Origin of the sequence: Flavivirga aquatica (genome assembly GCF_001747085.1) — a bacterium.
Lineage (GTDB): Bacteria > Bacteroidota > Bacteroidia > Flavobacteriales > Flavobacteriaceae > Algibacter_C > Algibacter_C aquatica.
Genome location: NZ_MDJD01000007.1, coordinates 1 through 115343, shown reverse-complemented (window position 1 = coordinate 115343; position 115343 = coordinate 1). Strand labels below are relative to the sequence as shown.

General features: G+C 30.6%; 87 protein-coding genes and 2 pseudogenes (1 of these 89 running past the window's edge). 67 read left to right on the top strand and 22 right to left on the bottom strand.

Annotated features, from left to right (window positions below; translation table 11 throughout):
- The 23 genes from queG to tsaB form a co-directional block, all read left to right on the top strand.
- Positions 1–645: the 3' portion of a tRNA epoxyqueuosine(34) reductase QueG gene (gene queG / locus A8C32_RS01270; protein WP_069828640.1), read on the top strand. It extends 285 nt beyond the left edge of the window; only the last 645 of its 930 coding nucleotides appear in the window; its start codon lies off the left edge, out of view; it ends in the stop codon at positions 643–645.
- Between the two features lie 54 nt (positions 646–699).
- Positions 700–2994: an NADP-dependent malic enzyme gene (locus A8C32_RS01265; protein WP_069828639.1), complete on the top strand. Its 2295-nt coding sequence runs from the start codon at positions 700–702 to the stop codon at positions 2992–2994.
- 133 nt (positions 2995–3127) lie between these two features.
- Positions 3128–3709, top strand: coding sequence for a Holliday junction branch migration protein RuvA (gene ruvA, locus A8C32_RS01260; protein ID WP_069828638.1), 582 nt, complete (start codon positions 3128–3130; stop codon positions 3707–3709).
- A 6-nt stretch (positions 3710–3715) separates the two neighbouring features.
- Entirely contained in the window at positions 3716–10933 is a 7218-nt protein-coding gene (sov, locus tag A8C32_RS01255; RefSeq protein WP_069828637.1) for a T9SS outer membrane translocon Sov/SprA, read from the top strand.
- Between the two features lie 124 nt (positions 10934–11057).
- On the top strand, positions 11058–11438 hold the full coding sequence (gene gcvH, locus A8C32_RS01250; protein WP_069828636.1) for a glycine cleavage system protein GcvH: 381 nt from the start codon (positions 11058–11060) through the stop codon (positions 11436–11438).
- Positions 11431–11808 carry a VanZ family protein gene (locus A8C32_RS01245; protein WP_083253202.1) on the top strand — a complete coding sequence of 126 codons (378 nt, stop codon included), beginning with the start codon at positions 11431–11433 and terminating at the stop codon, positions 11806–11808. Before gcvH ends, A8C32_RS01245 begins: the two co-directional genes overlap by 8 nt.
- 60 nt (positions 11809–11868) lie before the next feature.
- Positions 11869–12591, top strand: coding sequence for an energy transducer TonB (locus A8C32_RS01240; RefSeq protein WP_069828635.1), 723 nt, complete (start codon positions 11869–11871; stop codon positions 12589–12591).
- A gap of 137 nt (positions 12592–12728) precedes the next feature.
- Positions 12729–13523, top strand: a complete 795-nt coding sequence (locus A8C32_RS01235) for an energy transducer TonB (protein ID WP_069828634.1) — start codon at positions 12729–12731, stop codon at positions 13521–13523.
- A 183-nt stretch (positions 13524–13706) separates the two neighbouring features.
- A complete protein-coding gene (locus A8C32_RS01230; protein WP_069828633.1) occupies positions 13707–15806 on the top strand; it encodes a gliding motility protein RemB in 2100 nt (699 codons plus the stop codon).
- A gap of 300 nt (positions 15807–16106) precedes the next feature.
- Positions 16107–17000 carry a heme o synthase gene (gene cyoE, locus A8C32_RS01225; RefSeq protein WP_069828632.1) on the top strand — a complete coding sequence of 298 codons (894 nt, stop codon included), beginning with the start codon at positions 16107–16109 and terminating at the stop codon, positions 16998–17000.
- 2 nt (positions 17001–17002) lie between these two features.
- On the top strand, positions 17003–17584 hold the full coding sequence (locus A8C32_RS01220; protein WP_069828631.1) for a cytochrome c oxidase subunit 3: 582 nt from the start codon (positions 17003–17005) through the stop codon (positions 17582–17584).
- Between the two features lie 46 nt (positions 17585–17630).
- Positions 17631–18611, top strand: coding sequence for a cytochrome c oxidase subunit 3 (locus A8C32_RS01215; RefSeq protein ID WP_069828630.1), 981 nt, complete (start codon positions 17631–17633; stop codon positions 18609–18611).
- Between the two features lie 21 nt (positions 18612–18632).
- The gene (locus tag A8C32_RS01210; RefSeq protein ID WP_069828629.1) at positions 18633–19013 is read left to right on the top strand and encodes a cytochrome C oxidase subunit IV family protein; all 381 of its coding nucleotides are present in this window, start codon (positions 18633–18635) and stop codon (positions 19011–19013) included.
- A gap of 83 nt (positions 19014–19096) precedes the next feature.
- Complete coding sequence (locus A8C32_RS01205; RefSeq protein WP_069828628.1) at positions 19097–19813, top strand: hypothetical protein; 717 nt, start codon at positions 19097–19099, stop codon at positions 19811–19813.
- A gap of 4 nt (positions 19814–19817) precedes the next feature.
- On the top strand, positions 19818–20561 hold the full coding sequence (locus A8C32_RS01200) for an SCO family protein (protein ID WP_069828627.1): 744 nt from the start codon (positions 19818–19820) through the stop codon (positions 20559–20561).
- Entirely contained in the window at positions 20554–21090 is a 537-nt protein-coding gene (locus A8C32_RS01195; protein ID WP_069828626.1) for a DUF420 domain-containing protein, read from the top strand. Before A8C32_RS01200 ends, A8C32_RS01195 begins: the two co-directional genes overlap by 8 nt.
- A 32-nt stretch (positions 21091–21122) precedes the next feature.
- Positions 21123–21344: a hypothetical protein gene (locus A8C32_RS01190; protein WP_069828625.1), complete on the top strand. Its 222-nt coding sequence runs from the start codon at positions 21123–21125 to the stop codon at positions 21342–21344.
- A 77-nt stretch (positions 21345–21421) separates the two neighbouring features.
- The gene (locus A8C32_RS01185; RefSeq protein WP_069828624.1) at positions 21422–22123 is read left to right on the top strand and encodes an ABC transporter ATP-binding protein; all 702 of its coding nucleotides are present in this window, start codon (positions 21422–21424) and stop codon (positions 22121–22123) included.
- On the top strand, positions 22116–23345 hold the full coding sequence (locus tag A8C32_RS01180) for an ABC transporter permease (protein WP_069828623.1): 1230 nt from the start codon (positions 22116–22118) through the stop codon (positions 23343–23345). Before A8C32_RS01185 ends, A8C32_RS01180 begins: the two co-directional genes overlap by 8 nt.
- 2 nt (positions 23346–23347) lie before the next feature.
- Entirely contained in the window at positions 23348–24592 is a 1245-nt protein-coding gene (locus A8C32_RS01175; RefSeq protein WP_069828622.1) for an ABC transporter permease, read from the top strand.
- A gap of 78 nt (positions 24593–24670) precedes the next feature.
- Positions 24671–25804 carry an efflux RND transporter periplasmic adaptor subunit gene (locus A8C32_RS01170; RefSeq protein ID WP_069828621.1) on the top strand — a complete coding sequence of 378 codons (1134 nt, stop codon included), beginning with the start codon at positions 24671–24673 and terminating at the stop codon, positions 25802–25804.
- A gap of 2 nt (positions 25805–25806) precedes the next feature.
- Positions 25807–27135 carry a TolC family protein gene (locus A8C32_RS01165; protein ID WP_069828620.1) on the top strand — a complete coding sequence of 443 codons (1329 nt, stop codon included), beginning with the start codon at positions 25807–25809 and terminating at the stop codon, positions 27133–27135.
- Between the two features lie 186 nt (positions 27136–27321).
- Entirely contained in the window at positions 27322–28002 is a 681-nt protein-coding gene (tsaB, locus tag A8C32_RS01160) for a tRNA (adenosine(37)-N6)-threonylcarbamoyltransferase complex dimerization subunit type 1 TsaB (RefSeq protein ID WP_069828619.1), read from the top strand.
- Here the strand turns inward: tsaB and A8C32_RS01155 are convergent.
- From A8C32_RS01155 to A8C32_RS01140, 4 genes are all read right to left on the bottom strand, one after another.
- Positions 27999–28811, bottom strand: a complete 813-nt coding sequence (locus tag A8C32_RS01155; RefSeq protein WP_069828618.1) for a mechanosensitive ion channel family protein — start codon at positions 28809–28811, stop codon at positions 27999–28001. The two genes, tsaB and A8C32_RS01155, sit on opposite strands and share 4 nt — an antisense overlap.
- A gap of 43 nt (positions 28812–28854) precedes the next feature.
- Positions 28855–29214, bottom strand: a complete 360-nt coding sequence (locus A8C32_RS01150) for a DUF1304 domain-containing protein (protein WP_069828617.1) — start codon at positions 29212–29214, stop codon at positions 28855–28857.
- The gene (locus A8C32_RS01145) at positions 29207–31246 is read right to left on the bottom strand and encodes a thioredoxin domain-containing protein (protein ID WP_069828616.1); all 2040 of its coding nucleotides are present in this window, start codon (positions 31244–31246) and stop codon (positions 29207–29209) included. Before A8C32_RS01145 ends, A8C32_RS01150 begins: the two co-directional genes overlap by 8 nt.
- 171 nt (positions 31247–31417) lie before the next feature.
- Positions 31418–32323 carry a NifU family protein gene (locus A8C32_RS01140; RefSeq protein ID WP_069828615.1) on the bottom strand — a complete coding sequence of 302 codons (906 nt, stop codon included), beginning with the start codon at positions 32321–32323 and terminating at the stop codon, positions 31418–31420.
- 177 nt (positions 32324–32500) lie between these two features.
- Between A8C32_RS01140 and A8C32_RS01135 the strand changes: the two genes are divergently transcribed.
- Positions 32501–33505, top strand: a complete 1005-nt coding sequence (locus A8C32_RS01135; protein ID WP_069828614.1) for a PorP/SprF family type IX secretion system membrane protein — start codon at positions 32501–32503, stop codon at positions 33503–33505.
- 266 nt (positions 33506–33771) lie between these two features.
- Here A8C32_RS01135 and A8C32_RS01130 read toward each other — a convergent pair.
- Positions 33772–35221, bottom strand: a pseudogene (locus tag A8C32_RS01130) (IS1182 family transposase).
- Positions 35222–35530: 309 nt separating this feature from the next.
- Here A8C32_RS01130 and A8C32_RS01125 point away from each other — a divergent pair.
- Positions 35531–36667, top strand: coding sequence for an Ig-like domain-containing protein (locus A8C32_RS01125; protein ID WP_069828613.1), 1137 nt, complete (start codon positions 35531–35533; stop codon positions 36665–36667).
- A 59-nt stretch (positions 36668–36726) separates the two neighbouring features.
- Here the strand turns inward: A8C32_RS01125 and A8C32_RS01120 are convergent, their stop codons facing one another.
- A complete protein-coding gene (locus tag A8C32_RS01120; RefSeq protein ID WP_069828612.1) occupies positions 36727–37884 on the bottom strand; it encodes a vWA domain-containing protein in 1158 nt (385 codons plus the stop codon).
- A 206-nt stretch (positions 37885–38090) separates the two neighbouring features.
- Here A8C32_RS01120 and A8C32_RS01115 point away from each other — a divergent pair, with 206 nt between their 5' ends.
- From A8C32_RS01115 to A8C32_RS01105, 3 genes are read left to right on the top strand one after another with little or no spacing between them, the layout of a single operon-like run.
- Positions 38091–40277, top strand: a complete 2187-nt coding sequence (locus A8C32_RS01115) for a histidine kinase (protein WP_069828611.1) — start codon at positions 38091–38093, stop codon at positions 40275–40277.
- A gap of 56 nt (positions 40278–40333) precedes the next feature.
- On the top strand, positions 40334–41068 hold the full coding sequence (locus tag A8C32_RS01110) for a LytR/AlgR family response regulator transcription factor (RefSeq protein WP_069828610.1): 735 nt from the start codon (positions 40334–40336) through the stop codon (positions 41066–41068).
- A gap of 47 nt (positions 41069–41115) precedes the next feature.
- The gene (locus A8C32_RS01105) at positions 41116–41631 is read left to right on the top strand and encodes a gamma carbonic anhydrase family protein (protein ID WP_069828609.1); all 516 of its coding nucleotides are present in this window, start codon (positions 41116–41118) and stop codon (positions 41629–41631) included.
- Between the two features lie 47 nt (positions 41632–41678).
- Here A8C32_RS01105 and murI read toward each other — a convergent pair whose 3' ends face one another.
- The 8 genes from murI to A8C32_RS01065 form a co-directional block, all read right to left on the bottom strand.
- The gene (murI, locus tag A8C32_RS01100) at positions 41679–42458 is read right to left on the bottom strand and encodes a glutamate racemase (protein ID WP_069828608.1); all 780 of its coding nucleotides are present in this window, start codon (positions 42456–42458) and stop codon (positions 41679–41681) included.
- 70 nt (positions 42459–42528) lie between these two features.
- A complete protein-coding gene (locus tag A8C32_RS01095; RefSeq protein WP_069828607.1) occupies positions 42529–43029 on the bottom strand; it encodes an OmpH/Skp family outer membrane protein in 501 nt (166 codons plus the stop codon).
- Between the two features lie 30 nt (positions 43030–43059).
- Entirely contained in the window at positions 43060–44157 is a 1098-nt protein-coding gene (locus tag A8C32_RS01090; RefSeq protein ID WP_349267219.1) for an OmpH/Skp family outer membrane protein, read from the bottom strand.
- 172 nt (positions 44158–44329) lie between these two features.
- Complete coding sequence (locus A8C32_RS01085) at positions 44330–47005, bottom strand: BamA/OMP85 family outer membrane protein (RefSeq protein ID WP_083253201.1); 2676 nt, start codon at positions 47003–47005, stop codon at positions 44330–44332.
- Positions 46938–47678, bottom strand: coding sequence for an undecaprenyl pyrophosphate synthase (gene uppS / locus A8C32_RS01080; RefSeq protein ID WP_069828606.1), 741 nt, complete (start codon positions 47676–47678; stop codon positions 46938–46940). The genes A8C32_RS01085 and uppS overlap by 68 nt, the downstream gene beginning before the upstream one ends.
- A 1-nt stretch (position 47679) precedes the next feature.
- Positions 47680–48366 (bottom strand): type IX secretion system protein PorG, encoded by a 687-nt coding sequence (porG, locus tag A8C32_RS01075; RefSeq protein WP_069828605.1) that lies wholly within the window; start codon positions 48364–48366, stop codon positions 47680–47682.
- Positions 48367–48541: 175 nt separating this feature from the next.
- Positions 48542–49426, bottom strand: a complete 885-nt coding sequence (locus tag A8C32_RS01070; RefSeq protein ID WP_069828604.1) for an NAD kinase — start codon at positions 49424–49426, stop codon at positions 48542–48544.
- A 94-nt stretch (positions 49427–49520) separates the two neighbouring features.
- Positions 49521–50180: a CBS domain-containing protein gene (locus A8C32_RS01065; protein ID WP_069828603.1), complete on the bottom strand. Its 660-nt coding sequence runs from the start codon at positions 50178–50180 to the stop codon at positions 49521–49523.
- A 216-nt stretch (positions 50181–50396) separates the two neighbouring features.
- On the opposite strand from A8C32_RS01065, the gene A8C32_RS01060 reads away from it, so the two are divergent.
- The 7 genes from A8C32_RS01060 (at position 50397) to A8C32_RS01030 (ending at position 57352) form a co-directional block, all read left to right on the top strand.
- A complete protein-coding gene (locus A8C32_RS01060; protein ID WP_069828602.1) occupies positions 50397–51110 on the top strand; it encodes a pyridoxine 5'-phosphate synthase in 714 nt (237 codons plus the stop codon).
- A 64-nt stretch (positions 51111–51174) separates the two neighbouring features.
- Complete coding sequence (locus A8C32_RS01055) at positions 51175–51939, top strand: alpha/beta fold hydrolase (RefSeq protein ID WP_069828601.1); 765 nt, start codon at positions 51175–51177, stop codon at positions 51937–51939.
- Positions 51940–51972: 33 nt separating this feature from the next.
- Entirely contained in the window at positions 51973–52308 is a 336-nt protein-coding gene (locus A8C32_RS01050) for a phage holin family protein (RefSeq protein WP_069828600.1), read from the top strand.
- A gap of 224 nt (positions 52309–52532) precedes the next feature.
- Positions 52533–53861, top strand: a complete 1329-nt coding sequence (tig, locus tag A8C32_RS01045; RefSeq protein ID WP_069828599.1) for a trigger factor — start codon at positions 52533–52535, stop codon at positions 53859–53861.
- A 144-nt stretch (positions 53862–54005) separates the two neighbouring features.
- A complete protein-coding gene (clpP, locus tag A8C32_RS01040; protein WP_069828598.1) occupies positions 54006–54680 on the top strand; it encodes an ATP-dependent Clp endopeptidase proteolytic subunit ClpP in 675 nt (224 codons plus the stop codon).
- Positions 54681–54753: 73 nt separating this feature from the next.
- Entirely contained in the window at positions 54754–55986 is a 1233-nt protein-coding gene (clpX, locus tag A8C32_RS01035; protein WP_069828597.1) for an ATP-dependent Clp protease ATP-binding subunit ClpX, read from the top strand.
- Positions 55987–56443: 457 nt separating this feature from the next.
- Positions 56444–57352 (top strand): IS1595-like element ISAlg2 family transposase, encoded by a 909-nt coding sequence (locus A8C32_RS01030; protein ID WP_069828596.1) that lies wholly within the window; start codon positions 56444–56446, stop codon positions 57350–57352.
- 117 nt (positions 57353–57469) lie between these two features.
- Here A8C32_RS01030 and A8C32_RS01025 read toward each other — a convergent pair whose 3' ends face one another.
- Positions 57470–59056 carry an OmpA family protein gene (locus tag A8C32_RS01025; RefSeq protein WP_069828595.1) on the bottom strand — a complete coding sequence of 529 codons (1587 nt, stop codon included), beginning with the start codon at positions 59054–59056 and terminating at the stop codon, positions 57470–57472.
- 166 nt (positions 59057–59222) lie between these two features.
- On the bottom strand, positions 59223–60737 hold the full coding sequence (locus A8C32_RS01020) for a GH3 auxin-responsive promoter family protein (RefSeq protein WP_069828594.1): 1515 nt from the start codon (positions 60735–60737) through the stop codon (positions 59223–59225).
- Positions 60738–60779: 42 nt separating this feature from the next.
- Here A8C32_RS01020 and A8C32_RS01015 point away from each other — a divergent pair, with 42 nt between their 5' ends.
- Entirely contained in the window at positions 60780–61574 is a 795-nt protein-coding gene (locus A8C32_RS01015) for a DUF2797 domain-containing protein (RefSeq protein ID WP_069828593.1), read from the top strand.
- Positions 61575–61632: 58 nt separating this feature from the next.
- On the opposite strand, the gene rpsU is transcribed toward A8C32_RS01015, so the two are convergent.
- From rpsU to A8C32_RS00995, 4 genes are all read right to left on the bottom strand, one after another.
- Positions 61633–61827: a 30S ribosomal protein S21 gene (rpsU, locus tag A8C32_RS01010; protein ID WP_069828592.1), complete on the bottom strand. Its 195-nt coding sequence runs from the start codon at positions 61825–61827 to the stop codon at positions 61633–61635.
- Positions 61828–62049: 222 nt separating this feature from the next.
- Positions 62050–62673 carry a hypothetical protein gene (locus A8C32_RS01005; protein ID WP_069828591.1) on the bottom strand — a complete coding sequence of 208 codons (624 nt, stop codon included), beginning with the start codon at positions 62671–62673 and terminating at the stop codon, positions 62050–62052.
- Positions 62674–62735: 62 nt separating this feature from the next.
- Complete coding sequence (locus tag A8C32_RS01000) at positions 62736–65399, bottom strand: AsmA-like C-terminal region-containing protein (protein ID WP_069828590.1); 2664 nt, start codon at positions 65397–65399, stop codon at positions 62736–62738.
- A 111-nt stretch (positions 65400–65510) separates the two neighbouring features.
- Positions 65511–66215 carry a queuosine precursor transporter gene (locus tag A8C32_RS00995; RefSeq protein WP_069828589.1) on the bottom strand — a complete coding sequence of 235 codons (705 nt, stop codon included), beginning with the start codon at positions 66213–66215 and terminating at the stop codon, positions 65511–65513.
- A 108-nt stretch (positions 66216–66323) separates the two neighbouring features.
- On the opposite strand from A8C32_RS00995, the gene folK reads away from it, so the two are divergent.
- The 23 genes from folK to A8C32_RS00880 all read left to right on the top strand — a co-directional run bounded on the left by folK (position 66324) and on the right by A8C32_RS00880 (position 106836).
- Positions 66324–67454: a 2-amino-4-hydroxy-6-hydroxymethyldihydropteridine diphosphokinase gene (folK, locus tag A8C32_RS00990; protein WP_069829145.1), complete on the top strand. Its 1131-nt coding sequence runs from the start codon at positions 66324–66326 to the stop codon at positions 67452–67454.
- A gap of 202 nt (positions 67455–67656) precedes the next feature.
- Positions 67657–68382 carry a LytR/AlgR family response regulator transcription factor gene (locus A8C32_RS00985; protein ID WP_069828588.1) on the top strand — a complete coding sequence of 242 codons (726 nt, stop codon included), beginning with the start codon at positions 67657–67659 and terminating at the stop codon, positions 68380–68382.
- 341 nt (positions 68383–68723) lie between these two features.
- Positions 68724–69401, top strand: coding sequence for a response regulator (locus tag A8C32_RS00980; protein WP_069828587.1), 678 nt, complete (start codon positions 68724–68726; stop codon positions 69399–69401).
- 147 nt (positions 69402–69548) lie between these two features.
- The gene (locus A8C32_RS00975) at positions 69549–70889 is read left to right on the top strand and encodes a hypothetical protein (RefSeq protein ID WP_069828586.1); all 1341 of its coding nucleotides are present in this window, start codon (positions 69549–69551) and stop codon (positions 70887–70889) included.
- Positions 70867–71220, top strand: a complete 354-nt coding sequence (locus A8C32_RS00970) for a hypothetical protein (RefSeq protein WP_069828585.1) — start codon at positions 70867–70869, stop codon at positions 71218–71220. The genes A8C32_RS00975 and A8C32_RS00970 overlap by 23 nt, the downstream gene beginning before the upstream one ends.
- A complete protein-coding gene (locus A8C32_RS00965) occupies positions 71210–71725 on the top strand; it encodes a hypothetical protein (protein WP_069828584.1) in 516 nt (171 codons plus the stop codon). Before A8C32_RS00970 ends, A8C32_RS00965 begins: the two co-directional genes overlap by 11 nt.
- A 3-nt stretch (positions 71726–71728) precedes the next feature.
- Positions 71729–72853 (top strand): type II secretion system F family protein, encoded by a 1125-nt coding sequence (locus A8C32_RS00960; protein WP_069828583.1) that lies wholly within the window; start codon positions 71729–71731, stop codon positions 72851–72853.
- Positions 72854–72911: 58 nt separating this feature from the next.
- Positions 72912–73367, top strand: coding sequence for a type IV pilin protein (locus A8C32_RS00955; RefSeq protein WP_083253233.1), 456 nt, complete (start codon positions 72912–72914; stop codon positions 73365–73367).
- A gap of 4 nt (positions 73368–73371) precedes the next feature.
- Positions 73372–73851: a prepilin peptidase gene (locus A8C32_RS00950; protein WP_069828582.1), complete on the top strand. Its 480-nt coding sequence runs from the start codon at positions 73372–73374 to the stop codon at positions 73849–73851.
- Positions 73851–75260, top strand: coding sequence for a GspE/PulE family protein (locus A8C32_RS00945; RefSeq protein ID WP_069828581.1), 1410 nt, complete (start codon positions 73851–73853; stop codon positions 75258–75260). Before A8C32_RS00950 ends, A8C32_RS00945 begins: the two co-directional genes overlap by 1 nt.
- A 3-nt stretch (positions 75261–75263) precedes the next feature.
- Entirely contained in the window at positions 75264–77192 is a 1929-nt protein-coding gene (locus A8C32_RS00940) for a type II secretion system protein GspD (protein WP_069828580.1), read from the top strand.
- Positions 77193–78374: a PolC-type DNA polymerase III family protein gene (locus A8C32_RS00935; RefSeq protein ID WP_069828579.1), complete on the top strand. Its 1182-nt coding sequence runs from the start codon at positions 77193–77195 to the stop codon at positions 78372–78374.
- Position 78375: 1 nt separating this feature from the next.
- Positions 78376–78903, top strand: a complete 528-nt coding sequence (locus A8C32_RS00930; RefSeq protein WP_069828578.1) for a hypothetical protein — start codon at positions 78376–78378, stop codon at positions 78901–78903.
- Complete coding sequence (locus tag A8C32_RS00925) at positions 78887–79864, top strand: pilus assembly protein (protein WP_069828577.1); 978 nt, start codon at positions 78887–78889, stop codon at positions 79862–79864. The genes A8C32_RS00930 and A8C32_RS00925 overlap by 17 nt, the downstream gene beginning before the upstream one ends.
- A gap of 15 nt (positions 79865–79879) precedes the next feature.
- Positions 79880–80371, top strand: a complete 492-nt coding sequence (locus A8C32_RS00920) for a hypothetical protein (protein WP_123803292.1) — start codon at positions 79880–79882, stop codon at positions 80369–80371.
- Entirely contained in the window at positions 80364–80870 is a 507-nt protein-coding gene (locus tag A8C32_RS00915) for an OmpH/Skp family outer membrane protein (RefSeq protein ID WP_069828575.1), read from the top strand. Before A8C32_RS00920 ends, A8C32_RS00915 begins: the two co-directional genes overlap by 8 nt.
- Positions 80871–80962: 92 nt before the next feature.
- Positions 80963–81553, top strand: coding sequence for a hypothetical protein (locus tag A8C32_RS00910; protein WP_069828574.1), 591 nt, complete (start codon positions 80963–80965; stop codon positions 81551–81553).
- The gene (locus A8C32_RS00905) at positions 81550–83046 is read left to right on the top strand and encodes an autotransporter outer membrane beta-barrel domain-containing protein (RefSeq protein WP_069828573.1); all 1497 of its coding nucleotides are present in this window, start codon (positions 81550–81552) and stop codon (positions 83044–83046) included. Before A8C32_RS00910 ends, A8C32_RS00905 begins: the two co-directional genes overlap by 4 nt.
- Before the next feature lie 28 nt (positions 83047–83074).
- Entirely contained in the window at positions 83075–89398 is a 6324-nt protein-coding gene (locus A8C32_RS00900; RefSeq protein ID WP_069828572.1) for a thrombospondin type 3 repeat-containing protein, read from the top strand.
- Between the two features lie 26 nt (positions 89399–89424).
- On the top strand, positions 89425–95358 hold the full coding sequence (locus A8C32_RS00895; protein WP_083253200.1) for an Ig-like domain-containing protein: 5934 nt from the start codon (positions 89425–89427) through the stop codon (positions 95356–95358).
- Between the two features lie 14 nt (positions 95359–95372).
- Positions 95373–96098: a LolA3 family protein gene (locus tag A8C32_RS00890; RefSeq protein WP_123803290.1), complete on the top strand. Its 726-nt coding sequence runs from the start codon at positions 95373–95375 to the stop codon at positions 96096–96098.
- Positions 96099–96203: 105 nt separating this feature from the next.
- Entirely contained in the window at positions 96204–106493 is a 10290-nt protein-coding gene (locus A8C32_RS00885) for an RHS repeat-associated core domain-containing protein (protein ID WP_123803287.1), read from the top strand.
- A 7-nt stretch (positions 106494–106500) separates the two neighbouring features.
- On the top strand, positions 106501–106836 hold the full coding sequence (locus tag A8C32_RS00880; protein WP_069828568.1) for a hypothetical protein: 336 nt from the start codon (positions 106501–106503) through the stop codon (positions 106834–106836).
- Between the two features lie 265 nt (positions 106837–107101).
- On the opposite strand, the gene A8C32_RS00875 is transcribed toward A8C32_RS00880, so the two are convergent.
- A complete protein-coding gene (locus tag A8C32_RS00875; protein WP_069828567.1) occupies positions 107102–107437 on the bottom strand; it encodes a helix-turn-helix domain-containing protein in 336 nt (111 codons plus the stop codon).
- A 143-nt stretch (positions 107438–107580) separates the two neighbouring features.
- On the opposite strand from A8C32_RS00875, the gene A8C32_RS00870 reads away from it, so the two are divergent.
- From A8C32_RS00870 to A8C32_RS00845, 7 genes are all read left to right on the top strand, one after another.
- Positions 107581–109119, top strand: coding sequence for a hypothetical protein (locus tag A8C32_RS00870; protein ID WP_069828566.1), 1539 nt, complete (start codon positions 107581–107583; stop codon positions 109117–109119).
- A 90-nt stretch (positions 109120–109209) separates the two neighbouring features.
- The gene (locus tag A8C32_RS00865) at positions 109210–110217 is read left to right on the top strand and encodes a tyrosine-type recombinase/integrase (protein WP_069828565.1); all 1008 of its coding nucleotides are present in this window, start codon (positions 109210–109212) and stop codon (positions 110215–110217) included.
- The gene (locus A8C32_RS00860; RefSeq protein ID WP_083253199.1) at positions 110132–111013 is read left to right on the top strand and encodes a tyrosine-type recombinase/integrase; all 882 of its coding nucleotides are present in this window, start codon (positions 110132–110134) and stop codon (positions 111011–111013) included. Before A8C32_RS00865 ends, A8C32_RS00860 begins: the two co-directional genes overlap by 86 nt.
- Positions 111014–111213: 200 nt before the next feature.
- Positions 111214–111489 (top strand): hypothetical protein, encoded by a 276-nt coding sequence (locus tag A8C32_RS00855; RefSeq protein ID WP_069828563.1) that lies wholly within the window; start codon positions 111214–111216, stop codon positions 111487–111489.
- A 115-nt stretch (positions 111490–111604) separates the two neighbouring features.
- Positions 111605–111778 (top strand): hypothetical protein, encoded by a 174-nt coding sequence (locus A8C32_RS20470; protein ID WP_165605769.1) that lies wholly within the window; start codon positions 111605–111607, stop codon positions 111776–111778.
- On the top strand, positions 111765–112139 hold the full coding sequence (locus A8C32_RS00850) for a type II toxin-antitoxin system VapC family toxin (RefSeq protein WP_069828562.1): 375 nt from the start codon (positions 111765–111767) through the stop codon (positions 112137–112139). The genes A8C32_RS20470 and A8C32_RS00850 overlap by 14 nt, the downstream gene beginning before the upstream one ends.
- A gap of 1069 nt (positions 112140–113208) precedes the next feature.
- Complete coding sequence (locus A8C32_RS00845) at positions 113209–114237, top strand: hypothetical protein (RefSeq protein ID WP_123803285.1); 1029 nt, start codon at positions 113209–113211, stop codon at positions 114235–114237.
- Positions 114238–114667: 430 nt separating this feature from the next.
- Here A8C32_RS00845 and A8C32_RS00835 read toward each other — a convergent pair whose 3' ends face one another.
- Positions 114668–115015, bottom strand: coding sequence for a helix-turn-helix domain-containing protein (locus A8C32_RS00835; RefSeq protein WP_240491665.1), 348 nt, complete (start codon positions 115013–115015; stop codon positions 114668–114670).
- Between the two features lie 118 nt (positions 115016–115133).
- Here A8C32_RS00835 and A8C32_RS00830 point away from each other — a divergent pair.
- A pseudogene (locus A8C32_RS00830) lies at positions 115134–115343 on the top strand (hypothetical protein); the annotation flags it as partial.

The window sequence follows — 115343 nt, the reverse complement described above, 5'->3', positions numbered from 1 at the left end:
AGTAAATATGCCTATGGAAGAGATTATCATTTTGTAATAAAAGATAAGCTTAAATCTCTTTTAAATTTTATTCAAGAAGAAATAGGAGAAGTACATGGGCGTGCATTTGTAGATTCGGCACCAGTTTTAGATAAAGCTTGGGCTGCAAAAAGTGGACTGGGCTGGATAGGGAAGCATAGTAATTTGTTAACCCAGCAAGTAGGTTCATTTTATTTTATAGCAGAATTAATTGTCGATTTAGATTTAGAATATGATAGTGCAACGACAGATCATTGTGGTACATGTACAGCATGTATAGATGCATGTCCTACTCAAGCTATTGTTGAACCTTATGTGGTAGATGGGAGTAAATGCATTTCATATTTTACAATAGAATTAAAAGAAAATATCCCAACAGAATTTAAAGGAAAAATGGACGATTGGATGTTTGGATGTGATGTATGCCAAGATGTTTGCCCTTGGAACAGGTTCTCAAAAACACATAATGAACCCTTGTTTAATCCACATCCAGAATTGTTATCCATAACAAAAAAAGACTGGGAAGAAATTACCGAAGATACTTTTAGAAAAGTATTTAAAAATTCTGCAGTAAAACGTACAAAGTATTCAGGTTTAAAAAGAAATATCAATTTTTTAAAAGATTAGTTGTTTCCTTAATAGGATTATTATCTTTGCTAGCTTAGTTAATTATCTATCCTTATGAGCGAAGAAAGTAAACGAAGAGAGGCACTTGTCTATCACGCAAAACCAACTCCAGGAAAAATAGAAGTTGTTCCAACCAAAAAATATGTGAGTCAAAGAGATTTGTCTTTAGCTTATTCTCCCGGTGTAGCAGCACCTTGTTTAGAAATTGAAAAAGATAAAAATGCGGCCTATAAATACACAGCAAAAGGAAACTTAGTTGCTGTGATTTCTAATGGAACAGCTGTTTTAGGTTTAGGGAATATTGGTCCAGAAGCTTCAAAACCAGTTATGGAAGGAAAAGGGCTTCTGTTTAAAATCTTTGCAGATATTGATGTTTTCGATATAGAAGTAGATACTGAAAATATTGAAGAGTTTATTCAAACCGTAAAGATGATAGCACCAACTTTTGGAGGTATTAATCTTGAAGATATAAAAGCTCCTGAAGCTTTTGAAATAGAAAGGCGTCTTAAAGAAGAGTTGGATATCCCAGTAATGCATGATGACCAACATGGTACAGCTATTATTTCTGCTGCAGCATTAATAAATGCGGTAGAACTTGCCGATAAAAAGATAGAAGATGTAAAAATAGTAGTAAGTGGTGCAGGAGCTGCAGCTATTTCGTGTTCACGTTTATATCAAGCTTTTGGTGCAAACCGTGAAAATATGGTTATGCTCGATAGTAAAGGCGTTATAAGAAAAGATAGAAGTAATTTAACTCCAGAAAAAGCTGAATTTGCAACCCATAGAAAAATAGATACGCTTGATGAAGCCATGAAAGATGCCGATGTTTTTATTGGTTTATCAATGGCTAATATTGTTTCTCCAGAGATGTTATTAACTATGGCAAAAAATCCAATTGTTTTTGCAATGGCTAATCCAGACCCAGAAATTAAATACGATATTGCTATAGCGACTCGAAAGGATATTATTATGGCAACTGGCCGTAGCGATCATCCTAATCAAGTAAATAATGTACTAGGTTTTCCATTTATTTTTAGAGGCGCTTTAGATGTACGTGCATCAAAAATTAATGAAGCTATGAAAATGGCAGCAGTTAAAGCATTGGCAAAATTAGCTAAAGAACCAGTTCCAGAACAAGTAAATATAGCCTATGGAGAAACTCGATTAGCATTTGGTAAAAATTATATCATACCTAAGCCTTTCGATCCACGTTTAATAGCCGAGGTACCTCCAGCAGTAGCAAAAGCAGCTATGGAAAGTGGAGTTGCTAAAACTACTATTACAGATTGGGAAAAATATAAAGACACGTTGTTAGAACGATTAGGTTCAGATAATAAATTAGTAAGATTGTTACTTAATAGAGCTAAATTAAGCCCAAAGCGTGTCGTCTTTGCTGAAGCAGATCAATTAAATGTAATAAAAGCAGCTCAAATAGTTTATGAAGAAGGTGTTGCACATCCTATCCTTTTAGGAAGAAAAGAAACGATAGAAGCTCTTATGGCAGAAATTGAATTTGATGCAGATATTCTTATTATTGATCCTAAAACAGAAGAAGAAAACGACCGTAAAAATAAATATGCTAAAGTATATTGGGAGCAGCGTAAACGTAGGGGAGTAACTTATTATTCTGCACAAAGATTAATGAGAGAGCGAAATTATTTTGCTGCGATGATGGTTAATGAAGGGGATGCAGATGCTTTAATATCTGGCTATTCTCGTAATTACCCAACGGTAGTAAAACCTATGCTAGAACTTATAGGGATGATGCCAGGTGTTAGTAAGGTGGCAACAACCAATTTAATGATGACAAAAAGAGGTCCACTATTTTTAAGTGATACCTCAATAAATATAGACCCTAGCGCTCAAGATTTAGCAAAAATTACGCAAATGACTTCTAAAGTTATTCAAATGTTTGGTTTAGACCCCGTATTAGCAATGGTTTCATACTCTAATTTCGGGTCTTCAAGTAACGAGAAGGCATCAAAAATAAGAGAAGCTGTTTCTTATTTACATAGTAATTGTCCAGATATGAATGTAGATGGAGAGTTGCAAACAGATTTTGCTTTAAATGATGAGATGCTTAAAGAGAAGTTTCCTTTTTCTAAATTAGTAGGTAAAAAAGTAAATGCGCTTATTTTTCCAAATTTAGACTCAGCAAATATTACCTATAAATTATTAAAAGAATTGAATCAAGCAGACTCTATAGGACCAATTATGATGGGTATGAAAAAACCAGTACATATTTTACAGTTAGGAGCAAGTGTCGATGAAATTGTAAACATGGCAGCAATTGCTGTTATTGATGCACAGTATAAAGAAAAATGGGAACAAAAAAAGACTCAAAAGTAATTAATATTAGTTGTGTTTTTGAATTTGTATAAATGAGAATTAAATTTTTTATTCTAATTAATTCATAGCATAACAGGAATAAATCTAATGCGAATAATTTTATTACTTTTGGTTGGTTAACGAATAACAATTCATGATAACACATATTCAAGGAAAACTTACAGAAAAAAACCCGACACATGTTGTCATTGATTGTAATGGTGTAGGGTATATGTTAAATATTTCATTACATACATATTCTCAAATTCCAGAAGGAGAACATTTAAAGTTATACACTCATCTTCAGGTTAAAGAAGATTCTCATACACTTTATGGGTTTTCATCTTTAGCAGAACGTGAGATTTTTAGACTGTTAATATCTGTTAGTGGTATAGGGGCTAGTATTGCACGTACCATGTTATCTTCATTAACACCAAAACAAGTGCGAGAAGGTATTGCAACTAGCGATGTCGCTTTAATACAATCTATAAAAGGAATAGGAGCAAAAACAGCACAACGTGTTATTTTAGATTTAAAAGATAAAATCTTAAAGATTTATGATATTGACGAAGTTTCTGTTACAAAAGGCAATACCAATAAAGATGAAGCGTTATCAGCTTTAGAAGTGCTTGGTTTTGTGAAAAAACAAGCAGAGCGCGTTGTGGATAAAATTATGATAGCGCAACCAGATGCTAACGTAGAAACTATTATTAAACAGGCTTTAAAAAATTTATAATATATTTTGAATAGAAGAACTAACCTTAAGTTTTATAAATCGATTAAAAGATCCGCGTTATTAGTTTTCTTATTATTTTATTCTTTTGTAACATGGTCTCAAGAACCTGTTAAAGATTCTGTTAAAACAGGATATAATATAGGGAAGATAAAAACGCCTAACCCAAACAGTGTAGAGTCAAAGTATACTTACGACCCTATAACGAATCGATACATTTATACTGAAAAAATAGGAAGTTATAATATTAATTACCCCGTTATTTTATCACCTAAAGAATATTATGCTTTAGTAGCTAAAGAAAATTTAAGAGCTTATTATAAAGAAAAAATAGATGCTTTTGATGGGAAAAAAGAAGGTGCTGAAGATGGGCGAAAAAATCTATTGCCTGAGTTTTATGTGAAATCAGATTTTTTCGAAACAATTTTTGGAGGTAATACTATTGAAGTTGTTCCTCAAGGATCTGTAGAGATGGATTTAGGGATCTTGTTTTCAAAACAAGATAACCCTTCATTTTCTCCAAGAAACAGAAGTAGTTTTACTTTCGATTTTGACCAACGTATAAGTTTAAGTTTATTAGGTAAAGTTGGTACGAGATTACAAGTAACAGCAAATTATGATACGCAATCAACTTTCGATTTTCAAAACCTTATAAAATTAGAATATACACCAACAGAAGATGATATTATTCAAAAAATAGAAGTTGGTAATGTAAGCATGCCATTAAACAGTTCTTTAATTACAGGAGCACAAAGTTTATTTGGTGTAAAAGCACAATTACAGTTTGGTAAAACGACAGTTACTGGTGTGTTTTCAGAACAAAAATCGCAAGGAAATACAGTAGTAGCCCAAGGAGGTGGTACAGTTGAAGAATTTGAATTATTTGTTAGAGATTATGATGAAAATAGGCACTTCTTTTTAGCGCAGTATTTTAGAGATACTTATGATAAATCTTTAAGTAATTATCCTTTTATAGATAATGGAGGACTCCAAATAACAAGATTAGAAGTTTGGTTAACAAATAGAAGTAATAGAACCGAAAATGTAAGAAACGTAGTGGCTCTTCAGGATTTAGGGGAGAATCAAAAAATAGACTCTTCAGTTAATATTTTACCTGGAGCGGGTATTTTACCAGATAACTCGAATAATGCTTTTGACCCAACAAATATTGGTGGAGCTAATTCACAATTAAATGAAAGTATTAGAGATATTGCTACGGTACAATCTGGAATTTTAGTGCCAGATGTAAGGGAAGGTGTAGGTTATGCTAAGTTAGAAAACGCTAGAAAATTAACTAATGGACAAGAATATAATTTAAATACAGAATTGGGGTATATTTCTTTAAACCAACGTTTAAATAATGATGAGGTTTTAGCAGTAGCATTTCAATATACCATTGGAGGGCAAGTTTATCAGGTAGGTGAATTTGCAAATGATGGAGTAAATGCAACAGATATTGAAACTAATAGTTCAGGAGAAGTAACCTCTGTTGTAAATACCAACTTAGTATTAAAGTTGTTAAAAAGTAGTGTGACTAACGTAGATCAACCTGTTTGGGATTTAATGATGAAGAATATCTACGATACAGGAGCCTATAACTTAAGTCAAGACGATTTTAAATTAAATATATTTTATAATGAGGCATCACCTTTAAATTTTATAACTCCAGTTGGTGGAAGTTTCGATGTTGATATAAATGGGAATACAGTTACATCTAATACGGCAGAAGAAAACCTAATAGAGAATGTGCCTTTATTAAGAGTGTTTAATTTAGACAAGCTTAACTTTAATAATGATCCACAATCAAAAGGAGATGGTTTTTTTGATTTTGTTCCAGGTATAACGGTTATACCTCAAAATGGAAAAATAGTTTTTACTAGTGCAGAACCTTTTGGGGAATATTTATTTAATGTCTTAGGAAATGGAAATTATAATAATGAGGCAACCTATAATGCAGATCAAGAAAAGTATGTATACGATGTATTATACAAATCAACAAAAACAGCAGCTTTAGAAGAAGTTGAGAAAAATAAATTCAAATTAAAAGGACGTTATAAATCTTCAGGAAGTGACGGTATCCCTATAGGCGCTTTTAATGTACCAAGAGGATCGGTTAGAGTTACTGCGGGAGGTCGTCTTTTAGTAGAAGGTATCGATTATACAGTGAATTATCAACTAGGACGTGTTCAAATTTTAGATGAAGCACTAAAAGCTTCTAACACTCCTATTGAAATTTCTACAGAAAATAACGCCGTTTTTGGTCAGCAAACAAGACGATTTACAGGGTTAAACGTAGAACATAAGTTTAATGAGAATTTTGTTTTAGGAGGTACATTATTAAATCTTAACGAACGCCCAATTACCCAAAAAGCAAATTATGGAACAGAGCCAATAAACAATACTATTTTTGGTATAAATGGTAATTATTCTACTAAAGTACCCTTTTTAACACGATTAGTGAATAAGTTACCTAATATAGATACCGATGCAGAATCTAATTTATCACTTAGAGGGGAGTTTGCTTATTTGGCTCCAGGAGCACCAAAGGGAACGAATCTTAATGGTGAAGCGACATCGTACGTTGATGATTTTGAAGGTTCACAAAACTCTATAGATTTGAAATCGCAACAATCTTGGTTTTTATCTAGTAGACCTTTAGATTTGGGGAGAACCTATATAGAAGGAGCAGAAGACGCTAATGGTGTTCAAAATGGATATGATAGAGCCTTGTTAAACTGGTATAGTATAGATCCTATTTTTTATAGTAGTAGACGACCTAGTGAAATATCAGACGAAGATGTTTCAGGTTTATATACCAGCCGTGTATTTATTAATGAGCTTTTCCCAGATAGAGATTTAGTACAAGGGCAAAACTCAGTATTGTTTACATTAGATTTAGCATATTATCCAGAAGAGCGTGGTCCTTATAATTTTGAGTCATCATCTTCAGATGGTACTATAGATAACCCTCAAAATGCATGGGCAGGTATAACAAGACAATTAACATCTACAGATTTTGAACAACAAAATGTAGAATATATTGAATTTTGGTTGCAAGATCCTTTTCAAGAAAATGTTACTAATCCAGGTGGGAAGTTGGTTTTTAATCTTGGTAATATATCTGAAGATATAGTTAAAGATGGTAGAAAATTATATGAAAACGGACTACCAAAAGATGGTAATGTTAGTTTATTACAACCAACAGATTGGGGAACCGTTGTTCCGCAAAATCAATCTCTAATTTATGCGTTTGATACAGAAGGGCAAGAACGGACAAATCAAGATGTAGGATATGATGGGTATGATGATGCAGAAGAAGCCAATATTTTTGGATCAAATTTTGGAGATGATCCAGCAAATGATAATTATAGATATTTCTTAAATGCAGAAGGTGGTATTTTTGAGCGTTATAAAAAGTTTAATGGCGTAGAAGGGAATACTCCAGATACTTTTTCAGATACTAATAGAGCAGCAAATACACAACCAGACGCAGAAGATATTAATCGTGATAATACTATGAATACGATTGATAGTTATTTTGAATACGAATTAGATCTTAATAGACAAAATTTACCACAAACTACAACGGAATTTGAAAGTCTTTCCGATAATAATGTATTAAAAGAGTTTTTAAGAGATTATAAAGAAACACCAAGACAACTTCCTAATGGAGAAAGCAAAAATGTTAGATGGTATCAATTTAGAATTCCAGTACAAGGTAGTCATGTTAAACCTGTAGGAGGAATTAGTGATTTAAGATCCATTAGATTTACCAGAGTATATCTTAAAGATTTTACAGAAGCTACAGTATTTCGTTTTGGAACTTTAGATTTAGTTAGAAGTGATTGGAGGCGATACACACAAACTTTAGATAAAGAAACAGGAACAGCAGCAGAAGATCCAGATACAGATTTTTCTGTAGGTATTATTGGTACATTAGAGAATGAAGGAAGTTACCAGAGTCCTCCAGGAATAGATCCAGAAGAGTTATTTAATAATAATACAGTAGTAAGGCAAAACGAGCAATCGTTAGTAGTGAAGGTGTGTGATTTGGAATCTCAAGATTCTAGAGCTGTTTATAAAAACATCAATATAGATATGCGTCAATATAAACGTTTAAGAATGTTTATGCACGCAGAAGACAATAGTGATTCAGGAACAGGTGATCTTGAAAATGATGATTTAGTTGGGTTCATTAGAATGGGTAATGATTTGACTGAGAATTTCTATCAAATAGAAATCCCATTACGGGTTTCTACATCGACAACAAGAGAAGGGTTATGGTTACCAGAAAATGAAATAAATTTACCAATAGAGGTTTTAGGTAAAATTAAGGCTGAAGGTATTTCAGATATGACATTAGGGAATGAAGATCCTACATTTTATGATGTTGTAGATGACAATGTAACAAAAGTAAACGATCCATTTAGTGGTTATGTTTTGGGGCAACACCGTGTAGGTATAAAAGGTAATCCTAATTTTGGAGATATAAGAACGCTTATGGTTGGGGTTAAAAGTAGGTCTAGCGCAAACGATATTTGTGCCGAAGTTTGGTTTAATGAATTACGTTTATCAGATCTAGAGAATGAAGGAGGCTGGGCAGCTGTAGTAAGTCTGGATACTAATATTGCCGATTTTGCTACTATTAGTGCAACAGGTAGTAAAAGTACTTCTGGTTTTGGTGGTATCGAGCAAGGTCCTAGTGAGCGTAGTTTGGAAGATGTACAGCAGTATGATGTTGTTACTAATATTAATGTTGGACAATTACTACCAAAAAAATGGGGTATTCAAGTGCCGTTTAACTATGGACAAAGCGAAGAGCTTATTACACCTAAATACGATCAATCTTATAAAGATTTAACTTTAGATTCTAGATTAGAAGCAGCAGATAGCGAAGAAGAAAAAGAAAAAATAAAACAACGATCTGAAGATTATACAAAACGTCAAAGTATCAATTTTATAGGTGTTAGAAAAACGCGAACAACAGATGCTAAACCACGTTTTTATGATGTAGAAAATTTAACTTTAAATTACTCATATAATAAAGTTCAACATAGAGATTTCGAAATTGAAAATTCCGTAAATAAAACAGTGCGTGTTGGTGCTAATTATGCACATAATTTTAATCCAATTACAGTAGAACCGTTTAAGAATAATGATTCCTTATTTACAGGGAAATATTGGAAAATTTTAAAGGACTTTAATTTTAATTTATTACCATCTAGTTTTACAATTAATACAGATGTAAACAGACAGTTTAATAAGCAGAAATTTAGAGAAGTCGGTCTTAGTAATGACGATATATCTGTTGAAGAATTGTTTAGAAGAAATTACACATTCGATTTTCAATATAGTGTTAATTACAACCTAACAAATTCATTACAATTAAACTTTACAGCGGATAGAAATAATATAGTACGTAATTATTATAAGGATAACGATTTAATAAGAGGAGAGCAAGACGATACATTAGATGTTTGGGATGGCCTATTAGATGTTGGAGATCCTAACAGACAAAGTCAAGATTTAGGGATTACCTATCAATTACCAATAAATAAAATACCAACATTTAGCTTTTTAGATGCAACTTATCAATATACAGGTAATTTTCAATGGCAAAAAGGTTCCGATTTATATGGTGAAATAACAGAAGGAGACATTAATACAGTTCAGAATTCAAGTGTTCATAATATTAATACAACCTTAGATATGAAAAGGTTCTATAAATATATAGGTTTAGTTAAAAAACCAATAAGACGGGTGAGAAGTAGAAATACAGGAACTAAAAGCGGAACACCGCCGGGAGCAGAAAAAGATAAAGAAAAACAGCCTAAATCAAGAAGTAAATCTGTTACTAAATTATTAAATGCAGGTATTGATATTTTAACAAGTATTAAAAGAATTCAGTTTAACTATTCTGAAAACAATGGTACATTTTTACCAGGCTTTACACAAACACCTGGATTTGTAGGTACAGTAAAACCAACATTAGGTTTTACTCTAGGGAGCCAAAGTGATATTAGAGATTTAGTAGCAAGAAAAGGTTGGTTAACAGCTTTTGATGGATTTAATCAACAGTATACAACAACAAACACGAAACAGCTTGATATGTCTGCTAGTTTAGAGCCAGTAAAAGATTTAAAAATAGATATTGTTGGAAACAGAGCGTATAATGAAAATTTCACAGAGAATTTTAATGTAGAAAATGGTGTGTACAACCATCTTACCCCTAACACATTTGGAAACTTTAATATCTCTACTATTTTAATTAAAACAGCATTTAGCAAAAGTGATGAAGCCGTTTCTGAGCCTTTTGATGATTTTAGAACAAACAGATTGAAAATAGCCGATAGACTTGCTGAAAAATTTTACGGGAATACATCATATGGTAGAGATGCAGAAGGCTATCCATTAGGATTTGGTAAAAACAGTCAAAAGGTATTATTACCATCATTTTTAGCAGCCTATTCTGGGCAAGACGCTAATAAGGTTCAAACTAGAGCTTTTAGAGATGTACCAATTCCTAACTGGGATTTAAAGTATACGGGTTTTATGAAATTTAAATGGTTCAAAAAACGCTTTAAACGTTTTTCTGTAACACATGGATATCGTTCAACATATACTATTAATCAATTTAGTACAAACTTAGATTTTACTAGAGGAAATCCAAATATTGATATAGCTGATCAATCAGAAGCTGTAGATCAATCAGGGAATTTTAAAAATGAAAGATTACTTAGTAATATAAACTTAACAGAACAGTTTAGTCCCTTAGTTAGAGTAGACTTTGAAATGAAAAATTCAATTAAAATTCTTGCAGAAGTAAAAAAGGACAGATTATTATCGCTTAGTTTTGATAATAATTTAATGACAGAAGTTCAAGGTAATGAATATATAGTTGGATTAGGTTACAGGATTAAAGACTTACGTATACGTTCTAAGTTAGCAGGACCACAAAAACGTATTGTTAGTGATTTAAATATGAAAGCAGATGTCTCTGTAAGAAATAATAAAACAATTATTAGATACCTAGACTTGGAGAATAATCAAGTGACTTCGGGACAAACCATATGGGGAATAAAGTATTCCGCAGATTATGCATTTAGTAAAAACTTAACGGCGTTATTTTATTTTGATTATTCGTTTTCAGAATACGCTATTTCTACAGCATTTCCACAAACAACTATTAGATCTGGATTTACAATCAGATATAATTTTGGAAATTAATAGGTTAAACCAATAAAATTTCAAAATGATTTATAATAGTCATTTTGAAGTTTAACTAATATAGAGTTTGAATTTAAGATTTGAATAAATACATTTGCTTCATAAATAACTTTAAATTATTATAATGAATATTCCATCAGAATTAAAGTATACTAAAGACCACGAGTGGATTAAAGTAGATGGCGACGTTGCCACAATAGGTATTACAGATTTTGCACAAAGTGAATTAGGTGATATTGTATATGTAGAAGTTGAAACGGTTGATGAGACCCTAGAAGCTGAAGAAATTTTTGGAACAGTTGAAGCAGTTAAAACTGTATCAGATTTATTTTTACCATTATCTGGTGAGATTATAGAATTTAATGAAGCTTTAGAAGATGAACCAGAAAAAGTAAATACAGATCCTTATGGAGCTGGATGGATGATCAAGTTAAAATGTTCAGATCTTTCTCAAGTAGATGGACTAATGTCTGCAGATGATTATAAAACACTTATAGGTGCTTAAAAAGGTTACTCTTATAATAACTTTAGCATATTCAGTAGCTTTATCTACAGTTAGCTTAATTAGACTAAATAACCTTCCAGATGTAGGTGTTTCTTTTGGAGATAAAATATTTCATTTTTTAGCGTATTGTTTATTAACACTTCTTTGGTTTAGTGTGTTTCTGCTAGTCTTTAATTTAAAAAAAAAGAAAGCTATATACTTTGCTGTAATTTTTGCTATAGTATTTGGTATAGTTATTGAAGTACTACAAGATACTATGACAGAGTCAAGAGCCTTAGATGTTTATGATGTTGTAGCAAATACAATGGGAGCATTATTAGCATCGTTAGTACTTTGGTTTAAAAAGAAGTTGTATATTAAAAACTTCTAAACACTTGCTTTTTTGGCAAATAAATAGTTATTTTAGCAATCTTGATAAATGATTTAAATTATGGAACCTAAAAAAAATCCTAAAGCAAATGTTGGACGTAACAGTTCACTATATTTCGCAATTGGTTTAGCGTTAATGTTATTTTTAACAAACTTCGCTATCAATTATAAAACCTATGATAAAGCTGATATAGATATAGGTCAGTTACATATGGACGAGGAATTAGAAGAAGAAATTCCAATTACAGAGCAAATACAAACACCGCCACCGCCACCACCGCCACCACCAGCTGCGCCAGAAGTGATTGAGATTGTTGAGGATGAGGTTGAGATTGAAGAAACTGTTATAGAATCTTCTGAGGTTGATCAAGAAACTGAAATCGTAGAGGTTGAAGAAGTAGAGGTAGTAGAAGTGGAAGAAGATATAGATGTACCATTTTCAGTTATTGAAAACGTACCAGTTTTTCCAGGTTGCGAAAAAGGAAGTAATAATCAAAAAAGAGCATGTATGTCTAAAAAGATATCTGCTTTTGTAAATAAAAAGTTTAATACAGAGTTAGCTAGTGATTTAGGATTATCTGGAAGACAACGTATTAATGTTATATTTAAAATAGATAAAACAGGAAATATAACTGGTATTCGTGCTAGAGCTCCACACCCAGGATTAGAGAAAGAAGCTGCTCGTGTTATTGGATTGTTACCAAAAATGAAACCAGGAAAACAACGTGGGAAACCAGTAAATGTTCCATACTCGTTACCTATAATTTTTCAAGTACAAGATTAAATTATTCTTGAAATAAGGAAGCTTAGCACAGTCTAGGTCTTAATATAAAATCCCGTTACAAAATTTGTAACGGGATTTCTTTTTTGGTATGCTTATTGCAACTTTATCATAATATTAACATTTAAACTATAATAATTATGAGCAATTTAAAAAAAGCTCACGAACTCATTCGGCAAAATGAGCAAATCGTGAAAAAATCACAAAAGCATGATGCAAATTTACAAAAAAACTCAACCCTTTATTTTCAAATAGGACTAATTGTATGCTTGATGACCGTTTATGGCTTATTTGAGATGAAATTTGAGACAGCTATTACTCAAAAACTAGCATACGTTAATCCAGTTGAAGATCCAACAGAAGTTATTATTAGTAACATTAAAGTTTATGTAGAGCCTGTGAAAGAGGTTAAGCCTAAGCCTAAAAAAACAGTGACTATTACTGAAGATCCCGTAATTGTTGAGAACGAAGATCCTGAAAAAGAGGACGTGTTAGATACTCCAGATACAGAAGTTCCTCAAGAAAAACCTATTGCTATAAGCGATGTTAAGCTTGTAGATAAACCAGAAGAGGGAGGAAATGTATCGTTCATAGCAATACAAGATGCTCCAATTTATCCCGGTTGTGAAAAAGCAAAGAATAATAAAGAAAGAAAAAAATGCATGTCAAAAAAAATTGCAAAGCTGATTCAGAGAAGATTTGATGGTTCTGTAGCATCAGACTATGGTTTATCTGGAAGACAAAAAATAGATGTGCAGTTTACTATTGATAAAACAGGACATGTTACAGCTATAAAAACAAGAGCGCCACACCCTAAGTTAGAAGAGGAAGCTGTTAAAGTTATTAATGTTATCCCAGAAATGAAACCAGGCAGACAACATAATAAAAATGTGGGCGTTATTTATACATTACCAATAGTATTCGATGTGTTATAAAACATTACAATTTTAAGTTTTAAAGACCGCTATCTTTTATTAGATAGCGGTTTTTTATTAAAAAAGAGTGTTTAATTGGTGTTAGGGTTATAGTATAGAAATAGATTCAAATGTTTCTTGTAGATACAAAAACCTAAAAAAAATAGTATCTTTCGATCTTAAATTAACCCTCAACAAGAACCTATGAAGAAATTCATTGTACTTCTCTTATTTTTAGTTCAATACAATAGTTATTCTCAAAAAGATTTTTCGTTAGAAAAGCCACCAGTTTTTAGTAGTTGTAAAGGCGTAGTAATAGATTCTTTACAACAATGTTTTGATAGTAATATATTCATACATATTTATGAAAATTTTAAAGTTCCAGAACGTGTAGATAAAGAAAGTTATAAAGGAGAAGTTGTCGTTTTATTTGAAGTAGATACTATTGGAGCATTTAGAGTTATTTATACAGATGCTGTTTATAAAGAATTGAAAGATGAAGCATTACGAGTGTTTTCTATGTTACCAAGAATAGAACCAGCTACTTATAATGGTAGAAAAACATATAAACAATATGCTATTCCTATTAAAATCCCTTTGGTAAATCAAGCAATTACAACACGGGATTTAGGTAAAAAAAATAAACTATCTAGGTTAGAGGTAGAAGCTAAGGCTGAATTTGATAATGTAAATAAATCATTAAAGACATTTGATAATAAAAGATATAAAAGTCAATTAAATATTCAATTTACACATAGCGATTATTCTAGGTTTGATAAATCTATGAACCTTGTTGGAACAAATAGTCACACAGCTTCCAAACCATTAATGTATCAAGATGTTGCAAAGTATTACGATTTTAAAGAAGAAAAAGGAAAACTATTAAAGGAAACTGATACTTGGTTAGGAAAAAAACTTTGGAATGAACACTTAGTGCAATTACAAAGTGACAATTATTGGTTTACTGTAGACCCTATTTTAGATTTACAAGTAGGAAGAGATACAGAAGCAGATTTTAGCTCAACATTTAATAACACCAGAGGTTTTTTGGTTCAAGGTGGTTTAGGTGAAAAACTGAATTTTTATGCATCGGTTTTTGAAAGTCAAGGCCGTTTTGCAGAATATGTAAATGCATATGCAGAAAGTTTAAAGGCTTTTGGACCAGATCCAGCAATTATTCCTGGGCGTGGTATAGCAAAACGATTTAAAACAGATGCTTACGATTATCCTGCTGCAGAAGCATATTTATCTTATACGCCAGCTGATTTTTTAAATATTCAATTTGGGCATGGTAAAAATTTTATTGGAGATGGTTACCGTTCATTATTGTTAGGAGATGTAGCAAGCCCACATCCTTTTTTAAAGCTAAATACCAAGTTTTGGAAAATAAAATATACAAATACGTGGACTTGGTTAAAAGATGTTAGACCAGAAGTTACAGAAGATGGTGCATTTTTAACCAAATATATAGCAAACCATTATTTAAGTTGGAATGTTTCTAAACGTTTTAATTTGGGTTTATTTGAATCGGTGATTTGGACAAACTCAAATGATAGAGGTTTTGATATAAATTATTTAAACCCTATTATATTTTATAGAGCTATAGAATTTGAAACAGGTCAAGATGCAGGAAATGCTATTATTGGAGCTTCGGCAAAATATAAGTTAAACGACAATGTAAATATATATAGTCAGTTTATTTTAGATGAATTTTCTTTAAGCGATGTAAAAGCAGGAGAGAGAAGTTGGAAAAATAAATATGGATATCAATTAGGCGTTAAGTATTACGATGCTTTTAAAGTGAATAACTTATTACTTCAGTTTGAATATAACAGAGTACGTCCGTATACTTATTCGCATAATACGGTAGCTACAAATTATGGGCACAATAATCAATCTATGGCGCATTTATGGGGCGCAAATTTTAGTGAAGCCATTTTAATTGGCCGTTATCATTATAAACGTTGGTTTGCAGATGCTAAATTAATTTTTGGTGTTCAAGGTTTAGATATTAATGATGGTACCGATAATTTTAGTTACGGAGCAAATGTTTATAGAGATTATGATGATAGACCTTTTGATACAGGTGTAGAAATAGGACAAGGAATAAAAACAAAAACGTTTAATGGTAATCTACAAGTAGGTTATATTATTAATCCTGCCTCTAATTTAAAAGTATTTGCAGATATTACTGTTAGAGATTTTAATCCAGAATCTACTACGGCTTCAACTGTTAAAAGTAATACTGTTTGGTTTAATTTTGGAATTAGAACCGATTTGTTTAATTGGTATTTTGATTTTTAATTCATTTTCTTAAAGAAACTTATTTTTGTTTTAAGGCGGCTTTTTTTCTTTTAAAGGACTTGTTTATAGAGGATGAAGACAAGTTTTTAGGTTTGCTAGAATTTTTGCGTTAGGGATAGCAATGGAAATCCTTTTTGTGAGGTACGAGCAAAAAGATTGTAATGTATAGCCCGACCTTTAGGTAACGCCCAAAATAGGATTATTTTTACGTTATTAAATTTACCCATAAAAAGCATTGCTCAAAATGCTTTAATAGAGTATCTTTGCACTCGCTATAAAAAGCGCAAAGGATATATAATATTGAGTAATTCAAAATCTTCATTAGCAACACCTTCTGTAATTTCAGATTTTAAAGAAATTACAAAAATGCGATTAGCATTAAGTGTGGTGTTCTCTTCACTTGCAGGGTACTTGTTGGGTGTAGATACAATTGATTTAAAAACGCTTGTTTTATTAGCTTTTGGCGGCTATTTTATGGTAGGAGCATCAAATGCATTTAATCAAATTATTGAAAAAGATTTGGACGTGTTAATGAGCCGTACAAAAAATAGACCTATTCCTTCTGGGCGCATGTCTGTAAATACGGCATTTATTATAGCAACTACTTTTACCTTATTAGGGATTATTATATTATACAGCATTAACAAACAAACAGCTATGTTTGGTGCTATTTCTATTTTTTTATATGCTTGTATATACACGCCATTAAAAACAAAAACACCTTTGGCTGTTTTTGTTGGAGCGATACCTGGAGCTATTCCGTTTATGTTAGGTTGGGTTGCAGCTACAGACGATTTTGGTATAGAACCTGGAACTTTATTTGCATTACAATTTTTTTGGCAGTTTCCGCACTTTTGGGCTATTGGCTGGTTTTTGTTTGAAGACTATAAAAAAGGAGGGTTCTTTATGTTACCTACAGGGAAACAAGATAAAGGAACAGCTGTTCAAACTATTATGTATACCATATGGACGTTATTAGTATCAATAATTCCTGTGTTTGGTTTTACAGGTAAGTTACAATTATCTATAGTAGCAGCAGTTATCGTTTTAATATTTGGTTTAGGTATGCTGTATTATGCTATAAAACTATTTAAAGAAATGACCGAAAAAGTAGCAAAACAATTAATGCTAGCTAGTGTATCTTACATTACGTTAGTACAAATTGTGTATGTAATAGATAAATTTATAAGATAACGATGGATTTAACGCAAGGCACTAGAAAAGAAAAGAATAGCAGAGCAAAAAAAATGATGCTTTGGTTTGGTATTATATCACTTATTATGTCTTTTGCAGGATGGACAAGTGCATTTGTAGTAAGTAGTTCTAGACCAGATTGGTTAAAAGAATTTCAACTACCAAATGCTTTTTTAATTAGTACATTAACTATTTTATTAAGTAGTTTGTCTTTTATTTTAGCAAAAAAAACATTGAAAAAGGGTAATAATAAAGCGACCTTGTTGTGGTTATTTGTAACCTTAATTTTAGGTGTTACTTTTATTTTTAACCAATTTTCGGGTTTTCAACAAATAATAAACTTAGGTTATAATTTTACAGGACCAACAAGTAATGTGACGATGTCTTACATCTATTTAATAGCTGTGGTGCATATTTTACACGTTATTGTTGGATTAATTTGTTTGTTGGTAGTAATTTATAATCATTTTAAACAAAAATATAATCCAACAAAAATGCTTGGTTTTGAACTAGCAGCAACCTTTTGGCATTTTATAGATATACTCTGGGTGTATCTCTTTTTGTTTTTATATTTCGTTAGATAAATAAATTGATTATTTTTGTGCAACTTTTAAATAACAACCCTTATATATGAGTACAGCAGTTGTAAATACTGGAACAGAAGGTAAAACTTGGGGAGGCGGTAATGAGCCACTTAAAGCAAGCTACGGAAAAATGATGATGTGGTTTTTCATCGTTTCAGATGCATTAACATTTTCGGGCTTTTTAGCAGCCTATGGATTTTCAAGATTTAAATTTATTGATGCATGGCCAATTGCCGATGAAGTGTTTACTCACTTTCCATTTTTTCATGGCGTAGATGCACCAATGTACTATGTTGCATTTATGACATTTGTACTTATTATGTCGTCTGTAACTATGGTGTTAGCTGTTGATGCAGGACATCATTTAAATAAAAGTAAAGTTACAATTTATATGTTTTTAACCATTATTGGTGGTATAATATTTGTTGGATCTCAAGCTTGGGAATGGAACACATTTATTAAAGGAGACTATGGCGCTGTACAAACTAAAGGAGGAAACATATTACAGTTTGTGGATGCCGAAGGTCATCGTGTAGCTTTAAAAGATTTTGTTGTTGCAGGTCACAATGATAGAGCAAAGCATGAGAGTAAGAATGGATTATGGTTTGTAAATGAAGGTACTTTGCCAACTTATACGGTTCAAGAAGTTTTACATGGTTTAGAATCTCATGAAAATGTTTTGGTAAGAACACAAAAACTTACAGCAGAAGGAGAGAAAACTGTGTTAACAAGAGCTGAATCTTTAAAGCAAATAAAAGACAATGGAAAGTTAGTAGTAGAAGGTGCTAATTTACATGTAAACGAATATGGTTCACCTTTGTTTGCAGATTTCTTTTTCTTTATAACTGGATTTCACGGATTCCACGTATTTTCGGGAGTAGTTTTAAATATCATCATTTTCTTTAATGTGGTATTAGGAACTTACGAAAGACGTAAGAGTTACGAAATGGTAGAGAAAGTTGGTTTATACTGGCACTTTGTCGATTTAGTTTGGGTATTTGTATTTACATTCTTCTACCTAGTTTAATATTATATAATAGCATTTAAAATGGCACAAGAACATAAATTAGAAATATTTAGAGGTTTAGTTAAGTTTAAATCGAATACTCAAAAAATTTGGGGAGTTTTAATCTTTTTAACCATTGTAACTGTAATTGAAGTTGTATTGGGTATCTTTAAACCAGAGTCTTTAATGGGCTATGTTTTAGGTATGAAAGCATTAAACTGGATATTCATAATCTTAACAATAGTTAAAGCATATTACATTACTTGGGATTTTATGCACATGCGTGATGAAGCTAAGGGATTAAGACGTGCCGTAGTTTGGACTACTATTTTTCTTATTCTATATTTAGTATTCATCTTACTACAAGAAGGTGGGTATGTTTTTAGAGTATATGATCAAGGATATATAACAAGAGATTTTTAATTATTTTAGTTAAATAGAGATATAAGGGCGGTTTTTAAACCGCCTTTTTTTATTTTTGCAAAGTATTAAAAATACAGTTTTTAATGGATTATAAGAAAGTTAGTAGGTATATTGTTTTAGGGATTTTATTCTTTCTTCCCGTAACATTTTTATTGTTTTTATACCCAGCGACACATAACTATCAACCGCTTGATATTGTAAACGAGTCGGTTTTAGATCTAGATCAATTTTCTTCAAGGTCTAAAGAAAAAATAGTTTTAAAAGATCACATTACCGTTTTAGGTTTTTTAGGTAAGCATCCTATGGATAAAACCATAGCAGCATCTAATTTAAAAGAGTTGGTATATGATAAGTTTAAAGGTTTTAAGCGTTTTCAAATTGTTATAGTGATGCCTAAAGGCTCCGAAAAGTATGCTGAAGAACTAAGGCGTGAGATTAACTCTTATGAAGATTTAAGGTTTTTGCATTTTGTTTTTGGTGAGCCTAGTGATATACAACGTGTGTTTTTTAGTTTAAAAAGTAAAGTAGACCTTTTTGAAGATTTATCATCTAATCAAGTATTTTTAGTTGATAAAGATCTAAATCAAAGAGGAAGATTAGATGACAGAACAGATCGTGAGTTAGAGAAGAAGAAACCAGTTTATGGTTTGGCTTCTTATAATTGTATTGAAGTTGCTGAAATAAAGAACAAGATGAGTGACGATTTACGCATTCTATTTACCGAATATAGGCAAAAACGTAAAGGCGAATTTAATTCGGATACTAGGAGAGCAGATGATTTAAAAGCTGGTAATAACTAATAAAATGAAAAAGACTAATTATTCATATATAGGTATCTCATTTATCATTTTAGTTTTTGGTATAATTTTTATTCCGAAAATTATTGATAGAATTTCAAATAATGATATTATTAGAAATGAAAGTAGAAGTGATTATACAAACGAAGAGCAATCAAAATTATCTGATGTAGCGTTTATTGAAATTAATGGCGTACCTAAAAAGGTGCCTGCTTTTTCGTTTACTAATCAAGAAGGAAAAACAATTACAAATAAAGATTACGAAGGTAAGGTGTATGTTATAGAATTCTTTTTTACTACATGTCCAACGATTTGCCCTAGAATGAATGCAAATCTAATTCAAGTCCAAAATACATTTAAGGATTTTAACGATTTTGGTGTGGCATCTTTTACAATAAATCCAGATTATGATACCCCAGAAGTTCTTAAAAATTATGCTAAGCATTATGGTGTAACTAACCCGAATTGGCATTTAATGACAGGAGATAAAGATGGAATTTATAAACTTTCTAATGAAGGTTTTAATCTCTATACGGCTCAAGAAGAAGAAGTCGCTGGAGGCTTTGAGCATTCTGGAAATTTTGCCTTGATAGATAAAAATGGATTTATACGCTCTAGAAAGGATGATTTTGGAAACCCTATTATATATTATAGAGGAATTGTTTCGGAAACTGAAAAAGTAGATGAAGACGGGATAAAAGAAGAAATTAGTGCATTAAAAGAAGATATTAAAAAATTACTTAATGAGTAAGTCACAAGAAATTTTGGACGAAAAAAAATATAATAAATTAATAGTTATATTATCAATTTTAATACCTGTAGTAGTTGCTGCTTTATTTGGTGTGAAAATCCCAAATGTAGAGCCTTTAACGTTTTTGCCTCCAATTTATGCCTCAATAAATGCACTTACGGCATTGGTTTTAATCCTTGCATTTATAGCGATTAGAAATAAAAAAATTATACTGCATAAGCGTTTAATGACTTTTGCTATTATTCTATCGGTTGCCTTTTTGGGTATGTATGTTGCGTATCACATGACTAGTGATTCTACTAAGTTTGGAGGAGAGGGCACTATAAAATATGTTTACTATTTTATATTATTAACACATATATTATTATCAATTATAGTGATCCCGTTTGTATTAATTACTTATGTACGGGCGATTACGAATAATATTGAGAAGCATAAAAAAATAGCAAAAATTACATTTCCACTATGGTTATATGTTGCCATAACAGGTGTTGTTGTTTATGTTATGATTTCTCCATACTATGTTTAATATAATTTGAATGTAGTACAAGAATTTTTATAATGAAAAACAAAGTAATTTTATTTGTCTCTTTCTGTTTCTTTTTTCTAGAAACTAATGCGCAATGCGCTATGTGTCGAGCTGTTTTAGAAAGTGAAGAAGGACAAACCGCTGCAGAGGGCATTAATGATGGAATTGTTTACTTAATGGCTATACCATATATACTTGTTGGAGGTGTAGGTTATTTTATTTATAGGAAATACAATACTTCAAAGAAAAAATAAAAACTTTTGATTTTTTTTGTAACATTTTGTTGTGTTGATAGTCTTATTACTGAGCTTTATTAACCAACATAAGATAAATGTTAAAAATTCATCAGTTACAAAAATCCTATCCTATAGGAGATTCTAGTTTACATGTTTTAAAAGGCATAGACCTTAATGTTGAAGAAGGAGAGATGGTCGCTATTATGGGATCTTCTGGTTCTGGTAAATCTACATTACTTAATATTATTGGTATGCTAGATGAAGCTGATTCTGGCGAATACATTTTAGATGGATTGCCAATTAAAGATCTTACCGAAAAGAAGGCTGCTGTTTATAGAAATAAATTTTTAGGTTTCATTTTTCAATCTTTCAATCTTATAAATTATAAAAATGCTATCGAAAATGTTGCTTTGCCGCTTTATTACCAAGGGTTAAAGCGTAAAGAAAGGCAAGAACTAGCCATGTTTCATTTAGAAAAAGTGGGTTTAGCAAATTGGGCAAAGCATTTACCAAAGGAATTATCTGGAGGTCAAAAACAACGTGTTGCTATAGCTAGAGCATTGGCAGCAAACCCTAAATTACTATTGGCAGATGAGCCAACAGGAGCATTAGATACTAAAACATCTTATGAAATTATGGCATTTATTCAACAGTTAAATGATGAAGGTAAAACCATTTTAATGGTAACTCATGAAGAAGATATAGCAAATATGTGTAAGCGTATTGTACGCCTTCGAGATGGCGTTATTATGGAAGATAAAAAAGTGAACCAAGTTAGGGCAGAACAGTATGTTTGATTTAGATCTTTGGCGCGAAATATTTCAAAGTATTAATATGAATAGAACCAGAAGTCTATTATCTGGTTTTACCGTTGCATTTGCTATTCTTTTATTCACCATACTTTTTGGTATTGCTAATGGGTTACAAAATACATTTAAAGAAGCTTTTGTTGATGACGCTTCAAATTCAATTGTTGTAAATTCTGGAAGAACTACCAAGGCTAATAAAGGTCTTCAAGCTGGAAGAAAAATTCAATTTAAAAATGAAGATTTTAATTATATAAAAGAAGAATTTAAAGATAAAGTTGAATTTATTACTGCTAGAGTTTTTAAAAATGTTAAAGCTTCTTATAAGGGCGAGCAAAATAATTATGACTTAAGAGCAGTACACCCAGATCATCAATTTTTAGAAAAAACAAAAGTATACGAGGGACGATATATCAACCAAAACGACTTAAATAATAGAACAAAAGTTATTGTTATTGGTAAGTTAATAGAGGAAGATTTATTTTTAAAAACAAATGCATTAGGGAAATATATAAACCTTAATGGGATACAATATAAGGTGGTTGGTATATTCACAGATGATGGAGGTGATTATGAGGAACGTCAAATTTATATGCCTATAACCACGGCTCAACACTTGTATGGTAATAATGATTATATAGATCAAGTAAGATTAACATATAATCCAGAAATGAATTATGACCAAGCATTATCATTTAGTACGCTACTAACAAAAAAAATGAAGGATCGTTTTGATGTAGCTAGAAGTGACCAGAGAGCTATAAGAGTGCGTAACATGGCTGGAGACAGTAAAAAGATAAACCAAATGACTTTTGGTTTAAGTGTTATTATTTTAGTTATAGGCTTTGGAACATTAATAGCTGGCATTGTAGGTGTTAGTAATATTATGATTTTTATAGTAAAAGAACGAACAAAAGAAATTGGTATTCGTAAAGCATTAGGAGCCTCTCCAAGATCTATAGTTTCTATTATTTTAATAGAGTCTATACTTATTACAGCAATAGCAGGATATGTTGGGTTATTGTTAGGAATGGGTGTGTTAGAATTGGTTGGTCCAAGCCTTAAAACATATTTTATTAAAGACCCTGGTGTTAGTAATAGTTTAGTTATTGGGGCAACGGTAACGTTAATTACAGCCGGAGCTATTGCTGGTTATTTACCTGCAAAAAAGGCATCAAGAATTAAACCCATAGTAGCATTAAGAAACGATTAAATATGTTTAAATTTTTATTCGATAGAGACACGTGGCAAGAAGTTTATGATAGCTTTAGTAAAAACAAATTAAGATCTATCTTAACTATGGTAGGTGTTTGGTGGGGCATTTTATTATTGATAGGCTTATTAGGATCTGCAAGGGGATTAGAAAATTCATTCAATCGTTTATTTGGAAGTTTTGCTACAAACAGTGTATTTGTATGGGGGCAAAGTACAAGTAAGCCTTTTAAAGGATTTCAAGAGGGAAGACGGGTGAGGTTATCGCTAACTGATGCAAAAAAAATTGAAGAGAATGTTGAAGGTATTGAATTTGTTCTTCCAAGAAGTCAAAATCAAGCTTCGGTAGTTAGAGGTTTTTTGTCAGGGAGTTTTCAAATGGCTGGAGATTACCCATTACTAGATGAATTACAAAAGAAAAAATTAATACGTGGACGATTTATAAACCAAAATGATATTGATGATAACAAAAAAGTTGCTGTACTATCCGAGGACGTTTATAAGCAATTATTTGAAAAAGATGAAAACCCTATTGGAGAGTACATACAAGTTAATAAAATTAACTTTAAGGTCATTGGTATGTTTGAGAGTGGAAATGTTAATATGGGGCCTTCAACAGATATTCATATTCCATTTACAACGTTTCAACAAATATATAATAGAGGAGATAGAATAGGTTGGATGATGATTACTGGGAAACCAGAATATAATATCAAGCAAATTGAAGAAGATGCAAAGCTATTACTTAAAAATTTAAATAAAATTCACCCAAAAGATCAACGAGCCTTTGGTAGTTTTAATTTAGGCAAGGAGTTTTCCAAAGTTACTGGGTTTTTAACAGGAATGCAGTTTTTAACATGGTTTGTTGGGATTGCTACATTGATTGCAGGTGTTTTTGCTATTGGTAACATATTACTTATTACAGTAAAAGAACGTACTAAAGAAATTGGAGTACGTCGTGCTTTAGGAGCTACTCCTTATGAAATTAAGAGGCAAATAGTAGTAGAAGCTGTTTTTTTAACACTAGTAGCGGGAGTATTGGGAATTATATCTGGAGGCTGGATTTTAATAGCTTTAGATGCTGCTTTTGGACAAGGTGCAGATGCAGCTATTGTTAACGCGTCAGTATCTATAGGAGTTGTATTTATTGCATTATTAATATTAGTTGTTTTAGGAACTTTAATAGGTTTAATACCCGCGTTTAAAGCAACAAGTATAAAACCAATAGAAGCACTAAGAGAAGAATAAATAATCAAAAAAAGGAATCGTTTGTCTATATATTATAAATGTAATATTTGACGAAATAGAATTAATAAGAATAATCAAATGAATAAAACAGTAAAAATTATTTTAGCAATAGTTGTCGTCGTACTATTAGCAATCGTATTAAAGTATTTTAAAGATGCTAATTCAAAAGATGTTGTAGATTACAAAGTAGAAGAACCTTTTTATACATCTATAAATACTAAGGCAGTAGCAACTGGAAAATTAAATCCAGAAGAAGAGATCGAATTAAAACCACAAATTTCTGGAATCGTAAATAAAATTCTTGTTGAAGAAGGCGATGTTGTTAAAAAAGGGGATTTAATAGCTACTATTAGAGTCGTGCCTAATGAACAAAATTTGGTTGGTGCAAAAAGTAGGATAGCTTCTTCTAAACTTTCATATGATAATGCAAAAACGTTATATGATAGAAATAAATCACTTTTTGAAAAAGGTGTTATATCGCAACAGGATTTTGAAAATAGTGAACTGTCTTTTAATCAAGCAAGGGAGTCGTTAGCACAATCGAAAAACGATTATCAAATAATTAAACGCGGTTCTATTTCGGGAGGAAGTTCGGCAAACACAAACATTATAGCTCAAATACCAGGAACCATATTAGAAATTCCTGTACGTGAAGGAGATCAAGTCATACAAAGTAATAATTTTAATGCAGGTACTACTATAGCAACTATAGCAGATATGAGCTTGATGATTTTTGAAGGGAAGCTAGATGAGGCAGAAGTTGGTAAGGTTGAAGAAGGTAAAGATATTAAAGTTGTTTTAGGAGCTATTAACGATAAAGAATTTCCTGCAAAATTAACTTTTGTAGCACCAAAAGGTGTTGAAGAAAATGGAGCAGTACAATTTACTATAAAAGCTAATGTTACTATAGATTCCACTACACATGTAAGAGCAGGGTATAGCGCCAATGCAGAAATAGATATAGAGAATAAAGATAGTGTACTAGTTATAAAAGAAGGATTATTACAGTATAATAGAATTACAGAAAAGCCTTTTGTTGAAATATTAAAGAAAGATAACAAGTTCAAGAAAAAAAATGTAAAATTAGGACTGTCTGATGGTATCAATGTAGAAATAATAGATGGTGTTGAAGAAGGTGATAAAATTAAAGTATGGAATAAAGCTTCTAAAGATAACGAAGAAGAGGAAGCAAAAGATGGAAAGTCTAATTAATTATGAAAGATTTGAAAAATAGGTTATTAGTTTGTTTACTTTTTGTAGTAATATCGTCGTTTTCTCAACAAAAAAAATGGACGCTTCAAGAATGTGTATCACATGCTTTAGAATACAATATATCAGTAAAACAAGGAGAAAACACATTGCTTATAAATGAGCAAGATATTATAGCATCGAAAGGAGCGTTTTTACCATCTTTAACAGGTAATATGGGGCATAATTTATCGATTGGTAATAGGGAATTGTTTCCAGGGCAGTTTGTAGATAGAACAGGCAATAGCACTAGTGTTGGCATTGGTACTAATCAAACTATTTTTAACGGTTTCAGGTTAACTAATTTATATAAGCAGTCGAAATTAAATTTAGAGACTAATAAGTTAGAATTAAATAGAATTAAAGATGATATTTCGTTAAACGTTGTCAATGCTTATTTAAATGTATTATTTAATAAAGAACGTTTAGAGACTGCTAATGCGCAATATGAATTTAGTAATAAGCAATTAAATCAAGTTAAAAGTTTGGTTGATGCAGGTGTACAGCCTAAAGCTAATATTTATGATGCAGAAGCAACTTTAAGTAGAGATGCACAGCAGGTAACTCTTGCTGAAAACAATTTTAATTTATCACTGCTTTCTTTGTCACAGTTATTACAAGTACCTTTTAATGGGTTTGATGTTGAAATTATAAATATAGATAGTCCTTCGGAAGCTTTGTTGTACAAGGATATTTTTCCCATATTAAAATATGCTTTAGAAAATAGAAATGAAATAAAAGTAGCAGAAAAGAATATTGAAAACGCTGTATTAGGAACACAAATCTCTAAAAGTGGATTTTATCCAACAGTATCTGCGAGTTATAATTTTGGATCTAATGCATTTTATACAAATTTGTCTGATACCGAAGAGGCATTTTTTAATCAATTAAATGATCAAAAATCACACGGTATTGGTTTGAATATAAATATACCTATTTTTTCTAAATTTCAAAATAAAACTTCAGTTGCAAAATCTAAAATTAGAGAAGAAACTAGTAAACTTAATTTAGAGCAAGCTAAGTTAAATTTAGAATCTAATATTCAACGAGCTTATACAGATGCACAAGCAGCTTTTAAAGCTTATGATGCGGCAAAGAAATCATTAGAGTCTCAAACATTAGCTTTTAATAATTCAAAAGAACGTTATAATATTGGAAGTATGACTGCATTTGACTTAGAACAAGCAAGGGTGCAACTAATAAATGCGGAATCGTCTTTAATAAACGCCAAATATGATTTTGTTTTTAAAACAAAAGTTTTAGACTTCTACATGGGGAAATCTTTAGCGAATTAATTATTGGGTGTAGATTTATTAAGAACTTAGATTTCATAGATGTTTTTTTGGAATGAAGAACGCACTAGACTAACCAAGTTTTTAAAACTTGACAGGTCTGTGTCTAATACGATCTTATTCAAAACAATAAAAAGAGGAAATATCAAAACAAAGTGATAATTTTGCAGCCAATACTAAAAGGCTAATATGAGTTTATATATACTTAATATAGAAACGGCTACAACCAATTGTTCTGTATCACTTTCAAAAGACGGGAATACCATTGTTTTAAAGGAGGATAATGATAAAAGCTATTCACATGCAGAAAGGCTTCATGTTTATATAGATACTGTTTTAAAAGAAGCTAATATCACCTCAGCAGATATAAAAGCGATAGCTATTAGTAAAGGACCAGGATCTTATACTGGTTTACGTATTGGAGTTTCTGCAGCAAAAGGCCTATGCTTTGCCTTAGATAAACCGTTAATTTCAATTTCAACTTTAGAAGCTTTAGCTCATCAAGTTATTTGTGATGATGGTGTTATTGTTGCAATGTTGGACGCCAGACGCATGGAAGTTTATTCTGCTATTTTTGATTCTAATCATAATCAAATAAGAGAAACTCAGGCACAAATTTTAGAAGAAAATACGTTTAGTGATTATCTAGAACTAGGAAAGGTCTATTTTATAGGGAATGGTGTTGAGAAAACTAAAGATTTGATACAGCATCCTAACGCTATATTTATAGAAGATAAATTGCCTTCTGCCAACGAAATGGGCTTGTTAGCAAATAATAAGTATAAAAAAAGCGACACCGAAGATGTCGCTTATTTTGAGCCTTATTATTTAAAAGATTTTGTGGCTTTAAAGCCTAAGCCAAAATCTTAAGCTTTTTTCTGAATCTCAACTGCATGTGGGTAAGGAATTTCAATGCCAGCTGCATCAAGAGCTTCTTTAACATTTTCAGTAATATCGAAGTAAACATCCCAATAGTCATCCGAAGTAGACCATGGCCTTACTGCAAAGTTTATAGAACTGTCTGCTAATTCAGAAACATTTACTGTAGGAGCAGGGTCTTTTAAAACTTTAGGATGCGATGTTAAAACATTCATTAATACTTCTTTTGTTTTCTTAATATCAGAATCATACCCAACTCCGAAAGTTAAGTCTACACGACGTGTACCTTCTGTGGTATAGTTTATAATATTTCCGTTTGATAAAGAACCATTAGGAATGATGATTTCTCTATTAGATAATCCAGTTAATTTAGTTGTAAAAATTTCAATTTCTTTTACAACACCAAGTTCACCTTGAGCCTCAATTAAATCACCAATTTTAATAGGTTTAAAAATCATAAGTAAAACACCTCCAGCAAAGTTAGCTAACGATCCTTGTAATGCCATGCCTACAGCTAAACCAGCAGCAGCTAATATTGCAGCGAAAGATGTGGTTTCTATACCTACAGTACCAAGAATAACAACAATTAAAAGTATTTTTAAAGACCAATGTAATAAGTTTAATAAAAACTTTTTAAGACTAAGATCATAGTTTCCCTTATTCATGACTTTAGAAGCAGCTTTATTAATTAATTTAATGGACCAAGAGCCAATAATCCATATTACAATTGCTGTTAATACTTTTGGTCCGAAATCTATAATAAGTTCGTAACCTTTGTTAATCCATGTGTCTAAATTCATTTTTTAAGTTTGTTTTGAGTTATTAATTAGTATTTATGATACTCTATTTTGAAATAAAACTAACTATTATGGCAATTATCGCTGGAATTGATTGCACATAAAAGAGTTTAATTTTCTTTGTGGAATAAGACCCGTAAATACCGGCAATAGTCACACAAATAAGAAAAAAAAATGCAAAATTTGAGTTTTTTTGAATAACGGAAAATATTAAGCCTATAGCCAAAAAACCATTATATAGACCTTGGTTAGCAGCTAACACTTTGGTTTCCTGCGCAAACTGCTTAGATTTTAATCCAAATGTTTTTATGCCTTTAGGTTTTGTCCATAAAAACATTTCTAGAATTAAAAAATAGATGTGTTCAATTGCAACAAATATAATTAAACCGATAGCAAGATTATTCATTTTTTAATAGGTTAATGGCTAGGTTTACTTCTGAAACAGGAAGCTTACAAGCTTTATTTACGCATACATATATAAGTGTATTATTAGGGTTGTATCTATTTTTTAATAAAGGCATATTGTTTTCGGAGGTGCTTCCTGCTATTAGCTTATTAGGGATATAGATTTTATTTAAGTCACGTATTTTTTGCTTAGCATTTTTACCTACAATAGCAACTTCATAATATGGATTAGAGTAATTTAACATTAGATCTAACCAATTAGAATATCCAGATGGATATTCTAACATTTCTGGTTTTACATTATTAAGCATACTAATAGCTGTATTGCTGTAATGTTCGTTATCAAAATAATGAGCTAGTTTAAATAAATTTTTTGCCATAATTGAATTACTTGCAGGAATTACATTATCTCGATATTCAATACTTCTGGAAACTAAAGAAGCATCACTGTTTGATGTGAAAAAAAACATTTTACTGTTGGTGTCAAAAAAATGGTCGAAAGCATAATTTGCTAAATCTCTGGCAGAGGTAAGCCATTTTTCATCTAAAGTATTTTCATAAAGTGCTATAAAGGCCTCTATAGTTGTAGCATAATCTTCAAGATAACCATTAATAGAGCTTTTTCCATTTTTGTAATTATGGTTTAAGCCACCATCTGCTCTTAACTGATTGGTTAAAATGAAACTTGCGTTTTTTTCCGCGGAAGCGAGATAACTGTTGTCACCTAAAACTCTATAAGCATCTATATATCCTTTAAGCATAAGCGAATTCCATGAGGTTAGTGTCTTATCATCTAATCTTGGTTTGGATCTTTTATTACGTTCTTCTATGAGTGTTTTTTTCCATTCTTGTTTCTTTTTAGCTAAAGTTTCAGATGTTAGGTTATACTTTTTGATTATAGAATCATCATCATCTTTTCTAATTAATACATAGTTATTATGTTCCCATAAACCGTAATTATTCACATTGTAGTAATCTGCAAAAAGATTAAAGTCGTCTTTTAAAAGTAATTTTAATTGGTCTCGCTGCCAAACGTAAAAAGCACCTTCTTCAAGTTTGCCTTCTGCCGTATTACTATCGGCATCAAGTGATGAATAAAATGCGCCATTAGATGTTGTCATGTCTCGATTAACATAGGCTAATGTTTGAGTGATGATGTCTTTATATAATTTGTTCTTAGTGATAAGGTAAGCATCGGAATATAAACTGACTAGTTGACCATTGTCATAAAGCATTTTCTCAAAGTGAGGGACATGCCATTTAGTATCTACAGAGTATCTTGAAAAACCACCACCTACTTGGTCGAAAATACCTCCATACGCCATTTTTGTAAGTGTTAAGTTAACATAATCTTGTAGTTTCTTATTGTTTGTTTGATAGGCATATCGCAATAGGAAATGGTAATTATTAGGCATCATGAACTTTGGGGCTCTGTTCAGACCTCCTTGGTTATTATCAAATTGTTTAGCCCAATTTTTAATAGCATTATCTATATAATCTGTTTCGAAAACAGGAGCGTCTGTATTTAATTTTACAACATCTAAAGATTTAATACCTTGCTCTAATTTATCTGCATATTTATATAGTTTTTCTGGTTTTTCAACATACATTTTATAGATTTGCTCTAAAGCGCTCATCCATTGATCTTTTTTAAAGTAGGTGCCTCCCCAAACAGGTCTACCATCTGGTAGAGCTATAACATTCATTGGCCAACCACCACTACCAGTCATAAGTTGTATGGCGCTCATATAAACTTGATCTACATCTGGCCTTTCTTCTCTGTCAACTTTTATATTAACGAAATTTTTATTCATAACCTGAGCTACTAAGCTGTCTTCAAAACTCTCATGTTCCATGACATGGCACCAATGACAAGCCGCATAACCTACGCTTATAAGTATTAATTTATTTTCAGTTTTAGCTTTAGTTAATGTTTTTTCATTCCATGCTTGCCAGTTTACTGGGTTATGTGCATGTTGTAATAGGTAAGGACTGCTTTCATGAATAAGATCGTTTGTGTATTGATGTTTCATCGACTTTGAATTCTGACCTTTGCAGCTTATAATTAAAATGATAAATACTAATAGTTTTAGGTGCTTCATTTATCAAAGTTAACGAAATTTGAGCATAAAAAAAGCGTTCATTATTTTGAACGCTTTTAGAAGTTTATTTTCTGTATATGCTTTCCTGACTTTTATAAAAGCTTATCCATTTATAGCTTCTACCATTTCAACTTTACCAGGAAGCATTTCTTTAAGCATATTTTCAATACCACTTTTTAATGTGTAAGTTGAAGAAGGACAGCCACTACAAGCACCTTGAAGTAGAACACTTACGTTTTTTGTATCTGCATCGTAAGATATAAATTGGATATTTCCACCATCACTAGCTACAGCTGGTTTTACATATTCTTCAAGAATATTTATAATTTCTTTCGAAATGTCATCTAACTTGTCAAAATTACTATCTAATTGCTTTGTTGTTTTTTGAAGTGTTTCTGTAGCATTTGGTAATACGATTTCTTTACCTTCTTCGATATAAGTTCTTATAAATTCGCGTAATTCAATGGTAATGTCTTGCCATTCTGCCATATCATATTTAGTGATTGACACGTAATTTTCGTCTATAAAAACACTTTTTACAAACGGAAAATGAAACAATTCAGTTGCTAATGGAGAAAGTTTAGCATCGTCAATTGAAGTGAATTCAAAAAGAGCTGTTACAATTTTTTTATTGGCAACAAACTTCATAACCGAAGGGTTAGGGGTACTTTCTGCATAAACAGTTACTGGAACTTTTTTAGGAGTTTCGGCAGAAGCTTCTATAATGACGCCTCCATCATTTAAATAAGTTTCAATTTGTTGAGCAACTTCATCTTGTACATCTGTCCATTCAACAATATTATAGCGTTCTACAGCAATGAAGTTTCCAGAAATATATACCTTTTTTATAAAAGGCAAGTAAAATAATTGCTGAGCTAAAGGTGAAGTTTTGGCTTCATCTATATTATTAAATTCAAAACTTTGATGTTTGGTTATAAACTGATTTAATTCAAACTTTATTATGGAGTTATTGGTTGTTTCTTGTATCGAAACTGAGAAAGTATTCATTTTAGCTAAATTTTTGCTAAATTACTAAAAGATAACTACAGATATCCATATATTTGGCTTTTTGTTGCCTGTTTTAAAAGAATTAAAGATAGAATTGGATTTTACATTTTCTGTTGTTAATATTTTAACAATCAACATGTTTGTAGTTTAACCAAATCTACTTGACAATTAAATTTTATGAAATTAAAAAATATCATTTTAATAGCAATAACAGTATTGTTTACTCATGTTGCAACTTCACAGGAAGGAATACCTATTTATACAGATTATCTTACCGATAATTATTATTTAATTCACCCGTCTATGGCTGGTGTCGCTAATTGCTCTAAAGTTAGATTAACAGGAAGACAACAGTGGTTTGGACATGAAGATGCTCCTAAACTTTTAACGTTGAGTTTAAATGGTAGAATAGGAGATTCTCAATCTGGAATTGGAGGTATTATTTATACCGATAAAAATGGCTATCATTCACAAAGTGGTGCTTATGCAACCTATGCGCATCATTTATTGTTTTCAAGAAGTGAAGTCGATTTAAATATGCTTTCTTTTGGTTTAAGTGCAGGGTTTATTCAATATAGACTAGATGAAACATCATTCTTATTTGATGGTCCAGACCCTATAATTGATGGGATAGTACAAAATGAAACTAATTTTAATCTGGATTTTGGGTTTTCTTATCATTATCTAGATTTTTATGCTCATGCTACTGTAAAAAACTTATTAAACAATGATGGGGTTAATAAGGAGGTTGGACTTACTAGTAACTTAAGACGTTATTTGGTTTCTGTTGGTAACGTATTTAGTAAGTTTGGAAGTACATGGAGTTTTGAACCTTCTGTATTATTTCAATATAAGGACAGTACAAAAGAAGCTTTATTTGACTTTAATGCTAAAGTATATAAGAGAATGGAATTTGGTAAAATATGGGGAGGCTTATCTTATAGAAAAAGCTTAGATGGTGCTGATTTTATAACCGCTTCAGATGATGTAGAAAGTCAAAAACTTACACAAATAACACCTATTTTAGGGGTTAATTATAAAGACTTTTTGTTTGCTTATAATTATACTTATCAGGCAAATGAAGTGGTGTATACAAATGCAGGTTTTCATCAATTAACCTTAGGTTATAATTTTAGTTGTAAACGAGAGCGTTATGAGTGTAACTGTCCTGCTGTAAATTAAAAGTGATTTTTTGTAAAAAGGAATAGAGTGTAAATATATTCCATAATGCAATAATTAAATATAAAAAAAGACTATCTGAAATGAGGCTACTGAAAAAGTAATCGTATTTTGAAAACGCGAACTTCATTATAAGAGATTTCACGAATTAATTTTGTGAAATCTCTTTTTGATTTTAAGCTTTTTATGATTCAATTTGCACTTTTATACTCTCTATTTTGGCTCAAATAATGCTTATTGCTTCCTTGGTCTTAATTTCTTTATTTTGACTAGCTTAATTTTAAAATTCTTTTCAAATTCACAGCAAATATTGTTAAAGCACTCTGCATTTGCATATTTTCTATACCATAAGCTATAGCTCTTCCATAACCATGAGCGTTTTTTAATTCTCCTTTTTTGGCTTCGATTTTATAACGCTGTTTGTATTTCTCTTTAAAACGATCAGAAGTTTCAAACTCCATCTGTTCTTTATGGATGTCTGACTTTAAAGTAATGGAGTACGATTTTGTTTTTGCTCCTTCTTTATAACAGCCTTCCCTTAAAGGACAGGTCTTACATTTTTTAACATCAAAGTAATTAGGTAATAACTTGATTTGTGGCGACATTCTTTTTGCCTTGTTTCGCTTTTCTTATAGCTAAATGACCTGCTGGACAGACAAACATATCTGCATCTTTATTATAATCAAATTCATCTTCTTTTTTTCTAAAACCTTGGCAGATTGCTGGGTTTAACTTGGCTACAATTTTAATATCTTTTTCTTTGGCCAGTTCCAAATTCTTTTTGCCCGAATAGGCAGCATCCCCTATGACGGTGTCTACATCAATACCACGTTGTTCACTTTGTTCTATTAGCTCAGGTAAAATTGGACCATCTCCTTTTTCTCCTGAAGTAACAACGGCTCCTGTGATAATTCTCTCTTTAGTCATTGCCAAATGAGTTTTGTAACCAAAAAACGGGCTGTCCTGTGATTTGTGGCCAATCTTTGCATCCTTATCTTTTGAAACAACATCTTGAGCCGCGTGTTCAATATCATCAACAGATTCTTTAAGTAAGTTCAATTTTTCTTTTATTGCTGGAACTTCGCTAAGTGTAGGAGTGCCATCTAATAAGGTTCCTAATTCCTTGCAGTAATCCAGTTCTTTTTCTAAATCATTGCCCTGATTCTTGACCGGCATCTTACAGACCCAATCTTCTTGGTAAGCATAAACTGATTTGCGAAGTTGTTTTGAACGTTCCCGTAAAACGTCTATAGCTAAAATGGGGTTCGATTTTGATAAACTATGGGTAGCATCTACAATAATTGATCTGGATTTTATGATGCCTTGTTCAACAGCAATGCTAACTGTTCTATTGATAAGCATATCCAGCAAATTGGTGTCCTTTAAACGTTGCCTACGAAACTTTGTTAAAGTACTTGGGGCAATAACATCTTCTTCTGGTAACATCTCTAAAAAGTATTTGAAGGACATGTCATAGCGTGAACGCTCAACTACATCTGAAATGGTATAAATTACTTTTAGTAGCAAGTATTTAAATAAACGTATGGGACTTTCTGCTTTTCTGCCTTGAGTTTGAGAATATTTTGATTGAAGTTCTTAATAGATGAAATTAAAATCTATTAAATCATTGATACGCCTTAACAAATTAGTGTTAGGAACAATTAAATCATATAAAGAACTGTACTCGCTTAACCGAAGAGATTCCTGTTGAACTATCATGAATACAAAATACAAAATCGGTAAGTGTTTTCATATACTTACCGATTTTAATAATATTGTGCTACTTTTTCAGTGGCCTCTCTGAAAGGGTAGTCTTTTTTTGCAAAACTTAAACTCGTTACTTTTCTGTAGTTATTTTATTAGAATAAATTTAGAATTGAAGTATTTGATTTTTAGTAGTATAGTGGTTTTTTGTTTAATGAATTGTTAGTAGTTATTTGTTTTTATTAAATTGTGCGTAAATTTTTATTCAATAATTTATTTGTACGTAGAATTGTGTTAATTTAACAAAAAACAAATATTTTTTAAATGAAAACAATTAAAATCAAGTGCTTACTAGCATTTTTAATTATAGCCTGTTATGGTTATAGTAGTACAAAAACAAGCAAATTAATAAAGGACTTTTTTCCTAATTCGTCATTAACTATTTTTCAAGGTAGAGCTGTTGCCGATGTAGGCATTACATCTATTCCATCTACTATGATATTAGGAACTCCGTCTGCAAGAGGTAAAGTTACTTATGAAGTTATACCTAGTGATGCAACAGATAAAACGGTAAGTATTACGTCAAGTAATACTAGTGTAGCAACTGTTAATAAAAATGGTGTTATTAGAGCCAAATCTGTAGGTTCTACAGTTATTTTTGTAACCACTAATGATGGTGGGTTAGAGGTGAGAGCAACAATACATGTTCTTGCAGCTCCATCTACTTTTCAAGGTAGAGCTGTTGCCGATGTAGGCATTACATCTATTCCATCTACTATGATATTAGGAACTCCGTCTGCAAGAGGTAAAGTTACTTATGAAGTTATACCTAGTGATGCAACAGATAAAACGGTAAGTATTACATCTAGTAATTCTAATGTCGCAACGGTTAATCAAAATGGGTTGATTGTAGCTAAATCTGTTGGGAGTACAGAAATCTCTATAATAACTAATGATGGCGGATTAGAAGTAAGATCTACTATATATGTTCTAGCTGGAAATTCAAGTGGAGGAGGTGAAAATTGTTCTGCTTCAAAATGGGAAAATAATACAACCTATAAACAAAAAAAGGTAGTTTCGTTAAATGGAAAAATATGGAGATGGAAACCTAAAAAAGAAGGGAATTGTAAACCAGGTAACTGTAAAAAATGGAAAGACTTGGGTAATTGTTCTGCTAGAAATTCTAAGACAGAATTGAATTCAACTAGCCTTAATTTTTTAAGTACAGCTAAGGTTTCCCCTAACCCTCTTTCAAGTGGAAATGATTTAAATATTAGTCTTTCAGAAATCAAAAATGTTGTAAACATTACAATTATTGATCTAAATGGAAGAGTTGTTCTAGATGAAAAATTTAAGACTAATAATATTATTTTAAATACAACACATTTTAGTAAAGGCTTGTATTTAATGAGAATAGAAAATGGCAGCCAATTTTTAACAAAAAAATTGTTAGTACTTTAGTTAAAGCTTAATCGAAATAAAAAAGGCGTCAAAAATTATAATTTTTGACGCCTTTTTTATTAGTTCCAGGTATATTTTTTTCTTTTTGCTTGCTCTTTTATGGCTTTTGTCATAGCACCCTCTAAACCATTGTTTTTATCCTTTTTTTTGTTTGAGATAAATGTTTTACGTTTGTTATTTAATTCTTGAATCTTTTTTTGAATAGCTTCACGTTCTTTACTTTTTTTAATAACATAAGTTTTAATTTCAGCTTTGCTTTTTCCTTTTAATTCATCTGGTAAAGTATCATCTTTTATAGTTTCAATAGCTACTTCTTCTTGTTCGACAGCATCTACAAGATCCCATGTTTTATTTTTATATAAGTGAGAACTTTTACTTACTGTCCTACTAACAGCATTGGCTTTACTATAGCTTTGCGCTTTAGAGTCTTGCTCTGCTTGTAAAGCGATCTTTTCTTTTCCTTTTTTTCCATAGATTATATAGGTCTTGTTTAATTTTTGATTTAATATTAAAATGTCATCATCATAAGGAGATGGGATATGTACAGTAGCTTTATTTTGATTTATAGCCATATAATCACCATTTGTTAATTGTGCTCCATTTTTCCATGATGTTGAAATACCTTGGTTATAATCACCACAAAAAATAGTGTTTATTGTTACATCTTTTTCTTTAGCGTTTGTAGATGCATCTTTATAATTTATTTTACCCTGAGTAAAAGGTTCGTTTCCAGCAATAAAAATGAGCTTTAAATCATCAGGGTTCTTTCCCCAATTTAATTGATTTAATGATGTTTGAATAACGTGTCCACAATACTCTTCACCACCATTTGTTGTTAAAGAAAAAAGTTCTTTCGATATGTCGTCTAAATCGTCACTAAAGGCTAATACTTGCCTAATATAGCCTTCATTACTATTTAATCTATCATTACCATATTCGTATAATGCAATTTGTAAATTAGGTTTTACATTACCACATTTAGCATAAGACAGTTCATTAACAATATTCCAAAGTTGGGCTTTAGCTTGATCAATTAATCCATCCATACTATTACTGGTATCTAATAAGAGAGCCACTTTAATAAATTGTTTGTTGGATTCTGGGTAAGTTGTTTTAGTTTGATTATGTGCTATGTTTTGTTTCTTATTATTAGCATTACAAGATGTAAACCCAATTAGAGCTATACAGAATACAAGTATTTTAAAATATGTTTTCATGAGTTTTGTTTTTAATAATTACTGTAAATCTATAAGCAACTTATTTCTTAAAAAAAGGTGAATGAGTTAAATGAGCTTTTGATTGAGTAAACAGAACAGATGAGTGTTTAAGTGAGGCTTTTATATATATAAACTACTGGTTTTATAAAACCATCATTTTAATATACCAAGTAAAGTACGTAAGTTTATCTATTATAAAATAAAGCATGCAGACGATTATCAAATATATATGGTTTTTGTGTATCTCATTCAATATTACTTTTTTGTTTGGGCAAGACAATAATTCGGTTTCAAATCAAGGAACAACTTTTACAGTAAGAGGTTCTGTAGTAGAAAGTGATACAAATAAACCTATAGAAAATGTAAATATAGAAGTTAATGGAGGTGCTTATACTATAACAGATGCGTTTGGAGATTTTAGAATTGAGGCAAGGAAGGGAGATGAGCTAACTATACGACATAAAGATTTTGAAACTGTATTTTATATTATTCAAAACAATGAACGTATTAAAGTAGAGGTAGAACCTAACCTAGATAAAAAGGAGTCTAAATATTATAAATATAAAAAAAGATTAAGGTCTTCAAATATTGAATCATTCAAGTTTCTTATAGACTCTGCTGAAGCATATTTAAAAAAAGATGCCAAAAAAAGTATTCAATTCGCAGGAGAAGCACTTTCTAAGAGTAAATCTGTAAAGGAGAATAGTGAAGCTTATGAGGTTTTAGGTGATATCTATATGCATTGGAAACAATATGACTTGGCAGTTTCAAATTACAGAGTTAGTATACAAAATCTAGTCACTAGTTTTGTTAGATTAAAACTAGCAAAGGCTTACAAGCAAAATAAAAACTATCAAGAAAGTATTCAAACCTATAACAGTATTAATACAGAGAGTTTATCAAATTGGCAATTGGTAGAACTCTATGAAGGACTTGGAGACGTGTATCTTTTAACTAAAACTTATAACCTTTCAATTAATAGCTATGAAAAGGGATTAAAAGTAGCCCAAAAGCATATAATTACTCCCAAAATAACTGATTTAAATTCTAAAATAGCTCAGAGCTATAATAAAAAAGGGGAGCTTCAAAAGGCCAAAGTGTATTTTAATACATCTATGGGGTTGGCAAATTCGCAGAATAAAAAACGCGCCGTTGAGGAGAAAGTAAAAGTAGCCGATTTTCAAAATGAAATTAATAACTATTCCGATGAAATTGAATTAAGAAAACAAGCATTGAATACTATTAGTGAGATAGAAAACGATTCGGCTTTTGATAATGAAAGTGCTTTAACACCACAAAAGCAAAATTATAAAATAGGTAAAGCTTATGCCTCCCAAAGTGATTATAAAAATGCGATTCCTTACTTAGAAAGAAGCATAATTGAAGCTGATAGTAAAGAAGATTTAGTTGTGCAAAAAGATGCCACTAGGAAATTATCTGAAATATATAGAAACGCAGGGCAATTTGATAAAGCCTTATTAGCGTATCAAGATTATGTAGACTTAGTTGATAAGTTATACACTAAAAAAGAACAAGAAATCTCGCAAGCAGCAAGATTTAGTAAGGATATTGTAAATAAGCAAAATAGAATTTTAAGTTTAGAAGGAGATAGAGCTTTGTCTGAAAGTAAATATCAACTATCAAAGGAACAAACCAAACGTCAAAAACTTATTATTTATTCATTAATAGGCGGGCTTTTATTGTTGATCGTTACAGCGTTTTTAATGTATAAATATATTAAGCAGCAACGATTAGCAAATAATTTACTTGCGTTAAAAAGTTTAAGAAGTCAAATGAATCCGCATTTTATTTTTAATGCTTTAAATTCGGTAAATAGTTTTATAGCATTAAATGACGAGCGAACAGCAAATAAATATCTCACAGATTTTTCATTGTTAATGCGAGCTGTTTTAGAAAACAGTGAAGAAGACTTTATCTCGTTAGAAAAAGAAGTTAAACTTCTAGAATTATATACTAAATTAGAACATTTTAGATTTCAGGATAAGTTTGATTATAATATAACTGTAGATGAAAATATTAATGTACAAGATTTTGTAATACCACCTATGCTTTTACAGCCTTATATAGAAAACGCTGTATGGCACGGGTTGAGGTATAAGAAAACAAAAGGGCATTTAGAAATAGCTATTAAACAAACGAATACAGATGAAATTAATATTGTTATTTCGGATGATGGGATAGGTAGAGAAAAATCTAAAGCTTTAAAAACGGAGCATCAACAAAAACAAAATTCTAAAGGAATGGGAAATATTGAAAAGCGTGTTTCTATTTTAAATGAAATGTATAAAGATAAAGTAGACGTGTTTATTGATAATTTTCAAGACGAAGAAGATACAGGAACAAAAGTAATTGTAACGCTTAAAAGAGATTAAATAAATAGAGATAGAAGCCTATTAAGATTGTGCTTCTAACTTTTAATTTACAGGATATGAAATTGACTTCAATAATAGTAGAAGACGAAGAGAATAGTAGAGAAATACTTAAAAATTATCTTAAAAAGTATTGTCCAAATGTCACAGTTATAGGAGAGGCATCTAATATAGAAGATGCTTTAATACTTATACGAAATCATGATTTAGACTTAGTTTTTTTAGATGTAGAAATGCCTTATGGTAATGCTTTTGATTTATTAGATAAGGTAGGAGATGTTAATTTTGAAACCGTTTTTGTAACCGCCTATAATCATTATGCAGTGGAAGCCTTAAATGCACATGCATCTTATTATTTAATGAAACCAATTTCTATAGACGAGCTTATAAAAGCTGTAGATTATGTTACAGAAATAAGAACTAAAGAAGATGCGTTACAAGATCAGGTACTTATACCTAAAACTAATAGTGTTAATGGTAAAATAACCATACCGCAGTTAGAAGGCTTTGAAATTATTAACACAGCAGATATTCTATATTGCAAAGCAGACGATAATTATACAGAAATATATCTTAACGACAGTAAAAAGAAACTAGTAAGTAAGACACTTAAGCATTTTGAAGATATTTTAAAAGATTCATGTTTTGCCAGAGTTCATAAATCATATTTAGTTAATGTTAATGAAGTTGTTAAATATGTAAAAGGAAAAGGAGGAAGTGTTGTACTTAGTAATGGAGAAGAAGTTATGGTATCTGCATCAAAAAAATCACAATTATTATCGTACTTTAAATAGATAAAATAATAAATTTTCTTTTTTAGAAAATAAAAATATACTTAATTATGCCAATAATAAAACCAGTAAAAGGAAAGTTACCACAAATACCAGAAGATTGTTTTGTAGCAGAAAATGCTACCATAGTAGGAGATGTAAGTTTAGGTAGCCAATGTAGTATTTGGTTTAGCGCAGTAGTTAGGGGAGATGTTAATTATATAAAAATAGGTAATAAAGTTAACATACAAGATGGTGTTGTAATACACGGTACTTATAAAACAGGACCCACAACTATAGGTAATAATGTTTCTATAGGCCATAATGCATTGGTACATGGATGTACAATTCATGATAATGTTTTAGTAGGAATGGGAAGTATTATTATGGATGGATGTGTAGTAGAAAGTAATAGTATTGTTGCGGCAGGAGCTGTGGTAACTAAAAATACTAAAATAGAAACAGGAAGTGTTTATGCAGGTGTGCCTGCTAAAAAGGTTAAGGATATTAGTGAAGAGCTTATTTCTGGTCAAATAAATCGTATAGCAGATAATTATATTAAATATTCTGGCTGGTTTAAAGAATGATTATAGTTTCTTAAGAAGTTTCATTAGTAAGAGAAATAAGATATTAATTAAAAATCTAAATAACTAACATCAAATTTATAGTCTAAAAGGGCAGTCATAACTTTGGGATCTTGATTTGTATAGAGTTGACTTATGCTTGTTCTGTTTTTAGTATTAATTAAGTTATGTTTATTTAAAATAGCTTTTGTTTGTCGTGCTACAGCTTCGCCAGAATCTATAATTTTAACATGAGCAGGTAATAAATCAATTAGTAAAGGCATTAAATAAGGGTAGTGCGTGCAACCTAAAACTAAATAATCAATATTTGCGTCTATCATAGGTTTTAAATATACCTTTAGAAGGGACTTCATTTCGGTTGAATATAATTGACCACTTTCAATAAATTGAACAATACCTTCTCCAACTTGTTCAACAACGTTTACATGACTAGCAAATAATCCAGAGGTTTTAGAAAATAATTCACTACTTAATGTGCCTTTAGTCGCTAAAATACCAATGGCATTTGTTTTAGTTTGTAAAGCAGCAGGTTTTATGGCGGGTTCAATACCAATAAAAGGGACTTTATAAGTTTCTCTTAAATAATCTATAGCATTAGTCGTTGCTGTATTGCAGGCTACAATAATAATTTTAGAGCCTTTTTCTAGTAATAATTCTGTGTTTTTAATACTTAGGTTAATAATAGCTTCTTTGCCTTTAGGCCCATAAGGGGCGTTATTGCTATCGGCTAGGTATATGGTATCTTCATATGGTAAAAGCTCACAAACTTCTTTCCAAATAGAAGTGCCTCCAACTCCAGAATCAAAAATACCAATAGGTTGTTTATTCATAATGTAACAAAAATAAAAAAGCTGCCTTTTAAAAGACAGCTTTAAATATATTTTATTTAGATAATATAATTTATATACCTAATTGCTTTTTTACATCAGCTAAAATGTCTTTTCCTTCAGCTACAATTAAAGTAGCTCTATCTAAAACATATTGGAAACCTTGAGCTTTAGCTACATCGTTAATAGCTTTCATTGCTTTTTCTTGAATAGGCTTAAATAATTCAGCTTCTTTTTTTGCTAAATCTTTTTGAGCATCTGCTCTAAATTGTTGAATACGTTGTTGCTTTTCTTGTAATTCTAAACCTCTTTTTTGGTTTTCCTCATCTGTTTTAGTAGATGCTTCTGCATCATACTGTTTTGCTGTATTTTGGTATTCTGTAATAGATGCTTTAATATCTGTTTCATATGTTTTACCTAAAGTCTCAAGTTGAGTTTGTGCGGCTTTAGCTTCTGGCATTGCAGCTATTAATTCTTGAGTATTTATATGAGCAACTTTGCTTTGCGCTTGTGTAAAACTTACCGTCCCAATACATAATGCAGTTGCTAATAAAAGAGTTTTTAAGTGTTTCATCTTTAAATGGTATTAATGTGTTATAAATTATTAATTGTTTTTGTTTAAACTGTCTTTGGCTTTTTGTCTTTCTTCTAAAATTTTCTTTTTTCTAGCTTCTAAAGCCTTTTTTCTAGCTTCTCTTTCTTTTAATTTCTTTTGTTTGTTCTCTTCAATAAGTTGAGCTTGAGTTTTTCCATCCCCTTCTGTTTTTGTTTGTTCAGTTGGTTTGGATGTTGTTTCATCATCGCTTATAACAGGATGACTTGTGGTTTTATTTCTAGAATCTAGTTTTGCTTGTTTTGCTTTTTCTCTATCTTCTACTATTTTTTGACGTCTAGCTTCTGCTTCTTTTTTCTTTGCTTCACGAGCATTTAAAATTTCTTGCCTTCGTTTTTCAACAGCACTATCTCTTTTAGCCTTCTTTTCATCTAAAGCTTTTTGTCTAGATTCTAATTCTTCGTTAATTTCTGGAATTAACTCTTCTTTATTAGCAGCCTTTCGTTCTGCTTTTGATTTTGCTTGTTTACGTTTTGAAGTTCTAGTTATACTTCTTAATACTTGTTCACTTATATCAAATTGTTTTGCTGAAAACAACATTACAGCATCAGACGATTTATCAAAAATAAAATCATATTTCCTACCAGTAGCCATATCTTGAACTGCTGCAAAAATTTGATCTTGAATAGGCTGCATCAATTGTCTTTTTTGAATAAACAAATCACCATTAGGACCAAAACGTTTTTGTTGGTAATCTAGTATTTCCTTTTCTTCAAAGAAAATATCTTCTTCACGTTCATCTATAAGCTCTTTTGTTAAAAGTGCTTTTTCATTACTTAAATCTTTTCGTTTTTGCTCTATAGTCGCTAGTTTAGTATCAATTTCATTTTTCCATTTTTGAGCTTTCTTGTCTAATTGCAAAGTTGCTTCTTGATATTCAGGAACTTTTTCTAAAATATATTCAGTATCTATATAAGCAATTCTTACACCTCGCTGTGCATGTAAAGAAAGGCTTAGCATAAAAGCTAATATCAGTAAAAAAAGAACGTTGTTTTTCATGAGCTTAAAAATGCTTCTATTATTTGCCACATTTAACTCGCATATATTGTTTTGTTTAAACTTTGTTTTTTTTAATGATGCTCGTTTCATCTGTTTAATATTTTATAATTTATGGGTTTGTAAATTCTAAAACGACAGATGATTTTTCTGCCCTTTTAAATCTTGCTTTTCAAAATTAACGAATTTTAATCTGAAAAATTTCAATTCCCATGCAAATCATCAAAGTGTTATTAGAAAATATCGTGCCAAAATAATTTTATACTTAAAATTGTTGTCCAATAATGAAGTGAGTTTCCCAATTATTGCTGGATCCTGGCGTTCCTGGAATATCATCGAAACGATGTCCAAAATCGATCCCTAATAAACCAAAAGCAGGCATAAAAATACGAACACCTAAACCAGCAGAACGGTTTACATTAAATGGATTAAAGTCTTTAAAATTATTATATGAAGAACCACCTTCTAAAAAGCTTAATGCATAAATTTTAGCAGAAGCTTTTAGGGTTATTGGATAACGAAGTTCTAAAGAAAACTTATTGTAAATCGTTCCTCCATCGTTAGATGGTCTTCCAGTTTCATCTAATGGAGCAAGCGACTGATTTGGATATCCACGTAATTGAATAGATTCTCTGCCATCTAAACTATAATTACCTAAACCATCGCCACCAAGAAAGAAACGCTCAAAAGGGATAATACCTCTGTCGTTATTATATGCACCTAAAAAGCCAAATTCTACACTTGGTTTTAATACTAGGTTTTTAACTAACTGGGTATACCAATCACCTTTAAATTTTACTTTATAAAACTCTAACCATTTATAACGCTCTTGATCTATTTCCGAAATTCTTGCTCTAGCATCTGCGCTTTGATTTGGATCTGATAATAAGACTTGTTTTTCGTCACGTTCAGTTTTTAGAGTACTATAATCTACACCATTAAATAAAGAGTAAGGGATAGAAAATTTAGCACTAGCTGAAAAGCTAGAACCTCCAGTAGGGAAAATAGGGTCTACACTAGTATTGTTTCTGCTAAGACCAATGGTGTACGATAAATTGTTAGAATAACCATCTCCAAAGGTAAATAACCCAGTATTATAGTTGTTTAAATCATAACGTTGATAACTTACAGCTTGCGATAGTGTAAAGTAATCATCTGGAACAGATAAACGTTTTGCTAAACCAAATGTAATTCCTGTAATATTAAAGCTTTGGTTTTTATCAGCATTTCTTGTAGAAGGGTTAAATCTAAATTGTTTTGTATGAGATAATGATGTCGTAAACTGTACAGGACGTTTACCTCCTAACCAAGGTTCTGAAAATGAAAAACTATAGGTTTGATAAAAACGACTTGCTTGTAAACGCAATGCTAGTTTTTGACCATCACCAGAAGGAATTGGTTTGTATGCATCTTTTTTGAAAATATCTTTTATAGAAAAATTGTTGAACGATAATCCAAGAGTACCTATAAAACCACCGCCTCCGTAACCACCTTGTAGTTCAATTTGACTGGATCCTGTTTCTTTAACAGAATACTCCATGTCAATTGTACCTTCAACAGGATTTGGGTTATTAAAGTTTGGTGTGATTTCTTGTGCATCGAAAAACCCTAGTTGACCAAGTTCTCTAACAGTACGAACAACATTGGCCTTACTATATAATTGCCCAGGTCGTGTACGAATTTCTCTGTATATAACATGGTCATTTGTTTTATCGTTTCCAACAACAGATACATTATTAAAATAAGCAGGTTTCCCTTCAGAAATTCTTATTTCCATGTCGATAACATTATTATCTGCACTTACTTCAACAGCATTTATGCTAGAAAATAAATAGCCATGATTTTGATATTGATTTGTTATATCGAAAGCATCAGGTTTAGAATCGTCTGCAATTCGTTTTTGTAATAAAACGCCATTATATGTATCTCCTTTTTTGATACGTAATAATCTATTTAATTGAGCATCACTGTATACTGTATTCCCTATAAAAGTAATATCTCCAAAGGTGTATAATTCTCCCTCGTTTACATTTATTTGTAGGGATATAGTTTTGTTATTATTAATTATAATACTATCAGATAGTATTCTTGCATCTCTATATCCGTTTTCTTTATAAGTATTTATTATGTTTGATAAATCTGCTTGGTAAGCAGAATCAATAAATTTAGAACGTTTTAATATTCTAATACGGTTAATTTTTTTAGTGCTTTTCATGCTTTTTCTTAGCTTTTTATCACTTAAAACATTATTACCATTAAATACTATATCTTTAATTTTTACTTTTTCACCTTTATCTATATTAAGAACCATATTAACTCTAGCTGTTTGAATAGAGTCTTTAACATCTATGGTATTTATATGTATTTTAGAATTTAAGAAACCTTCTTTTTTGTATTTTCTTGTTAGGTAATTTTTTGTTGTAGTTATTAAGTTTTCAGTTACTTTAACCCCTTTATTTAACTTGTTCTCTTTAATTATTTTTTCAGTTTTGCTTTTTCTGACACCATTAATCTTTAGTTCATTAAGTTGAGGTAAATCTGATAGTCTAATTTGTAAAAATGCGACATCACCTTCTATTTTAGTAATATAAATTTCTATATCGCTAAATAACTTTGAACTCCATAATTTTTTTATAGCAGCACTAATATCTTCACCAGGAATGGTCATTTCTTTTCCTTTTCTTAAGCCAGAGTAGGTGATTATTGTTTGTTCGCTAAAACTCGTATTACCTAAAACAGTAATATCTCCTAGAGTATATTTTTTACCTGTATTGTATGGTAATTCTTGAGCTTGTATACTAAAAATGCTACTTGCAAATATTAGTATTGCTAAGCAGTGTTTTAAATATGTAGTTATAGGTAAAATGTTTATATTAACTAAGTTGTTCACTTGTTTTCCCAAATCGTCGTTCTCTTTTTTGATATTCAATAATAGCTTCATACAAATGTTGCTTTGTAAAGTCTGGCCACAGTACACTTGTGAAATATAATTCTGCATAGGCTATTTGCCATAATAAAAAGTTGCTTATGCGTTGTTCCCCACTTGTTCTTATAAGTAAATCTACATCTGGTAAATTTTGGGTGTAAAGATGCTCATTTATAATGGATTCATCAATGTTTTCGGGCGAAATTATACTATTTTTAACTTTAATACTAATTTCTTTAACAGTGTTTAGTATTTCTTCTCTAGAGCCGTAGCTTAAGGCTAAAGTTAAAGTCATTCTGCTGTTATGTTTTGTTTTATCTATAACTTCAGAAAGTTCTTTGTAGACTTTTTTTGGGAGTGAGCTTAAATTGCCAATAGCAGAAAGCTTTATATTGTTTTTTTGTAGGGTTTCGATTTCTTTTTTTAATGAAGAGATTAAAAGCTTCATTAAAGTTTGTACTTCTAATTTTGGTCTATTCCAATTTTCAGTAGAAAAAGCATAAAGTGTTAGGTTTTCTATTCCAAGTTCTGCGCAAGTTTCTACCGTTTGTCTTACAGATTTTGTACCATTTTCATGACCAAAAGCACGTAGCATACCTTTTTGTTTAGCCCAACGACCATTACCATCCATAATGATAGCAATATGTTTTGGTAATGATTTAGTATGTATACTTTCTTTTAAATCCATATTAATTTACACAATAGCACGGGTTTTTTCCAAAGGTATAAGTTAATGTAATACCTGAAAACACGTACCAATCGTTATTGTTTATGTTACCGAATCTTAATGATTGTTTCGATTTATCATTTGGAACACTTCCATCAATTTTATCTGAGAAAGTGTAACGAGCACCTACTTCAAGGCCTAAAACAAAACCTTCTGTAAAGTTTGTTTTAAAACCTAGTACCATAGGGATGCCTAAAGCCCAACTGGATGTGTTATCTATAATTTGTAGGCCATTAGAAAAATAATGATTGTCATGATGTGCTGCACTTATACCAGTAAATAAATAAGGTGTTGATACTCTTCTTCCTGAATGTAAATCAAAATCCATAAATGTGAATTCCATACCTAATGAAATTTCCATAATTTTACTTGTAAACTCATAGCCTCTTTGAATACGTCTAGGGTCATCAGAATCTATGTCAATGCCTTCTAATTCACTAAAAATTAAAGAAGCTCTATATGAATGTCTTTTACTTCTATTCCATTTGTAAATACCACCAATAGCCAATTGCTTGGGTGAAATGTAGTCTGTTGCACCAATATCTCCAATAAAATTACTGCCCCCAGCAAAAATCCCTACTTCGTTAATTTGGGCATAGCTAGAATGAACGCTTAAAATGGTTAAAATCAATATGGTTAAATGCCTCATAAATATTCAAAAGTTTGCAAATATAATAAATAAGATTAGCCTAGAGTAATTTAAGCTAAAGAACTGATCTAAACTTTTTGTCATTTGTTAAAAAAAGAATGTTTTCGATTCAAATCAAAAAAATAATAATAAATTTAGATATGAGTGTAAAACAGATTTTCTTTAAAATTATTGTCTAATTACGCTTGTCTTCTCCCCAAAGTAGTTTTTTTCTAAGCGTATCTAAAAAGCTTTCATCTAGTAAGTCTATCATTTTAATTTTGAAATTGGCCTTTTTAATTTTAATTAGCGTACCATTATCAAGAGTTGCAATTCTTGAGTCTAGAGATACTAAATGGTTTTCTTCACGACCATTAACTTTAAGTTGTATTTCGGTTGAGTCTGGTATTATTAATGGGCGGGCACTTAAATTATGAGGTGCTATAGGGGTTAAAACAAAACTATTAGTACCGGGTGTAATTACTGGGCCGCCACAGCTTAGTGAGTAGCCTGTAGATCCTGTTGGAGTAGAAACGATTAAGCCATCGCTCCAATAAGATGTTAAAAATTCACCATCTAAATAGGTTTCAACAGTGATCATGGAAGTGGTGTTTTTTCTGCTTACTGCTACTTCATTTAATGCGAAATTAAGAGAAGTAATATCATCATTTTTTGGTGTAGTTTCAATAGAAAGTAAACTGCGTTCTGATATTTTGTAGTGGCCATCAATAATATTTTGAATAGCTTGTTCTATAGCATTTACTTGTATGGTTGCTAAAAAACCAAGTCTTCCAGTGTTAACACCTATTATAGGAATATCAATATCTTTAACAAAAGTAATAGCTCGTAAAATAGTACCATCACCACCAACGCTTACAAGAAAATCAAAAGAAGTGTCTAATGTATTGAATGTCTTAAAAGAAGCATAATCTTTTATGTTTGGGGATTCATTTTTTATGAGGTTAAAAAACTCAGTTTCTATATAAGCATCAACATCTTTTTTTAGCAAATAATTAAATAGTGTCTCTACTGATACATTAGTGGCTTCATTATAAAACCGTCCAAAAATAGCAACTTTCATGTGTTTGTTTTTATTATTTTTTATAGGTCACATGGTGCATCCAAAATAATCATTTTCTTTATGAAACTAATTTTTATTATGGATGATTCATTGTTTACATGTTTAAATATCTCTTCAAATAATCTGAGCGGTGTTTCAAGTTTTCAATATAACCGTCTTCTTCATGTCCAGATATTATGTTGTAGTTATACCTACGAAATGTTTGTATAATTTCATTAAGACCAGTATTTCCTATTTTTAGAGTGATTTGAGCCAAGTCGGTATTCATTTTAGAAATAAATGCCCCTAAAAGTTTACCGTTGTTGGATTCTACTATTTGACTAATCTCACTAAAAGAATAATCATTAATACCTTTTTCGATAACTAAAATACCGCCTGTTTCAGAGAAAAAGGGAGATTCATTAAATAGGCTAATAATATCATTAAGTTCATAATAGCCTAAGTAAACGTTTTGTTCGTTTAAAACAGGCATAATATTAGTAGAGTTTATAGCAAATGCTTCAAGAACATCTAACCAAAGTGTTGCGTCTCTTACAAAAAAATCTTCAAGAGCGTATAGGTATTCGCTTAAAAGTTTGTTACTTTCAAAGCAATGAGCATCAGTTTCAGAAAAACACCCTAAATATATATTGTTATCATCTTTAACAGGAATATGTGAATAGGTTAGTTGATTAAACAGTAATTGTAGATCGCTTATATTACTATTATTGTTTAATGGTTCTATGTCGTTTATAATGTATTCTGATAGTTTCACAGTATTTCTATTTTTAATTCTGTAAGATATAATTCTTCTAAAATTATATCAAATGAGTGCTCTTAACTTATTTAATTCTACTTCTTAAATAGGAATGCAAATTAATCAAAAAAATAGTATATAAGCCTGTTCTACTTTGTATTTTTGTAGAACAAATTTGATCTTTTCTTTTTTAAGTGAATAAATTAAATTAGTTCTATTTTTTAAAATTGTGCTATGACAAAACTAAGTGTTAATATTAATAAGATTGCTACTTTAAGAAACTCAAGAGGTGGTGATGTGCCAAATGTAGTTGAATTTGCAAAAGATGTTCAGCGTTTTGGAGCAGAAGGAGTAACAATACATCCAAGACCAGATGAAAGACATATACGTTATCAAGATGCGCGTGATTTAAAATCGCAAGTTTATACAGAGTACAATATTGAAGGAAATCCTATTGACTCTTTTGTGAAATTAGTTTTAGAGGTTAAGCCAACGCAGGTTACATTAGTTCCAGATGCTATTGATGCTATAACTAGTAACGCAGGTTGGGATACTGTAAAACATAAAAGCTTTTTGATTGATGTTATTAAGGAATTTAAAAATAATGGTATAAGAACTTCTATTTTTGTAGATCCTGTTTTAAGTCAAATAGAAGGTGCAAAAGAAACTGGAACAGATAGAATTGAACTATATACCGAAACCTTTGCGCATCAATACGGTTTAGGTAATAAGGAGGCTGTAAGACCTTATATTGATAGTTCGGCATTAGCTAATAGTTTAGGTTTAGGAATTAATGCGGGGCATGATTTGTCATTAGATAATATACAGTTTTTTAAAGAAAATATTCCAGATTTATTAGAAGTGTCAATTGGACATGCTTTAATTTCTGAAAGTTTATATTTGGGAGTAGAGAATGTTATTCAAATGTATTTAAACAAGCTTAAGTAAAGGAAAATAGTTTACAATATTTTGTAAATAATTTTAATTGGTAAATAAAAAATAATAGTTCTTAATGTTATTACATTCAAATATAATTGGAGAAGGCTCCCCGTTTGTTATTCTTCATGGGTTTCTAGGTATGAGTGATAATTGGAAAACACTTGGACGTCAATTTAGTGAGCAAGGGAATCAGGTTCATTTAGTAGATCAGCGGAATCATGGTCGAAGCTTTCATGATAATGAGTTTAATTATGAGGTGCTTGTGAAAGATTTAAAGGCGTATTGTGATGCGCATAAATTGTTTGAAATTATATTGCTAGGACATTCTATGGGAGGGAAAACAGCGATGCTATTTGCTGCTGAGTATCCAGAAATAGTTTCAAAGTTAATGGTTGCAGATATTTCTCCTAGATTTTACCCTGTGCATCATGATAGTATTTTAGAAGGCTTGAGTGCTATGGATTTTGATGTTTTAAAAAGTAGAGGAGAAGCAGATAAGGTTTTAAGTGAATATGTTTCAGATTTTGGAACTCGTCAATTTTTGCTTAAAAATTTATATTGGGTTGAAAAAGGACAATTAGGTTTGCGAATTAATTTAAAAATATTAAAAGAAGAAGTTGCAGAAGTTGGAGAAGCTTTGCCTGCTCATGCCATGTTTAAAAAAGAGACTTTATTTTTAAGAGGAGATAGATCTGAGTATATTGGTATTGAAGATGAAGTATTAATATCAAATCATTTTCCAAAATCAGAAATTACCACTATAGCTAATTCTGGGCATTGGTTACATGCCGAGAACCCAAAAGATTTTTTTAAGGCAGTACTGCAGTTTATAAAATAGCTATATTTTGTATATTTAAGTAAAAATAAACAAATGAAACTCATTATAAAACTTTTATTAAATGCTTTTGCAGTAGTAGTTCTTTCAAAAGTATTATCAGGTGTTAATGTAGATAATTATACTACGGCTATTATTGTAGCTGTAGTATTATCGGTTTTAAACCTGTTGGTTAAGCCTATTTTAGTTGTTTTAACATTACCAATAACAATTCTAACATTTGGGGTGTTTTTGTTAATAATTAATGCGCTAATTGTTTTATTGGCAGATAAATTAATTGATGGCTTTTCGATAGGTAGTATATGGATCGCTTTATTATTTAGTATACTATTATTCTTCCTGCATTCGCTTTTGAAAGAAACTAAAAAATAGCTTAGAATAAACTTGTGTTTTATTCATAATAGAACCTAAATCATTCTAAATGTGAGTTACATGTGGTTATTGAAAATCAATAAAGGAAATCACGTAAAATCAAGCAATTAAAAACTTTGTTGGGATGCAAAAATGTATTATTTTTGCATCCCAATTTTGGTTACATAAATATTAGGTTTAAAAACCATTTGTTAAATGCCTGTAAAGGGTTTTATATCATTAAAATGAATATTACAAGAGAAAACGTTGATGCATTAAATGCTGTAGTAAAAGTAGATATCGCTAAAGAAGATTATAGTGATAAAGTAGAAAAGATCTTAATAGATTACCGTAAAACAGCAAATATTCCAGGTTTTAGAAAAGGACACGTACCAATGGGTATGGTTAAAAAGCAATATGGTAAAGCAGTGTTGGTAGATGAGGTTAATAAATTATTACAAGATGCTTTAAATAAGTATTTAACTGAAGAGAAGTTAGATGTTTTAGGTCAGCCTTTGCCAAAACCACAAGATGATATCGATTGGGATGCAGAAGGTTTTTCTTTTGAATTTGAATTAGGTTTAGCACCAGAATTTGAAGTTGAGTTAAAAAGTAAAGATACGATCACTCAATATAATATTATTGCGGATGATAAAATGATTGATGAACAAATTGAGCGTATTCAAAAGCAATATGGGAAATTAGTTCCTCAGGATGCTGTTGAAAAAGATAGCGAAATTACCGGAGCTTACAAGAATGAAGAAAAAGAAATTGATAATACAGTTACTTTAACTTTAGATAAGTTTAAAGGAGAGGCTACTGAAAAACAATTTATTGGAGCTAAGGTAGGTGATGTTGTTGTGTTAAAGACTAAAGGATTGTATGAAGATAATCATGATTTAATGCATGCCTTAAAATTAGGACATGATGATATACAAGATTTAGATATTGAAGTAAGCTTTACAATTACTGAGGTTAATAAACGTGAATTAGCAGATCTAGATCAAGAATTATTTGATAAGCTTTTTGGAGAGGGAGGAGTAACTTCTGTAACAGAATTAAAAGCTAAAATAAAAGAAGACGCAGAAAAGCAATTTGTACAACAAGCAGATCAAAAATTATTAAACGATATTACTGAGTATTTGGTTGAAAATACAAAGTTTGATTTACCAGCAGAATTTTTGACAAAATGGATGCAAACAGCAGGTGAGAAAGAAATAGATGCAGAACAAGCTAAGGAAGAATATAATAAGTCTGAAAAGAGTTTACGTTATCAGTTAATCGAGGGTAAATTAATTACAGAGAATAATGTTCAAGTAACGATGGACGACATCAAAGAACATGCGCGTGAGATGATTAAAGCTCAAATGGCACAGTTTGGTCAATTGAATCCTTCAGATGAAGAGCTAGACGGTATAGCAGCACGTGTATTATCAAACCAAGACGAGGCACGTCGTATTTCAGAGCAGTTAATAAGCCAAAAATTATTAGCGCTATATAAAGAAAAGGCAAACCTTAAGGTTAAAGAATTAAGCTATGAAAACTTTGTTAAAGAAGTTTATGGAGATAAATAAGTAAAGAATAAATGCTTATATTTAGGCGCTTAAATCTATTAGGTTTAAGCGCCTTTTTATTCAAAAGGAATTCTATAAATAGAAGCTTTTAATTTATCTTGATGATAATCAGGATTTTAATCAAAATAAAATACAAGACAGACTATGGATTACGCAAAGGAATTTGAGAAATTCGCGATAAAAGATCAAGGTATTAGTAGCACTTATTACAATAAAATAATAAGTAGCATGTACCCTACTAATTTAACACCAAACATTATTGAAGAGCGTCAAATGAATATTGCCATTTTTGATGTATTTTCACGTTTAATGATGGATCGAATCATTTTTTTAGGTACAGGAATTAATGATCAAGTGGCTAACATTATACAAGCTCAATTATTGTTTTTAGAGAGCACGGATGCTAATAAAGATATTCAAATTTATATTAATTCTCCTGGAGGGAGTGTTTATGCAGGTTTGGGTATTTATGATACGATGCAGTTTATAAAACCTGATGTAGCAACAATTTGTACAGGAATGGCAGCATCAATGGGAGCTGTGTTATTATGTGCTGGAACAAAAGGAAAGCGTAGTGGTTTAACACATTCACGTGTTATGATTCACCAACCATTAGGAGGTGCTCAAGGTCAAGCTAGTGATATTGAAATTACAGCAAGAGAGATCTTGATTTTAAAAGAAGAACTTTATAAAATAATTAGTAAGCATTCTGGTCAAGATTACGACAAAGTATATGAAGATAGTGATAGAGATTATTGGATGAAAGCCGATAAAGCTAAAGAATACGGTATGATTGATGAGATTTTATCTCGTAATTAAATAAAAAATTGTAATTTTAAAGAATTATTATAGAGGGTTTTGTGGTATTTCATTCCCTAAATAAATAAGATTAATGGCAAAAGAAGAATTGGAATGTTCGTTTTGTGGTAGAAAAAAGCCAGAAACTAACTTATTAATAGCAGGTTTAGATGCTCATATATGCGATAGATGTATAGAGCAAGCTCACGGTATTGTTCTTGAAGAGTCTAAGCAAAGTGATAGTAGTGATTTATCAGCAGAGTTAAAACTTCGCAAACCTCAACAAATTAAAGGGTTTCTTGATGAGTATATAATAGGGCAAGGCATGACTAAAAAAGTGATGTCTGTAGCTGTATATAATCATTATAAACGTTTATTACAGCCACCATCAAAAGATGATATTGAAATTCAAAAAAGTAATATCATTATGGTTGGTCAAACCGGGACAGGTAAAACCTTAATGGCAAAAACCATAGCTAAAATGTTAAATGTACCATTGGCTATTGTTGATGCTACTGTATTAACAGAGGCAGGTTATGTAGGTGAGGATGTAGAAAGTATTTTAACACGATTACTTCAAGCTGCCGATTATAACTTGGAAAAAGCAGAAAAAGGTATTGTTTTTATTGATGAAATAGATAAAATAGCGCGCAAAAGTGATAATCCTTCTATTACACGAGATGTGTCTGGTGAAGGAGTACAACAAGCCTTATTAAAGCTTTTAGAGGGTACTGTAGTTAATGTTCCGCCCAAAGGAGGACGTAAGCACCCAGATCAAAAGTTTATTGAAGTTAATACCGGAAATATTTTATTTATAGCAGGAGGTGCTTTTGATGGAATAGATCGTGTTATATCTAAACGTCTGAATATGCAAGCTGTTGGTTATAGTGCTTCTATGTCTGATGATGTTGTAGATCAAGATCATTTGTTGCAATATATTATTCCTAAAGATTTAAAAGATTTTGGTTTAATTCCAGAAATTATAGGACGTTTACCAGTCTTAACTTATATGGATCCTTTGGATGCCGATACTTTAAGAGCAATACTTACAGAGCCTAAGAACGCTATTATCAAACAGTACAAAAAGTTGTTTGAAATGGATGAAATTGATTTTGCTATAACTGATGGTGCTTTAAATTTTATTGTAAATAAAGCTATTGAATATAAATTAGGAGCAAGAGGGTTGCGCTCACTTTGTGAAGAGATACTAACAGATGCAATGTTTGAATTGCCTAGTAGTACAGAGAAGAAACTAAATGTAACTAAAGCTTATGCTGAGGAGAAATTAACTAAAACTACTCTAAAAAAACTAAAAGCTGTTTCTTAAATAAGAAAATAACAGACTGACTAGATAATAAATAAAACCACGCTATTAGTGTGGTTTTTTTATTGTATAAATATCTAGCCCTGAAATAAATAGCGTTACACTAAAAATATATTGTAATCGCTGAAACTGGAAAAGGGGTATTGAGCAAGATTATTAAACTTCTTTTAAAACAGGTATATTTAGAAGTAGAGTAGGGGAACTAAGAGCTAAGTTATCCCATACATATAGTAAAGTATTAATAGAGTGAAGAAAAATCCATTGAACATCTCTTTGATAGAGGATTACAATATTGTATAAATGAATTTCAAAAAAGAATGAATGAAATGCTGTTAAGTCTATTATCTATTGAAAAATATAATTCTTATCCAAATGACTAACAAAAACTTCTTAAAAGAATTGAATATCCGTAATTACTAATAATTGATTAAAAATGCTTATTTTGTTAAAAAAACAAGTCATGAATATTTTTAGTTTTACCGCCCATTTTGATAGTGAAGAAGCTTGTCGTACTCATTTTAAGCAAGAAAGAGATAAGATAGGAGTTAAATGCCAGCGTTGTGGTCATACTCATCACTATTGGATAAAGGCTGTTTGGAGCTATGAGTGCAAATCTTGTAGAGCCCGTACATCTTTGAGAAGTGGTACTATTATGCAAAATTCTAATCTATCTTTTATGATATGGTATAAGACAATGTTTTTGATGACTACTACCAAGAAAGGATTTTCTTCTAAAGAAATCCAGAAACAGCTTGGTTTAAAAAGGTATGAACCTGTCTGGGCGATGGTTCATAAACTTCGTAAAGCAATGGGTAACAGAGATGCCCGCTATACTTTAGAAGGTATGATTGAAATGGATGAAGGTTATTTTACGGTCGAATCTTCTGAAATAGAGCAACAAAAAGGAAAAAGAGGTCGTGGTGCAGTAGGAAAGCAAAACGTAATGATAATGGCAGAATCCACTCCCTTAGAAGACCCGAAAACCAACAAGAAGGATCGCCAATGTCGCTACTTTAAAGCCAAAGTGCTGACAGATCATAAGGCTGATGGTGTAAATGATACTGTTAAAGAGTCTTTAGACGAACAAAGCATTGTTTTTACTGATAAAAGTACTTCATATGTTGATATTGCTGATTTTGTAGAACTACATATTAGTGAAAAATCAGATAAACAAACTACTAAAGAGACCTTGAAATGGGTACATATTACCATAAGCAATGCCAAACGAAACTTACTTGGAAATTATCACAAAATTAAAGGCAAATACCTACAACTCTACCTAAACGAATTTGTTTACAAACTCAATCGAAGATATTTTGAGGAAAAACTATTCGATAGACTAGTAATAGCTGGAATTACTGGATTATGAGTAAAAACGGATATTCAAATAAAAGAATATATAATATAAAACTGAAAAACCTGAACAATAATATTATTGTTCAGGTTTAATAAATTTAATTTATATCGGTTATATTAGGTTTTTAAATTAATCTAAAATAACAAACTCAATGCGTCTATTGCTTTGCAAATCCTTTTTAGAGCATCTATTTTTACAATCTATTAAGGGTTTTGTTTCTCCAAAGCCTATAGCTTCTATACGGTCTTTATTAATACTATTATTAATGAAGTAATCCATAGCAGATGTAGCACGTTTTTTTGATAAATCTAAATTATATGAGTCACTACCAGTATTATCTGAATGGGCATTAATAGTTAATCTTGTCTCAGGGTATTCTTTAAGAATAGCAATAATTTTGTTTAATGAAATAAAGGACTCTTCTCTTATTTCCCATTTGTTAGAGTCGAAATGGATATTATCTAACTCTACTAATTCACTATTAAATTTAGCTATAATAGGTTCAACAGTTTTTATGGATAAATCTTTTGTATAAGTTGTTTTAATATCCTTGTTAGCTGTAAAGGCAAAAGAATTATCTTTAAATCCGTCTTTATAAGTCGTTATGTTATAAGATTCAAAAGGAATTACATCAAAACTATAAGCTCCATTTTCTCCCGTTTCTTGTTGGGCTATTTCGTTACCTTCATCATCCTTTAAAATAACTAGAGCATTGGGAATTGTAGTATTAGTTTCAATATCTAATATTTTTCCTTTAAGAGTTTGCGTGAAGTCTTTAATAGTAACTGCATAAACATCAAAATTACCAACACCTTGTTTATTTGAAGATAAATAAGCTCTATTCTCATTATTAGCCACAAAGTAAGCAATTTCATCATAGTCAGTGTTTACTGTATTTCCTAAATTTATAGGGGTTTTGTAACCTTTGTTAGAAATCTTACTTGAAAAAATATCAAAACCACCTATTGTATTATGTCCTTTTGAAGCAAAATATAAATGTTTATTATCACTTGATAGCGATGGGTATTTATCATCTAAAGAGGTGTTTATTGTATTTCCTAAGTTTTTAGGAGGACTTAATGTGCCGTCCGTGTCTATGTCTGAAACATATATATCGTAACCTCCAGTAGTGTCAGGTAGGTTTGCAGAAAAATACAATTTATCTCCTGTAGAGTTAACAAAAGGATTCTCTATAGAAACATTTTCTTTATTAATACTTAGCAGTTCTTCATTTATCCAATTTCCATGAGAATCTTCTTCTAAATCAGCCTTGTATAATTTATACTCCATTGAGTTTTCTCTGGAGCTTCTAGTATAATAAACTGTTTTTTGGTCAGGAGAGAAAGTTAATTGGTCCTCACTATCATTTGTGTTTAATATTCTAGAAAACAACAAAGGTAAGCTTAAAGAACCATCGTTGTCATTAATGTCTAAACAAAACAATTCTTTATACGCTTCATTTGTATTGGGGTCAATCTTAGCCATAGCACCTGGCTTTTTTGAACTTACCATTATGAATTTGTTTCTAAAAAAACCTGATCCAATTTCGGTGTATTTGGAATTTGCTCCAGCATCAGAAATTTGAAATCTAGACTCATTGGCATTTGTTGATGCTTTAGGAGATTGCGTAAAATTGTTAACTGTTATTAAATTTGAAGAATTTTGACTAACTACAATATTTGATACAAGAAAAACAATGAAATATAATTTTTTCATTTTTAATTAAGATATTAATTTTTTAATTTAAAATAGAGAGAACATTTGTAGTTTAATTATCAAATGTAGTATTTTGACTAGTATTTGATTTAATTTATAAGATGAAAGGTTATTTAATTCGTTGAAACGTTGTTTTTTGAGTCTATTTGGATTGGTAAGTGTCGTTTTACGAATTTAAGCGTAGTAAATCATCCATATAATTTCTAGTATTTGAAAGTCTAGGTATTTTATGCTGTCCACCTAATTTATTATTTTGTTTTAACCAATCATAAAACAAATGTTCACGAGCAATATTAATTTGAGGCTTATTAAGTGTGATATTATTATAGCGTTTAGCTTCGTAATCTGAATTTAATGATTTTAATGCATTGTCAAACAATTCATTAAAATAATCAAGATCTTTAGGGGGAGTTTTAAATTCAATAAGCCATTGATGAGCTCCTTTTTCTTTACCTTTCATAAAAATAGGAGCAGCTGTAAAATCTACAATTTCTGCTTTGGTACGTTTGCAAACCTTTTTTAATGCATCTTCGGCATTTTCAATAATAAGTTCTTCTCCAAAAACATTTATGTGGTGTTTTGTTCTGCCAGAAATTTTTATTCTATAGGGATTTAAAGATGTAAATCTAAGAGTATCACCAATTTTATAACGCCATAAACCTGCATTTGTAGTAATAATAACGGCGTAATTTTGATTCAATTTTACTTCACTTAATGGAATTGCTTTTTCTTCAGAAGTGGCATAAATATTCATGGGTATAAATTCATAAAAAATACCATAATCTAACATCAATAGTAATTCATTGGAATCATTTTGATCTTGGATAGCAAAGAATCCTTCAGAAGCATTATAAATTTCATAATACCTATAATCTTTTTTTGGTAATATTTTTTTATACTGATCTTTATACGGAACGAAACTTACACCTCCATGAAAATAGACTTCTAAATTAGGCCATATATCAAAAACACTATCTTTTCCTGTCGTTTCAATAACATTATTAAGTAAAACAAGCATCCATGAAGGTACACCGGCAAGGCTGGTAACATTTTCATTAATAGTTTCATTAACTATGGCTTGCATTTTATGTTCCCAATCGCTCATTAAGGAAACTCTATTGCTGGGAGTACTGCTAAATTCTGCCCAAAAAGGCATGTTATCTATTAAAATAGCAGATAAATCTCCGAATACAGTACCGTTTTCTTTGTATAATTCTTTACTTCCTCCTAATCTTAAGCTCTTGCCTGTGAATAGTTTAGAGTTTTCATTGTTATATAGGTACATGCAAAGCAAATCTTTACTAGCAGCATAATGACAATCTTCAAGTGATTGGGAGCTTACTGGAATAAATTTGCTTTTGGATCGAGTTGTTCCGCTAGATTTAGCAAACCACTTTATGGGAGTAGGCCAAAAAATATTACTTTCACCTCGTCTAGAACGTTCTATTGTGTCTTGCCAACCATCATAATTTTTAATAGGAATGCGTTCTGAAAATGTTTCATAATTATTTATAGAAACGAAGTCGTATTTCTTGCCAATCTCTGTGTCTTTTGCTATATCTATAAGGTTTAATAGTAATTCGTTTTGTACTTCATTTGGGTATTTTAAAAATAATTCTATTTGATGGAAACGTTTTTTTAAAAACCAAGAAGCAATCGAATTTACTATAGGTATTGGCATATTTATTTTATCTTTAAGATTTTAAAAATAATACTTTTTTTTATGACTTACCAAGGTGTTTTAACAAAAATGGACACAGAGTTTACTATTCCTATACAATACTATTTAGTGTTTGAAAATGATTTTTTGAATATGAATCAATTATTAAATAAAAATATTGATATTCATTTTGTTAAATACCAGTGTTTAAATTGTAGTTTAGATAAGCAAATTTATAGACAAGGGTTTTGTAAGAGCTGTTTTTTTGAAATACCTCAAGCTGCAGATTGGATTATGCGTCCTGAATTAAGTACAGCTCATTTGGATAAAGAAGATAGGGATTTAGAATATGAAAAGAAAGTACAACTCCAACCGCATATTGTTTATTTAGCAAATTCTAGCAACGTTAAAGTTGGTGTTACCAGAAAAAGTCAAGTACCTACACGTTGGATAGATCAAGGTGCTATTAAGGCTATTGAAATTGTAGAAGTACCTAATAGGTATTTAGCAGGTGTTACAGAGGTGGCTTTAAAAGATTATGTGGCAGATAAAACGAACTGGAGAACAATGCTTAAAAACGATTTTGTCGATGAAAATTTAGAAGAATGGCGAGAACGCTTAAAGCAATATATTCCAGAAGAAGCTGCTGCTTATTTTATTGAAAATAAAACAGAAACGAATTTAGAATTCCCAGTAAATAAATATCCAGAAAAGCCAAAGAGTTTAAATCTTACTAAAGCACAGCAATATTCGGGAAAATTAACAGGTATTAAAGGGCAATATCTCATTTTTGAAGATAATACTGTTTTTAATATTAGATCTAATGAAGGGCTTGTAGTTAATATAAAAATTCAATAAAAAAATCCCATTCACAATTTTGGGAATGGGACTTGGAATATTTTTTCAAAATTAAAGATTAAATTTCTTCGTTGTCTCTAATGTTTTGAATGTATTCTGCTTTTTGGATTTCACGACGTCTTTTAACAGAAGGTTTAGTGAAAAACTGACCTTCTCTTAGGTTTTGCATCACTTTAATGTTTCTGTGTTTTCGTTTGTAGCGTTTTAAGGCACGCTCTATATTCTCGCCATCTTTAACAATAATTTTTAACATGAATGTTTTTTAAGTGATTTATGTAAACTATAGGATTTTCCTAAAATATATTTAACAACTTGGTTGTTTTGCTTAAAAGCGTTAAATAGCAAACTTCATCCTTTAAAAAAGAATGTAATTCAAGATTTATTCGCAAAGGTAGGCTTTTGAATTTTATTTCTGATGATATGTCCATTCTATTTTGAAATAAAAAAAGCATTATTATGTTTTTAATTAAAGAAATTAAGTAATATAAATTTTTATAGCTTGAATAAAACTTATACTAATTAGTAAAACTCCTGTCACTTTGTTAATCATAAAAGCTATGTTTTGGACTTCATTCTTAATTAGAATACTAATTCTGCTATAAAAATAGAGTGTTAGTAATTTACCTAAATAGACGCCAAAGAAAAATAAAAATAATACAGAAAATGAAGACTGTAGAGACAGCACAATATCATTATTTTTTAATATGCCATAAGTGATAACCCAATAAATTAATACAGGAGGGTTTATTATGCCAAGTAAAAAACCTGTGACGTACTTTGATTGGATTAATTGTTTTTTTTCAGATTTGTCATTAGGGAATTTCTTGAAAAATAAAAAACCACCTACTATAAAAAAGACAAAGACTAATGTGATTTGAACCCAAAGGTTGTCGCTGAAAAATTCTTTAATAACTGTATTGCAGTGCAAGGCATAATAAGATAATATGACTTCTGCTATACCTGAAGCTATAGCAATTTTAAAGGCTTGTTTGGCATTTTGCTTTAAGGTAGTATTTATAACAGCTATATTAGAGGCTCCAAAAGGAAGCGCGCTAACAATAGCTGTTATAATACCAATTATTAAGTAAATTATAATCATTTACGTTTTGTTGAAAAACATGATAAAAACTTACAGAATAAAATTTTAAACACATGAAAATATCACTTACTGGCTTTTTTCTTTTTCCCAAATAAACCACCAAGAGCATCTTTAACGGTGTTTTTTTTGTTTGATGTAGAATCGGTTTTAGTTTTATTTCCCCCAATAATACTACCTAAAGCATCTTTTACAGCATTGTTTTGTTGTTTTGTAGAATCAGTTTTTGCTTTATTTCCTCCTATAACATTGCCAATTAAACTTTTTACTTCGTCTTTACCTTTGTTGAGAAGTTTTTGTTTTTCAATTTCAATAAGTTGCTTGGTTAGGTTTGAGACACCGCTTGTTAAGTCGGTTTTTACAGATGGGCTTGTGTAAGATCCTCCAATATTCGCTGTTACAGGAACTGTAATATCATCAACGTCTCTATCATTTATTTTACCAATAAGGCGGTTAACATCACTTCCTAAATATTTAGCAGGCACATTAAAAATGGCACTGTACTCTAAGGTTTGATCAAAACCATGAGCGCCAGAAACTGTAATGTCAATATCTTGGTACTTTAAATCAAAAGGTTTTACACTTACCTTGCCATCAGCAAAACTTAGTTTTGTTTTTAAATCTTTTAAATCTAATTTACTAAAATCTATAAAACTTAAAGCGCCTTCAAGTTTGCTAAAAAGTTCGCCTTCATTTTTATTAATATTAGTGGTTAATAATTCGGCTAAAGCTTTACCCGTAACAGTACCTAGATTAGGAGTGAATTCTTGATCTAAATCACCAGATAAATTAATGGTAGTATTTAGTTTTCCTTGAAGTAGTTTTGCAACTGGAGCTAGATTTCTAAGTAATTCTAAGCTTTTAAAAGATTTAGCAATGTCAAACCCATTAGCGCCAAGATCAAAGCCGAAAGTTGGTGTTTCATTTTTTGTAGAAACATTTCCATTAATAGACATTGCACCATCAAATATATTAGATGTCATGTTTTTAAGTGTAGCTTGTTGATCTTTAATTAAAAGAGCGCCTTTAACATTTTTCAAATTTAAATTGTCATAAACAACTGTTTTTGCGTCAGCGTTAATTGTACAATCTAAAAAAGCTGGAATTTTTAGTGATTCGTCATCGCTTGTGGTTTTGTTGTCTGTAGGAGCAGCTTCATCTTCAGTCATAAAATCACTCACTTTAAACAAGTTTGAATTCACATTAAAATTCCCTTGTAAGGTGTTGTCACTCAATAAAAAACCTAGTAGATTTTTTATAGAACCATTTGCGTTTAAATCACTATCTCCTGTTTTTGCTTTAAAATTGCTTAATGAAACTTTTTCTGGGCTAAATGTCATGTTTGCTTCAGAAATATGAATAGGGTTTACAATATCTTCCGAAGAAAATACAAAATCACTAATACTCGCAGAGCCGTTATTTTTAATGCGTTCGTAAGCATTCGTTTCAAGAGCATTCATGTCGAAAGCCGTGTTTAGTTTTGCTTTAAAAATACCAGTAAGCGTATTTTCTAATTCTAAAGGGTAAGCTTTGGTTATGTTTGCTAAATTTAAAGCGCCGTCAATATTAGCATTAACAAGCATATTTTTAGTTATGTTTTTTAAAGAGGTAGATGATTTGAAAACATCTTCATCAATTTTAAAATTAAGAGTATTTATATCAATATAAGTATCGTCAACGTTTCCTGTTGTATTTTTTATAGATGTATTTATTACAATACTTTCAACGCGTTTTGGTAAATCTGGATATTTAAAAGCGGCATTATTTGAGGTAAAGCTAATGTTTAATTTAGGAATAGTATTTTCTGAAATTAAACCTTTTGCAATACCTTTTATTTTAAAACCACCGGAGGTTTCAACACCGTCAATGTTTTTTGAATATGCTTCAGGAATCAGAGCAAGGAAATCTTTAAAAGTAGATCCAGGGTTTTCAAAGGTTATGTCAATCTCCTGCGCATCTTCTAATAGTTTTACATAACCATGAAATTCTAAAGGAAGTTGATTAATAACTGCTTTGTTGTCTTTAAATGTATATTTGCTGTTTTTTAAATCTAAATTAATTAGAGCGTCTAATTTAACAGGATTATTACTTAAATAATTAGTACTATCTAAACTAAAACTAATATTTGCTCTAGTTTTAGTATCAAGTTCTGATGTTTCAGTTGAAACTATGGCATTTCCTTCATGATTAAGTTCTGTAATATGTGCTATAGTTTTAGATGTTTCATCAATATAGGTAAGTGCACTATTGGTAATTTTGTAATCTTTTATATTTAATGAAAAAGCAGCAGATTCAGATTCGGTTTCAACAGGAGTATTCTCTGTTTCTTTAGAAATATCGTAATTAGCATTTCCAAATTTATCTGTTTTTAAAGTTAATAAAGCTTCGTTAACATAAATACTATTTATTACAATTGGATCTTCACTAGCCGTTTTTAATAGCTCTGTGATAGACATGGTGAAAGAGATATTTTTAATAGAAGCAAATGTTTCGTCTTTAAAAGGATCAAAATTAGTAATCACTAAATCGTTTACATTAACATGAGCTTGGGGGAAACTTTGTAAAAAACTTAAGTTAACATCACTAAATTCTACTTTAGCATTTAGGTTTTCGTTTATAACACGCTTAACCATATCTTTTATTTGTCCTTGAAAAATAAAAGGAATAGCAATTAAAAGAGCTATTATAATAAGTAATGTAATGCCTATAATTTTAAAAACTTTTTTCATTTGGGTATAATTGTTTTTCGCTTTCGCGGAATTTTATTATAAAATATATACGCAAAAATGATACTAAAAGACCAAAAATGCATTGTTTTAATGTTAATTTATATTGAGAATTTATAGTAAATCTATTTCTTCGTTAATTTTTAATTTGAAACGCTTACGGAATAAGTAAACACCTAAATATAAGAAAGGAGTGTCGATAAGGGCAATGAGTACTTTAAATAGAAAACCAGAAATTAGCAAGCCTAAGAATTTATCCCAAGCAATAATATCGAATAAACATAAAAGACCGACTACTGTAAATGTATCTACAAATTGCGATAAAAATGTTGAAAAATTATTACGTAACCATAAGTGTTTACCTTTGGTTAGGCGTTTCCAAAAATGGTAAATTTGAATATCTACAAATTGTGCAAATAAATATGCCATCATACTAGCAAAAACAGCAAGGACTGTGTTTCCAAATACAGTAGAAAACATGTTGTTGTCTACAGGCGACCAAGTGGTTGCAGAAACAGTATTAGAAGCATAGATAATTAAAAGTGAAAATAAAGAAGCAAAAATACCTGCTATAACCACTTCATTAGCGCGTTTTTTGCCATAAATTTCACTTATTAAATCGGTAATTAAAAAAGTAATTGGATAAGGAAGTATGCCTACAGAGATTTCAAAGAGTTTACTTCCAAAAATTTCAATATCAAAAGGATACCAATAGAAAAATTTCTGAAATATAAGGTTTGAAACCACTAATGAGGTAATAAATAAGGCTCCTAAAAGCATGTAAATACGTTGGGCAGCAAGTTTATCTTTTAAGTTCATTTATAAATGTGAATAAATACGTTCGGTAAATATAAAGGAATAAAAATTGTTTTAGTTATTTTGCCAATAACTCGTTTTTCTTTTTAATTGAAAATGAGTTTGAAATTTATGAAACAACCAACAACATTCCATATAGCATTAGGTAGTAATAAAGGTGATAAATTTAAGAACCTACAAGATGCCATTGATTTAATTTATGCTAGAATTGGAAATATTAGACTGATTTCTAAAGTGTACAAGTCACCTGCGTTTGGTTTCGAGAGTGATTATTTTTTTAATGCTTGTTTGATTTTAGAATCTTTATTAGATCCTGAAATAGTTTTGAAAGCATTATTAGTCATTGAGTCAGATTTAGGTAGAGAGCGTAAGCAAGGAGAAAGTTATGAAGCACGTATTATTGATTTAGATATTATTTTTGTTGAAAAAGAGATTATTGATACAGAAATATTGCAAGTGCCACATCCAGAAATGACTAAGCGTAAGTTTGTTTTACAACCTTTGAATGATATTGCATCAAAGTTTAATCATACAAAATTTAATAAGGAGGTATCTGTTTTATTAAAAGAATGTAATGATACTTCTGTTATTGAACCTATTAAAATCTGGTTAAAAAACCCAAGTAAAGCTTTTAATTTTTCAAAGTATAATTATATAGCAATTGAAGGAAATATAGGTGCTGGAAAAACTAGTTTGGCTACTAAAATAGCATACGATTTTAATGCAAGATCCATTTTAGAGCGTTTTGCAGATAATCCGTTTTTGCCAAAGTTTTATGATGATGCGCAACGTTATGCTTTTCCTTTAGAAATGTCTTTTCTTGCAGATCGTTATCAGCAAATTAGTGATGACCTATCTCAATTAGATTTATTTAAAGATTTTATTGTTAGTGATTACGATGTTTTTAAATCACTAATTTTTTCAAAAGTAACATTAGAAGGTGAAGAGTTTAAGCTTTACAGAAAGTTATTTTACTTAATGTATAAGGATATAGCAAAACCAGAATTGTATATTTATTTATACCAAAATACTAAACGATTACAGGAAAATATTAAAAAACGGGAACGGGATTATGAGCAAAATATCACAGATAGTTATTTAGAAAAAATAAACGCAGGATATTTGGAGTTCTTAAAAAATCAAACAGATATTAATGTGAAAATTATTGATATTTCTGAGAGGGATTTTGTGAAAAATAGAACGGATTATTTATGGGTTTTGGGAGAGATTTGTTTAGAGTAATTTAATTTTTGCAATGTTTTAACTTAAAAAAAAACAGTACTATTTTATGAGTCTGCAATAATTTTTTTTTAAAAAATACAATCTTATTTATGTAGTATAAAGAATCTATTTAATTATTAAAAATCCTTAGTTTTAGTAAGGAAAAGCCTTAGTTTAAATAGAAAATATATAAATAAATTAGCATTTTTATAAAACTAAAGAATTGAATAAATATCTAGTTATCGAAACTGAAGAGTACGTTATCAATAAAATAAAAAATGTATTTGACGATTTTCCAGAATATAGATGCATAGGGTATGCTCATGATTATAGTGAAAGTATGGATATTATTTTAAAGGAAATGCCTGATTTGATTTTCTTAAACATTGATACTATTATAGATAGACCGTTTAGTTTTGTTAATGAGGTTAAACAATACTTGAAAAAAGATTCTGAGTTTATAGCTATATCGTCATCTAAAGAGAAAACTTATGAAGCAATTAAAACTGGTTTTTTTGATTATCTGTTAAACCCCATAGCAGATTTAGAAATAAGAAAAGCCGCTTTAAAGTTTAAAAAAAAACATCCAATTAAAATAAATAAGACTATTTGTTTAAAATCATATAAAGATTATCAATATTTAAATACAGATGAGATTTTGTTTTTAAGAGCTGATAATAATACTACGGATTTTTACATGAATAATGGGGAGACGATAAGCGCTTTTAAGACATTAAAAACTTTTGAAAACTTACTTCCGAAAAACTTTTTAAGAATTCATAAAAGTTACATTGTAAACAAAAATCATGTAAGTAAAGTGAGTTATAGTACATTAAATTGCACGATTAAAAAGTCTTCTCAAAATGTTCCTTTTACTAAAACCTATATTAATAATGTAGAATATATGATTAGTACATTGTCTCAATCTCCTGCTTTAAGGTTAAATTAACTTCCCTCATAGAAAAAGGTGTTTCACTAGTAGATTCATGGCTTTCCCTAAAAGAAACTTAATAAGCTCAAGTTTTCAATTTCAATATTTTATGTTTGTGTAAGCGTAAGGCAGGATAAAATTATTAGATACTCAGTTTTTAATGAATAAAAAATGAGTAATAATATTACTTTAATTCTGTTTTTTTTATTACATAATTTGTAGTTTTTAAAAACAAAATAGAATGTATTTTTAGCAATAAAAGTAGTACTATCAAGTTAGTTTTATTGGTGGAATGTGTGAAAATTAGATTAGAACTAAATAATAGCAAAAGAGATTTTTTTAATTTAATATTTTAATTTATGCGTAATCCATATAGGGTTTTGTTAATTGATGATCATCCATTGATAATTGATGCTTATAAGCGAGCTTTAGAAGAGGTAGCTTTGAAAAACAATTTAAAAGAGTTTGTTGTTTTTACAGCTGATAGTTGTGAATCTGCAATTTTAAAAATTAATAAAAGGTCAAAAGAAGAGGTGTTTGATCTTGTTTTTTTAGATCTCAAATTAAAACCTTCAAAGAACAATAAAATTTTAAATGGTGAAGATTTAGGTGTTTTAATAAGAAAAAAATTGAAAGGGACTAAAATAATAGTATCTACTTCATTTAGTGATTCATATTTAGTGTCTTGTGTTTTTAAAAGTATAAACCCAGAGGCTTTTTTAATAAAAAGTGATTTAACAAAAGAGGTGTTAATTGAAGCTGTGAAAACAGTGGTTTTTGATCTTCCTTTTTATAGTAAGACCATTATAAATATATTTAGAAAGCAAGCAGCTAACGATTTTGTTATAGATAATATTGATAGGAAAATACTACATGAATTATCTAATGGTACAAAAATGAATGAATTACCTAAACTTTTACCATTATCAATTGCTGCGTTGGAACGTAGAAAACGAATTTTAAAAGATGTTTTTAACGTTGAAGGCAAAGGAGATCGAAGTTTATTATTATTAGCTCAAGAAAAAGGATTCATTTAATTTTATGAATGGATAAATATTTTTTAGTTAAAAATACAAACGAAAATTTCTATGTATAGGACTCCTCTTTTTTTTCATAAAAAATAATATTGTTAAGTAAGGAAATCCCTTTTTATTTTAAGGCTTAACCTTAATGATTGTAAAAATATGTCTATTACTTTTAGACATAAAAAATACGATAAAAATATACCCGATAGTGGTAAGTCAAAAAATAATAATAAACTGAAAAATAATAATAATTATATAGTAAAGACTAAGTGTAAATTAAAGGCAGCTTCTTTAATTAATGCCATTTTTATTTGCGTTATTATTTCTATTTTTTGTGGCTGTTTAATTTTAATATCGCATTATCAGAATATACTTAACAATAGTCTTTTTTTTAAAGAAGATTTAATTAGCAGAAATAGATCTTCTTTTAATTATTTTTTAAATAATAGTGAATCTATTAATTATAATGAGGTTAAAGAAATTGATGTTTTTGAAGACGGTATAATATCATATTTAGAAAAAAAGAATTGGGGTTTTTACGATATATTAATTTGTAAAACAATTTTTAAGAACGATACTATAAATAAAATAGCCTTAGTTGGAAATATTAAAAACGATGTTAATGATTTAGCTCTTTATGTTACAAATTATGATAAAACTTTAAAGTTGTCAGGGAATATAAGAATTTTGGGAGATCTTAAAATTCCTGATAGTAAAACAGAACAAGTATACATTAATGGGCAAAAAGGAAATACAATACAACTTAAAGGGAAACAATTAAAATCGAGTAAAAGACTTCCTAAAATAGAGAAGGACATTTATTTGGATATTTCAAATTTACCTCGTTTAAATCCAAATAATATTTATAAGAAACCTATAGTTGTTAATGAGTTTGATTCTCCTACTAAAGTAATTAATCTAGATAATATTTCTGTATTTAAGGATGTTACTTGTAAAGGGAATTTTGTTTTAAGTTCTTCAAATAAATTAGAAATAGATAGTTCTGCAAAGTTAAATGACGTTGTTGTAATAGCTCCTAGTGTTAGAGTGCGATCTGGTTTTAGAGGGAACATTCAAATTATAGCAAAAGAAGAAGTTTTTGTAGAAAATAATGTGTCTTTATTATATCCCTCGAGTATTTATATTAAGAATGATGTAGACAGTGTTTCTGTTAAAATTATGGCAAATAGTAAATTAGCAGGAGGTATTGTGATAGATGGGAATATGTATAATAGTTCACTAAAACGACAGCTTACCATTGATGAAAAAGCAATTATTATAGGTAATGTTTATTGTTATGGGCGAACACAATTAAAAGGAGATATTATTGGTAATATTTATACAGACCGTTTTTTTTTAGAAACAAATGCTTCTAACTACGAAAATGTTATTCTAAATGCTTCAATAGATAAGGAGGCTTTGTCTGAAATGTTTATAGAATTACCCTTATTTAATAACACAACTAATAAGAAAGAATATGCTGTTATTAAAGAGTTTTAAAATGTTAAAAGCATCGTCATTAGTAGAATCTGTAATGGCAATTTCAATTATATCTATTGCCGCTTTGGTTGCTTGTATGGTGTATTTAAATGTTGTTAAGCAGAATAAAACAGTTGATTATTATGAGGCAAAACATCATGTGAATATTTTGGTAGAAGAGATGGTAAAACAGCAAAATTATGATAATGATGTTTTTATACGAAAAAAATATGCTATTGAAAAAGAAGTAACAGTTAATAAAAAAGATCAAACAGTGTTTGTTGTGTTCACTATAAGAACAGGAGGTAAGAGTTATGTTATTAATAAGTTAATCCCTTATTATGAAAGTTGAAAAATTAAAAAGCTTTACCATATTAGAAACTCTGTTAAGTTTGATGCTTATGGGTATAGTTATAACTATTACTTATACTTTGTTTAATGTATTGGGAAAACAAATGTCTCTTTTTGAAAACGAAAACGCGAGTGAGTTGCAATACAATTTGTTTAATACAACTATTATAAATGATATTGAAAAAGCTAATGATTTTAATCTAGTTAATGACAATTTGGTTCTACAGTATTATGATAATTCAACTATAGAATATAAGGTTTTGGATAATAATATTTTAAGATATCATGCAATAAAAACGGATACTTTTAAAGTCAACATAATAAAACATAATTTTTTACAAGAAGACAATGCTAACCTTTTAGATAAGACATTCTTATTAACTTTAATATTATTGAATGATACTATAAATGCAACTTATTTTTTAAATAAAAATAAAGCTAGTGTTATAAACGACACGTATTTTGAAGGAGCTATAGAAAATAATCTTTTAAAAGAGGGAATATAATAAGTGAAGATTGATGCATCAACATATAATACAAAAGTAAAGAAAAGAGATTCGTCAAGTATGGATGTTAGTTTTTCTATGCCTAATCTAAAAAGGTTTTCTGATAAACAAAAAGAAGATTTTTATAGAGAGTTTTCTACATTGATTAAATCTGGGGTAGATTTTAATCAATCTTTAGAAATTTTAACTAGTCAACAAAAATCTAAATTTATAAAGTCTATTTATAAAACTATAAATGATGATGTGGTAAAAGGTAAGCCATTACATGAGGCAATACAGGGATATAAATACTTCTCACCATATGAATATTATAGTATAAAAATAGGAGAAGATACAAGACGATTACCTGAAATATTTGATCAATTACAAAAGTTTTTTTCCAGAAAAATTAAAATGAAAAGACAAGTTGTATCAGTTCTAGCATATCCAGTTTTTGTATTGTTTATCACCTTTGGAGTCCTTTATTTTATGCTTAATTATGTGGTTCCCATGTTTGCATCAGTATTTCAACAATTTGGAAAAGATCTGCCTGAGATTACGCAGTTTGTTGTAAATGTTTCTAATCATTTTAATAGCATTGTTTTAGTTGTGTTTGGTATTTTTTTAGCAGTATTTTTAGCAAATAAAATGCTCAAGGAAAATCCCATTTATAGAAGTACTACTTCTAAGATTCTATTAAGTATACCGTATTTTGGAACACTTGTTAAAAAGATTTATTTAGCACGATTTTGTCAATCTTTTAGCTTGTTATTATCTGCAAAAACACCATTAATTACAGCATTAGAATTAACGGAAAAAATGATTTCGTTTTACCCTTTGAAAACAGCAATTGTTGAAGCTAGAAAAGATATTCTTAAGGGAGAAACTTTGGCAAATAGTTTGAAAAAGCATGCGTTTTTTTTACCTAAAATAATTTCGTTAACAGCAATTGGAGAACAAATTAATGAACTAGATAATATGTATGACGGACTAGCAAATCAATATAATGAAGATATAGATCACTCAACTAAAATGATAGGAACCATTTTAGAGCCTATGATGATTGTTATAATAGGTACTATTGTCGGTTTTATTATGATAGCCATGTATTCGCCGATATTTAATTTAAGTAAGGTTATTGAAAATTAATAGAAGAGAAGATATATAAATGAAATATTCATCATTAAAAAATGATAAAATTAAAGATATGAAACGATTATTTAATTATAAAGATTTTAACAAGAGACTGTTAAAATTGAATAAAAAGAAGCACCAGTTAAAGGCATACTCCATGTCAGAAATATTAATAGTATTATGTATTATAGGGATATTAATTTATTTGGTTGTGCCTAATCAAACTTCAGTAGTAGCAAACGCGAGGTCTATTGAAGCTCAAAATATGTTAAGTATGATTCATGGTTTAGAAAAGAGTCATTTTTTTCGTCATGCAAAATACACAGCAGATTTTAATGAATTAGGTTTTGAACATGAATCTACTATAGATCAAGGCGGACAAGCAGTATATAAAATAGAAGTTATTAGTGCGTCACTTAACGCATTTAAAGCTACAGCAACAGCGCTTCAAGATTTTGATGGAGATGGTGTTTATAATACCTGGGAGATAGATCAAGACAGAATATTGAAAGAAATTGTAAAAGATTAATTTAATGTATAACACCATATACATATTTTTAATAGCAGTTTTACTTTTTATAGTATATCAAGATGTTACGCGTAGAAGAATCCATGTGGTACTGCCAGTATGTGTTTTTGGTTTATCCTTATTTGTTAACTATTCATCTAAAGAATTAACTTTTATTAATGTTGGTTATAATATTGGTTTTGTAATGGTTAACGTATTAGGACTTGTATTATATTATTCTATTAAATCAAAAAATCTTATAAATCCAGTTGATCGTTTCATTGGGCTAGGTGACATTGTGTTTTTTATAGCAATTACACCTTTATTCAATCTTAAAGAATTTATTCTGTTTTTTATTATAGGACTCTTTTTTTCTTTATTAGTTCATATTATAATGGTGTTATTTAAAAAAAGAAAAACAATACCATTAGCAGGCTATTTATCACTTTTTCTTATTGTAAATGTGGTTATAACTTATGTGTTTCAAATTAATATAACATTTTAATGAGCGTAGATAACCTTATGCATATTGAGCTATCTGTCGAAATACAACAATCTATTAGTTCGGATGTTGCAAATCATTTCTTAATTATCCCTAAGGATATAGCAGACCAAGAGAGTGTTTTTTTTATAGATGAAACAAAAACTTCAGAAATAAATAACATTAAAGAAGAGTTAAAACTCATTTTTAATAAAAGAATTATTTTAGAACCCATTGGTTCATCTGTTATTAAAAAGGCGCTGTCTATTTATTATAGAAAAAATGATGAAAAGCCAAGGCTGATTTCTTATGGTAATGATTTTCTAGAAGATTTAATATTTGAAGCAAAAAATATCAACGCAAGTGATATTCATATTGAGATTTATGAAGAAGACGTTAGGGTAAGATTACGTATAGATGGCCAGCTTATTGAAAAAAACCATATAAAAAGAGATAACTATTTAGAGTTGATTAATCAAATTAAGATCAAATCTAATTTAGATATCACCGAAAAGCGCTTACCTCAAGATGGTAGAATTGAATATGAAGATTTCGATATAAGAGTCTCCATTTTACCAACCCATCATGGAGAAAAAGTTGTGATGAGAATACTAGGTAGAGATGCTTCTCACTTAGATATTTATCAACTGGGTTTTGAAGAAGAAGATGTGTTGCTGTATTTAGAAGCAGTAAAAAAAACAAACGGTATTGTACTTATTAGCGGACCAACAGGATCAGGTAAAACAACAACTCTATATGCAACTTTAAAGCATCTAAATAAAATTAACAGAAATATTGTCACCGTAGAAGATCCTATAGAATATACCCTAAAAGGTGTTAACCAAGTACAATTAAAGGAAAATATAGGATTAACATTTACGTCGGCATTACGATCTTTTTTAAGGCAAGACCCAGATATAATTATGTTAGGTGAAATTAGAGATGTGCAAACAGCTCAAATGGCTATTAGAGCTTCTTTAACAGGGCATCTAGTATTATCAACAATACATACAAACTCATCAATAGGTACTATATCTAGATTAGTAGATATGGGGGTGCCCTCTTTTTTAATAGCCGAAACAATAAACATATCTGTAGCTCAAAGGTTAGTAAGAACACTTTGTAATACGTGTAAAAAAGAAGTTGATTTTAATAATGAAGATTTGCCCAGAACATTTAAGACTAGTATGTCTATAAAAAAGCATCACATAGCTGTGGGGTGTCATGATTGCTATCACACAGGATATAAAGGACGAAGAGCTATTTACGAAATATTACCTATTACTTATGAAGTGGCAGAGGCAATAAAAAAAAATACACTAGAGCGATCTGATGCTATAAAAGGTAAAAGACTTTCAGATAAGGCTTTTAATTTATTTACAAACGGATTAACCTCTTTAGATGAGGTATATCCTATACTTATTAATTCATAAAATATGCTATATAGAATTTTAACAATATTTATATGTTGCCTTCTTTTTAATGTCAGTTTTTCGCAAACAAATATTAAAGAGTTTACAGAAAAACTAGAAGAACTCTCAAAAACAAAGAAAGGTTTACAAGAGAATGTTAGAATTGATTTAAGCGGTTTAACGCTTTACGATTTTATTAATGCCCTAGCAGAAGAACACCAATTAAACGTAAGTGCAGACGCTAAATTAAACCAATTAGTTACAAGTAATTTTTATGATGTTAACGTAAAAGATGTATTTCTGTTTCTAATTAAAAAACATCAATTAGAAGTCGATGTGCTAAATAATATTTTGGTGTTTAATAAAAAGCCAGAAGTAGTTGTGATTGCAGAGCCTAAGCCATTAAAAAAAATAGATGTTTCATATAACAAACAAAATAAGTTTTTGTCAATTAAATTAAAGAATGATTCTTTACCACGAGTTGCACAAGCTATTACAGATGCTTCTAGTAAAAACATAGTATTAGCTCCAAATATTAAGGAACAAAAAGTGTCTGCCTATATTTTAAATAGACCTATTGATGAGGTGCTTAAAATGATGGCGAAATCTAATAGTTTAGTCTTAACAAAAGACGAAAATAACAACTATTATCTGGAAAAAGATATTATTGATCCAGAACCAGTTAAAGTGAATAGAACTACAATCTCTAATAGGAGAAGTAGATCGAGAAATGGTAAATCAACACAACAACAAGGAGGTGGTGGTTTTGAAATAGATACTAACCCTCAGGGATTTTTAAACATAAAAGCTTTTGAAGCTGATGCAGCCGAAATGATTATAGATGCAGCTGAAAAACTAAAGATCAACTTTTTTATGTATAACACACCAGAAGGTGTTTTAACAACTTTAGTAGCGAATGGTATTACGTTCGATAATTTATTAGACCATCTTTTTAAAGGAGAAAAATATACTTATAAGAAAGTAGATGATTTATATTTAATAGGAGAGCATGCTACAGAAGGATTAAGAAAAACAGAGTTAATACAATTAGAAAACAGAACAATAGAAACAGTTTTAAGCACAATGCCTAGTGCTTTAACAGGAAACCTTGAAATTAAAGAGTTTGTAGAACTCAATGGTTTTGTGGTTTCTGGATCGAGAAATCATATTCAAGAATTTAAAGATTATATCTATGAAATAGACCGTGTAGTACCTGTTATTCAAATAGAAGTTATTATTGTGCAATATCAAAAAGCATATGAAATTCAAACAGGAATGCAAGCTGGAATTGATGATACACAAAGAACAACTTCTGGTGTGCTTTTTCCAACAAACGATACTAATCTTAATGCAACATCTGTTAATAGTTTAATAGATGCTTTCAATGGTTTAGGTATTGTAAATTTGGGTAAAGTCACAGAGAAATTTTATTTAAACTTAAAAGCTTTAGAAAATAATTCCCTTATTAAGTTATCATCAACCCCAAAGCTAGTTACTTTAAATGGTCATGAAGCCTCTTCATCTATAGGAGAAACTAATTATTACTTTGAGCAAAATAATAGATTAATTAATTCTGGAGTTAATAATAATATTCTTCAATCTGGAACTTGGAAATCTACAGAAGCTAATTTGAGTATAAATATAAAGCCTTTTGTTTCTAAAGATGAAAATGTAACACTTACCATTGGTGTAGAAAAAAGTTCATTTTTAGGAAGGGCAGGAGAAAATGCGCCACCAGGGAAATCAACTCAGCAATTTGAATCTATGATTAGTGTTAAAAATAATGAGATGATTCTATTAGGAGGGTTAGATGAATTAGAAAATGAAAACTCAGGAACAGGAACGCCATTATTATCAAGAATACCTATTATTAAATGGTTATTTAGTGGTAGAACAAAACGAAAAGAGAAATCAAAGCTTCATATTTTTATTAAACCTACAGTAACATATTAAATGATAGCTAAGTTAAAAAACATATTAAATAATAAAAGATACTATGTGTTAAGTATATCTATTATAGATGGTATACCAGAGTATTATTTAATAAATGTATTCTTTGAAAATAATGAGTTAAAAATTGAAGCTAGGCATAGGTCGAATGAGATTGATGACGCTTTTAAAGAATATTTAAAAAAAGATTACCCTTTAATTTTACATATTGAAGGCGATAATATAATAAACAAGAGTCTTGAAAATAAAACAGGATATAGAAAAAGCTTAATATTTAAGGCAGATTTAGATGATTTTTATTTTTATGAATATAAGCAAGACAATACCGTATTTGTATCAGTAGTCAGAAAAGAGGCTATTAATAATTTTATTAAAGAAATAAACGATTTAAACTTGTATGTAATAGGTCTTTCTTTTGGGCCATTTGTGATGGCTAGTTTGCTTCCTATTGTTAAAAATTATTCAACTATATCATCTCCAAATTATACGATTCATATTAATGAGAAAGGAATTAATGATTTTAAAAAAGAGAGTAATTTAAATGAAGATTATATTATTAATGAAGATAGGTTTAATCAAAATGAGATACCGCTTATAGCATCTTTTTTTAATTATAAATTTCCTAATGATACTATTGAATTCGATACAACTTTTTTAAAAGACAATGCTAATGAATTTAAGTTTAAAAAATGGTTTAAAATCGCAGGCGTATTTTCTCTTCTATTTTTTTTAATAGCACTTTTTACAAGTCATTTATTGCATAGTTCTTATTTAAATACTTTAAGCGAAAAAGAATCGGTATATGCGTTATCTCAAAAAACAGCAAAAGAGATTGATAAACTAAAACAAGAAAAAGCTTTGAAAGAGAAAATATTACGAACAAGTAATATTAATAATAAGAGTTTTATCGCAAAATATATAGTAGATATAGGAAATTCTGTTTTTCCAGAAATTACATTAAAAACAATAAATGTGATTCCTAGATTAAGAAAAATTGAACGAGATAAAAAAATAGATTTTCATTTTAATGTGATCAATATTAAAGGTGAAGTTAGAAATGATGACGTGTTTAATGTCTGGATAAAAAAAATTAAGACACTTAAATGGATAGAAAAATTAGATATCGTTGATTATTCACAAGAAAGTAAAAGAATAAATACATTCATTATAAAAATAACAATTTAAAGTGTTTAAAGATTTAACATATAAACGTAAGTTTTTTTTAGCTATTATAGGGTTTGTATTGCTTTTTTTAGCATCATATAAAAAGACATTTAAACATACATGGGTTGCTAAAAACCAACTTAAACATGTCGAGAAAAAACTAGCAAGTACAAATAATTCTTTTGATAGTTTGTATGTTTTAAAAGAAGAGATTAAGAGTTTAGATAATTTAATAGGAGGTCATTCTTTAAATCCAATTCTTGTTCAGCAAAAAATACTTGATTTTATTTCTAGAACAGACCCAAAAGTAAATATTGTGGCTATTGAAAATGTTCATTTATTTAAAACTAAAGAGTTTTTAATTTATTCTAATCAAATAGAGTTAGAAGGAGACTATGAAAAACTACTTAAGCTACTTTATGAAACGGAAAAATATTTTAATGATTCTAGAGTGGTAAGCTCAGAGTTTTATTCAAAAAAAAATTATACCACAAAAAAACAAAATCTTTTTTTAAAAATAATATTGCAGAATTATGAAAAAGCAAAATAATATAGTTTTAATATTCCTCTTTCTTTTTTTGTCATTAGGATGTGATGATATTTTAGAGGAAGATATTACAGATAATGTAATGCAGATTACAGTACCTTTAGAAGGCGCAAAACTTATAGGCAATAGTGTTCAGTTTTCATGGGAATATATTGATGGCGCTAAAGATTATAGGGTTCAAGTTACCAACAGTAACCAAATAAATGTAGTTGATTCTTTAGTAAAAGCAAATTCGTTTACATATACTCTAGATTCTGGGACTTATCAATGGCGTATAAGAGGAGAAAATTTCGCATATAAAACAGCTTATATTTTTCCAGTGAATTTTTCAATTGAAGAATCTGATGATTTATCGAACCAAATAGTCGATTTAGAATTTCCTACTGATAATTTTTATGAAAATGAACCTAGTAAGGGTGTTGTCTTTTCATGGAAAAAACTAGGGAAAGCAGATTTCTATAATTTTATCTTGATTAAGAAGTTAAATGGAGAAACAATAGCTCATGAAGCTCCAAATATTACAGCTACAAGGGTTACTGTAGACGATTCTGATATAGATGAAGATGCAGAGTATATATGGAAGGTGATGGCAATTAATACTTTAGATGATGGGACTGTATCAGAAACCGAATTTTCCGAACAATCCCTTTTTGTAGACACTGTAGCTCCAAATCAACCAATCCTATCATCACCAGTAGATTTAGATGAGATTGCACCTTCTGTAGTCACATTTAATTGGCAAAATGGCACTGATACAGGAAATGTTAAGTCGCCGATTACAAGTTTCATAGAAATTTTTAAAGATATAGATTTTACTATAGAGGAATTCTCTAGTAATACCTCGAGTAATTCTATTCAGTATGAATTCAAAACAGTAGGCACATATTATTGGCGTGTAACGGCTAAAGATGTTGCAAAAAATATAAGTGACCATAGTATAGTTAGATCTATAATTGTTAAATAATAAAGCGAATTGAGTTTGAACAAAAGGTATTTAAATAGTATTTTAATAATTCTTCTTATTGTTATTTGGAGTTCAGTGATTTATAAATATTTCGGTAAATCGGCAGATTCAAAAGATAATAGAAAAAAAGAGATGTCCAGTATAGATTATAAGCCTAAATATAAACTTACTAAAGATACGTTTATGCTTGAAATAATAAACAAAAACCCTTTTAAAGCCTCAAAAGAGACTAGAAAGGTGGTTGCAACAAATAAAATAAAATCATCAAGAAAAAACAAAATAAAACCTAAAGTTAGAAATGTGGTTTGGCCAAAAATAAGTTATCATGGCTTTGTTAAAGGCTATAATAAGACAACACGACTTATTTTGCTAAAAATAGATAAGAAACTCTATAGAAAAAGAGAGAAAGATAAAGCAGGAGATATAACCTTAATAAAAGCGTATAATGATTCTTTAATAGTAGCATTTAATAATATAAACAAAACAATAAAAAAATTCCATGAATAATCTTAACCGTCTTACCATTATTAATACTGTTTTAATACTAACCATTATTGTGATAGCTTTAGTAAGTTATTTGCGATTCAACAATAAAGAAGAGATTGTTTATGTCAATAATGTAAGATTATTTAATGGTTTTAATATGACCAAGGATATTAAAACTACAGAAGAAACCAAGATTAATAAGCAAGCAAAAGAATTAGACCTTTTGTATGTAAAACTTAAGTCTTTAACCGAAGAAGAACAATCGTTAAATAAAAATTTACAACAACAAATAGCTTATAAAAGTAAAGCACTACAAGAACTTCAAGATAATTATACCCATAATTTGAGTCAAAATGTGTGGAAAAGGCTTAACGATTACATTAAAGAGTATGCAAAAACTAGAAGTTTTAAAATTATAGTAGGCACTAGTGGTAATGGTAATGTTATGTTTGCAGAAGAATCTATAGATATTACAAATGAAATCTTAGAATTTTCAAATAAAAAATACGAAGGAAATTAAAGGTTTTTCCCTAACAATAATATGGTAAATCCCTTAAGGAGATTTAAAAGCTTTCAATAATTTTATTGAAAGTTTTAACCTATTTATGTTAGATGAAATACCTTAATCAGTTAATCTTTTTTGTTTTTTTAATAGCCACATTATTAGTGTCTTGTGGTGATTCTAAGAAGTCTGGTGTTAAACAAGAATACAAATACTTTAGTTTAAAACAACAAGGCTGGAAGTCTAAACGTGTCAACCAATTTGTTAATAATATAAACTATACAGCTACAGAGGTTCCTTTGCAGTACTATCTTTTAAAAAGTACTAAAGGAAATTATAAAACAGTAGATTCATTATATAAAATAAGTTCAAAAGAGCGTATTATAGAAGTTGAATTTCAGCACGTAAAGCAAACAGATCTTTTACTGAGCGAATACACCAATAAATCTTATGACGATGCTGTAAAATATATGGCATTTACTATAGAAAAAGATTTTACTGTAGTCACATCTTCAAATGATACCATTTCATGCTCGGGAGTAAATTTCGAGCGTAATTTTAAAGTAGCACCATTTAAGCGAGTGCTATTATATTTCAATAATATTAACCATAAGGATAATATAAAACTTATATACCAAGACCAATTATTTGGTAATGGTATAATTAAATTCAATTTCAACGAAACACCTTTAAAATTATGAATTATTTGCAACAATTAGTGATCTGCAGTCTAGGTCTATTTTTCTCATTAAATACAATAGGACAGACAACTCAAAAAGGAACTACTTATTTAGGTGAAAATGCGGGTATACAAGGCTTTGATAATGTTTTTTTAGGAAAGAATAGTGGAGCGATAACTGCTCAAAAAAACAATGTATTTATAGGTGGTAATAGTGGCGCATCTAATGTCGGTGGAGAAGGAAATGTTTTTGTTGGTCAGTCAAGTGGAGAAGAATTTAGTGGAGGCGGATATAATACTTTTTTAGGACATAGGAGTGGCTCTAAAGTATCAGGAACGTATGAGAATACTTTTCTAGGATCAAGAAGTGGTTACAATAATAAAGGTAAGGAAGGTATTCTAATCGGAGTAGATAGTGGTAGTAATGGCTCAGGAATTAATAATATATTAATTGGTAGTGGTACTGGAAGGAACTCTACTGGTAATTCAAATATATTTATAGGTAAGTGGAGTGGAAGTCAATCATCTGGAAGTCGAAATCTTTTTATGGGAGTAAGAGCTGGTATGCAGAATAAGACTGGTACACAGAATATTTTTATAGGATATGAAGCAGGGGAGCAAAGTGAAGGAGGTACACGAAATACATTTATAGGAAATTACAGCGGTAAAAATAATACAGCAGGAATAGAAAATATATTTTTAGGAGATAACACAGGTTTTGCTAATACTACAGGAAGACAAAATTCATTTATAGGGTTTAATAGTGGTCGATCAAATACATCTGGTAGTGGAAATGTGTTTTTAGGGCTATCTACAGGAAGATATAATGTTAATGGGAGTCAAAATGTATTTTTAGGAAATGGAAGTGGAGCTAGTAATGTTGATGGTAATGGTAATGTCTTTTTAGGATTCCTTTCTGGACAAAGAAACGCAGATGGGCGTGGTAATGTGTTTTTAGGAAGAGGAAGTGGAACTAGTAATGTTAGTGGGAGTAATAATGTGTTTTTAGGAAAAAATTCAGGAGCTAATGAAACAGGTGATAATAAGTTATATATATCAAATTCAAACACCAATACACCTTTAATTTATGGTGATTTTGAAAATGGGCAATTAGGTGTAAATACTAATCAATTTCCTGATGGTTATACTTTTGCAGTTGGAGGAAAAATGACAACAGAAGAGGTTAAAGTATGGGTAAGAAACCCTGATGGAACATGGCCAGATTATGTGTTCAAAGAAGATTACAGCTTACCATCTTTAAAAGTTGTAGATAATTATATTAAAGCTAACGGACACTTACCAAATATTCCTTCAGCTAAAGAGGTAGAAGAAAATGGTATTCTATTGGGTAATATGAATGCTAAACTTCTAGAAAAAATAGAAGAGTTAACACTTTATACGATTCAGCAGCAGAAAAAACTAGATGAGTTAGAAACTTTAAAAAATAAGAATAAAGTATTAGAAACTCGCTTGAATAAGTTAGAAGCATTGTTACTAGAAAATATCCAACAATAAACAAATTTAATCATTTACCAAAGTCATTATGATTCACAGTATTCGAAAAAGTAAGTTTTCCAAAATTATAGCCAGTTATTTAGCAATACAGTTGTTAATTACTACTGTACAGCCTTCTAATTTGTTTGCTTTAACAGGAGGGGCTGCTCAACCTGAATTTAATTCATTTACACCTATTGGCACATCCGATATGGTAGATTTAGCATCAGGAGATTTTAACTATAATATCCCAATTATGGATGTTGGAGGTTACCCTTTAAACTTAGCTTATAATTCAGGTGTTACTATGGATCAAGAAGCCTCTTGGGTTGGTTTAGGATGGAACCTTAATGTCGGGCAAATAAACCGTCAAGTACGAGGTATTCCAGATGATTTTAAAGGGGACGTTATAGAAACAGAACAAAATATTAGAAATAATGTTACTGTTAATGTTGACGCTAAATTTGACGCTCAAGTTTTTGGAATAGAATTACCAGATCAAACTGGTTTGAAGTTTGGTGTAAATTTACTTTATAATAATTATACAGGGATTTCTTTTAGTCCATCATTAGGGCTGTCTTTTTCCTTAGCAAAAAGCTCTTCAGCAAGAATGAGTCTTAATGTTTCGGGCTCAGCTACAGAAGGAGCAACAGTTTCTCCTGGTATTAGTTTAAAAGGTAAATTAGGAGAAGTACAAGAAAGCGCAATTACAGGGGAGTTAAATGCAGGGATTTCATATAATTCAGCAAGAGGATTATCATCGTTTAATTTATCGTCAAGTATAGAAAGTGGAGGGGAGGAACATAAATTTGAAAGAGATGGAAAAGAAACGTCGACTAAAGTAGGAGCGTCAAGTATTGGCGGGTCAGGTAGTGTGTCTTTTGCAAATACAACTATGACTCCAAGAAAACGTACGGCTTACACCAATTTTACAGGAACATTAGCTTTATCTCTAGGTCCAGATGTTTGGGGATTAGATGGAGAGGTAGAAGTATCGGCTTCAGCTTCAGTGCAAAAAATTAAAGACCCGTTTAAAGAAGATAAAGCCTTTGGTTACGAATTTACAGGATATGCAACGTCAAGCGATTTATTAGATTATAATAGAGAAAATGATGGTATTATTAGTAAAAATACATTAGCTCTTCCAGTAACTAATTATACTTACGATTTGTATTCGGTTAAAGCACAAGGTAGTGGAGGGATGTTTAGACCTTTTAGAAGTCAAGTTGGTCAAATAAATGATGAGTATGTAAAAGATCGTAGTGATAGTTTTAGCGCAGGAATAGAGGTTGAAGGCGGATCAGGATTTCATGGAGGCTATAATTTTACTGTAGCACCATCAAAAAGTCATACAGGTATATGGAATACAAATGCTACAAGTCATTTTAAACAAGATAAAGAAGAAATAAAGTCTAAAGATTATGAACCTGTTTATTTTAAATATATAGGAGAAAATAGAATAGATAAGGACAGTGATTTATTTTTGAATAAGCTTGGAGGTTATAATGCTATCGCTTTAGATATTGATGGAGAGGGGTTTGGTAAAGAAGCTAGCAATCTGTTTGTTAAAAAGGTGTATAGAACAGTACTTGGTGAGAATAATGAACCTATAGAGACTTCATACAATAAGAAATTAGAAAATTTTAGAGGAAAATTTAAACGAACCAAACGAGATGTACGAAACCAAAGTATACAAAAAATTAATAGGAAAGAGTTAGGTGATTATTACAATCAAGAGTATTTAGAGCCTTGGTTAGATAGAAATACTATTGGAAAAGACCACCATACTGCAGAAATAAGAATGCTTCAAGGGGATGGGTCTCATTATATTTTTGGAGAACCAGCATATAACATAGAAAAGCAAGAGGTTACTTTTGCAACCGATAGTAATAACGGTAATTGTGCGACAGGAGAAGTGATATACGCAGGGAAAGAGAATTCACGTAACAACTCTAGTGGTCGAGATAACTTTTTTAACAAAGTAAAAACTCCAGAATATGTACATACCTATTTATTGTCTTCAGTACTGTCCTCAGATTATGAAGATTTAACAGGCAATGGACCATCAGATGACGATTTAGGAGCCTATACGCGTTTTGAATACCAGCAGTTCGATAGTGCTTATAATTGGCGTGTACCTTATGGTAAAAATAGTGCTTCTTATAATGAAGGTTTAAACACAGATCGAGGAGATCAAAAAGGTAATTATGTTTTTGGTAAAAAGGAACTTAAATATATAAAAAAGATAGAGACCAAAACGCACGTGGCTTTATTTGAGTTATCTAAAAGAAAAGATGCGCGAGGCGTTGCAGGAGTAGATGGAGGAAAGCCATCTAGTGGTAATTATATGTATAAATTAGATAAGGTGAGTTTGTACTCAAAACCAGAATATGAGGTATATAAAGATATTTTAGAAGATAATGATAAAACAAACGATCCTAAACCAGAGCAATTAACAGCAATTAAAACAGCACACTTTGTGTATGATTATTCGCAATGTAAAAACGTTGAGAATAACCATGGAGGTATTAAAGATGAAAATGAATTGCTTGATGAAACAACAGGTAATTTAGGCAAAGGGAAGTTAACATTAAAAAAAGTGTATTTCACCTATAGAGATTCTAAAATGGGTAAATATAATCCCTACGAATTTCATTATGATGGATTCAATCCTAGTTATCATTTAAAAGCTTATGATGTTTGGGGTAATTATAAACCAATCGTAGAAGATGCAATTACTGTTACAAATAAAACAGATGTGAGCATTTCTATAGAAGAGAATGATTTAGGTAACCTAGACTATTGTGGTACGAATGATAAAATTACGGCTCCAGAATTTGCCTTTGTACAACAAGAAAACAGGTTGTTACAAGACGAATTTGCTTCAGCTTGGTCTTTAACATCTATCGATTTACCATCTGGAGGACGCATTGATCTGGAGTATGAAAGTGACGACTATCAAAATGTACAGGATCGTGCAGCTATGCAAATGTTTAAGGTATTAGGAGCTGGTAGAGATAGTACGCCTTCTGGAAGGAATGAATTATATGAACCTAATAGAACAGACAAAGATGCGAGGTTTCTTTATGTAAAAATCCCTGAAACAGATAGGATATCGTCTAATAAGTTTAAGGAGAGGTATTTAAGGGGGCAAGAAGGAAAGCCTATATACTTTCGGTTTTTAATGAATATGACCAAAAGAGGAGAGAAAAGCCTAAATAGTAAAGATTATGATTATGTAACGGGATATTTTGAATTAACAGGAGAAGATATAGAAGTTACAAAAATGGGAAGTGATATTGTTGCGTCTATCCCAATGGTCTTAAAAGATATGGAGGGTGGAATTGGAGGAAATCAAAATATCAATCCAATTAATAAAGCGGGATTAAATTTTGCTAGAAATTACTTAAATGCACAGTCTTTAGGACTTAATGCAGATTATAGAACAGAAAACATTAAAACCATCGCAAAAAATGTTTTGTCAAGTTTCGCTTCGCTAAACGATATACTTAGAGGGCCTAATGCAAAATTGAGAAGTTTTGAATACACATGTGCACGTAAGTTTAAACCTGAAAAATCTTGGATTCGTTTAACGAATCCAAATAATTATAAATTAGGTGGTGGTGTAAGAGTAAAATCTCTTGCTATGCACGATCAATGGGATGAGATGGTAGGAGCGTCTGGAAATACTCACTATAGGATGAAGTACGGACAAATATATGATTATACGTTATCTAAAGAAGAAGGAAGTAGTGGTGTTGCTACATTTGAACCAAATGGGAGTAAAGAAAATCCATTTGTAGAGCCATTTTATAATATAGGAGAACGTTTAATAGCACCTAGAGAAGTAAGTTATATAGAAAAACCTTTTGGAGCGTCTTTCTTTCCTTCACCAACAGTGACCTATAGTAAAGTAACGGTGTCTAATCTTAAAAGAGACGGTATTACTAAACACGCTACAGGTAAAGTCGTATCAGAATATTATACGTCTAAAGATTTTCCCACTCAAGTAGATCATACTGTTATAGACGGCCCAGGTAATTTTGCTACAAATGAAAATGATGTACTTGGGAGTTTAATAAAAGGGATTATTGGAATTCCAATACGTAGTAAAACAGAGATGACTCTATCTCAAGGCTTTGTTGTACATACCAACGACATGAATGGTAAAATGAAAAAGCAAAGTGTATTTGCAGAAGACGCAGAGTTAGATGAACCTTTATCATATGTAGAAAACATATATAGTACGGTAGCAGGAAGTCCAAATAAGTTAGATAATAAGGTTACTGTTATAGATAAAACAGGTAAAATAATGACCAAGCAAACTGTGGCAGTAGATTATGATGTGGTTACAGATTTTAGAGAAAGTTATTCTAAATCTGATACTAAGGGGTTAAAAGGGAACCTAGTAGCCATACCTATTCCTCCTATTGTTCTGACAGTTCCTACGATTTTCAATACGGATATAAGTATTGAAAACACAGCACACAGTGCTATTACAACTAAGGTCATTCATACAACAGCTATAATGAAAGAGAAAATAGCTAGTGATCTTGGAGCTACAGTAAGAACAACAAACGAAGCATGGGATGCACAAACAGGTCAAGTATTATTAACTAAAACAGTAAACGAATATGATGACCAGTATTATAATTTGAATTTTCCAGCCTATTGGGCATATGATAATATGGGGGCAGCTACTAAAAATATTGGTATTACGGGTGTTTTAAAACAAGGAGCTAATGGCTATTATACGTATACAGATGGTAAAGCAGGAGACTATTTTGCATTAGGCGATGAAATTATAGGGAAATATAAAGATAAATCAGAAAAACTATGGGTCGTAGGTTTTAACGATGAACATACAGCTTTGTTACTAATGAATCGGTTTGGTCAAGTCGTTAATAAATCAGCATCCGATATAGATAATGCATTAGAAATTGAAGGAGATATACGCTTTAAGATTATAAGATCTGGCTATAGAAATCAGCAATCAGCAAATATGGCTTCAATAACCATGATGAAAAATCCTATTAAAAATGGTGAAGATTATGTATCTAATATAGATACAAGTAGTTTTACGCAAAATGAGAGTACAGTACAAGATTTACGAATAGTGAATGCAAGTGCTGTAGGCTACACAGATTTTTGGAATTGCCAATGTGAACGTGGGTTACCAAGTTTGCCATTTGTAACACCAACGTCTAGCGACTTGGCTAATTTACCTATAGAAGACTTTAAATTTAATCCTTATTTATTCAATACATACGGCGAGTGGAGAGCAGAGAAATCGTATGCTTATTTAACAGAACGTACAAAGGTTACTCAAGGCGTAAGTAATAAAGTAAATAATAGAAAAGAAGGTTATTTCAAAGATTTTACTCCTTATTATATAACAGAAGATAAGAAGTGGAAAGAAAATGAAACCACTACAAATAAATGGACAAATGCAAGTGAAGTGACACAATATAGTCCATATGGAGCAGAAGTAGAAAATCAAGATGCATTAGGTCGATATTCATCAGCTCAGTATGGGTATAATATGACATTGCCTACAGCAGTCTCGTCTAATAGTCGTTATAGATATATGGGAGCTGATAACTTTGAAGACTACAATTATTCATCTTCTGTAGACTTGAAATATTTCGATTATGTAAAAGGAGAAGGTGTTCCGGAAGAACATTTTAGTTTCAAAAAAGCAGCAAATGATGATGGTGCAGAAACAGGAGTAATTATTAGTGATGATTTTTCGCACACAGGAATGAATAGTTTATTAATCCCTAAAAGAGATGATGCTATTTTTAGAAGACCTTTAAAAGGAGAGTTGCCAAAAAATCTTGATTATGATGGAGATACCGTGCCTGATATCGAAGATAATTGTCCTTATACAGAAAATCGCAACCAAAGAGATTATGATGGTGATGGTATAGGAAACGTTTGTGACGATGATGTAATACCTAGGATATCTTCAATAGATACAAAACGTCAAGAAACATATAGAATAAAAAGATCATTTTTTACTATAGAAGGAAAGCCAAATGATGTCGTAAGATATAGAACATCTATATCTAGAAGTTTACGTAGAGGGCAGTTACTTTTCGTTAATGGTAAAGATGTAGGGGATAACGAAATAGGAGAAATTACACTTGATGTAACAGGTAAAGCTAGGGTAGAGTTTATGGTGAAAGCAAACCGACCTAAAAAGAAAAAACAAAGAGGAAGAGCTTTAGGGCATTTTGTTATTTTGAATAAAAATTCAGATATCCCTGTATTTGGTGTTGAAATACGTTTATGTCCAGTAGCATATAAGGACAAAAGAAGTGGTAATGGGGATAAAGGTGAAGCTTCGTGGAACTGTGATACAACAAATTAATATAAATCTAAAAGTTAAAAAAATAGATGAAAAAGTTAAACACTAATAACGTATTAAAAACACTAAAGTTTTTAATACTAGTGCTCATTTTTTGCAGTTCGTTTATAGTTAAGGGGCAAGTGCCCCAAGAGGAGCGTCAAGCATTAATAGATTTGTATAATGCAACAAAAGGAGATAAATGGAACAATACAATTGAAGGAGATAAGCCTTGGTTAATTAATGAAACTAGTTCTCTTGTGAGCGATTGGTATGGCGTAACCGTAGTTGATGGGAAAGTAATAGAAGTAAATTTAAATAATAATATCTTAGAGGGAGAGATTCAATCTTCTATAAATAATTTATTACACCTTACGGTATTAAATTTAGGAGACAATCAGTTAAGTGGAAGTATACCTTCGTCTATAGGAGGTTTACATATGCTTATCACTTTAATATTAGAAAACAACAAATTAACAGAAGAATTACCCGTTGCTTTAGGTAGTTTAGCAAACTTAGTAACATTAAAGTTAGGAGGTAATAATCTAAAGAAAGAAATCCCTATTTCATTTTGTAACTTACTTAATTTACAAGAACTTGACTTATCAAACAATCAAATAACAGGTAAATTAATTCCAGAATTTGCTTTTCTTAAGAGTTTAGTACGATTAGATGTTCGTAATAATCAATTAGAGGGAATGATACCTCAGGGATTACAAACTTTATCCAACTTAGAGTTTGTGGGATTGAGTGATAATAGCTTTAAAGGAAAATTACCTTTGGGTTTTCGTAGTTTAAGTAATTTACAAGAATTATTATTTGAAAATAATCAATTTATCTTTTCAGATTTTGAAGACTTACATAAAGATTTTAAAGCTAAACTAACAAATTATGTATATGTACCACAAGCAAATGTAGATGAGATTGAAAGTAAAAGCGTTACTGTAAGGAGCAGTATTATCCTATCTACTAAATTGTCAAGTGATAATAATACTTATGTGTGGTATAAAGATGGCGAGCGTATACCAAGTACAGGGAATGAAATTGTAATAAACGAAGCTGAAGTAGAAGATGCTGGTGAATATTATTTTGGAGCAATTAATAGTACAATAGAAAATTTAGAATTAATTAGAAATAAAATTACGTTAATAGTTAAAGAGAACTGTAGTGTGCCATCATCGCAACGACAAGCATTATTTGATCTTTTTAATGCAACAGGAGGTAAGAATTGGATTAATTATAAAGATGGAAATCAAGCTTGGGATATTTCTAATCCCGACTCTAAAGTCTGCGATTGGTATGGAGTAACGGTAGAAGATGAAAAAATCACAGGGCTTAATTTATCAGGAAATAACTTAGAAGGTATGTTACCAGATACGCTTGGTGACTTAGTTAATTTGGAAACATTAAATGTAAGCAATAATAAAATAATTGGTGATGTTCCAACTTCTATTTCGCAAATTCCTGTATTAGCGACACTAAATATAGAAAATAACCAGTTGGTTTTTAGAAACATTGAAACTGATTTTACAACTTATACTAATCTTACAAATTTCACTTATACTCCACAAGATCTAGTTGATGTAGAAGAGGTTATGGTGGTGGAGCCAACTAAAAGTATCACATTAAAAAATAATGTATTAACAAGTGAAAATAATAGATACCAATGGCTTAAAAATGGATTACCTATAGATGGGGCAAACGACGAAGAGTATATAATAACCAATGCTAATGCAGCAAAAGATGCAGGTATGTATAGTTTTGTGGCTACAAATACAATAGTAGATAATTTAGAGATTAAGCGTAGGATTATTAAAGTTGAGGTAAAGGATTCTAGCTCGGTTGATTGTAAGGTTTCGTTAGAAGAAAAACAAGCTTTAATAGATTTGTATATTGCTACAGGTGGACCTGAATGGACAAATAACACGAATTGGTTAACAGATAAACCAGTATGTGAATGGTTTGGGGTACATGTTGAAAATAACCAAATAAAGGAGCTTAGTCTTGTTAATAATAATTTAGTAGGTTCAATCCCTAAACAAATAGAAAATTTAAAGTATGTTACTATATTAAGTCTTGTTTTTAATAAAGATTTGATTGGACCAATACCTCCTGAATTAGAAAAATTGCAGTTTTTAAATGAATTAAATTTAAGTAATAATGCATTAACAGGAAGTATTCCTAGTTTTACATCAAGTTCTATTTCAACTTTGTTCTTTCATAATAATAAATTATCAGGTACAATTCCTGATTTAACTGGGCTAGAAAATTTAGAAGAATTAGAGATTCAAGAGAATGCTTTTATTTTTAAAGATTTAGAAAATAAGCTTTCAGGTTATCCAGACGGAGTATTTCTGTATACTCCTCAAGATAAAGTAGATAAAGAAGAGACTAGAATAGTACGTATTGAAGGTTCTATTGTTTTGACAAGTAGTGTGTTAATGAGTGATAATAATCGTTATCAATGGTACAAAAAAGTTAATGACGTTTACGAAATAATAGTGGGGGCTACTAATAAAGACTATACTATTAATAATGTGGTTGCAGAAGACGCAGGAGAGTATATTTTTAAAGCAACTAATGAAACAATAGATAATCTTGAGCTAGAACGTAATCCAATAACTTTGCAAATAGTAGCAGCAGATGCTTGTGATGTATCAGAAACTGAACGAGAAGCATTAGTAAAACTTTATCAAGCAACAGATGGCGCAAATTGGACTAATACAAAAGCAAATAATCAACCTTGGTTAATTAACGATCCAGACTCTAAAGTTTGCGATTGGTATGGAGTTACTGTAGGTTCGGAAGTTATAGTTACAGAAGTTAGTTTATCCAATAATAATTTGAGAGGAGAAATACCAGATCAGCTAGAACAATTAATAAACTTAACGACATTAAATCTAGAAGAAAACCTATTAACAGGAGCTTACCCTCTTGCAGTAAATGAGTTAATAGCTTTAGAAGTTTTAAACTTGAGCAAGAATACTTATGTAGGTGAAATATCAGAGAATATAGGAGCTTTAATAAATTTGAAAACTTTAGATTTAGGAGACAATAGATTTGCAGGAGCAATACCAAATAGTATAGGGAACTTAACAGATTTAGTAAATTTAGATCTTAGTGCAAATAAATTACAAGAAACTATACCTAGTAATTTGTGGAGTTTATACAATTTAAAAACGATTAAGTTACAAGAAAACCGATTAACAGGTGGGATCTCTTCAGATATTGGTAATCTTCCACTATTAGAAGTATTTTGGTGCTCTAATAATAATTTTAGTGGAGCAATTCCTCAAACTATTAGATTGGATAATACACCTAATTTATATAGTATTCATTTAGATCATAATTATTTTTCAGGAGATTTACCACAGTTAATTCCTAATTTGTCTTTGCCTAATACCAGTGTTCAAATTAATAATAATGCATTTATATTTAATGATTTTGAGTTAGAGTTTCCAGCTTATAAAACACAATTAGATAATTTTACATATATACCACAAGATTTTGTAGATCAAAACGAAATTAGGTATATAGAATTAGGGGAGCCTACAATACTAACAAGTATGGAATTAGTTAGTGATAATAATGAGTACAAGTGGTATAAAAGTAGTCCGGGTGGCATCTTCGAAATTATACCCGATGCTACAAGTAAAGATTATACCCTAACCATAACTGATGCTGTAGATTTTGGTAGCCAATACCGTTTTATTGCCACAAATACTGTAGTAGATTCATTAAAGTTAACTCGAAGAACGATTACTATATTAGAGTATAAAGATACAGATGGAGATGGTACTCCAGATCATATAGATAAAGATGATGATGATGATGGCTGCCTTGATATTCTAGAGATAGAAAATGGATCAGATCCTTTAGATCCTAATGATAACAATTGTCCCACAGATCCAGATGGAGAAGTTTCAAACCCAGAAGACTACACGTTCTGTGAATCGTTAGCAACAATCTCTATAGGTAATCTCGCAGTACCTAATGGCGGGCGTGTTGCGCTGTGGTTTGATAACGAAGCAGACACAACCCCAATTCCAGAAGAAGAAGAACTTTTTAAATCTCAAATATTATGGGCAGAGGTTGACGGTGTTCCTCAAAAAGTGGCAGTGCCTTTAAAAATAAATGAAGGCGCTCCAGGTATTTTTGAAACCGTTAATGAAGATGGTGTTATAATAGATGAAAGCTTTCAAGCGTTTCCAACAAAAGCTCATGCCACTATTGGAGATTTAAAAATTACCCCATCTGTAGGTATTACTTGGTATGCATCACCTACATCCACAACAGTATTATCTAATGATATGTTGTTAGAAGACGGAAAATCGTATTATGCATCATTAAATGGGCACCCTTGTAGGTTTGAAGTAGAAGTATTTATAGGGATTAAAGATGTTTTTGCAGATGGTATTCAATACTTCTGTGCTTCCAATTCTCCAACATTACAATCTGTAGATGTTGTAAAAACATATCTTGATGGCGAGATAAGATGGTATAATGCAGAAACAGGAGGAGGCGCTTTACCAGAAACTACAGTTTTGGTAAATGGTACAACATATTATGTTACCGAGTTTTATGAAGGAGATGAGAGTGAGTTAAGAATGCCAGTAGAGGTTGTAGTATACGATATTCAATTTTCTGAATATTTAAAAAAAGATCAATACATTTTTGCAAAAGATGGAGTAATACCAACAATAGCAAATTTAATAGCACAAGATGATACTATAAAATGGTATGCAGCACCAGAAGGGGGAACACCTTACGCACCTACAACTTCATTAATTAGTGGACACACCTATTATGCAGCTCAAGTAAATAGTAAAGAAACTTGTGAGAGTGATACAAGATTAGCAGTAAGGGTATATGTGAAAAACGAAGAACCTCCAATATTAGTAGGCTGCGAAAAGTTTAAGCCACAGCCTGGAGATCGTTATGTAGTTAGTGGATGGGTAAGAGAACAAGGTATTAGTGAGGATTTTAGAGAAACTAGAAACTTTATAGCAGATAAACCAAGTAGCGATCGTTTGTTAGAGTTATTAAACCATCTCGTAAAAGATTTTGTCCTTAATGAAGAACCAAGGAAAGCTATTCGGTTTGTTGAGGAAAATTACATTCCAGATATCGAAAATAAAGTATATGATGCTATTTTACCTTATGTAATAGATGGGCCAACAGATAACTTAGCCATATATAATTTTAAATATGTTACCGAGGGTAGAAGTGAGTACGGTTATAAACGAACTATAGGTTTTCAGTTCTCATTTTCACCAGAAGCAAAAGGAGATGATTTTGATTTTAAATATGTAACGCCTGCTTACGAGGGAGGAGTTAATCCCCAACGTTACCCAATATTTAATAATCCTTCATTAAAAATAGAGTTTACAGGTTTCGTTGCTAACGGTAATACATTAGAAGTAGTATCTAAGTTTAGTATAGATACCAAAGCAGGTGATGGATTATTAAATAATAACAAACCTGATTACAAAACAGTATTTAATAATATTGCATTAACTCACGATTTTATTACTTACAAATCAGATCCAGATTATCAAGTTCAAAATTACATGAATAGCTTGATTGAAGTAGTCTATGAGAATGAAGAAGGAGAAGTACTAGATTTAGATACACAATACAAGGTGGCTTTCAAACCTAAAGGAGCTATTATTGATGGTTGGCAGAGAATTTCTACAGATTTTTTCGTACCAAGTGAGGCTGCATTTATGAACATAGTTTTAAAAAATACTTCTGGAGAAGATATCAATTCATATTTTGATGATATACGTATGCATCCGTTTAAAAGTAATATAAAAACATTTGTATACGATCCTAAAACACAAAGACTTCAATCTGAACTGGATGAAAATAACTATGCAACGTTTTATGAATATGATAAAGAGGGAGGATTAGTGCGTGTAAAGAAAGAAACAGAAAGAGGTATTTATACCATTCAAGAAACAAGATCAAATAATTCCAAATAAAAATATAGGTAAAGATGAATAATTCAATAGGAATTAAAGTGTTCATGGTAATTTTTTTCTTAGGTAATACGGTTTTAGCATATTCTCAAAAAGAAACAGCAACTTCATTATTAAAGAAAATAAGTAAGTACTACCAAAATACAGAAGCGTATCAGATTAATATGGAGTACAAAATGTATAAAGGGTTAACAGGTAACGAAGTCACAGAATCTTATACAGGGCATTTAATAAAAAAGAAGAATATATATCAATTAAAAATAGCTAATAACGAAATGTTAACTATTAATAATAAACAAATGGCTATCGACCATGGTCAAAAAATTGCTGTTTATAGATCCAGCAACCAAGCTTCTAACGCTACTTTAATAGACGTTGCTGGGTTTTTAGAATACTATGATGGACTATCTGTAGATAAGGTAAATGGACTTATAAAATGTGTGTTAATTGCTAAAAATAAAAAACAATCGGTGCCATATGCTAAAATAGCCTTGTTTATCAACCCTAATAATTATAGTGTAGAAAAACAAGAAATGTATTTTGCTTCGCAGCTTCCATTTATTTTAGAAAATGGAGATTATATAAGTGATTTTGGTAGATTAAGTATAGAAATGAAAGAAGTAGATAATCTACTTACAGATGCTGTTTTAAGTTTTAATAATTATTTTAATGAAAGTGATGATGGTGAAATAGTGTTAGCTAATAGATATAAGGATTATCAATTTATTGATGAGAGAAATTAATAAAAATTTAACCACATTAAAAACACTAAGAAATAAACTAAAAATCATGACAAAAGCTATGTCATAGCAACATGATTTTTACTTGATCTTTAAAAACATAAATAAATGAAAAACACCATTTTGTTTAATCGAATTTTATTACTAGTAATGTTTTTATGTTCTGTGAGTTATGCACAGAATACCAAAGAATTTGATGCTTTAAAAATAGATAACGCATTGTTAGATGATGATGTTAGCTTAGATTATAAGGTAGTTGATGCAAATAGCTTAGATATTAGCTATGTAAACCCTATGACTTATATAGCGTTAAGTTTAAAACAACAAACAACGCCATCTCCAATTTGGTATACCTTTTTATTAACTTTAGAGGTTACGCCTGCTTTGAAAGACGATACATTTGATACAGCAAATAAATATCAAATAGATTTAGAAGTCGAGTATAATAACTTTAATGCTGGAGGTTATTTTGCAGATATAAGCAAACACGTTATCAATAAAAAGTATGGCGCAAGTATTAAGGTTTTAGAAAGTAGATATAAAAACTTAAATAATAACAATACATCAGAGGTTGTAAATGGATCTACACCAGATGATGTCCTATTAACAATTGGTTTTGATGCTAAACGTTACGACCGTTTAGATCCACTAGTAACACCATCATTACAAATATTAGCAATAAATAGTCAAAATGAATTACCAATAAAATGGGGAGCTATTACTGGAGCAAAACATTATGATTTAGAATGGGCATGGGTGGATAGCTATGCAGACAATCCAAATATAGATTTAGAAGCTAATCAAATTAACTTTTCTACTAGAGCTTTTGAGTTAAATAACACACGCATTCAAACGACTAATACCGAGTACACAGTGCCTTTAATATATGCTAAAGGTTATCTTGTTTTTAGAGTAAGAGCTGTAGGGTATTATTTAGATAATTTAGATAAGTATCTGTTTGGGAGATGGAGTACAGGGCATACAAAAAAACAAACAATAGCAGATTGGGGAGCCGCCGTTTTTAAAATATTGGAAACAAAAGAACATCAGATAAATAAAAACTGGCAATTTCAAGCAAGCTATGCCGAAGAAGGCAAGAAAAAAGAAGTAGTAAGTTATTTTGACGGAACATTAAGAAACCGTCAAACCGTTACTAAAATTAATAGTGACAATAATGCTATTGTAGGAGAGGTTATTTATGATGCTCAAGGACGACCAGCGATTGAGGTTTTACCTGTACCAACAAACGAAAACGAAATTAAATTTTATAAAGACTTTAATAAGAGTACGCTCAAGGATGTCGATAATCAAATCAAACCTTATACTTATACCGCTTTCGATTTAGATACCCAAAATGAATTAGACACACCTTCAAATGATAAGTTGATGGACAGTGCCTTTGGAGCAGCTAAATATTACTCATCTAATAATGATATTAATGATGCATTTAAGGAACGTATAGCTAATGCAGAACAATATCCGTTTTCACAAATAGAATATACTCCAGATAATACAGGTAGAATAAGACGTAAAAGTGGTGTAGGTAAAAAACACCAATTAGGAGGAGAACATGACATGGAATACTATTATGGTACTCCAGAGCAAAAAGAGCTAAACCGCTTGTTTGGATATAGTGTTGGAAATGCAAAGCATTATAAAAAGAATTTAGTTCTCGATCCTAATCGTCAAGCCAGTATAAGTTATATAGACCCACAAGGAAGAACAATAGCAACTGCATTATCTGGACATGCACCATCAAACGTATTGGCGCTTGAAAATGAAATTGATGCAGAAGGCATACTTCATAAAAGAATAACTACAGATCTTTTAAATAAAAATGCACAATTAGATTCAGATACTACTTTCGATTTAAATATTGCAGGAGCTACAGGTTATTACAGTACGTTAATAGATGAGCTTACCTATGCAAACTCAAAAATATCAGCGTTTAATGAGTCTAGAGAGTTTAAATATACATTAACAAATAATACTCCTTATTTTAAATTTGGGTGCGTAATAGAAGATATTTTTCCATTATTGTACGATTTACAAATAGATGTATTAGATAAAAATTCAAAATCATTATTAGATACGCCAATACAGGAAACTGTAAACTTAAGTGAACTAGATAATAATCTATTTGAAATAAAAGATCTGATAGTTTCAGTCCCAAGAGGCTCTTATAGAATTACAAAAAAACTAGTCGTTAATAAAGATGCTTTAGATGATTATGCAAACATGTATGTAGAATTATTAACAGATGAAGAGAAAGGTGGGGATTGTTATATACCAAAATCGGAAGTCAATTTTCTTCCACCAATAGAGTTCGATGGCTGTTTTGAAACATGTGCAGACTGTGAAAAAGCATTGCTTAAAGGCCTAAGTGAAGAAGAAGCAATAAATAATTATGCAGATAAGAAAGTCGCTAATTACGATTATACAGCGTTATCATATTTAGATACAGACGATTTAGAAATTGAAAAAGATAAATTATGGGAAGCTTTTGCCAATCAGTTTAAAGGGTATATAAAAGCATGTAATGAGCCTTGCCTCAGTCGAGAAGGGGAAACTGTAGATGGGTCAAACGCTATATCTTGTCAAGTGTTAGAAGAACAGTTACTTAACGATATGAAGCCCTTTGGGCAATATGGAGATAAGAGTTTTGTGCTAAAACAACAGGCTGCAACTAATAATGAGTTTGTAGAAGAAAACATTAGCCAAAGCAATGGAGCTCTTAGTATTTTTAATGAAAATAATGAGTTATTCAGTACAAAAAAAATTAAAGATAGGCATGACAGTTGGAGAAACCCAAGTCATCCAGGTAAAGATAGCAGACCAAGTGTTGCCAGAAAACATTTTAAAGATGGGCATTATTATAATGTAGATGGTACCATTAGTTATGTTCGTGTAAAAGAAATACAAACCATTACTAAAGACCCCGATACAGATGAAGATATTGTTGAAATTAGTTATAATCCAGAAATATTAAATGGAGTAGAAATTATTTCTACAGATGAAGAAAATACTGGAGAGTATTTTGTAGAACCTCAATACCTAGCTCATGTTTCAGATTTTTTAAGTGCAGATATATGGCAAGATAACTGGGCATATTCATTATTATATTACCATCCAGAATACACCTATCTAGAATATGCAAAAAAGGTTTGTGCAAACATAAGTACAGTAAACGGTAATCGTAATATGAATTCAGATGGATACGATATCTATTTACAAGGCATAGAAACATATGAAGATGCTAAAAAGGGCCCTTTATTAGGGTTAACCACTATAGCAGATTCAGATCCTTATTTTAAAGGAACCTTCGCTGGGTTTTCAGCTTCCATGAGAAAAGCTGTTATTAAAGAAGCTCTAGAATCTAATTTTGATGGGTCAGAAAGATCTATGATGAATTATACTTTGGCACTCAATATTTGTAATAGTTTAATGAATTGTACAGAAGTAGAAGGTATAAATTCAAAAACGTCAATACTAGGCTTAATTGATAGTCAACTACCAGACGATCAAGAACGATTCTGGAAGAGTTATAGAAGTAATTATTTTGCAATAAAGCAGCGTGTTCAAACCGTTTTTGCTAATATATATGCATATAACAGAGGAGATTATAATGGTGCTATTGGTAAAGAACCAGCACCGATATCATTAATTTCAATAATTTCAGATTATAATGATAATAATGTAGATGCTATTGAAGCATTAATACAAAGTACAAATAACCTTGATGATGAATCCATTGCCAGTCAATACAAAAATAAAACCAAAAGATTTGTACCTGTAGATCATAGTTATAACTCTGGAGCAGCCCCAAAAGATGTACTTGCAGATTTAAAGGCATTTACAGATAGAGAGTATTATATAGGAACGGGAGTATGCCCACTAGGTAGAGATTTAGAATTATACCTTGGCGATTATTTTAAAAACCCAGAAAGAGTTCTTAGAAGAACAGGTTACGATAGTCAATATATGTCTATATCTTTATTTGAAGATTTAGGAGGAACGTTTCCTAGTGAAGGTATCGATATTCTTCCAGAGCCTAATGGAAGAGATCTTACTATTACTCTTGAAGACAATGAAACAGGAGAAAAAATAGGAGAACACCCCGTTACTATTAGTTTACCAGTAAACATGCCTATTGAATATGGTACAGCTAATTGGGATACTTATGGAGAAAATAACTGGGTTATTACAAAAATTAGTAATTTCTTTTTTGATAATAATATAGGATATAATGCAGAAGAAAAGCTATTCAGTTTTAAAGTATTAGCAAGAATTCAAAAGAGTAGTGCAGATATTAATGATTATAAAGAAATTATACTTGATGGTACAACACAGGCAAGAGTGGGTAAATGTAGTTTATCTATAGCTAATGGTATAGGGCAGTTTTTAGTAGACACAGGGTCTACCAGTGCAGAAGATGCTTGTACTACGCCTAAAGACTTTCAAAATGCTATTTTACGTCTTATGTATACCTTAGAGCGTAACGAACAAATTAACCAAGAAGTTAATTTGAATGACATAACAGCTTATAATCAAGATTTCCTATTAGGATATTTTGGAGAAACGAACCTTATATGGAAACCTAATGGAAGTACTTACACCATAGAAGGAACTTCAGGGATTTTATTTTCATTAGAGCTAGAAGAACCTATCAATCCTGCAAATATTAGATACATTACCGCATTTAGTTTAGATTATGAGTTTGATGAAAAAGGATATGTTTTAGCACATAATGCAAGTATAGCATATAGAAGAATGAGCAGACCTAGGAGTAGTCGTAGATCTATAGAAGGAGTACTAACTAATGGTGGCGAAGGGTTAATAAACCTACTTTGCTGTGGAGATATTAACGATTCTTATAAGCCTGATAATTTTGAATGTGCAGAAAAAAAGGTGTCGTGTTCTGGTTACGAAGAAAAAGAGAAATTATTTGAGCAGTATTTTCTAGATATTTTTAATTATGGGATAACTAATGGTACAGAAGATTTAATAGAACTGGACGATCAATTAAGGCAGCAATTTGTAGCAGAATTTTATATTGTTAATAAGTTGAAAAAAGGGTTAGCTGGATGTATAGATGAAGATGACTTGAGTTTTGGTATAGATACTAGTATCGCATATCTTAAATTCTCTAATGGAAATCCGAGTGAATATATAGAGCCTAGCTTTAAAATATTATTTCCATCAACAGATTCTGGAAATACTAATTTGTATGGATTTTTATTTAATTTAAGAATTGACAGACAGGAATTTAGTTGGTCTGATATAGACGAGATGTTGTGTTCAGATTATGTTAGCGGTAATGATGCAGGAAGTGGTATAGTTTTTAATTATAGGATTAATAATGGCGATAAGGTTTTAGGACGTATTTCGACTCACGTAACTGTAGCAGATCAAATAGGGAGTCACTCTCCAGAAGATTATTCATGTTTTTTATATGCATGTGATTTATTTGTGGAGCCAGATATTTGTGAAATAAATAATACAGATCCAGAATTTAGCACATTCGAAACTACATTTTCATCTCTTGTATCTAGAATTGTAGATGAAGTCGTTATATTAGGGCAAGACGCTATACCAGCAGATACAAATGGATTTGCTTCCTATAATCTAGATATTGCTAGTTATCCAGAGCTTCAATCATTTATAAATAGTGGATATCCATTAAAACAAAACTTTGAGTATGCTGCATATACTTATAAAGGTTTAGATGTAATACATTCATTCGATTTTTCTAATATATACTGTAAAGTAGAATTCTTCTTTGAACGATTATCTACTATATCTGTTTATTTCAATGACCATTATAGCCTTGAGATAGGTTTAGCATCAATTCAGGGTGAGGATATTGAAACAAGAAATTTATTAGGTGCTAATGATTTTAAAATTAAAATATTAAGAGAAAAACCAGTTCATAGTGCTTTTCCTTATAAGAGTCGTCTTAATTATAAAATAACAAGAAAGACATTTGGGTCAAACATTGAAACTGTCAATATCGATGGACACTCTTCTGATGAATTACGCTTTATAAGTACAGTACACCCAGATGATATAATTGATAATGGAGGTATTAGGCCGTGTGTGTTTTTTAATGCATCAACTATTTCAGAAGAGTCACAGCATACGCTTAACATAGTAAGAGAGGAAAATAGTGTCTTGGTTCTAAGAAGTCTTGCAGCAATACCATCAGAAGAATGCGATGAAAACATCTGTGTGCCAAAGCGTCCAGTACCTATAAGTTGTACCGAGAAATACCCAAAATATGAGGCATTAATGACTCAGGTTGGTGTAGAAGCCATTAGCGAGCTAGCTTTCTGTGAAGATTATTTAGCATATTTAGTGGATGATTATGAATATTATCTAGAGAAGTCTAAAGTATTAACTAGTACAGAAGATCCTAAAGCGCTAGACTTAAATTATATGTCTATACAACGTTTTGGAGCAACAGCATATAATTATGGCTATTCAAAAATAAGAGCGATTATAGATTTATATGTAAAACATGTAGAAGACTATAAAGATAACGCCAAAACATGGGCTGCATTTACAGCAGATTACTTAATAGAATACCCAGAATGTGTACCTAGTGCATTCCCTGTATCATTTAACGTAGAGATAGACCAACCTATAAGCGATTGCGAACAGTTTAAAGAAAGTGTTAAAGAAGCCTATTTAAATGATAACTATGATGCTTTTATTAACACTAAAAAACAACAATTTATAGAGGCTTATTTAAATAAAGCCGTAGGTAGTGCTGTGGAGACTTTTGGTATGAAATATGAAGATAAAGAATACCAGTACACATTATATTATTACGATCAAGCAGGTAACTTATTGCAAACTGTACCACCAGAAGGAGTAGATCGATTTACCGATGATGAATTAGACTCTGGACTTCATGAACAAATAAATGCCCATAGAGCAGCAAAGAACGATCCTCTAGAAAACGCAGCATTATTGCCAGATCATAATTTAATTACAGAGTACCGTTATAATTCTTTAAATCAATTAGTATGGCAAAAAACACCAGATGGAGGTGTTACGCGTTTTGCATATGATGAATTAGGTAGAATAATAGCTTCACAAAATGCAAAACAAGAGGAAGAAAATACATTTAGCTATACAGCATACGATGAATTGGGAAGAATAATAGAAGCTGGAGAGTTACAGCCTAAAGAAGCATTAGTTATAGATGATACTAAAGGTAAATTAAATTATGTAGGGGCAGAAGAAACCCCTGTATCTACAAAATATAAAGATAGGTATCCATATAATGTATCCAATGTTCAAGTAGAAGTAACAAAAACGGCGTATAGTAATGTTACGTATCGTAGGATAGATTTTTCTGAAGAAATTCAAGCTTTATCAGGACCAGATCCAAAAGAGCTATTTGAAACAGTAACCTTGGCAGAAGAGTATACAGATAATACTAGAAATAGAGTAAGTGCGGTGTATTATTTTGATAGTTACGATATTGATAAAGATATTACTAATTATGATAATGCAATTTTTTATCATTATGACATACATGGTAACGTATCAGAAATAGCACAACATAATAAGGTGCTTGCTCAAGATATTACAAATTCTAATTCGGGTATTAAACGCGTAGTATATAATTACGACCTTATTAGTGGTAATGTAAATAGAGTAACCTATCAAAATGGAAGAGCAGATCAATTTATTCATAGTTACGAGTACGATGCCGATAATAGAATAGTAAATGTAAAAACATCTGGAGATGGCATGAATTGGGAAGAAGATGCGACCTATCAATATTTTTCTCACGGGCCACTAGCTAGAACCGAATTAGGCGATAAAAAAGTGCAAGGCTTAGATTACGCCTATACCTTACAAGGTTGGTTAAAAGGTGTAAATGCAGATCAACTAGTGACAGAAAACGATTTAGGTAAAGATGGTACTACAGGTTCAAATGTTGCTAAAGATGCTATGGGTTTTGCATTAAGTTATTATGATAACGATTATACCCCAATAGGGGATACAGGAAGTATAAATGCATTTTTAAGCGATTCCAATGGACCTCAAAATATAGAAAACCTATATAACGGAAATATCAAGCAAATGACATCCGATATGTTAGATCTTAATGGGGTTGCTATAGGTGCGCAACGTAATCATTATCAATACGATCAGTTAAACCGTATTAAAGAAATGCAAGGGTATAATGCAGCTGGGAATAAAAATTATAGTAGTACATATGCTTATGATAAAAATGGAAACTTGGAACATCTAACTAGAGAAGGTATAGATGAGAGTGGAAAGGCATTAGCTATGGATAATTTTAATTATAAATACCATATAGAAAAAAATCAAGAAAACAAAGATGTTAAAATAAATAATAGACTGTTAGCTGTACAAGAAGTTAATAATAGCCTTGATGCTAACTTTAGTAGTGATATAGATTTTGGACAAATTTTAGGAACTAAAAACGCTGTATCTGGAGAATACGAAAATGCCAATTACCAATATGATGCTATTGGACAGTTAATAAGCGATGCTCAAGAAGGTATTACAAATATAAAGTGGCGTGTAGATGGTAAAGTAGCTAGTATTACAAAGGCTAATAACACCGAAATACATTTTAAATACGATGGTTTAGGTAACCGTATAGCAAAAACAGTTTTACCAAAAAATAAAACAACAGTATATACAAGGGATGCGCAAGGTAATGTGTTAGCGGTTTATGAAACTAATTCGTCTAGTACCACAACGATAGGTGATGATAAAGAGGTAACTCTTAAAGAGCATCATATTTATGGTAGTTCAAGATTAGGTATAGAACGAAAAAGTATAGGTTTATCAAAAGATGGACAGTCTCTTGAAGTACAAGAGAATTTAGTTTTGGGTAGCGATAATATAACAACAACAGAGTTATATCAGGCAATAAACAGTATTAATGTAGCAGGAAATAGTAATTCTTTTATTGTAGATGTTACAGGAAATATTACTATGGAAGCTGGTAACGAAATTATATTAAAACCAGGTTTTACATCATTAACAGGGAGTAATTTTTCTGCGAGTATAGAAAATATCGCTCCAACACTTCCAGAAGGTACGTTTGTTAGAACAGTAGGGGATAAGCGTTATGAGTTAAGTAACCACCTAGGAAATGTGTTAAGTGTTGTAAGTGATCGTAAATTAGTAAAAAAGAGTATCTTTACGCCAGACGTTCTTACATATAATGATTACTATCCTTTTGGCCAACTTTTACCTAATAGGCATGATGAAACGCATCGCTACCGTTATGGCTTCCAAGGACAGGAGAAAGATGATGAAGTTAAGGGCGAAGGGAATAGTTATGATTACGGAGCAAGATTCCATGACCCAAGAGTTGGTAGATGGTTGAGTTTAGACGCAGTTAGTAAATCTTATCAAGGTAATTATAATTTTGCTAGCAATAGTCCTATAATGCTTATAGATAAAGGAGGTGATGATGATTACTATTATGACGCCATAACCAATAGTATTTATGTTATCAGAAATGGAGCTCCACATAGATTCTTTTTTACTGAACATATATTTAATGAGAGTGAAAATGGTCTTCAAGTAGGTCAACCTGTTGTGGTACAACGTCCTATACATGATAGAAAAGTAAAAGAGCTATTCTATAATCATAATAATGTATTTCGTGATGCTTTAAAACATGCTCCAAGAGATGATTATGGTAGAATTTATAATGCTTATAGGAATTTAGGTAATGAGGAAGCAGCTAAAGGAGCGGCAATACTCGCATCACCTCTTCTTCTAATTGTGGGTATGGAAGTGATAGCTTCAGAAGCAGCAACCACTTTTCTTATAAATGAAGCTAAAGATGAGCTTTTATCGCAAGCAACAGGTGGGGCAACCGATTATATAGACCTCACAAAGATGACATATAAGGGTCTCAAAAATCTTGGTGAGTTTGCTTTTAAAAGAGGGAATAAATCTTTTTCATATGATGAATTAAAAGATATGTCTGAAAATCAGTTAGATTTCTCTACAGGGCCTGATGAAGCTGTATTCTGGTCAGGGAATAGAATGTTTGATGCCCAGTCATGGGCAAAAGCGAATGAGAAGCTGACGTTAGAATTAACACCAGGTGGAAGGTTTTTAGATAATTTACAATTATTTGGTAAAGAATCTCCTTTATCGGGTAGTGAAGCAGCAGAAATTTGGGATATAGCTTCAGATAAATTTTCTAAAGGAGCTTCTGGAAATTTAAATGTATTTTCAACTGGTGCTAATAGATTTGGTCAATGGGGAGAACGTACTTGGTGGAGATTAGAAAAGCCTAATTTAATGCTTAATGTTGATGTTAAGACCATTTTTAGACGTAAAATGAATGGTGATTTGTCTAAAAATGGGCACATAATAAAAGAATAATTTAACTATGAAATACAGTAAGACTGACTTAAATATTATTAATACCTATAGAGATAATAGTGACCTCATATATGAATTTAGAAATGAAAACGATTATATAGGAATGTTATTGATTGAAAGGGGAGAAAGGTTGTTTTTTCAATTTAATAATAAAGCGTTACTATGTAATACTAGTCCAAGAAATTGTAAAATATTAATAGATAGTATTAATTTATGGGATAATGGTGAAATTATTAATGAAGAAGAGAGAATTTCAGTTTTTCTAATAATTAAAGAATATTATAAACTTTCTTATAAAGATGATTTAATAGCCGTTAACCTTAAGGGAGAGATAATAAATTAAAACTATAATATATTTCCGTGCAATCTCTACGAACCTTTTACAAAAAGTTGTTCCATAAATGGAATGGTGTTGTAAATGAAGGTTTTAAGAAACGTTCATTGAGATTAAAATTTTAAGGTTTATTCCCCCCGCTCGGTGACCACGTGTCCCCCCCGCTAGGGTAACACGTGTCGCTACTGCCAAGTTGTACTTGGTAGCGTTTTGAGTAAGTATAAGAGTAAAGAAAATAGAAAGCTTTTACAGAGATGTAGAGGCTTTTTTAGTATTAAGAAAACGCCTGTTTAGTTTTAAAGTTCTGTATGACATTATCAATAAGAAAAAAGAGTTTACTTTTGGTATCCTCGTCAAGTTGTTCGATATCCTCAATACGTTTTAAGACCTCTTTATCATAATTAGATAAAGAACCCTCTCCAATTAAATAATCGACAGATACATCAAATATATTAGCGATTTTAAGAAGAATATCAATAGATGGCGTATTGGTATTACGCTCATAGTTACCAATCATGACACGAGAAGATTGTATTTGTTTGGCTAAATCCTCTTGCGACCAACTTTTTGCTTTACGCAATTCCATTATTTTGCTTCCAATGTTTAACATGTCTATCTAAAGAATAGTGTTTATAGCTATTTAAGGCAAATATAGTAATAGTTTTTTATCAAAAGAAAGGTTTGTTTGTTGTTTGAATGAAATAGATATCATACATTTGCCATATATGTTTATCATTAAAATATTTTTCAACAATGTTAGATACTTCCAATCCCAATAATTATTGTTACAAAACCAAATCCATAGAATTACACATTTTAGGAGGTCTACAGTTGAACAAGTTGGAAAGTTTACGAGTAACATTAAGCATAGAGAAACTAACCAAAACTAAAGCGGTATTAAATATATTAAGACAAAGCATCGATCTATACAACGACAACCAAACAGAAAAGTTAGTACGCAAATGTGCAGAACGCTTAGAAATAGGAACAAGTGTTATTAGAAAAACATTGCAGGAACTAACCAAAGAACTAGAGAATTATCGTTTTTTACTAAGCTCAAAACAGGCCGAATTACAAAAAGCATTTATTAAGACGCTCACAGCAAAAGAAGAAAAAGAAGCCATCCAATTTTTGCAAAGCAAAAACCTATTAGAAAAGACAAACGAATTAATCGGTAAATCTGGAGTAATAGGAGAAGTGGATAATAGAATTTTAATGTACTTAATATTTACATCAAGAAAAACAAAGAACCCTTTGCATTGTATAAGTTTAGGAAGCTCAGGCGTTGGAAAAACACATTTACAATCTAAAGTAGCAGAACTCATACCCGAAGAAGATAAAGTAGAAATCACAGTTTTATCAGCAAATGCCTTTTATTACTTCAACCGTACAGAACTACAACACAAGTTAATATTAATAGAAGATCTGGACGGCGCAGAATCTGTACTCTATCCACTTCGAGAATTACAATCCAAAAAACGCATAACAAAAACGGTCGTTCATAAAGACCGAAAAGGGAATACCAAAACGATACACTTAACCGTAGAAGGTCCTGTAAGCGTTGCAGGTTGCACGACACAAGAAAGTATTTACGAAGATAATAGCAATCGTTCCTTTTTATTATACATCGACGAAAGCGAAGAACAAGATCAACGCATCATGCAATACCAGCGTTTTTTAAGCGCAGGAAAACTAAATGAGCAAGAGCAAATAGAAGCCAAAAATATATTACAAAATGTTCAGAGGATATTAAAACCAATAAAAGTAATCAATCCCTATGCAGAATATTTAGAGTTACCACAATCCGTATTTAAACCCCGAAGAACCAACAGTCATTATTTACAATTTATAGAAGCCATTACATTTTATAAACAGTGGCAGCGCCACAGGCACTATGACGAGCAAACAGGAGAAGAATATATAGAAACTACAATTGAAGATATCCAAGAAGCTAACGAACTAATTACAGAAGTTTTATTAAGAAAAAGTGATACGATTACAGGAGCTTGCCGAAACCATTTAGAAAGTCTTAAAGATTACCTAAAAGTAAATAATCAAACCACATTTACAAATGCAGAAATACGCAGAAACCTACGAGTAAAAGAAACCACATTACGGAGATACAACAAACAATTATTAGTAGAAGATTATATAAAAAAGATTAAAGGAAAGAAAGGACAGCTTTATCATTACGAAATAGTTGATGTTGATGAGTATACCAACTTAAAAGAGCAGATAGATAAAGCATTACAAGATTGTCTTGCAAATATTAACCTCGCCAGTTCGTCATAGGTTCGCTACTACCAAAATGGCGAAGTTAAAATAAACAAAACCAGTTAGTTAAGATCACTTCGCTATATAAACCCAAAAAACACCCGCAGAATGAAAAATTTAAACTTAAATAACCCTAGTTATAAAGAATTATTAATCGACTTTAAAACGTGGTTAGATATTTTAGGTTATTCAGAAAACACGGTTTATTTACTACCTATTCACTTACGAGAGTTTTTTAATTACTTAGAAAATAAAAACATAAATCAAATCAATCATATACAAACCCAGCATGTAACAGATTATTACAATCACTTAAAATCCCGACCCAACCAAAGACGAGCAGGCGGAATAAGCAAAGGACATTTAAATAAACACCAACAAGCACTTTATAAGTTTAGAGAATACTTAAAACAACACAATCACAAAGGCATTAATATTCATTTAAAACGAGAAGAAAGAAATGAGAAGGATAGCTTAAATGTGCTAACACAAGAAGAAATTAAGCAGCTTTTTGAAGCCACAAGTTATAGTCATGGAGATGATAAAATAAGACATCGAGACAAAGCTATTTTAGTATGCGGTTATAGTTGTGGATTGCGAAGAAATGAACTAGTACATTTAAATATAAGTGACATCCTTTTTGATAAACAACGTTTATTTGTTAGAAAAGGCAAGAATTATAAAGAACGCTTTGTACCACTTAATAATCACAGCTTAAAAATCCTCGAAACCTATATTTACGATTGGCGCACAGAATTTTATAAAAACAAAGAAACCGAAGCCTTATTTATTAATTACAGAGGAGGAAGATTATTAGGAATGAGTTTTTCTAATCGACTAAAAGCTATTATAAAAGCAACAGAGAATCCAAATCTACAAGAACGGAATATTACACTTCACAGCTTGCGACATAGCATTGCAACCCATTTACTGGAACAAGGTGCAGACATAGAGCAAATCAGTAAATTTTTAGGACATAGCAGTTTAGAATCCACACAAATATACATTCACTTTTTAGAACTCACAGGCGATGAATACATACGAACATTACTTAGAGAAAAATGGTTACAACGACAAGAGTATCCGAACCTATCAAAGAAGCGTAACAAGGTTTAACGATTGGTGCGAAAGCTATGGAACACATGCAGAAACCATAGATTACAAAACGTTTTTGCAATACATAGCGTATTTACGAGCATCACAGCTAAAACCAAGAACCCTGCAAACCTATATAGGTAATCTAAAAATCTATTTTAATTACCTCACAGAAGAAAACCACAGAGAAAAGAACGATATAAAAGACCTGAATATAAAAGGAGTAAAACGTCATATTATACACAACATTTTAGAGTTCGAGGAACTGGAAGATTTATATTATAGTTATCCAATCAATAAAGGCAAGGAAATAGCAAGAAAGCGAAATAAAATCATCATTGGACTGCTCGTTTATCAAGGTTTAAATACAAGGGATTTACAATTATTGGAAGTGGAAAACATACAGCTTTACAAAGGTAAAATCACAGTTCCAGGAACAAGAAAAAGTAACACAAGGGATATTGAACTCAAACCGTTCCAACTCATGGAATTTATGGAATACATTAACGAAGTTAGGCCAAGGATTTTAAAAGAAACCAATAAAGTAACCGAACAATTATTACTACCAATAGGAAGGAGTTACAAGCTTCATAATACGATACATAAATTAGCTAAAGAACTAAAGGAAATCAATAACAGTTTTACCGATGTAAAACAAATAAGAACAAGTGTTATCATCCACTGGCTCAAACAAAACGGACTGCGAAAAGCCCAATATCTGACAGGACATAAATATATAAGTTCAACCGAACGCTACCAACAAGACGATTTAGAAAGTCTGCATGAAACCATAAACAACTTCCACCCCTTACGATAAAAAAATATGAGAGATGAAAATAAAGAATAACAGTCCATAGAAATATAAAAGATAATATTACTTTTATTCCTTAAACATTACCACTATTAAGTTACAATTAAAGTTACGCCCTGTATGGCTTGAGTTAGGAAACAATCTCAGTGCACGGTAATGTGCATAGGAAGCCTAAGCAGGGTTTTTAATCCTAAAACATTACCAAAATGACACCACATGAATTTAAGACAAGGTATCTACATACCTTGCAAACAGACCCCAAAACAAAACAGAATTATATAAAACTACCTATTACTGATTTAAGTGAACTTATCTATATGCAAGAATCATTATTAGAAAACATAGTGCTGTTAACCCAATTAGAAAAAAGACATTATAAAAGTGAACAGCTGCAAAGTGCTATTTATTGGCTGTGTAAAATACTTTTAATCAGTTACCCAAATACAGAACTTGATGGGCTATCAGAATGGTTAAAACCTTGATGAAAAGTAAACTTGGTATCACAAATTGTGATACCAAGTTGTTATTTTTGTTAAATATTAAGACTTAAAAACAATAAAAAACATTAAATTACCTTTGTAATATAAAAGAAGAATTATGGTAACGACATTAAGACAAGGTGCTACTAAAAAAAGCATCAGAAGTATATTAGAGAACTTAGCAAAAGAGTTAAAGCCTAAAGGCGTTGACGTATATAAATATGTTGGAAAAATCAGCTTAAAAAAAGATGCTTTAAACATACAAAGAGAGCTTCGTAATGAATGGGAATAAGCTGTTTTTAGACACCAATATTATTCTCTATTTATTAAATGGAGATGAAACACTAGCCGAATTATTAAACGGAAAGCAATTATATATTTCTGTGATTACAGAACTGGAATTGTTGGCCTATAAAGGCATTACAGTCAAAGAAGAAAAAGTTATCAATGAATTTGTATCACAATGCAAAACCATAACGATAAATAGTGCAGTAAAACAAGAAACCATAAGAATTAGAAAAACATATAATACAAAGCTTCCAGATAGTATTATTATTGCAACAGCATTGTATTTAGATTTTCCATTGATTACTTCGGATATTGAGTTTAAAAAAGTAGACGAATTAGCACTTGTTCTTTATGAGAAGAAATAAACGCCACCCCTCGCCACCGCATTGCAATTTTTGTCTACCCCAGCTATTGCAGCACATTACAAGTTGTTCGTGCCTCACAATTGCAAAGAGCTGCATCCATCGCTAAAAAGCCAAAAACCGCCCCAAGCAACGTTACATAATAGAAGTTATAATACTTCCCTTTTGGTTGCCTTCGGCGTGTTATTATTGTTGCGGGCGATAGTTATAACTGCTATTATGTAAAATTGCCGACATACCAACCGCACAAACCCGAACTAAATAAGAAACTTCAGAGCTAACAAGCTGAACGCACTATCGTTTGTCACATTTTAAAAAGCTGAAGATTGATTTAGGTTGTTTCTTAATCCTGAAATTATAGACCTGTAAATCTTCATCTTTTTAAAATGTTTGATGCTTCTGCAAGCGTTCCGATAAAGGAATAATCTACGAAGTGGTTTTATACGGTTGGGATTGTTCATTTATTGGAATGGAACAACTGAAAGGCGTTAGTATTCACAAACTTTTACAATCAAAACTAAAAACATCAATCGAAGTTCAAAAGTGAGCGTCTGAAGTCAGGCGAATGGGAGTATTTTACATAATTTACATTATAACGACAGTTTTTAAACAACAAAAAATAATCCGTTAAAAACTGTGCGGAGCGAACTTATAATGCCAATTATGTAACATACCGAGGCAAAGGAAGCAGGTAAAAGACAGAGGATTTTTGTGTTCAAAAAACTGGGTTTTACCTGCGTGGGAATTATTATAATGAATCTTCACAAATAAGCTTTACTTCTAGAAATCTGACATTAAATTATATCTATAAATAACGGAGAAATCCGAAAAATTAATAGATATGAAAGATGCAAAAACTAAAATGCTGGCTGTACAAATCACTAATAATTATAAATGAAATACCAATGCCAATTAAGCAACAAACCATTAAGATAATAATGGAAATAGTAGTATATTTATCACAGTAATACGTTCTTTAAAATATTTTTTGAAACACCAATATTAGTCAAGGCATGCGCAAAAAAAAAAGTGATTTTTTACAAAAAAACGCAATGACTACTATCCAGGCGGGATGCTCTTACCGGGTAGACACGGAAACTCTTCAGACTATAGGTACGGCTTCCAAGGTCAAGAAATGGATAATGAAATAAAGGGCGAAGGGAATAGTGCAAACTTTACTTTTAGGATGCACGATCCAAGATTAAATAGATTTTTTACTGTAGACCCTTTGACTCAAAAATATCCTCATTATTCACCTTATAGTTTTAGTGGAAATAAATTGATAAACTCTAGAGAATTAGAAGGTCTCGAAGAGATGTTGGCTATCGACAAAGTAGGTAATAATCAATCTGCTTGGTTTTATGTGGATAGGAGAGAAATGGGACATTTTGGCGGAATTTTTTCATCTTCATTTGGTGGAGAAAATTCATTTGTGAAAGCATCAATTTATAATACTGAAAAATTGAAGAGTAGCTTATATAGAACTATTTCAGAAAGGCATTCGTATTATAATTTTGTTCACTTATATATGAAAGAGAAAGGAATTAGTAATCAGTGGTTCAAAGCTGCTGCTGAAGTAACTAAATATAATCCTTTTGCTTTAGAGGTTGGTGTTGGTGCAGCTGCAAAAAGTGCTACAAATATGTGGTTTCTTAGTGACTCTTCTGAAGAATTTTTACGAGGTGGAAATGAATTTTTATTTTCTCACAATATGAATAATGCAAAAAGGATTATAGAAAATGAAGGTGTTATTAATGATTCATTTGCTGACGCAAATGGTGTTGAACAGTCCTTTTTTGGTTTAGCTGGTGCAGATTTGGATTTAAAATTAGTTGAATATGAGCAGACATTGGTTCAAACATATATGAACAATTTTAAGAAAAATAATCCTAAAGCTGATATGGCGAATATTGTAGGGCAAATTAATAGTAGTTTTTCAAATCCTTTAGCTCCGAATTCTGTAAGTAAGGTTATTAGAGAATTTTTTACTGAGAAAGATAAGAATGGAAATGAAACAATAAATTTCGATTTCTCCAATTATGAACATAGAGTGAAATTGGGACAAGAGATAATAAAAGATTTATATGAAGAAGAAGATTAATATATTATTATTTATTATAGTTGTAGTAATATGTCATTATTTTATAGAATTTCTATATAGAGCTATTTTTTATAGTATATCTTATAGTTTTGATATTGACATATTGGAAAGAATGGCGATAAATATGACTGCATATCACTTTATTTTTAATATTTTTTTTATCCCTTTTTTACTAATTTTAAAATTATATATAAAACAGGTAAGTTTTTTATTTTTACTAAGTTTTATATTCGTTCTTATTATGTCTTTGTTTTGGATGAAAGAAGATTTTCAAAATACAATGTGGTATTTGAAATATAATTTTAGTTTATCTGTAGCATCTTTTATATTACTACTGATATCATTAGTTTATATTCCTAAGTTTATGAAGAATTAGAAATATTTACTCAATAAGTTTATAACAAAAAAGCTATCCTAACCGATAGCTTTTTTATGCGTAAGTATTACGAGCTTTAGCATCACGTATAAGCGCACTAATAGTAGTCATAATATGCGTTTTATCTTTGCTGTCAAGTTGCTGTATATCCATAATAGTATCTACAATAGTTTTATCCAGTTCTAAATCAGATAATCCAGTTAAATAGTCTAAAGACACTTCTAAAGCTTCTGCAATTTTGGTAGCAGTCTCAATAGATGGTTTTACTTCATCACGTTCATATCTTCCAATTACAGGAGCGTGTACACCAATAGTCTTGGCTAGTTCATCTTGCGAAATCTTTTTCTTTTTACGAGTACTTAATAAACGAGTTCCAAACAACATAAGTTCTAAATCTATCAATAAAATTAAGGTGTAAGCAAATATATAAAACAAATAGTATCTATCTAAATGAAATATTGTTTGTTTGGTGAGAACATATTTTATACTTTTGGACAATATATGTTCTAAAAAGAAACTTATGAACAAACTAAAAGCAGACAATACAGACCAATTAATCTACGAAAATGACATTTTAGAACTTACAGTTTTGGGCGGTATAAAATTAGAGGGTTTAGACAGAATGCGAGTTACTGTAAAAGTCCAAGAGCAAGAAAGTAGCAGACCACCAGTAAGGCACAATTTAGATTTGTACAACGATACTCAATTAGAAAAATTTATACGTAAAGTA

What these genes read in the sequence shown, in the direction of transcription:
- A8C32_RS01265 (WP_069828639.1), top strand. Translation starts at nt 700, where the DNA reads ATGAGCGAAGAAAGTAAACGAAGAGAGGCACTTGTCTATCACGCAAAA.
- ruvA (WP_069828638.1), top strand. Translation starts at nt 3,128, where the DNA reads ATGATAACACATATTCAAGGAAAACTTACAGAAAAAAACCCGACACAT.
- gcvH (WP_069828636.1), top strand. Translation starts at nt 11,058, where the DNA reads ATGAATATTCCATCAGAATTAAAGTATACTAAAGACCACGAGTGGATT.
- A8C32_RS01240 (WP_069828635.1), top strand. Translation starts at nt 11,869, where the DNA reads ATGGAACCTAAAAAAAATCCTAAAGCAAATGTTGGACGTAACAGTTCA.
- A8C32_RS01235 (WP_069828634.1), top strand. Translation starts at nt 12,729, where the DNA reads ATGAGCAATTTAAAAAAAGCTCACGAACTCATTCGGCAAAATGAGCAA.
- A8C32_RS01230 (WP_069828633.1), top strand. Translation starts at nt 13,707, where the DNA reads ATGAAGAAATTCATTGTACTTCTCTTATTTTTAGTTCAATACAATAGT.
- A8C32_RS01220 (WP_069828631.1), top strand. Translation starts at nt 17,003, where the DNA reads ATGGATTTAACGCAAGGCACTAGAAAAGAAAAGAATAGCAGAGCAAAA.
- A8C32_RS01215 (WP_069828630.1), top strand. Translation starts at nt 17,631, where the DNA reads ATGAGTACAGCAGTTGTAAATACTGGAACAGAAGGTAAAACTTGGGGA.
- A8C32_RS01210 (WP_069828629.1), top strand. Translation starts at nt 18,633, where the DNA reads ATGGCACAAGAACATAAATTAGAAATATTTAGAGGTTTAGTTAAGTTT.
- A8C32_RS01205 (WP_069828628.1), top strand. Translation starts at nt 19,097, where the DNA reads ATGGATTATAAGAAAGTTAGTAGGTATATTGTTTTAGGGATTTTATTC.
- A8C32_RS01200 (WP_069828627.1), top strand. Translation starts at nt 19,818, where the DNA reads ATGAAAAAGACTAATTATTCATATATAGGTATCTCATTTATCATTTTA.
- A8C32_RS01195 (WP_069828626.1), top strand. Translation starts at nt 20,554, where the DNA reads ATGAGTAAGTCACAAGAAATTTTGGACGAAAAAAAATATAATAAATTA.
- A8C32_RS01190 (WP_069828625.1), top strand. Translation starts at nt 21,123, where the DNA reads ATGAAAAACAAAGTAATTTTATTTGTCTCTTTCTGTTTCTTTTTTCTA.
- A8C32_RS01185 (WP_069828624.1), top strand. Translation starts at nt 21,422, where the DNA reads ATGTTAAAAATTCATCAGTTACAAAAATCCTATCCTATAGGAGATTCT.
- A8C32_RS01180 (WP_069828623.1), top strand. Translation starts at nt 22,116, where the DNA reads ATGTTTGATTTAGATCTTTGGCGCGAAATATTTCAAAGTATTAATATG.
- A8C32_RS01175 (WP_069828622.1), top strand. Translation starts at nt 23,348, where the DNA reads ATGTTTAAATTTTTATTCGATAGAGACACGTGGCAAGAAGTTTATGAT.
- A8C32_RS01170 (WP_069828621.1), top strand. Translation starts at nt 24,671, where the DNA reads ATGAATAAAACAGTAAAAATTATTTTAGCAATAGTTGTCGTCGTACTA.
- A8C32_RS01165 (WP_069828620.1), top strand. Translation starts at nt 25,807, where the DNA reads ATGAAAGATTTGAAAAATAGGTTATTAGTTTGTTTACTTTTTGTAGTA.
- tsaB (WP_069828619.1), top strand. Translation starts at nt 27,322, where the DNA reads ATGAGTTTATATATACTTAATATAGAAACGGCTACAACCAATTGTTCT.
- A8C32_RS01155 (WP_069828618.1), bottom strand. Translation starts at nt 28,811, where the DNA reads ATGAATTTAGACACATGGATTAACAAAGGTTACGAACTTATTATAGAT.
- A8C32_RS01150 (WP_069828617.1), bottom strand. Translation starts at nt 29,214, where the DNA reads ATGAATAATCTTGCTATCGGTTTAATTATATTTGTTGCAATTGAACAC.
- A8C32_RS01145 (WP_069828616.1), bottom strand. Translation starts at nt 31,246, where the DNA reads ATGAAACATCAATACACAAACGATCTTATTCATGAAAGCAGTCCTTAC.
- A8C32_RS01140 (WP_069828615.1), bottom strand. Translation starts at nt 32,323, where the DNA reads ATGAATACTTTCTCAGTTTCGATACAAGAAACAACCAATAACTCCATA.
- A8C32_RS01135 (WP_069828614.1), top strand. Translation starts at nt 32,501, where the DNA reads ATGAAATTAAAAAATATCATTTTAATAGCAATAACAGTATTGTTTACT.
- A8C32_RS01125 (WP_069828613.1), top strand. Translation starts at nt 35,531, where the DNA reads ATGAAAACAATTAAAATCAAGTGCTTACTAGCATTTTTAATTATAGCC.
- A8C32_RS01120 (WP_069828612.1), bottom strand. Translation starts at nt 37,884, where the DNA reads ATGAAAACATATTTTAAAATACTTGTATTCTGTATAGCTCTAATTGGG.
- A8C32_RS01115 (WP_069828611.1), top strand. Translation starts at nt 38,091, where the DNA reads ATGCAGACGATTATCAAATATATATGGTTTTTGTGTATCTCATTCAAT.
- A8C32_RS01110 (WP_069828610.1), top strand. Translation starts at nt 40,334, where the DNA reads ATGAAATTGACTTCAATAATAGTAGAAGACGAAGAGAATAGTAGAGAA.
- A8C32_RS01105 (WP_069828609.1), top strand. Translation starts at nt 41,116, where the DNA reads ATGCCAATAATAAAACCAGTAAAAGGAAAGTTACCACAAATACCAGAA.
- murI (WP_069828608.1), bottom strand. Translation starts at nt 42,458, where the DNA reads ATGAATAAACAACCTATTGGTATTTTTGATTCTGGAGTTGGAGGCACT.
- A8C32_RS01095 (WP_069828607.1), bottom strand. Translation starts at nt 43,029, where the DNA reads ATGAAACACTTAAAAACTCTTTTATTAGCAACTGCATTATGTATTGGG.
- A8C32_RS01090 (WP_349267219.1), bottom strand. Translation starts at nt 44,157, where the DNA reads ATGAAACGAGCATCATTAAAAAAAACAAAGTTTAAACAAAACAATATA.
- A8C32_RS01085 (WP_083253201.1), bottom strand. Translation starts at nt 47,005, where the DNA reads ATGAAGCTATTATTGAATATCAAAAAAGAGAACGACGATTTGGGAAAA.
- uppS (WP_069828606.1), bottom strand. Translation starts at nt 47,678, where the DNA reads ATGGATTTAAAAGAAAGTATACATACTAAATCATTACCAAAACATATT.
- porG (WP_069828605.1), bottom strand. Translation starts at nt 48,366, where the DNA reads ATGAGGCATTTAACCATATTGATTTTAACCATTTTAAGCGTTCATTCT.
- A8C32_RS01070 (WP_069828604.1), bottom strand. Translation starts at nt 49,426, where the DNA reads ATGAAAGTTGCTATTTTTGGACGGTTTTATAATGAAGCCACTAATGTA.
- A8C32_RS01060 (WP_069828602.1), top strand. Translation starts at nt 50,397, where the DNA reads ATGACAAAACTAAGTGTTAATATTAATAAGATTGCTACTTTAAGAAAC.
- A8C32_RS01055 (WP_069828601.1), top strand. Translation starts at nt 51,175, where the DNA reads ATGTTATTACATTCAAATATAATTGGAGAAGGCTCCCCGTTTGTTATT.
- A8C32_RS01050 (WP_069828600.1), top strand. Translation starts at nt 51,973, where the DNA reads ATGAAACTCATTATAAAACTTTTATTAAATGCTTTTGCAGTAGTAGTT.
- tig (WP_069828599.1), top strand. Translation starts at nt 52,533, where the DNA reads ATGAATATTACAAGAGAAAACGTTGATGCATTAAATGCTGTAGTAAAA.
- clpP (WP_069828598.1), top strand. Translation starts at nt 54,006, where the DNA reads ATGGATTACGCAAAGGAATTTGAGAAATTCGCGATAAAAGATCAAGGT.
- clpX (WP_069828597.1), top strand. Translation starts at nt 54,754, where the DNA reads ATGGCAAAAGAAGAATTGGAATGTTCGTTTTGTGGTAGAAAAAAGCCA.
- A8C32_RS01030 (WP_069828596.1), top strand. Translation starts at nt 56,444, where the DNA reads ATGAATATTTTTAGTTTTACCGCCCATTTTGATAGTGAAGAAGCTTGT.
- A8C32_RS01025 (WP_069828595.1), bottom strand. Translation starts at nt 59,056, where the DNA reads ATGAAAAAATTATATTTCATTGTTTTTCTTGTATCAAATATTGTAGTT.
- A8C32_RS01020 (WP_069828594.1), bottom strand. Translation starts at nt 60,737, where the DNA reads ATGCCAATACCTATAGTAAATTCGATTGCTTCTTGGTTTTTAAAAAAA.
- A8C32_RS01015 (WP_069828593.1), top strand. Translation starts at nt 60,780, where the DNA reads ATGACTTACCAAGGTGTTTTAACAAAAATGGACACAGAGTTTACTATT.
- rpsU (WP_069828592.1), bottom strand. Translation starts at nt 61,827, where the DNA reads ATGTTAAAAATTATTGTTAAAGATGGCGAGAATATAGAGCGTGCCTTA.
- A8C32_RS01005 (WP_069828591.1), bottom strand. Translation starts at nt 62,673, where the DNA reads ATGATTATAATTTACTTAATAATTGGTATTATAACAGCTATTGTTAGC.
- A8C32_RS01000 (WP_069828590.1), bottom strand. Translation starts at nt 65,399, where the DNA reads ATGAAAAAAGTTTTTAAAATTATAGGCATTACATTACTTATTATAATA.
- A8C32_RS00995 (WP_069828589.1), bottom strand. Translation starts at nt 66,215, where the DNA reads ATGAACTTAAAAGATAAACTTGCTGCCCAACGTATTTACATGCTTTTA.
- folK (WP_069829145.1), top strand. Translation starts at nt 66,324, where the DNA reads ATGAAACAACCAACAACATTCCATATAGCATTAGGTAGTAATAAAGGT.
- A8C32_RS00980 (WP_069828587.1), top strand. Translation starts at nt 68,724, where the DNA reads ATGCGTAATCCATATAGGGTTTTGTTAATTGATGATCATCCATTGATA.
- A8C32_RS00975 (WP_069828586.1), top strand. Translation starts at nt 69,549, where the DNA reads ATGTCTATTACTTTTAGACATAAAAAATACGATAAAAATATACCCGAT.
- A8C32_RS00970 (WP_069828585.1), top strand. Translation starts at nt 70,867, where the DNA reads ATGCTGTTATTAAAGAGTTTTAAAATGTTAAAAGCATCGTCATTAGTA.
- A8C32_RS00965 (WP_069828584.1), top strand. Translation starts at nt 71,210, where the DNA reads ATGAAAGTTGAAAAATTAAAAAGCTTTACCATATTAGAAACTCTGTTA.
- A8C32_RS00955 (WP_083253233.1), top strand. Translation starts at nt 72,912, where the DNA reads ATGAAACGATTATTTAATTATAAAGATTTTAACAAGAGACTGTTAAAA.
- A8C32_RS00950 (WP_069828582.1), top strand. Translation starts at nt 73,372, where the DNA reads ATGTATAACACCATATACATATTTTTAATAGCAGTTTTACTTTTTATA.
- A8C32_RS00945 (WP_069828581.1), top strand. Translation starts at nt 73,851, where the DNA reads ATGAGCGTAGATAACCTTATGCATATTGAGCTATCTGTCGAAATACAA.
- A8C32_RS00940 (WP_069828580.1), top strand. Translation starts at nt 75,264, where the DNA reads ATGCTATATAGAATTTTAACAATATTTATATGTTGCCTTCTTTTTAAT.
- A8C32_RS00935 (WP_069828579.1), top strand. Translation starts at nt 77,193, where the DNA reads ATGATAGCTAAGTTAAAAAACATATTAAATAATAAAAGATACTATGTG.
- A8C32_RS00925 (WP_069828577.1), top strand. Translation starts at nt 78,887, where the DNA reads ATGAAAAAGCAAAATAATATAGTTTTAATATTCCTCTTTCTTTTTTTG.
- A8C32_RS00915 (WP_069828575.1), top strand. Translation starts at nt 80,364, where the DNA reads ATGAATAATCTTAACCGTCTTACCATTATTAATACTGTTTTAATACTA.
- A8C32_RS00910 (WP_069828574.1), top strand. Translation starts at nt 80,963, where the DNA reads ATGAAATACCTTAATCAGTTAATCTTTTTTGTTTTTTTAATAGCCACA.
- A8C32_RS00905 (WP_069828573.1), top strand. Translation starts at nt 81,550, where the DNA reads ATGAATTATTTGCAACAATTAGTGATCTGCAGTCTAGGTCTATTTTTC.
- A8C32_RS00900 (WP_069828572.1), top strand. Translation starts at nt 83,075, where the DNA reads ATGATTCACAGTATTCGAAAAAGTAAGTTTTCCAAAATTATAGCCAGT.
- A8C32_RS00895 (WP_083253200.1), top strand. Translation starts at nt 89,425, where the DNA reads ATGAAAAAGTTAAACACTAATAACGTATTAAAAACACTAAAGTTTTTA.
- A8C32_RS00890 (WP_123803290.1), top strand. Translation starts at nt 95,373, where the DNA reads ATGAATAATTCAATAGGAATTAAAGTGTTCATGGTAATTTTTTTCTTA.
- A8C32_RS00885 (WP_123803287.1), top strand. Translation starts at nt 96,204, where the DNA reads ATGAAAAACACCATTTTGTTTAATCGAATTTTATTACTAGTAATGTTT.
- A8C32_RS00880 (WP_069828568.1), top strand. Translation starts at nt 106,501, where the DNA reads ATGAAATACAGTAAGACTGACTTAAATATTATTAATACCTATAGAGAT.
- A8C32_RS00875 (WP_069828567.1), bottom strand. Translation starts at nt 107,437, where the DNA reads ATGTTAAACATTGGAAGCAAAATAATGGAATTGCGTAAAGCAAAAAGT.
- A8C32_RS00870 (WP_069828566.1), top strand. Translation starts at nt 107,581, where the DNA reads ATGTTAGATACTTCCAATCCCAATAATTATTGTTACAAAACCAAATCC.
- A8C32_RS00865 (WP_069828565.1), top strand. Translation starts at nt 109,210, where the DNA reads ATGAAAAATTTAAACTTAAATAACCCTAGTTATAAAGAATTATTAATC.
- A8C32_RS00860 (WP_083253199.1), top strand. Translation starts at nt 110,132, where the DNA reads ATGAATACATACGAACATTACTTAGAGAAAAATGGTTACAACGACAAG.
- A8C32_RS00855 (WP_069828563.1), top strand. Translation starts at nt 111,214, where the DNA reads ATGACACCACATGAATTTAAGACAAGGTATCTACATACCTTGCAAACA.
- A8C32_RS20470 (WP_165605769.1), top strand. Translation starts at nt 111,605, where the DNA reads ATGGTAACGACATTAAGACAAGGTGCTACTAAAAAAAGCATCAGAAGT.
- A8C32_RS00850 (WP_069828562.1), top strand. Translation starts at nt 111,765, where the DNA reads ATGAATGGGAATAAGCTGTTTTTAGACACCAATATTATTCTCTATTTA.
- A8C32_RS00845 (WP_123803285.1), top strand. Translation starts at nt 113,209, where the DNA reads ATGCTCTTACCGGGTAGACACGGAAACTCTTCAGACTATAGGTACGGC.